Source organism: Lacticaseibacillus camelliae DSM 22697 = JCM 13995 (assembly GCF_001436615.1).
Classification (GTDB): Bacteria; Bacillota; Bacilli; order Lactobacillales; family Lactobacillaceae; genus Lacticaseibacillus; species Lacticaseibacillus camelliae.
This window is the reverse complement of record NZ_AYZJ01000002.1, coordinates 1-100,059: the sequence shown is the minus strand read 5'-3', so window position 1 is coordinate 100,059 and position 100,059 is coordinate 1. Positions and strand designations below refer to the sequence as shown.

98 protein-coding genes, 1 tRNA gene and 1 riboswitch are annotated in these 100,059 nt (G+C 57.0%); of the genes, 27 read left to right on the top strand and 72 right to left on the bottom strand.

Annotated features, from left to right (window positions below; genetic code table 11):
- Positions 1 to 344: 344 nt before the first annotated feature.
- The 12 genes from lysS to pth form a co-directional block, all read right to left on the bottom strand.
- Positions 345 to 1,829, bottom strand: coding sequence for a lysine--tRNA ligase (gene lysS / locus FC75_RS00515; RefSeq protein WP_056988733.1), 1,485 nt, complete (start codon positions 1,827 to 1,829; stop codon positions 345 to 347).
- Positions 1,830 to 1,888: 59 nt separating this feature from the next.
- Positions 1,889 to 2,905 carry a tRNA dihydrouridine synthase DusB gene (dusB, locus tag FC75_RS00510; RefSeq protein ID WP_082397672.1) on the bottom strand — a complete coding sequence of 339 codons (1,017 nt, stop codon included), beginning with the start codon at positions 2,903 to 2,905 and terminating at the stop codon, positions 1,889 to 1,891.
- Positions 2,895 to 3,794, bottom strand: coding sequence for an Hsp33 family molecular chaperone HslO (gene hslO, locus FC75_RS00505; RefSeq protein ID WP_054661998.1), 900 nt, complete (start codon positions 3,792 to 3,794; stop codon positions 2,895 to 2,897). The genes dusB and hslO overlap by 11 nt, the downstream gene beginning before the upstream one ends.
- Positions 3,795 to 3,941: 147 nt before the next feature.
- The gene (gene ftsH, locus FC75_RS00500) at positions 3,942 to 6,176 is read right to left on the bottom strand and encodes an ATP-dependent zinc metalloprotease FtsH (protein ID WP_056988731.1); all 2,235 of its coding nucleotides are present in this window, start codon (positions 6,174 to 6,176) and stop codon (positions 3,942 to 3,944) included.
- A 69-nt stretch (positions 6,177 to 6,245) separates the two neighbouring features.
- The gene (gene hpt, locus FC75_RS00495) at positions 6,246 to 6,785 is read right to left on the bottom strand and encodes a hypoxanthine phosphoribosyltransferase (RefSeq protein WP_054661995.1); all 540 of its coding nucleotides are present in this window, start codon (positions 6,783 to 6,785) and stop codon (positions 6,246 to 6,248) included.
- Complete coding sequence (gene tilS / locus FC75_RS00490) at positions 6,778 to 8,103, bottom strand: tRNA lysidine(34) synthetase TilS (RefSeq protein WP_056988729.1); 1,326 nt, start codon at positions 8,101 to 8,103, stop codon at positions 6,778 to 6,780. Before tilS ends, hpt begins: the two co-directional genes overlap by 8 nt.
- Before the next feature lie 131 nt (positions 8,104 to 8,234).
- The gene (locus FC75_RS00485; RefSeq protein ID WP_054661986.1) at positions 8,235 to 8,735 is read right to left on the bottom strand and encodes a S1 domain-containing RNA-binding protein; all 501 of its coding nucleotides are present in this window, start codon (positions 8,733 to 8,735) and stop codon (positions 8,235 to 8,237) included.
- A gap of 79 nt (positions 8,736 to 8,814) precedes the next feature.
- Positions 8,815 to 9,189 carry an FtsB family cell division protein gene (locus tag FC75_RS00480; RefSeq protein ID WP_054661983.1) on the bottom strand — a complete coding sequence of 125 codons (375 nt, stop codon included), beginning with the start codon at positions 9,187 to 9,189 and terminating at the stop codon, positions 8,815 to 8,817.
- A 68-nt stretch (positions 9,190 to 9,257) separates the two neighbouring features.
- Positions 9,258 to 9,521 (bottom strand): RNA-binding S4 domain-containing protein, encoded by a 264-nt coding sequence (locus FC75_RS00475; protein WP_056988727.1) that lies wholly within the window; start codon positions 9,519 to 9,521, stop codon positions 9,258 to 9,260.
- Positions 9,522 to 9,523: 2 nt separating this feature from the next.
- Entirely contained in the window at positions 9,524 to 11,098 is a 1,575-nt protein-coding gene (locus FC75_RS00470; protein WP_056988725.1) for a putative polysaccharide biosynthesis protein, read from the bottom strand.
- Positions 11,088 to 14,603, bottom strand: a complete 3,516-nt coding sequence (gene mfd / locus FC75_RS00465) for a transcription-repair coupling factor (protein WP_056988723.1) — start codon at positions 14,601 to 14,603, stop codon at positions 11,088 to 11,090. The genes FC75_RS00470 and mfd overlap by 11 nt, the downstream gene beginning before the upstream one ends.
- A gap of 81 nt (positions 14,604 to 14,684) precedes the next feature.
- A complete protein-coding gene (gene pth / locus FC75_RS00460) occupies positions 14,685 to 15,242 on the bottom strand; it encodes an aminoacyl-tRNA hydrolase (protein WP_054661980.1) in 558 nt (185 codons plus the stop codon).
- A 358-nt stretch (positions 15,243 to 15,600) separates the two neighbouring features.
- Here pth and FC75_RS00455 point away from each other — a divergent pair, with 358 nt between their 5' ends.
- Both FC75_RS00455 and cbpA read left to right on the top strand, forming a co-directional pair.
- Positions 15,601 to 16,584, top strand: a complete 984-nt coding sequence (locus tag FC75_RS00455) for an L-lactate dehydrogenase (RefSeq protein WP_054661977.1) — start codon at positions 15,601 to 15,603, stop codon at positions 16,582 to 16,584.
- Between the two features lie 135 nt (positions 16,585 to 16,719).
- A complete protein-coding gene (cbpA, locus tag FC75_RS00450) occupies positions 16,720 to 17,385 on the top strand; it encodes a cyclic di-AMP binding protein CbpA (protein WP_056988721.1) in 666 nt (221 codons plus the stop codon).
- A gap of 80 nt (positions 17,386 to 17,465) precedes the next feature.
- Here cbpA and FC75_RS00445 read toward each other — a convergent pair whose 3' ends face one another.
- A complete protein-coding gene (locus FC75_RS00445; RefSeq protein ID WP_056988720.1) occupies positions 17,466 to 17,987 on the bottom strand; it encodes a QueT transporter family protein in 522 nt (173 codons plus the stop codon).
- Between the two features lie 7 nt (positions 17,988 to 17,994).
- Positions 17,995 to 18,040: riboswitch (PreQ1 riboswitch) on the bottom strand.
- A gap of 141 nt (positions 18,041 to 18,181) precedes the next feature.
- On the opposite strand from FC75_RS00445, the gene FC75_RS00440 reads away from it, so the two are divergent.
- A complete protein-coding gene (locus tag FC75_RS00440; protein ID WP_056988718.1) occupies positions 18,182 to 20,080 on the top strand; it encodes a helix-turn-helix domain-containing protein in 1,899 nt (632 codons plus the stop codon).
- A 60-nt stretch (positions 20,081 to 20,140) separates the two neighbouring features.
- On the opposite strand, the gene FC75_RS00435 is transcribed toward FC75_RS00440, so the two are convergent.
- The 7 genes from FC75_RS00435 to FC75_RS00405 all read right to left on the bottom strand — a co-directional run bounded on the left by FC75_RS00435 (position 20,141) and on the right by FC75_RS00405 (position 27,964).
- Positions 20,141 to 20,956, bottom strand: a complete 816-nt coding sequence (locus tag FC75_RS00435; RefSeq protein WP_056988716.1) for a MetQ/NlpA family ABC transporter substrate-binding protein — start codon at positions 20,954 to 20,956, stop codon at positions 20,141 to 20,143.
- 345 nt (positions 20,957 to 21,301) lie between these two features.
- The gene (gene alr, locus FC75_RS00430; protein ID WP_056988737.1) at positions 21,302 to 22,447 is read right to left on the bottom strand and encodes an alanine racemase; all 1,146 of its coding nucleotides are present in this window, start codon (positions 22,445 to 22,447) and stop codon (positions 21,302 to 21,304) included.
- Positions 22,448 to 22,449: 2 nt separating this feature from the next.
- Entirely contained in the window at positions 22,450 to 22,809 is a 360-nt protein-coding gene (gene acpS, locus FC75_RS00425; protein WP_054661965.1) for a holo-ACP synthase, read from the bottom strand.
- 138 nt (positions 22,810 to 22,947) lie between these two features.
- A complete protein-coding gene (gene cshA, locus FC75_RS00420; protein ID WP_054661963.1) occupies positions 22,948 to 24,459 on the bottom strand; it encodes a degradosome RNA helicase CshA in 1,512 nt (503 codons plus the stop codon).
- A 312-nt stretch (positions 24,460 to 24,771) separates the two neighbouring features.
- Positions 24,772 to 25,614, bottom strand: a complete 843-nt coding sequence (locus tag FC75_RS00415; RefSeq protein WP_056988714.1) for a helix-turn-helix domain-containing protein — start codon at positions 25,612 to 25,614, stop codon at positions 24,772 to 24,774.
- Positions 25,615 to 25,769: 155 nt separating this feature from the next.
- On the bottom strand, positions 25,770 to 27,155 hold the full coding sequence (locus FC75_RS00410) for a UDP-N-acetylmuramoyl-tripeptide--D-alanyl-D-alanine ligase (RefSeq protein ID WP_054661954.1): 1,386 nt from the start codon (positions 27,153 to 27,155) through the stop codon (positions 25,770 to 25,772).
- 53 nt (positions 27,156 to 27,208) lie between these two features.
- Positions 27,209 to 27,964, bottom strand: a complete 756-nt coding sequence (locus tag FC75_RS00405; RefSeq protein ID WP_056988712.1) for a hypothetical protein — start codon at positions 27,962 to 27,964, stop codon at positions 27,209 to 27,211.
- A gap of 84 nt (positions 27,965 to 28,048) precedes the next feature.
- Here FC75_RS00405 and FC75_RS00400 point away from each other — a divergent pair, with 84 nt between their 5' ends.
- The gene (locus FC75_RS00400; protein WP_156314283.1) at positions 28,049 to 28,678 is read left to right on the top strand and encodes an SMI1/KNR4 family protein; all 630 of its coding nucleotides are present in this window, start codon (positions 28,049 to 28,051) and stop codon (positions 28,676 to 28,678) included.
- Here FC75_RS00400 and FC75_RS00395 read toward each other — a convergent pair.
- The 6 genes from FC75_RS00395 to FC75_RS00370 form a co-directional block, all read right to left on the bottom strand.
- Positions 28,675 to 29,331, bottom strand: coding sequence for a DUF2238 domain-containing protein (locus tag FC75_RS00395; RefSeq protein ID WP_054661948.1), 657 nt, complete (start codon positions 29,329 to 29,331; stop codon positions 28,675 to 28,677). The two genes, FC75_RS00400 and FC75_RS00395, sit on opposite strands and share 4 nt — an antisense overlap.
- A 444-nt stretch (positions 29,332 to 29,775) precedes the next feature.
- Positions 29,776 to 30,030 (bottom strand): type B 50S ribosomal protein L31, encoded by a 255-nt coding sequence (locus tag FC75_RS00390; protein WP_054661945.1) that lies wholly within the window; start codon positions 30,028 to 30,030, stop codon positions 29,776 to 29,778.
- 95 nt (positions 30,031 to 30,125) lie between these two features.
- On the bottom strand, positions 30,126 to 31,424 hold the full coding sequence (locus FC75_RS00385; protein WP_056988710.1) for a UDP-N-acetylglucosamine 1-carboxyvinyltransferase: 1,299 nt from the start codon (positions 31,422 to 31,424) through the stop codon (positions 30,126 to 30,128).
- A gap of 265 nt (positions 31,425 to 31,689) precedes the next feature.
- Complete coding sequence (locus FC75_RS00380) at positions 31,690 to 33,288, bottom strand: CTP synthase (protein ID WP_056988708.1); 1,599 nt, start codon at positions 33,286 to 33,288, stop codon at positions 31,690 to 31,692.
- Positions 33,289 to 33,516: 228 nt separating this feature from the next.
- Positions 33,517 to 34,140 carry a DNA-directed RNA polymerase subunit delta gene (gene rpoE / locus FC75_RS00375; protein WP_305068811.1) on the bottom strand — a complete coding sequence of 208 codons (624 nt, stop codon included), beginning with the start codon at positions 34,138 to 34,140 and terminating at the stop codon, positions 33,517 to 33,519.
- 50 nt (positions 34,141 to 34,190) lie between these two features.
- Entirely contained in the window at positions 34,191 to 34,637 is a 447-nt protein-coding gene (locus tag FC75_RS00370; RefSeq protein ID WP_054661937.1) for a YwiB family protein, read from the bottom strand.
- A gap of 163 nt (positions 34,638 to 34,800) precedes the next feature.
- Here FC75_RS00370 and FC75_RS00365 point away from each other — a divergent pair, with 163 nt between their 5' ends.
- Positions 34,801 to 36,144 (top strand): HD domain-containing protein, encoded by a 1,344-nt coding sequence (locus FC75_RS00365; protein WP_056988707.1) that lies wholly within the window; start codon positions 34,801 to 34,803, stop codon positions 36,142 to 36,144.
- On the opposite strand, the gene FC75_RS00360 is transcribed toward FC75_RS00365, so the two are convergent.
- Positions 36,141 to 36,584: an NUDIX hydrolase gene (locus FC75_RS00360; protein ID WP_054661934.1), complete on the bottom strand. Its 444-nt coding sequence runs from the start codon at positions 36,582 to 36,584 to the stop codon at positions 36,141 to 36,143. The two genes, FC75_RS00365 and FC75_RS00360, sit on opposite strands and share 4 nt — an antisense overlap.
- Before the next feature lie 78 nt (positions 36,585 to 36,662).
- Between FC75_RS00360 and FC75_RS00355 the strand changes: the two genes are divergently transcribed.
- Entirely contained in the window at positions 36,663 to 37,715 is a 1,053-nt protein-coding gene (locus FC75_RS00355; RefSeq protein WP_056988704.1) for a YdcF family protein, read from the top strand.
- Between the two features lie 115 nt (positions 37,716 to 37,830).
- A complete protein-coding gene (mscL, locus tag FC75_RS00350) occupies positions 37,831 to 38,202 on the top strand; it encodes a large-conductance mechanosensitive channel protein MscL (RefSeq protein WP_054661931.1) in 372 nt (123 codons plus the stop codon).
- A gap of 98 nt (positions 38,203 to 38,300) precedes the next feature.
- Here mscL and FC75_RS00345 read toward each other — a convergent pair whose 3' ends face one another.
- The 5 genes from FC75_RS00345 to purR form a co-directional block, all read right to left on the bottom strand.
- Positions 38,301 to 39,269, bottom strand: a complete 969-nt coding sequence (locus FC75_RS00345; RefSeq protein ID WP_156314282.1) for a ribose-phosphate diphosphokinase — start codon at positions 39,267 to 39,269, stop codon at positions 38,301 to 38,303.
- Between the two features lie 175 nt (positions 39,270 to 39,444).
- Positions 39,445 to 40,854, bottom strand: coding sequence for a bifunctional UDP-N-acetylglucosamine diphosphorylase/glucosamine-1-phosphate N-acetyltransferase GlmU (glmU, locus tag FC75_RS00340; protein ID WP_054661925.1), 1,410 nt, complete (start codon positions 40,852 to 40,854; stop codon positions 39,445 to 39,447).
- 109 nt (positions 40,855 to 40,963) lie between these two features.
- Positions 40,964 to 42,466, bottom strand: a complete 1,503-nt coding sequence (locus tag FC75_RS00335; RefSeq protein ID WP_054661922.1) for a glycosyltransferase — start codon at positions 42,464 to 42,466, stop codon at positions 40,964 to 40,966.
- Between the two features lie 62 nt (positions 42,467 to 42,528).
- The gene (locus FC75_RS00330; RefSeq protein ID WP_056988702.1) at positions 42,529 to 43,689 is read right to left on the bottom strand and encodes a VanZ family protein; all 1,161 of its coding nucleotides are present in this window, start codon (positions 43,687 to 43,689) and stop codon (positions 42,529 to 42,531) included.
- Positions 43,686 to 44,537, bottom strand: a complete 852-nt coding sequence (purR, locus tag FC75_RS00325; protein ID WP_056988700.1) for a pur operon repressor — start codon at positions 44,535 to 44,537, stop codon at positions 43,686 to 43,688. Before purR ends, FC75_RS00330 begins: the two co-directional genes overlap by 4 nt.
- 216 nt (positions 44,538 to 44,753) lie before the next feature.
- On the opposite strand from purR, the gene FC75_RS00320 reads away from it, so the two are divergent.
- The 3 genes from FC75_RS00320 to FC75_RS00310 are packed head-to-tail and all read left to right on the top strand — an operon-like array spanning position 44,754 to position 46,728.
- Positions 44,754 to 45,401: an ABC transporter ATP-binding protein gene (locus FC75_RS00320; RefSeq protein WP_054661916.1), complete on the top strand. Its 648-nt coding sequence runs from the start codon at positions 44,754 to 44,756 to the stop codon at positions 45,399 to 45,401.
- Positions 45,394 to 46,152 carry an ABC transporter permease gene (locus tag FC75_RS00315; protein ID WP_054661913.1) on the top strand — a complete coding sequence of 253 codons (759 nt, stop codon included), beginning with the start codon at positions 45,394 to 45,396 and terminating at the stop codon, positions 46,150 to 46,152. The genes FC75_RS00320 and FC75_RS00315 overlap by 8 nt, the downstream gene beginning before the upstream one ends.
- Before the next feature lie 42 nt (positions 46,153 to 46,194).
- Positions 46,195 to 46,728, top strand: a complete 534-nt coding sequence (locus FC75_RS00310; protein WP_235808679.1) for a GNAT family N-acetyltransferase — start codon at positions 46,195 to 46,197, stop codon at positions 46,726 to 46,728.
- Positions 46,729 to 46,789: 61 nt separating this feature from the next.
- Here FC75_RS00310 and FC75_RS00305 read toward each other — a convergent pair whose 3' ends face one another.
- The 8 genes from FC75_RS00305 to FC75_RS00270 form a co-directional block, all read right to left on the bottom strand.
- Complete coding sequence (locus tag FC75_RS00305) at positions 46,790 to 47,464, bottom strand: Crp/Fnr family transcriptional regulator (RefSeq protein WP_082397669.1); 675 nt, start codon at positions 47,462 to 47,464, stop codon at positions 46,790 to 46,792.
- A 168-nt stretch (positions 47,465 to 47,632) separates the two neighbouring features.
- On the bottom strand, positions 47,633 to 48,511 hold the full coding sequence (locus FC75_RS00300) for a cation diffusion facilitator family transporter (protein ID WP_054661907.1): 879 nt from the start codon (positions 48,509 to 48,511) through the stop codon (positions 47,633 to 47,635).
- Positions 48,512 to 48,655: 144 nt separating this feature from the next.
- Positions 48,656 to 49,504 carry a 4-(cytidine 5'-diphospho)-2-C-methyl-D-erythritol kinase gene (gene ispE, locus FC75_RS00295; protein WP_056988698.1) on the bottom strand — a complete coding sequence of 283 codons (849 nt, stop codon included), beginning with the start codon at positions 49,502 to 49,504 and terminating at the stop codon, positions 48,656 to 48,658.
- Positions 49,505 to 49,567: 63 nt separating this feature from the next.
- Positions 49,568 to 50,068 (bottom strand): GNAT family N-acetyltransferase, encoded by a 501-nt coding sequence (locus tag FC75_RS00290; protein ID WP_054661904.1) that lies wholly within the window; start codon positions 50,066 to 50,068, stop codon positions 49,568 to 49,570.
- 76 nt (positions 50,069 to 50,144) lie between these two features.
- Positions 50,145 to 50,396, bottom strand: coding sequence for a Veg family protein (locus tag FC75_RS00285; RefSeq protein WP_054661901.1), 252 nt, complete (start codon positions 50,394 to 50,396; stop codon positions 50,145 to 50,147).
- Positions 50,397 to 50,520: 124 nt separating this feature from the next.
- Positions 50,521 to 51,405 (bottom strand): 16S rRNA (adenine(1518)-N(6)/adenine(1519)-N(6))-dimethyltransferase RsmA, encoded by an 885-nt coding sequence (rsmA, locus tag FC75_RS00280; protein WP_056988696.1) that lies wholly within the window; start codon positions 51,403 to 51,405, stop codon positions 50,521 to 50,523.
- On the bottom strand, positions 51,398 to 51,964 hold the full coding sequence (rnmV, locus tag FC75_RS00275; RefSeq protein ID WP_054661898.1) for a ribonuclease M5: 567 nt from the start codon (positions 51,962 to 51,964) through the stop codon (positions 51,398 to 51,400). The genes rsmA and rnmV overlap by 8 nt, the downstream gene beginning before the upstream one ends.
- The gene (locus tag FC75_RS00270) at positions 51,961 to 52,740 is read right to left on the bottom strand and encodes a TatD family hydrolase (RefSeq protein WP_056988694.1); all 780 of its coding nucleotides are present in this window, start codon (positions 52,738 to 52,740) and stop codon (positions 51,961 to 51,963) included. Before FC75_RS00270 ends, rnmV begins: the two co-directional genes overlap by 4 nt.
- A gap of 133 nt (positions 52,741 to 52,873) precedes the next feature.
- Between FC75_RS00270 and FC75_RS00265 the strand changes: the two genes are divergently transcribed.
- Positions 52,874 to 53,593 carry a beta/alpha barrel domain-containing protein gene (locus FC75_RS00265; protein ID WP_056988693.1) on the top strand — a complete coding sequence of 240 codons (720 nt, stop codon included), beginning with the start codon at positions 52,874 to 52,876 and terminating at the stop codon, positions 53,591 to 53,593.
- Positions 53,594 to 53,684: 91 nt separating this feature from the next.
- On the opposite strand, the gene metG is transcribed toward FC75_RS00265, so the two are convergent.
- From metG to FC75_RS00235, 6 genes are all read right to left on the bottom strand, one after another.
- A complete protein-coding gene (gene metG / locus FC75_RS00260) occupies positions 53,685 to 55,664 on the bottom strand; it encodes a methionine--tRNA ligase (protein WP_056988691.1) in 1,980 nt (659 codons plus the stop codon).
- Between the two features lie 86 nt (positions 55,665 to 55,750).
- The gene (locus FC75_RS00255; protein WP_054661892.1) at positions 55,751 to 56,578 is read right to left on the bottom strand and encodes a DUF72 domain-containing protein; all 828 of its coding nucleotides are present in this window, start codon (positions 56,576 to 56,578) and stop codon (positions 55,751 to 55,753) included.
- Positions 56,571 to 57,044 carry an NUDIX domain-containing protein gene (locus tag FC75_RS00250; RefSeq protein WP_054661889.1) on the bottom strand — a complete coding sequence of 158 codons (474 nt, stop codon included), beginning with the start codon at positions 57,042 to 57,044 and terminating at the stop codon, positions 56,571 to 56,573. The genes FC75_RS00255 and FC75_RS00250 overlap by 8 nt, the downstream gene beginning before the upstream one ends.
- Before the next feature lie 10 nt (positions 57,045 to 57,054).
- On the bottom strand, positions 57,055 to 57,741 hold the full coding sequence (locus FC75_RS00245) for an NAD-dependent protein deacylase (RefSeq protein ID WP_054661886.1): 687 nt from the start codon (positions 57,739 to 57,741) through the stop codon (positions 57,055 to 57,057).
- A 12-nt stretch (positions 57,742 to 57,753) separates the two neighbouring features.
- Positions 57,754 to 58,686, bottom strand: coding sequence for a hypothetical protein (locus FC75_RS00240; protein WP_054661883.1), 933 nt, complete (start codon positions 58,684 to 58,686; stop codon positions 57,754 to 57,756).
- Positions 58,687 to 58,697: 11 nt separating this feature from the next.
- On the bottom strand, positions 58,698 to 59,474 hold the full coding sequence (locus tag FC75_RS00235) for a PHP domain-containing protein (protein ID WP_054661880.1): 777 nt from the start codon (positions 59,472 to 59,474) through the stop codon (positions 58,698 to 58,700).
- 62 nt (positions 59,475 to 59,536) lie between these two features.
- On the opposite strand from FC75_RS00235, the gene FC75_RS00230 reads away from it, so the two are divergent.
- The 3 genes from FC75_RS00230 to FC75_RS00220 all read left to right on the top strand — a co-directional run bounded on the left by FC75_RS00230 (position 59,537) and on the right by FC75_RS00220 (position 61,249).
- Positions 59,537 to 60,046 carry a YbhB/YbcL family Raf kinase inhibitor-like protein gene (locus tag FC75_RS00230; protein WP_056988689.1) on the top strand — a complete coding sequence of 170 codons (510 nt, stop codon included), beginning with the start codon at positions 59,537 to 59,539 and terminating at the stop codon, positions 60,044 to 60,046.
- Between the two features lie 72 nt (positions 60,047 to 60,118).
- Positions 60,119 to 60,658 carry a dihydrofolate reductase family protein gene (locus tag FC75_RS00225; protein ID WP_056988687.1) on the top strand — a complete coding sequence of 180 codons (540 nt, stop codon included), beginning with the start codon at positions 60,119 to 60,121 and terminating at the stop codon, positions 60,656 to 60,658.
- Between the two features lie 87 nt (positions 60,659 to 60,745).
- A complete protein-coding gene (locus FC75_RS00220) occupies positions 60,746 to 61,249 on the top strand; it encodes an NUDIX hydrolase (protein WP_056988685.1) in 504 nt (167 codons plus the stop codon).
- A 56-nt stretch (positions 61,250 to 61,305) separates the two neighbouring features.
- Here the strand turns inward: FC75_RS00220 and FC75_RS00215 are convergent, their stop codons facing one another.
- The 4 genes from FC75_RS00215 to FC75_RS00200 form a co-directional block, all read right to left on the bottom strand.
- A complete protein-coding gene (locus tag FC75_RS00215) occupies positions 61,306 to 62,289 on the bottom strand; it encodes a DUF1002 domain-containing protein (protein WP_056988683.1) in 984 nt (327 codons plus the stop codon).
- Positions 62,290 to 62,398: 109 nt separating this feature from the next.
- Entirely contained in the window at positions 62,399 to 63,337 is a 939-nt protein-coding gene (locus tag FC75_RS00210) for a Ppx/GppA family phosphatase (protein ID WP_054664624.1), read from the bottom strand.
- On the bottom strand, positions 63,334 to 65,532 hold the full coding sequence (locus tag FC75_RS00205) for an RNA degradosome polyphosphate kinase (protein ID WP_056988681.1): 2,199 nt from the start codon (positions 65,530 to 65,532) through the stop codon (positions 63,334 to 63,336). The genes FC75_RS00210 and FC75_RS00205 overlap by 4 nt, the downstream gene beginning before the upstream one ends.
- Complete coding sequence (locus FC75_RS00200) at positions 65,529 to 67,058, bottom strand: Ppx/GppA phosphatase family protein (protein ID WP_054664621.1); 1,530 nt, start codon at positions 67,056 to 67,058, stop codon at positions 65,529 to 65,531. The genes FC75_RS00205 and FC75_RS00200 overlap by 4 nt, the downstream gene beginning before the upstream one ends.
- A gap of 165 nt (positions 67,059 to 67,223) precedes the next feature.
- Here FC75_RS00200 and FC75_RS00195 point away from each other — a divergent pair, with 165 nt between their 5' ends.
- Positions 67,224 to 68,141, top strand: coding sequence for an aldo/keto reductase (locus FC75_RS00195; protein WP_056988679.1), 918 nt, complete (start codon positions 67,224 to 67,226; stop codon positions 68,139 to 68,141).
- A 93-nt stretch (positions 68,142 to 68,234) separates the two neighbouring features.
- Here the strand turns inward: FC75_RS00195 and FC75_RS00190 are convergent, their stop codons facing one another.
- Positions 68,235 to 68,780, bottom strand: coding sequence for a PTS transporter subunit EIIC (locus FC75_RS00190; protein ID WP_235808678.1), 546 nt, complete (start codon positions 68,778 to 68,780; stop codon positions 68,235 to 68,237).
- 24 nt (positions 68,781 to 68,804) lie between these two features.
- Here FC75_RS00190 and FC75_RS00185 point away from each other — a divergent pair, with 24 nt between their 5' ends.
- From FC75_RS00185 to FC75_RS00155, 7 genes are all read left to right on the top strand, one after another.
- Positions 68,805 to 69,422 (top strand): family 1 glycosylhydrolase, encoded by a 618-nt coding sequence (locus FC75_RS00185; protein ID WP_235808677.1) that lies wholly within the window; start codon positions 68,805 to 68,807, stop codon positions 69,420 to 69,422.
- 542 nt (positions 69,423 to 69,964) lie between these two features.
- Positions 69,965 to 70,186, top strand: a complete 222-nt coding sequence (locus FC75_RS12935; RefSeq protein ID WP_054664612.1) for a hypothetical protein — start codon at positions 69,965 to 69,967, stop codon at positions 70,184 to 70,186.
- A gap of 403 nt (positions 70,187 to 70,589) precedes the next feature.
- Positions 70,590 to 70,865 carry a hypothetical protein gene (locus tag FC75_RS00175; protein ID WP_056988672.1) on the top strand — a complete coding sequence of 92 codons (276 nt, stop codon included), beginning with the start codon at positions 70,590 to 70,592 and terminating at the stop codon, positions 70,863 to 70,865.
- A gap of 336 nt (positions 70,866 to 71,201) precedes the next feature.
- Positions 71,202 to 71,747, top strand: coding sequence for a hypothetical protein (locus FC75_RS00170; protein ID WP_056988670.1), 546 nt, complete (start codon positions 71,202 to 71,204; stop codon positions 71,745 to 71,747).
- 27 nt (positions 71,748 to 71,774) lie between these two features.
- Positions 71,775 to 72,116, top strand: coding sequence for a hypothetical protein (locus tag FC75_RS00165; protein ID WP_056988668.1), 342 nt, complete (start codon positions 71,775 to 71,777; stop codon positions 72,114 to 72,116).
- A gap of 103 nt (positions 72,117 to 72,219) precedes the next feature.
- Positions 72,220 to 72,807: a PASTA domain-containing protein gene (locus FC75_RS00160; protein WP_054664598.1), complete on the top strand. Its 588-nt coding sequence runs from the start codon at positions 72,220 to 72,222 to the stop codon at positions 72,805 to 72,807.
- Between the two features lie 290 nt (positions 72,808 to 73,097).
- Positions 73,098 to 73,592 (top strand): hypothetical protein, encoded by a 495-nt coding sequence (locus tag FC75_RS00155; RefSeq protein WP_056988666.1) that lies wholly within the window; start codon positions 73,098 to 73,100, stop codon positions 73,590 to 73,592.
- Positions 73,593 to 73,871: 279 nt separating this feature from the next.
- Here the strand turns inward: FC75_RS00155 and FC75_RS00150 are convergent, their stop codons facing one another.
- Complete coding sequence (locus FC75_RS00150) at positions 73,872 to 74,984, bottom strand: GntR family transcriptional regulator (RefSeq protein ID WP_056988665.1); 1,113 nt, start codon at positions 74,982 to 74,984, stop codon at positions 73,872 to 73,874.
- 136 nt (positions 74,985 to 75,120) lie between these two features.
- On the opposite strand from FC75_RS00150, the gene FC75_RS00145 reads away from it, so the two are divergent.
- Complete coding sequence (locus FC75_RS00145; RefSeq protein ID WP_054664585.1) at positions 75,121 to 76,425, top strand: glycoside hydrolase family 125 protein; 1,305 nt, start codon at positions 75,121 to 75,123, stop codon at positions 76,423 to 76,425.
- A 138-nt stretch (positions 76,426 to 76,563) separates the two neighbouring features.
- Here the strand turns inward: FC75_RS00145 and FC75_RS00140 are convergent, their stop codons facing one another.
- The 12 genes from FC75_RS00140 to FC75_RS00085 all read right to left on the bottom strand — a co-directional run bounded on the left by FC75_RS00140 (position 76,564) and on the right by FC75_RS00085 (position 88,597).
- Positions 76,564 to 77,550, bottom strand: a complete 987-nt coding sequence (locus tag FC75_RS00140; protein WP_054664582.1) for a GDSL-type esterase/lipase family protein — start codon at positions 77,548 to 77,550, stop codon at positions 76,564 to 76,566.
- Between the two features lie 56 nt (positions 77,551 to 77,606).
- Positions 77,607 to 78,266: a DUF1648 domain-containing protein gene (locus FC75_RS00135; RefSeq protein ID WP_056988661.1), complete on the bottom strand. Its 660-nt coding sequence runs from the start codon at positions 78,264 to 78,266 to the stop codon at positions 77,607 to 77,609.
- Positions 78,253 to 78,537 carry an autorepressor SdpR family transcription factor gene (locus tag FC75_RS00130; RefSeq protein ID WP_054664576.1) on the bottom strand — a complete coding sequence of 95 codons (285 nt, stop codon included), beginning with the start codon at positions 78,535 to 78,537 and terminating at the stop codon, positions 78,253 to 78,255. The genes FC75_RS00135 and FC75_RS00130 overlap by 14 nt, the downstream gene beginning before the upstream one ends.
- A gap of 155 nt (positions 78,538 to 78,692) precedes the next feature.
- Positions 78,693 to 79,505 carry an alpha/beta hydrolase gene (locus FC75_RS00125; RefSeq protein WP_054664573.1) on the bottom strand — a complete coding sequence of 271 codons (813 nt, stop codon included), beginning with the start codon at positions 79,503 to 79,505 and terminating at the stop codon, positions 78,693 to 78,695.
- Positions 79,506 to 79,518: 13 nt separating this feature from the next.
- Entirely contained in the window at positions 79,519 to 80,139 is a 621-nt protein-coding gene (gene lepB / locus FC75_RS00120; RefSeq protein WP_056988659.1) for a signal peptidase I, read from the bottom strand.
- On the bottom strand, positions 80,111 to 81,505 hold the full coding sequence (locus tag FC75_RS00115) for an MATE family efflux transporter (RefSeq protein WP_056988657.1): 1,395 nt from the start codon (positions 81,503 to 81,505) through the stop codon (positions 80,111 to 80,113). The genes lepB and FC75_RS00115 overlap by 29 nt, the downstream gene beginning before the upstream one ends.
- 157 nt (positions 81,506 to 81,662) lie before the next feature.
- Positions 81,663 to 82,532 carry a TPM domain-containing protein gene (locus FC75_RS00110; RefSeq protein ID WP_056988656.1) on the bottom strand — a complete coding sequence of 290 codons (870 nt, stop codon included), beginning with the start codon at positions 82,530 to 82,532 and terminating at the stop codon, positions 81,663 to 81,665.
- Between the two features lie 10 nt (positions 82,533 to 82,542).
- Complete coding sequence (locus tag FC75_RS00105) at positions 82,543 to 83,130, bottom strand: LemA family protein (protein ID WP_054665349.1); 588 nt, start codon at positions 83,128 to 83,130, stop codon at positions 82,543 to 82,545.
- A 95-nt stretch (positions 83,131 to 83,225) separates the two neighbouring features.
- Positions 83,226 to 84,242, bottom strand: a complete 1,017-nt coding sequence (gene trpS / locus FC75_RS00100; protein WP_054665353.1) for a tryptophan--tRNA ligase — start codon at positions 84,240 to 84,242, stop codon at positions 83,226 to 83,228.
- A 545-nt stretch (positions 84,243 to 84,787) separates the two neighbouring features.
- Positions 84,788 to 86,110, bottom strand: coding sequence for a dihydrolipoyl dehydrogenase family protein (locus tag FC75_RS00095; protein WP_056988654.1), 1,323 nt, complete (start codon positions 86,108 to 86,110; stop codon positions 84,788 to 84,790).
- Between the two features lie 13 nt (positions 86,111 to 86,123).
- Complete coding sequence (locus FC75_RS00090; protein WP_054665356.1) at positions 86,124 to 87,065, bottom strand: ABC transporter ATP-binding protein; 942 nt, start codon at positions 87,063 to 87,065, stop codon at positions 86,124 to 86,126.
- Entirely contained in the window at positions 87,065 to 88,597 is a 1,533-nt protein-coding gene (locus FC75_RS00085) for an ABC transporter permease/substrate-binding protein (RefSeq protein ID WP_054665359.1), read from the bottom strand. The genes FC75_RS00090 and FC75_RS00085 overlap by 1 nt, the downstream gene beginning before the upstream one ends.
- A gap of 142 nt (positions 88,598 to 88,739) precedes the next feature.
- Here FC75_RS00085 and helD point away from each other — a divergent pair, with 142 nt between their 5' ends.
- Complete coding sequence (gene helD, locus FC75_RS00080; RefSeq protein WP_056988652.1) at positions 88,740 to 91,043, top strand: RNA polymerase recycling motor HelD; 2,304 nt, start codon at positions 88,740 to 88,742, stop codon at positions 91,041 to 91,043.
- 112 nt (positions 91,044 to 91,155) lie between these two features.
- Here the strand turns inward: helD and FC75_RS00075 are convergent, their stop codons facing one another.
- From FC75_RS00075 to FC75_RS00060, 4 genes are all read right to left on the bottom strand, one after another.
- Positions 91,156 to 91,827: a CPBP family intramembrane glutamic endopeptidase gene (locus FC75_RS00075; protein WP_054665362.1), complete on the bottom strand. Its 672-nt coding sequence runs from the start codon at positions 91,825 to 91,827 to the stop codon at positions 91,156 to 91,158.
- A 19-nt stretch (positions 91,828 to 91,846) separates the two neighbouring features.
- A complete protein-coding gene (locus FC75_RS00070) occupies positions 91,847 to 92,443 on the bottom strand; it encodes a pentapeptide repeat-containing protein (protein WP_056988650.1) in 597 nt (198 codons plus the stop codon).
- A gap of 91 nt (positions 92,444 to 92,534) precedes the next feature.
- Positions 92,535 to 92,607, bottom strand: a tRNA-Thr gene (locus FC75_RS00065).
- A gap of 86 nt (positions 92,608 to 92,693) precedes the next feature.
- The gene (locus FC75_RS00060) at positions 92,694 to 93,338 is read right to left on the bottom strand and encodes an HD domain-containing protein (protein WP_056988648.1); all 645 of its coding nucleotides are present in this window, start codon (positions 93,336 to 93,338) and stop codon (positions 92,694 to 92,696) included.
- Positions 93,339 to 93,427: 89 nt separating this feature from the next.
- On the opposite strand from FC75_RS00060, the gene FC75_RS00055 reads away from it, so the two are divergent.
- A complete protein-coding gene (locus tag FC75_RS00055; RefSeq protein WP_054665368.1) occupies positions 93,428 to 93,850 on the top strand; it encodes a MarR family winged helix-turn-helix transcriptional regulator in 423 nt (140 codons plus the stop codon).
- Here FC75_RS00055 and FC75_RS00050 read toward each other — a convergent pair whose 3' ends face one another.
- On the bottom strand, positions 93,851 to 94,582 hold the full coding sequence (locus tag FC75_RS00050) for a nitroreductase family protein (protein WP_056988646.1): 732 nt from the start codon (positions 94,580 to 94,582) through the stop codon (positions 93,851 to 93,853).
- 31 nt (positions 94,583 to 94,613) lie between these two features.
- On the opposite strand from FC75_RS00050, the gene FC75_RS00045 reads away from it, so the two are divergent.
- Positions 94,614 to 97,151 carry an excinuclease ABC subunit UvrA gene (locus FC75_RS00045; protein WP_056988644.1) on the top strand — a complete coding sequence of 846 codons (2,538 nt, stop codon included), beginning with the start codon at positions 94,614 to 94,616 and terminating at the stop codon, positions 97,149 to 97,151.
- An 80-nt stretch (positions 97,152 to 97,231) separates the two neighbouring features.
- Here FC75_RS00045 and FC75_RS00040 read toward each other — a convergent pair whose 3' ends face one another.
- The 3 genes from FC75_RS00040 to FC75_RS00030 all read right to left on the bottom strand — a co-directional run bounded on the left by FC75_RS00040 (position 97,232) and on the right by FC75_RS00030 (position 99,543).
- On the bottom strand, positions 97,232 to 98,221 hold the full coding sequence (locus tag FC75_RS00040; protein WP_054666202.1) for an aldo/keto reductase: 990 nt from the start codon (positions 98,219 to 98,221) through the stop codon (positions 97,232 to 97,234).
- Positions 98,222 to 98,302: 81 nt separating this feature from the next.
- Positions 98,303 to 99,115, bottom strand: coding sequence for a Cof-type HAD-IIB family hydrolase (locus FC75_RS00035; RefSeq protein WP_056988643.1), 813 nt, complete (start codon positions 99,113 to 99,115; stop codon positions 98,303 to 98,305).
- 83 nt (positions 99,116 to 99,198) lie between these two features.
- Positions 99,199 to 99,543 (bottom strand): hypothetical protein, encoded by a 345-nt coding sequence (locus tag FC75_RS00030; protein WP_054666199.1) that lies wholly within the window; start codon positions 99,541 to 99,543, stop codon positions 99,199 to 99,201.
- Between the two features lie 171 nt (positions 99,544 to 99,714).
- Here FC75_RS00030 and FC75_RS00025 point away from each other — a divergent pair, with 171 nt between their 5' ends.
- A complete protein-coding gene (locus FC75_RS00025) occupies positions 99,715 to 99,993 on the top strand; it encodes a DUF2187 domain-containing protein (RefSeq protein ID WP_225350905.1) in 279 nt (92 codons plus the stop codon).
- Positions 99,994 to 100,059: the final 66 nt, after the last annotated feature.

Below are 100,059 nucleotides of genomic sequence, written 5' to 3'. Positions count from 1 at the left end.
CCCTATCACATTTACGAAACTTTGTTCAGTTTTCAAAGGACTACCTTGTCCAAAAGGCAACTCTGAAATCATATCAGATTGCTCAATAGCTGTCAACTAAATCATTCAATTGTCAGCGCATGGCAACCACGATGATTGCCTCAACGACGCTATTTATCATATCAGCCAGGCCGCAGACCGTCAACAAATTTCGAATCTTTTTCACAATCCCGAACATCATCGGACTGGAGATTATTCATTGTTAGAGTTTTAGCACTATTTCACTCTGTGAACGCCACTTTTATCCGGAGTTAATCATTCCCGCTCCAAAAGAAAAAAGCCGCTGCAAGCAGTGGCTTTTACCCTTATGGACGCATTGTTGGGAACAAAAGAACATCGCGGATCGATGCCGCATCGGTCAACAGCATCACTAATCGATCAATGCCGATCCCCAGTCCACCAGTTGGCGGCATCCCGTACTCAAGCGCCTCGATGTAGTCCTCATCGATCGGCTGCGCCTCATCGTTACCAGACGCCTTCTCAGCCGCCTGAGCTTCAAACCGCGCCCGCTGATCGATCGGGTCGTTGAGTTCGGTAAAGGCATTGCCGTACTCATTGCCGTGAATGAACAACTCGAAACGATCCACAAAGCGAGGGTCTTTCTGGCTCTTCTTGGCCAGCGGCGAGATTTCGATCGGGTGACCGTAAATAAACGTTGGCTGCTGCAGCGTCGGCTCCACGAACTGTTCGAAGAACGCATTGATGATGTGTCCGGTCTTCCAGAAAGGCTCGTAGTGAACGCCCTTCTCGTCAGCCAACTTTCGTGCCTCTTCCGTACTCATCGGTTGCCAGAAATCGACGCCAGTAACATCTTTGATGGCGTCAACCATGTGCTTGCGGGCAAACGGCGCGTCCAAGTCAACGTCCTGGCCCTGGTAAACGAATTTGCCGGAACCCAGCACCTTATTGGCAACGAACCGGAACAGGCCCTCGGTTTCCTCCATGACATCGGAGAGATCCCAATACGCGGCATACGTCTCCAACTCGGTGAACTCCGGGTTGTGCTTGGTATCCAGCCCTTCGTTGCGGAAGACTCGTCCAATTTCATAAACGCGCTCCATCCCCCCGACGATCAGGCGCTTCAAGTGCAGCTCCAACGCGATGCGCAGATACAAATCAATGTCCAAGGCGTTGTGGTGCGTGATGAACGGCCGCGCCGAAGCACCACCCGCAGAAGTGTGCAAAACCGGCGTTTCGACTTCCAGAAAATCGTTATGATCGAGGTACTCGCGCACGGCGCTGACAATGTGCGACCGCTTAACGAAGCGGTCGTAACTGTCAGGATTGGCAATCAGGTCCAGGTAACGCTGGCGATAGATCTGTTCCACATTGGTCAACCCGTGGTACTTGTCAGGCAGTGGCCGCAGCGCTTTGCTGAGAAAGGTCACATGCGTCGCCCGCACGGTCAGCTCACCGGCGTCAGTTTTCATCATGTCCCCTGCGATGCCGAGAAAGTCGCCTAAGTCAGACTTCTTGAAAATCTGATAATTGTCATCGCCGACGACGTCCTTACGCACATAAATCTGAATCCGGCCCGAGCGGTCGCGCAGATCCGCAAACCCGACCTTGCCCTTGCCGCGCTTGGCCATCATCCGGCCCGCGATTGTCACCTCAACGGGCTTAGCGGCCAGATCATCCTTGTCAGTGGCATCGTACTGATCGTGAAGCTGCTTGGCCAAATGGCTCCGGTCGAACCGATGACCGAACGGGTCGATCCCGTTTTCGCGCAACGCGTCCATCTTTTGCCGCCGTGCTAACATCTGATCGTTCATTTCTGTATCTTTAGCCATGTTTTCCTCCTGTCGTGTCCTTAGCCATTTTGCCAATGTCACAGTAAAAAAGCAACCGGCTAGCCGGCTGCTTGCGCTTTTTCGCGGGCTTCAGTCTCTTCGACAAAGCGGTCAAAAATATCGTCCACTTCCTGCTCAGTCTCCACGCTCATTGCCGCGGCCTTGGTCCGGGCTGCACGCGGAATGCCCTTCAGGTAGTATGCGGCCTGACTGCGGAACTCTCGCACAGCCAGGTGCTCGCCTTTGAGCTCCACCAGGCGGTGAAGCTGCAACTTGGCGGTCTCGATCTTTTCGCGCGGCGTCGGTTCAGGAATCAACTCACCAGTGCGAAGATAAGTCTCCACGCCGCGCAGCATCCAAGGGTTACCAAGCGCGGCCCGGCCGATCATGACCGCATCCGCCCCCACTTCGTCTAGCATTCGCTTGGCGTCCTGCGGCGAGCGCACGTCACCATTGCCCATGAACGGAATGTGCAGCTGGTGCTTCACTTCCTTGAGGATGTTCCAGTCCGCATGGCCGCGGTATAGCTGTTCACGCGTGCGCCCATGCATGGCCAGTGCCGATGCGCCGGCACGTTCAGCGGCCAAAGCATTTTCCACCGCGTAAATATGATCATCATCCCAACCGGTGCGCATCTTGACCGTCACCGGCTTGTGCACCGCGTCAACGACGGCCGCGACCATTTCGTAAATTTTGTTCGGATCCAGCAGCCAGTGGGCCCCAGAATCTGTTTTGGTGACCTTGGGCACCGGGCAGCCCATGTTGATGTCGATAATGTCGGCCTCAGTATTTTGGTCGATAAACTTAGCCGCGTTCACCAAATTTTCTTTATTGCCACCAAAAATCTGAATCGAGATTGGATGCTCACGCGGATCAACAAATAGCATACTCAACGTTTTTTTGTTGTGGTACATGATCCCCCGGTCCGAAATCATCTCGCACACGACCAGCCCGGCGCCAAACTCTTTGGCCGTCACGCGAAATGCCGCGTTCGTGATGCCCGCCATGGGGGCCACCACAACGCGATTAGGAATCGTGACGTCGCCAATCTTCCAGCTCAGTGAATCAGTTGCCATTATCTTCATCCTTTTCTTGTAAAAATGCCGTTAACTCGGTTTCAGAATACTCGTACTTGCGCCCGCAAAACTTGCATACGGCCTCGGCGCCATGGTCTTCCTGGATCATTGCCGTCAACTCATCGCGGCGAAGGGACTTCATGATGTCACCAAAATGCGCCTTGCTGCAGTTACATTTGAAGCTGACCGGTTTGGTCGCGACCACGTCAATGGCCACATCGCCCATCGCCCGCGTCGCAATTTCTGCCGGCGTCATGCCCTGGCGCAGCATTTCAGACGTTAGCGGCAGCGTCTTCACCGCCGTTTCAACCGCCGTGATCTCCTCTTGGCTCGCGTCGGGCAGGGCTTGAATCATAAACCCGCCTGCAACCTGAATCGTGTTATCGGCGTTCACAAACACCGACAGCCCAACCGCCGACGGAATCTGCTCGGATTGCGTGAGATAGTATGCGAAGTCCTCGCCTAACTCGCCGGAAACTAACGGTACCTGACCGGTAAACGGCTGACCAAAGCCTAAGTCCTTGGTGACCGCCAGCAGACCTCGACTGCCGACTGCGCGCGCCACATCGATTTTACCCACCAGATTCAGCGGAAGCGTCACGTGCGGCTGCTCAATGTACCCGCGCACGGTCCCGTGGCTGGTGCCGTCGACGACGATGAAGCTGACCGGCCCATCCCCCTTCAGGCGAACGGTCAGCAGATCGTCTGCCCCCTTCAGTCCGGCCGCTGAAAGCAGCAGCGTCGCGACCATGGTGCGCCCCAAAGCGGCACTCGCCGCACTCCAGGTGTCATGGCGCCGCTGGGCTTCAGCAATCGTGTGTGTGGCGTCCACCGCAAATACACGGAAGGCCCCATCTTTGGATACGGCAGTGATCAATTGATCAGACATTTTGGCATCTCCTTGGCTAACTAAACGAAAGTATCATACCAGAAAACCCGCAGCCCTGCCACTTTTTCAGAAAGCGGTCCTTCAGTCCAACGCGCTGGCAGGCAGCAAAAAACGGCCGCTAATCGAAGCGACCGCTCTAAGCTTTGCTTAATCTTCTGGATGGTCATCGGGTGAAGCCGACGCATCACTTTGCGCACTTTCAGAGTCAGAGGCTTGGCTGGTGCTTTCTGAGGCAGGTGCAGACGAGGCTGTTGACTCGCTGGCATCGTTATTTTCAGCGGCACTGGCACTACCGGCGACGCTGTCAGCAGTTTCAGAGGCACTGGCGGCCGATTCAGCCGTGCTGGCAGCCGAGCCGTCTGTATCAGCGGCGGAACTGCCTGCCTGCTGCTTTGCCTTGTCCTTTTGTTCCAAAGCTTTCTTGGCTTCCTCAAAGGTTGCCGCCTCCGCTTTTTCACTCGGGAATTCGCTTTGGTCTTCAGGCATCTTGCCGTCCTTAAACAGGGACAGGATCTGCTTTTCGTCCAAAGTTTCGTACTTCAGCAAGGCATCGGCGATGAGCTTATGCTGCTCGCGGTGGCTCTCGATAATGTCGTGAGCCCGCTGGTGGTCTTCCTCAAGGATCCGCCGAACTTCATCATCAATGGCGGTCGCGGTCTGCTGCGAGTAAGGTGCAGACTGACCGTACTGAGCGCCGACGAACGGCTGGCCACCTTCACGTTCAAGGGTCACAGGCCCCAGACGATCGGACATCCCATAGGTTGTGACCATGCTCCTTGCAAGCTGAGTGGCCTGCTCAAAGTCATTGGAGGCGCCAGTGGCTTTAATGCCAAAGATGATCTCTTCAGCAGCCCGGCCACCCATCAATCCGATGATCTGCTCGTTCAGGTCCTTCTTAGTCAGCATGTACTGATCTTCCTTCGGCAGGGTGATGGCGTAACCGCCAGCCCGGCCGCGAGGAATGATGGTAACCTTACGCACGACCCGCGAATCAGAAAGAACTAACCCGATCAAAGCGTGACCCGCTTCGTGGTAAGCCGTGATTTCCCGGTCCTTTGGCGCAATGACCTTGTTTTTCTTGGCCGGCCCGGCGATGACGCGGTCTTCCGCTTCATCAATATCGCTGGCATCGATCTTGTCTTTGCTCCGGCGAGCGGCAACCAAGGCCGCTTCGTTCAGCACGTTTTCAAGATCGGCCCCAACAAACCCAGGGGTTTGCCGTGCCAACTCAGCCAGGTCAACATCGTCGGCCAAAGGCTTATTCTTCGCGTGAACTTTGAGGATCGCTTCACGGCCCTTAACGTCAGGCTGCCCAACCAGAATTTTCCGGTCAAACCGGCCTGGCCGCAGCAGCGCTGGATCAAGCACATCGGAACGGTTAGTCGCCGCGATGACAATGACACCTTCGTTGCCTGTAAACCCGTCCATTTCAACCAGCAACTGGTTCAAGGTCTGTTCACGTTCATCGTGGCCGCCGCCCATGCCGGCACCACGCTGACGACCGACCGCATCAATTTCATCGATAAAGATGATCGACGGTGCGCTCTTCTTGGCCTGATCGAACAGGTCACGCACACGAGAAGCCCCGACCCCGACAAACATTTCAACGAAGTCAGACCCGGAAATTGAGAAGAACGGCACGCCGGCTTCACCGGCAACCGCCTTGGCCAGCAAGGTTTTACCAGTACCCGGAGGGCCCTCCAACAGCACCCCGGCTGGGATGCGGGCACCTAACTTAGAGAACTTGTGGGGATCCTTCAGGAACTCAACGACCTCGACCAGTTCCTGCTTTTCTTCTTCCTCACCGGCAACATCGGAGAAGCGGACCTTATTGGCCTTCTTATCCGCCGGCTTGGCTTTGGACTTGCCGAAGTTCATCACTCGACCGTTGCCGCCGCCTTGACCAGACTGGTTCATCATCATGTAGAAGAACACCATGAAAATAACCAGCGGCAGTACTGTGATCAGCAGTGTCACCCAAACGCTGGAGGAGCTTTCCTCCTGCGTGCTAATGGCAACGTCATTTTTATCGGCTGCCTTGGTGATCGTCTGCATATAGGTGTTGTTCGTCGGAACATAAGATGAGAAGTGAGAGGTCGTGCTTGAGGTTGCCCCCATCAGCCCGAGACCAGTCTGGTCGTTTGTGACCTTCTTCGCGTTCTTGTATTCCCCTGTGACTTTGTAGACGCCGCCACTTGGCTGGATCGAGAAGGACTTGATTTTGTCCTTCTGCAGCTCAGAGATGAACTGACTAGAGCTCAGCTCCTGGGTCGTGCTGCCACTATTGCCGCGCAGGTACCATGCAAACACGGTGACCAGCACGACAAAAAGAACCACATAGGTCAGCGTGCTGCCAAATAGCCCATTTTGTTTTTTCTTCATGCATAACCTCCAGCAACGTAGTGGATAATATATTTATAGTAACATGATACACCCAAGCTATGCTGACACTCAGTTCTCATAGATTGCCGGTTTCAGCACACCGATGTACGGCAGGTTACGATAACGCTCAGCGTAATCCAGGCCGTAACCGACGACGAATTCGTTAGGCACCTTCGTCCCCACGTAATCCGCCTTGACCGTCTTAATGCGGCGGTCGGGTTTGTCCATCAGGGTGCAAACCTTAATGGACTTGGCATCGCGAGTCTTAAAGATTTTGATCAGGTAAGACAAGGTCCTGCCAGTATCAACAATGTCTTCGACGATCAGTACGTCGCGGCCGGCCACGCTGGTATCCAAATCCTTGATGACCTTGACCTCGCCAGAGCTCTCAGTCGCGTTCCCATAACTGGAAACGTCCATGAAATCCAGCTCAACGTATTCATCTAGCTCACGGACCAGGTCGGTCATAAACATAATCGCCCCTTTTAAGATGCAGACGACCAGCGGATTCTTGCCCGCGTAATCCCGAGAGATCTCGCCAGCAAGCCGTTTGATGATCGCATCGATATCCTGTTTTGAGTAAAGCACCTTCAGTATGTCGTCATTCATGCGCTGCCTCATCCTTTGTGTCTGATTTCATTGCCAATACTGTTTGCAGTATATCAGTTTGAGAACCAGCAAACAATTGACGTGGCGCAATTCCTTCGACCCAGAAGACCTGATTACCGGCCGCGGCGACCAGTCTGAGACTGCGCGCCGGTTGCGGAATTTTTTGATTGATAAAAAATCGCCGCAGCAGCTGATGCTGACCATTTGCCAATTGGACCTCATCGTGTGGCCGCCGGGTGCGCAGGAGGACCGGTGCGACAGGCACTGCCGCGAGCTTTCGGGCGCCGGCCGGCAAGTGGGTAAACACCCCGAACTGACACCGCCCAACTGAATACCACCGGTTTAAGTCTTTCAGCGTGACGGCACCAGGGTGCGCGTCTGCCCCCCTCACGCTGAGCTGACCGTATGCAGCGACCACCTTCCGCCCACCGGCCACATCAAACTGCTTGGTGCCGCGACCAGCGGCCAGTGCTCCCAGCAAGGCCGCCTGCACCGGCGGTTTGACTTGCACGTGCCAGCGCGTCAAAGCACTGGTCAACAATAACTGTTGAATCGCCTCAGGTTCGTCAGCGTAGCGATGCCAGTCAAGCGGCGCGGCCGCATTGGGCGGGAGCATCTCGTTGACCTGCCGCTGAGCGAGCAGCATTGTGGCTTCGAGGTCGCGGCTAAAGCGCCCTGCATGCTGCAAGACCCCTGCGTTGACCGCCTTCATCGCAGGCACTGCATCTCGCCGCAACCGGTTGCGCGCGTAGTGCACGTCAAGATTGCTGTCGTCCTGGCAGTACGCCAACTTAGCTTCGGCCGCGTAGGCAACCAGGGCCGCTTTAGGGACCGTGAGCAGCGGCCGAACCACCAGCAAATCACCCCAGCGGCGCATCGGCGCAATGCCGGTCATGCCGGTCACTGAACCGCTTCTGGCCAGTCGGAAAAGGAGCGTTTCCAGCTGATCGTCGGCGTGGTGCGCCGTCATCAGAACGCTTGCCCCGACCGCCTTGGCAACTTGGCGCAAGAACGCGTATCGCGCCTTGCGGGCCGCTGCCTCCAGCCCGTGCGCGGGGTGATCTGCCACCGCCCACGCCCCGGTTTTGACCGGCAGCTTCAGTGCTTCAGCGGCCTGGACGACCTGAGCCTGCTCTGCCGCGCTGGTCGGGCGCAGCCGGTGATCAAACGTGGCCACCGTCAGCTGCAACCGGTGCGGATGCAGAACGCTCAGCAGGTTCATCAACACAGTTGAATCGACCCCACCGGACACCGCCAGCACGACTCGCTGACCCACGGGCAAATGAAATGGTGCAATCAACTGCTCAGCTGAGCGCATGGCTAGCTCCTTTCCGCATGTTGACCAGCCTAGCACACGGAGCTTGCGGCTTCGTCATACTAAAGGCTGATTTCTGACAGTGTGTCACATCACCGGTAAAAAAAGTGCCGAGGACAGCCCTCGGCATCGGCTTAACTCCGCCGGCCGCCACGGCCGCCGCGCTTACCCTCGGTGTTGTGCCGCAGGTCGCTCAGCCGTGACTCACTTTCTTTGAGAAATCCGGACATCATCGAATCAAAGTCATCTTTGGGCGCATCCTTGCCAGCGTGACCAAAGCCGCGACCGCCGCCGTTGCTGTGCGGTCGCGGCCCGTTGAAATTGCGCTCCCCGTGACTTTCGGCGTGCGGCGCATGATTGAAGTGACCACCGTGGCTGCTTTGAGCGTGTTCCCCTGCCGGCTTATCGACCGCTTTTCTAATCGAAAGGCCGATCTTACCGTCCTTGATGGTCATGACCTTAACGGTGACTTCATCCCCAACGCTCAGCACATCGTGAATATCTTTGACGTAAGCGTCAGAGATCTCGCTGATGTGCACCAGGCCGGTCGTCCCGGAACCCAGGTCGACAAACGCCCCGAAATTCGTGATCCCTGTGACCTTACCTGTTAACTTCTCGCCAACTTCAATCGCCATATAAAAAGATGTCCTCCTGAATGATTTGTGACTCTAAGTATACCACGCAAAAACCGCCACGCAACAGACGAGCTCGCGGTTAATTCGAGTTCTGCGTGTCGGTTTGGACGGATGGCAGGGAGAAAACAACTTCCCCCGGTTTAGACATGAGATAACGTTCGCGGACCAATTTGCCCAGATACTGTTCATTGTTCAACTGGTCGATTTTGACCTTCAATGATTGCTTCTGCGCCTTGGCCTGCGCTAAATCGGCTTTGGCCGACGCCACTGCCGTCGACTGCGTCTTGATGGCATTGTTGGTCGACACCAGCTGGTAGCCGCCCACCCCACAGATCATCACTAAAGCCGCGGCAAACGTCACCAGTCGGCGTTTATGAACACGCAGAGACCGGCTCGTGTGCACCGGCTGTTTAACTGTTTGCGTTGGCCGCAACTGTCGAATATTAGAAGCCATCAAGAACCCACCTTAATCATGCTGATAGATCTAGTATAACAAAGCCCCGTCACGCAGTGCGTTACAGTTTAATAACTTTCTTTGTAGCTTTCATCCACGACCGTGTACATTTCCCCGGCCTGCTCTTTCTTGGTGAGCTCGTTTAAGGCCGCAACCTTGACCGTCAGGGTCTTGTTGCCAAAAACGATTACCAGCGTGTCACCGATGGCCACGTCGCTGCTCGATTTGGCCACGCGGCCGTTGATCGAGATCCGCCCTTTGTCGGCGATTTCTTTAGCCACCGTGCGGCGTTTGATGATGCGCGAAACCTTCAAAAATTTATCTAATCGCATAACTATTCCTTCCGGAAGCGATGCTGCCACCACTTCATGAACTTGCGCCCGTACGGAATCGCGAGGACTTCCCGCACGGTGTAAAGGCGAAAAATCGCCCCTAGGACCACAAACAATAAGACGCCTAGTGGCACTGCCACCACAAACACCCAAAGCGTTTCCACCCGATTTTGAGGCTGCATGTGAACGGCCACCAGGTGAACAACCACACTCATTGGGCCCACCACTAGCATGAGCCGCGCGTTAAACCCGCGCGGATCGGCCCCTTGCAAACTCCGTGGTAGTTGAATGTAGAGCAGCACCACGATCACCGCCAAGGCAAGCACCGTGGCCGCCGCAGCACCAACCGCGCCATACCGCACCGTCAGCAGCGGATTGGCGATCATCTTGACGACCAGTCCCGCCAGCAGCCCATAGCTGGTATAACGAAAGCGATTCAGACTTTGCAGCACAGCGTTATAAGCGTTGATCAGCGCCACCAGCACGATGCATAAGGTGTAAACGCGCAGCGTGCCGGTCAGCACCGTATCGCCAAACAACAACCGGTTGACGCTTGGCATCAGGGCGATCAGGCCTGCCGCAGCGGCCAAAGAAAGCCCCAGGTTAAAGCGGATCAGCTGCCGCGCGGTTTGCTTAAACGCCGTCCAGTGCCCACGCGCCACCGAGCGACTCAGACTGGGGAGTAAGGTCGTCGAAAGTGAAGTGGCGACGACCAACCCCAGCTGCACCAGCGGCTGGCCGCGGTCGTACACCCCCTTCAGAGCCCGCGCCGCAGCCGGGGCCATGCCCCGCGCGATCAGCCCGCGCGTGACCGTGAAGGAATCCACGAGTTGAAGCAAGATCAGCAGCGCGGAAAAAAGCGCGATTGAGCCGCCTTCCTTCACGAACCGGTCAAACAAATGACCATACTCGCTCAGCGGCGTGGCTGCGTGTGGGAAACCGCGGCTGGCCTTGAGGTAAGCCGGTAAAATGACCAGTGTCGCGCCCAGACCACCAATAAAGGCTCCGGTCATCGCCCAGGCCGCCATTTTGTATGGCCCCCAGGCGTGCTGCACGGCCACCCCCGCGGCCAGCAAGATCACGCCTACGCGCAGCAACTGTTCGACGACTTGGCTGATCGCCGTTTTGGTCATGTCAAACGTGCCCTGAAAGTACCCCCGGGCTGCCGACAGCACCGGCATGGTCAGAAACATCAAGCCGACCGAACGCACGATGGGCGCCAAACCGGCATCCGCCATCGCGCGCGCAATCAGGTCCGCCCCCAGTTCCAAAACCGCAAACATCGCAAACCCGATCCAGGCCATCAGCACCAACGCCCGGTGTGCCACCGCCGCTTGCGCCAATGGGTCACGTGCTTGCGCCACCTGCTTTGAGATGTACACCGGAAAGCCAGACAACGCAAAGGTCATCCCAATGCCGTACAGCGGATAAATCTGCTGATAGGCGTAAAAGCCAGTATCGCCGACCATGTTTTGAAATGGCACGCGGTAAACCGCGCTGAGGATCTTGGCAATCAGCCCGCCAAGACTGAGGATCCAAGCCCCACGCATCACCTTGGACATGCGTTTACTTGCCATCGGCCACCTCCTGTTGCTGCTTGGCCAGTGCCTGGACAAAGGCAGTCAGCTCGGTGAGCCAGTCGGCGGTCGCCATCCCCTTGGGCAGCAGTAAGGTCACAATCAGCGGCCCGTCTGCAGTCACGCGGGCTTTGAGCTTGGTCTTGGCCAGCGCGGCAAATAGCTTCTCGCCTTGGACCGCACTGGCGGCCTTGGCACTGAGTTGCACCATGATTTGCCGCTCGTCGCGGGTGATTTTTTCGACCTGAGCGGCATCCGCAAACCGCTTCAAATGCGCCACTGCCAGCAAGTTGGCGACCGGCTCGGGGTAATCGCCAAACCGGTCGATCAAATCGGCTTGCAGTTCCTGTTCCTGCGCGGCGCTTTCAGATTCGCGCACGCGCTTGTACAGTTCGATCTTCTGGGCGGGATCGGCAACGTAACTGTCTGGCAGGTAAGCCTCAATGTCCAAACTGACCTCCGCGTCAAGTTTGACCTGGTGCTGCTTGCCTTGCTTGACGGCGACGGCGTCTTGAAGCATCTGCGTGTACAGATCGTAGCCGACTGCATCGATGAAGCCGTGCTGCTGGCTGCCCAGCAAGTTGCCCGCCCCGCGGATTGACAAGTCGCGCATGGCGATCTTAAACCCAGAGCCCAGCGCGGTGAAGTCCTTAATGGCGCTCAGCCGCTTTTCGGCCTCCTCGGATAACACCCGATTCTGCCGGTACATGAAGTACGCGTACGCCACGCGGCTGGAGCGGCCGATCCGGCCGCGCAGCTGGTAAAGCTGCGCCAGGCCGTAATGGTCGGCATCCTCAATGATCAGCGTGTTGACATTCGGCATGTCCACCCCAGTTTCAATGATGGTGGTCGTGACGAGTACGTCATAATCCCCGTGGACAAAATCGTAAATCACATTTTCCAGTTGGGTCTCGGTCATCTGGCCATGCGCATAGGTCACGGTCGCGTCAGGGACCAGCGCCTCGACCTCAGCCACCGTGCGTTCAATGTCTGCCACCTTGTTGTGCAGGTAAAAGACTTGGCCCCCGCGCTCCAGCTCGCGCTCGATCGCCGACTTGATAACGCCCCCGTTTTGCTCCATCACAAACGTCTGGATCGGGTAACGGTTGGTCGGCGGCGTTTCGATCACCGACAGATCACGCACCCCCAGCATCGACATGTTCAGTGTCCGCGGGATCGGCGTGGCCGTCAGGGTCAGCACGTCCACATTGGCCTTCATCGCCTTGAGCTTTTCCTTGTGCTTCACACCGAAGCGCTGCTCCTCATCGATAATCAGCAGCCCCAAGTCGTGGTAGTGCACATCCTTGGACAGCAGCCGGTGAGTCCCGACCACAATATCCAGTTTCCCGGACGCCAAATCGGCCAGTGTCTGTTTGGCCTGCGCTGGCGTGCGAAAGCGTGAGAGCATCCCCACCTCGACCGGAAAATCAGCGAAGCGGTCGATCATCGTGTCGTAGTGCTGCTGAGCCAATATGGTCGTGGGCACCAAAAAGGCGACCTGCTTGCCGGCCTCAACCGCTTTAAACGCCGCCCGCAGCGCCACTTCAGTCTTGCCAAAACCAACATCACCGACCAACAGCCGATCCATCGGCCGTGACTTCTCCATGTCCTGCTTAATTTCCTTGGCCGATCTCAGCTGATCGTCAGTCTCGGGATACGGGAACTCAGCCTCAAATTCGCGCTGCAGATCGTCATCAGGTGGAAAGGCATACCCTGGCTCGGCTTCGCGCGCGGCGTAGAGTTTGATCAGGTCGTCGGCAATGTCCTCGATCTTAGCCGCGACTTTTCGCTTCGTCTTCTGCCACTCGCTGCCGCCAAGTTTGTTGATGCGGGGCCGCTTGCCATCCGCCGCCACATACTTTTGCACCAAGTGCAGCTGGCTGACCGGAATGAACAGCTTGTCCCCTTTTTGGTACAGGATGGTGATGTAGTCCTGATGGACCCCGTCCACTTCGAGCGTTTGCATGCCCACGTACTCACCGATCCCGTGGTTCACATGGACCACGTAATCGCCGGGGTGCAGATCCGTGTATGACCGCAGCCGTTCCGCATTCGCCAAGGTTTGATGCCGAGCACGCCGCTTGACTTTGGCGTTAAACAGCTCGTGTTCGGTGACTACCACCAAGTGCGCAGTCGGCAGTTCGAACCCATTGGCCAGCGTCCCCGCGACCACCTGCTGCACCCCTGGCAGCAGCGCGCTGGGTTCGGAAATCACCGCGTCGATGTCAAAATCACGCAGCGTTTCGCTCAGCTTATCCCGCCGGGCCTTCTCGCCCACTAAGTACACCACGGTTTGCTTTTGTTTCCGCCAGCGGTCCGCCTCAGTTTTCAGCAGCGGCATCTGCGAGAAAAACTGCTGGACGTTGCGCGTCGCGATGTTGGTCAACGACTTGAGCCGAATATTACCCATGCCTTTTTGAAACAGGCTCAGGTAAAGGTGCGGCCGCCGCTCGGTGCGGTCCAGTTCCTGCAAGGTGAGGCTCGGTTGTGCTTCCGCCAGCTTACCGCCTTCCTGCAGGCTGGCGTACCAGTCAGTGGTTTCCTGCAGCAGCGAGACATCGGCGTCTGCCAGTTTTGTGTAATCGTCATACACGACCACCGCCTGTTTCGTCAGGTAACTGCTGATCTGGGCCGACTCAGGATATAGTGCCGGCATGTAAAGCGCCAGCGAATCAGGCCGCTCTCCGCGGCTCATCTGATCGGCCACGCTGAGCAGTTCATCCGTTAACGCCTGCTTCGCCTCTTTCGTCTTGGCCTTGGCCTTGGCTTTGGTGCCAGCGGCCGTGAGTCTGGCACCGGCAGCTTTCAACGTTTCGGTCGAGGCGACCAGATCCGTCGCCGGTGCGATCGTCACTGCCTCCAGGTTCTCAATGCTGCGCTGCGTGGCCATGTCAAAGCGCCGCAGGGAATCCACCGCGGTATCAAACAACTCGATCCGCACCGGGTCATCCTGATTCAACGGATAAATGTCGATGATCCCGCCACGGATGGCAAATTCACCAGGCGCTGCGACCAAGTCGTCGCGCCGATAACCCATCGCGACGAGTTGACCAGCCAGTGTGCCCGGATCAATTTCAGAATCCATGCTGAGTGTCAGACTGGCCTGCTGCCAGGTCGTCTGGGGCACGAGCTGCCGCTTCAGGCCGGCCAGGCTGGTGACCACAATGCCAAGCTGGCCGGTCTGAAGCCAGTTCAGCGTATTGATCCGGTCGTTGACGGTGTCCTTCGAACTGACGGCAACTTCCGCCGCCAGCACGTCTTCCACCGGAAAAGGCCACACCAAATCAGCTCCCAGCAGCCCAGTCAGGTCTGCCGTGAGCTCATCTGCGTGGTACCGATCATTTTCGACCACCAGCAGCTGCCGCTGAGTTTTCTTTAGCGCAGCCGCCAGAAATAACGTCTTGGCTGATCCGTCCAGACCTGTGACCAGGTGTCTTCCGGCATCCAGGCCCGGCCACAGCGCGGCCAGCTCTGGTGTCTGCATCATCATCCCGATGAGATCCATGTTATCTCCTATCTAAAACACTTTGCTGTGAGTATCGCACGGCTCGGCGGCTAACCTGCGCCTTGGTGCCCAGTTTAATGCTTAATTATATTTATTCATCAGCGCAGAAAACGCCAGCCCGTGGATCCAGTCATCGGCCGCGAGCTGAAGCTTGTCCAAACCGTTCAAGATTTCGACCTGGTCAGTCGGCGAAAATGGCGTCAGCACCCAGTCCACCACTTTTTGTTTTTGCGGGTGCTGAATGCCGATTTTCGCCCGGTAAAAGTCCTGCGTACCGAGCACGTTGATGATCGACTTAATGCCATTGTGCCCTCCGGCCGAGCCCTTCTGCCGCAGGCGCAGCCGGCCCATGGCCATGTCCATGTCATCCTGGATGATCAGAATCTCGTCTTGCTGGAACTGATAAAACGCCTTGAGCTGGCCGACCGCACGCCCGGAATCGTTCATGAAAGTCTGCGGTTTGACGAGCAACACCTTTTCCCCAGCGACCCAGGCCGTGCCTGTCAACGCGTTAAATTCCTGCTTAGCGATGGCGGCGTCATAGCGCTTGGCTAACGCGTCCACGGCCATAAACCCGATGTTATGCTTGGTTTTTGCATACTGACTGCCTGGATTACCCAGGCCCACGATCATTTTCAAAAAATTGCCTCCTCAGCCCAGCTGTGATACGCAAAAAAGCGGGAGCTCCGCTTGCCAGGCCCGCTGTCTGTACTCATTATACCAGAGCCGGCAAGTCGGCTCCGGTGCACCAGGCTAGAGATGAAAGTCCGGTTCGTGATGAAAACGCTTCATTTCAAATCCCGAATTTTCTGCATTCCCGGCTAAAAGCCCAACCTGCCGCCTGGTGAATTGTTTCACGAGAACGCGGTATACAGCCATTATCCCAGTTTTTAAGCGTTCCATTAAGGGACGATTAATTTTCTGGAAATCCGTGCATCAATGAGCGAGTGTGGTATACTTCAAAGTGAATTGCACACTGCACACATGAAAGGATGATATCACCGTGGCAAACGCAAAAAAAGATCACCAAAAAGTAATTCTTGTTGGTGACGGTGCCGTTGGTTCTAGTTACGCCTATGCAATGGTATTGCAGGGCATTGCCCAAGAAATTGGGATCGTTGATGTTGTTAAGAACAAGACAAAGGGTGACGCGATCGACTTGAGCAACGCGCTGCCATACACTCAGCCGAAGAACATTTACTCTGCTGAGTACAGCGACGCAAAAGACGCTGACCTTGTTGTTATCACCGCCGGCGCACCACAAAAGCCAGGCGAAACTCGCCTTGACCTGGTTAACAAGAACCTGAAGATTTTGAAGTCCATCGTTGACCCAATCGTCGACAGTGGCTTCAACGGGATCTTCCTGGTTGCTGCTAACCCTGTTGACATCCTGACCTACGCGACCTGGAAGCTTTCCGGCTTCCCGAAGAACCGCGTTATCGGTTCAGGGACTTCCTTGGATACCGCACGCTTCCGTCAGTCCATCGCTGAGATGGTCGGCGTTGACGCCCGTTCGGTCCACGCTTACATCATGGGTGAACACGGTGACACCGAATTCCCTGTATGGAGCCACGCCAACATCGGTGGCATCAAGATTTCTGAATGGGTCAAGGCTCACCCTGAAATCGATGAGAGCAAACTGGTTGACATGTTCACCGATGTCCGCGACGCCGCTTACAAGATCATCGAGCTGAAAGGCGCGACCTTCTATGGTATCGCCACTGCCCTGGCCCGCATCTCTCAGGCCATCCTGGACGATGAAAACGCCGTTCTGCCACTGTCCGTTTACATGGACGGCCAGTACGGTCAGCACGACATCTTCATCGGTTCGCCTGCCGTGATCAACGCTAATGGGATCTCAAGCATTCTTGAAATTCCTTTGACCGACCACGAACAAGAATCCATGAACAAGAGTGCTGCCCAGCTGAAGAAGATCATCGACGACGCGTTCGCTAAGAACGACATCGAGACTCGTCAGTAATTCCGACCAGCATTCAAAGGAAAGCGCCGCCTGCGGGTGGCGCTTTTTTGCTGCCGTTTCAGCTGTATCTGGTCACCTGTGGTATGATAAAGCAATGAGAATGCGATCCAAAACGGGGAACTTGGAGGAATAAGTATGTTGATCAAGTCACTGGTTCAAAAAAAAGCGGATCTGACGACAGTTAAGGAAACAGATACTTTGGAAGAAGCCCTGGCCACGCTAGAGGACTCGGGTTTTCGCTGCGTCCCGATTCTCGATGAAAGCGGGCAGATTTTCCGCGGCAACATCTATAAAATGCACATCTACCGCCATAAGTCCCAAGGCGGTGACATGTCCCTGCCGGTGACCTACCTGCTGAAAAACGCGACCAAGACCATTCCCGTGGACGCGCCGTTCTTCAAGGTCTTCTTCAACATTAAGGACCTGCCTTACATCGCGGTGCTCGACGAAAACGCCAACTTTTACGGGATTCTCACCCACTCCCGCCTGCTGGCAATGCTGTCCGAATCCTGGAACATTGACGTTGGTTCTTACGTACTGACCGTGATGTCTTCTGGGCAGCGCGGCGACCTGGCGGCAATGAGCAAGATTCTTGCCAAGTATGTCTCAATTTCCGGTTGCCTGACGCTGGACGCCAAGCAGGAAGAAATCGTGCGCCGCACCCTGTTCACCCTGCCCGCGGGCATTGATGAGGCCACGCTGAACACCTGCGTGGCCAAGCTCGAGCGCAAGGGCTTTCGGGTCGCGGAAATCGACGACCTGCAAAGCGGCCAACCCCTTCGGGTCGATGAGGAGCTATGATTTAAAAAGGACGCAAACACGCCGCCAATCTCAGTCATGCTGGGGTTGGCGGCGTGTCTTTTGGTTTTTGGATGATTGCGCTATTGAACGCGGTTGGAGAAGTGCACGGCCTTGTTGATCAGGTACATGACCGGCCACGAAATGACCATAATGACCAACTCGGATAACACCAGCTCGCCTAGGGTCAGCATCGACGCGCCGCCGAACCAGGCCATGTGCCCGGTCCAGACAATTTCGATCCAGATCAGGAACATCGTCAGGCTCATTGAACAAACCGCTAGAAGCTGACGTTGCCAAACCTTGGGCAGCTTTTGGCCCAGCGTGGCGACCAGGCCCAATCCAATCAAGCTCTGGCCCCCACCAAACAGCACGTCCAGCCAGCCCATCGGCGAAAACAGTGCGTTGTAGATCACGACCCCAACGACGACGCCGAACAGATACTTGCGATTGAAGGCGACCAAGTGGTTCAACGCTTCCGAAATGCGGAACTGGATCGCCCCGCTGGCAAGGTTGAACACGCCAGGCACGACCGACAGCACGACGTAGAGTGCGGCCACCAACGCGTTGATGACCAGCGTCCGCGTCCCTGTATGATTTTGCATAAAATGAGACCTCCTAGTTTTTTTACGTGGGATGGATTGCGAACCACGACTCCCCAGTTTCCCATGAATGCGGCGTGCTGTCCACCGAATTCACCTTTTTTCTGAAAAGTGATTGGTCATTAACCATATTATGCCGTACACTGAAAGAGAGTGGTGGAAACCACCACAAACATCTCAAAGAAAGCAGGCATACGATGACAGAAGCAACAGCTTACCGGCTGAAACAAATCATGACTCAAGAACATCTGAGTCTGACCCAGGCGGCAAAGCAGATCGGGATCTCAGCTTCCAGCATGCGCAAAGTGCTGAAAGATACCCCGATGAGCCGGCCGATCACGTTTAAGATTAACCGCTTCATCGAAGAGCACCCGGTCCAACAAGCTAAGAACAGCTTCACCATCTTTGACTCTGCCGAGGAAGAAGCCAAATCAGCGGCCCCGAAGAAAACAGTTTCGGCAGCCAAGCAGGCACCTCAGACAGAGCAAAAAGCAGAAGCCAAACCGCAAAATCGAAACGAACCAAAGCAGAACCCGAACCAGGGCGCGAAACCAAAACAGGAACCAAAAGCCGAAACTCAGGCGTCTTCTCAGCCCCGGCGCCGCGGTCGCCGGCAGCAGGCGGAAAAAGAACCAGTGCAAGCTGTTAAGGCGAACCAGCCTAAGCGCGGGCAAGAACAGCCAAAGGCCAAGGCTCAGCAGCATCAGGCTAAGCCCGCAGCGGGCAAGCAGGCGCAAAACAACGCCCAAAAGAATCAGCAGCCCGATGAAAAGAAGAACCGGCCTAGTCGCCGTTCTCGTAAAGCCGAGCAGGCCGAAGGTGAGGCGCACCGGACCAGTGCTCAAACCGCGCAAGGCCGGGCCACCCAACGCCAAAAAACACGGGTTGAACAGCCGCGCCAGCAGTCCACTGTCGCCGCGCAAAAGCAGGAAACGGCAGCTACCGCCTCGCATGTGGCGCCAACCACTGCACCAAGTACCAGCACTGCCAACAGCGCGCCGGCAACCAAGCCGACCACCGCGCCTACTAAATCAGCTGACACCCAGGCAACAGAGCACACTGACAATCGGCCTGCTCGCCAAGACAACACCATTTTGATTTACATAGATGAGTCCTTCGGCGGCGGTTCGGACTATCAGCGCAACATGTCGATTGGGGCCACCGTTGTGGATCCGGACGATGAGCAAGCCCTGCAGCCATTTATGCAGACCCTTTACCCGTTCGGCTGGCAGCCAGGCGATGAGGTCAAGGCCCGGGGCAAAGCCCGCGAGCAGCTGGAATCCATGCTGCGGCACGCCAACACCGACCGCGCCGCCACTTACGCGGTGTACTCACCGCTTTCTGACACAGGCAACTTCTCGCTCAGCTTTGGCATCCTGTACCCGTATGTCGCGGCCTTGATTCGCATTTTGGCCGCACTGCCGACCAAACCGACCAAGGTCCGCGTCGCCATGGATCAGCGCAGTGAGATCACTGATGACCAACTGGCCATGGCTGCCCGCATGCTTCACGCGTACGTTAAGGCCCAAACCGGCCGGGACGTGATCTTCATGTTCCGCACCACGGATTCGAAGCAAACCATCGGGGTTCAGTACTCAGACTTTGTGTCACACGCGGCCATGATTTTTGGCCCTGACCAAATCAAAAGCACCGGCATCCATAAGTTGCCAGCAATCGGTACCCAACTCGGCGACCAGCTGCAGCTCTTCGCCATGGTGGGCCTGCAAAAGTACCTGCTTGACGATGGCGCAACCCAGGACGAGGCGCCGCAACCGTTCAAGAATCCGCTGCTCAACGCCGCAGACCGCATGACGCATCTCGCGGAAAAGGCCGCAGACATTCCTGATGTGCCTGAGGACACGTTCGCGCAGGCCAAGCTAGTGGTCAACCAGCTGCTTCAGATCGCGCCTAGCTCAGTGGCAGGCGCCATCAACAAGATGCCGTTCCAGAACTGGTACGACATTCTTGCCCGCACCGCTGCCCTGTTGCACTACACAGACGAATCACTGCCGCCATTCCGCATTGATCCGGACGCCATGCAGATCGCCACGGATGCCCTCAATAACATCCAGGCGCTGCTCGCCGGCGCACGCTAACTGAAACGCAAACACGCCAGCCGCATTGTTCACATCAATGCGACTGGCGTGTTTTGTTGCCTAAAGCTTCAGGTTCCAGGCGGGCAGGACCGTGTCATGATTGACCTTCTTGATCAACTTGCCGATTTGCGGCTGCTGGTAGGCTTTGACCACCTTCTGGTAAGTCTTGTTGTGAATATCGCCTTTGCGGGCCGCCACCACGTTGATCCACGGCTTGCTGGCTTGGGTGATCTTTGCTCGATACAGCGCCTGGTCTGGATTAAGCCGTGCGTCAGCGGCGATTCCGGAGTTGATGATTGCAATGTCAACGTCCGGCAGCGACGTCGGGATCAGATTCGGATCCAGTTCCTTGATCTTCAGCCCCAGCTTGTTGCTTTTAATGTCGTGAAGGGTCGGCAGCGCCTTATTGTCCAATGTGATCAGCTTGGCGTCCGCCAGCAGTTCCAAAGACCGGGTCTCGTCGGTCGAGTCGTTCGGGATCGCCACGCTGGCGCCTTTCTTCAGCTGCTTTAAACTGGTCAGCTTCTTTGAGTACACCGCCAGCGGCGCGATCACGGTGTCGCCGATCGGTGTCAGGGTACTCTTATGATCCTTATCCCAAGTGGCTAGAAACGACCGCTGTTGGGTGGCGTTCAGGTCCAAGTCACCATCGCGCAGCGCAATGTTGGGCTGATTATAATCGGAAAACTGGACAATTTTCAAGTCGATGCCCTGTTTTTTGAGATTCCCGGCCACCGTCTTCCAGACCCCGCCTTTATCCGAGCCGACAATGCCCAGCTTGACCGTTGTTTCCTTTTGCGCACTGTTGCCGCAGGCCGAAAGCGTCAACACCGCCGCTGCCGCCAGGAATACCCCGAACCATTTACTGATTTTCATCCTTTTCCTCCTTGTGAAACGCAAAAAATCCGCCCTCTTCCTGTTAGAAGTGAGCGGACCCACGGTACCATTCTAATTCGATCGCATACACGATCCTCGCCAGTCAATCAACTGGAAGCACGAAAATGGGTGCCGACCAGCCGCCTTCGTGAACATCCAGCGGCCCAAAGCTCGTGCCATATTCTCGAAGTCGGCCTGCCCCGCTTCCATCACACCGGGTTTTCTGTTCAGGCCAAACGCCGTTACTCACACGATTGCGTTTCAACTATTAATTTATGTGTCTTAGAATAACACACCATTTTCTAATGTCAATCTCACTCATCCATCATTATTGAACGCAGGTTTTTACGCCTGGGCGGGAAAGGGCGCCACCGACACGCGCGGAAGCCGCTCGGTTAGGCCGCAGGCAATTTCGTAGTGAATCGTGTGCGCGTAATCCGCCACGTCCTGTAGCGTGATTTCTTGATCCCCGCTGCGCCCGATCAAGACGACCGGGGTGCCCGTCTTCACCTTGCCGGGCAACCGAATCATAAACTGGTCCATGCAGACGCGGCCCACGATCTCACATTCAGTCCCGTTCACCAGCACGTGGAAGCCCTGCAGGCGCCGCTGCCAGCCATCGGCGTAACCCAGCGGCACTGTGCCGATCCATTCCGGCTTGGCAGCGTGGTAAGTTGCGCCGTAAGACACCGCCTCGCCCGCTTCGATTTGCTTGACGAAACTCAGCGTCGAAGTCAAAGTCAGGGCCGGCTCCAGCGGATATGGGGTCGCGTCGATCGCGCGCCCCGAGGGGTTCAGCCCGTACATGGCCACGCCGAAGCGCACCAAATTTCCATCGCACGCCGCGTGCCACAGGCTGGTCGCCGAATTGGCCACGTGAACGTAGCGCGGCCGCTCAGGCAGGGCATCCAGAAATTCGTGGAAACGGGTCACCTGCATCTTGAAGTACGCAGGATCCGGATCATCCGCCGTTGAAAAATGAGTAAACAGTCCGGTGACTTTGACCTGCGCCGCGTGCGCCCGAATGACCGCTATCGCCTCATTCAGCGCCGTCACCTGGCGAAACCCGATGCGACCCATGCCGGTGTCCAGCGCGAGGTGAACATGCAGGGGCGGCAGCTCGCGGCCACTCGTCAAGCCTGGCAGCGCCTGGGTCAGCCACTCACTGCTGCCCACCGGCACGACGATGTGATTGGCCGCGGCGATTGGCGCGTACTCCGGCTCGATGATGCCGAGCACCAGGATCGGCAGCGTAAAGCCGGCACGGCGCAGCGCGAGGGCTTCGTCGAGGATGGCAACGCAAAAGCCCGTCGCACCAGCCGCCTGCGCGATGCGAGCCACCCGCAGCAAGCCGTGCCCGTAAGCGTCGGCCTTGACCACCGCGAACAGTTCAGTGCCCTGTGGCAAGCCGGCAATGGCGTGTTGGACATTGTGGGCGATCGCCGTTTCATTGATCAGCACCTGGCTGGGGCGCAGTTTTGCCGTAACCATACTCATTGTGCGGCCTCCTCAAGAATTACTTCAGTCATCACTAAACTCGCGGTGTGGGAAATGGACACCAGCGCTCTTCCTGGATACGGGTGCTTCGTCAACACCGGCTTGCCGGCCGGATCATCCAGCGTTTCTACGGCGTGCAAGGCGACGGCTCCGATGCCAGTCCCGTATGCTTTGGCGTAAGCCTCCTTCACTGAAAAGCGCCCGGCCAAGTACTCGATTGCCCGCCGACCGCTGTACTGCTGGTATACCGCCAGCTCCGCATCGGTCAGCACCTTGTTGGCAAAGTCTGAATTACGCGCTTGAGCCTGCTTGATCCGTGCGAGCTCAGTCAGATCGATGCCGATCCCATGTATCATTCCGCCACACCCTTTCTGGTTTGATTATAAGCTAGCAATCAGTGCTTGTCCCCCACCGCCGGCTGAAACTTGGTCACGTTGAGATGAAACTGCGCACGCAAAAAGCCCAGGCACTAGGCCCGGGCTCGTTGAAAAGACTTATTTACTGCGGAAGGTGCGCTTGGCGCCTTGACGCTCAGAACGCTTTTCGGCATAGCGGTGCGACTTATCAAAATCACGCTTGCCCCGCGAGCTGTTGCGCCCGCCGTTGTGGTTGTTGTTACCGCGGTAGCCGGAATGGCCACCCTTGCCCCGATAACCACCACTGTGGCTGGCATGCCCGTGATGTGGCAGCGGCCGTTCAGGGGTGATCTTGACCGGCACGGCACTGGCATCGTCAGGGCTGACGGCCTTGATGTATGCGGACACCAGGTCAAGCGGCGTGTACTCCTCGAGCAACCCTTCGGCCATCGGCTGGTACTTTTCCAGATCGTCGGTGTCGGCAAGCTGGGCCTTGATGGTTTCAAGCCCGGTCGACACTTGGCCGATGAAGGCTTCTTTTTCAGTCGGCGGCTTGAGCGGTGTCATCCGCTTCTTGGTCAGCGCTTCGATGGTGCGCAGGTATTCGACCTCGTTGGGGGTAACCAAGGTGACCGACACGCCTTTACGCCCGGCCCGCCCGGTCCGGCCGATGCGGTGCACGTATGAATCCGGATCCTGCGGAATATCGTAGTTGTAGACATGCGTGACGCCGGAAATGTCCAGGCCACGCGCCGCAACGTCGGTGGCGACCAGAAAGTCCAGCTCGCCGGCCTTAAACTGCCGAAGCACACTCATCCGCTTTTGCTGACTGAGGTCGCCGTGAATGCCTTCCGCCTTGTAGCCGCGAGCCTTGAGCCCGCGTGTCAGCTCGTCAACGCGGCGCTTCGTCCGGCCGAAGATCAACGTCATTTCAGGGGATTGAACATCGAACAGGCGCGTCATGACGTCAAACTTTTCAAAGTCCTTCGCGCGCACGTAGTACTGATCAACCGTGTCCGCAGTCAGTTCCTTGGACTTGATCTTGACGGTGATCGGGTCGTTCATGAACTTGCTGGTCAGGCGCATGATCTGCGCCGGCATCGTCGCGGAAAACAGCAACGTCTGCCGGCCGGCCGGTGCCTGCTCAACGATTTTTTCAATGTCGTCGATGAAGCCCATGTCCAGCATTTCGTCGGCTTCGTCAAGCACCAAATGCTTGAGGTTGGCCAACTTCAGCGTGTGGCGGTTGATGTGGTCCAGCAGGCGGCCGGGAGTCCCGACAACGACCTGCGGGTGATCCGCCAGGCCGCGGATCTGCCGGCGCATATCGGCCCCACCGTACACGGCCTGCACTTTGATGTGCTTGTCAGTGCCCAGCCGGTAAATTTCCTCTTGGGTCTGAACGGCCAGCTCACGCGTTGGGGAAATCACCAGCGTCTGCACAGAACGGTCATCCTTGTCGATCATTTGGATCAGTGGCAGGCCAAACGCGGCCGTTTTACCGGTCCCGGTTTGAGCCTGGCCAATCACGTCCTTGCCCTGCAGCACCAGCGGAATGGTCTGAGCCTGAATCGGCGTTGCCTCTTCAAACCCTGAGCGTTCGACGGCCTTGAGCATGTCGTGATCTAAACCTAATTCGTTAAATTTCAAGCAGTTCCTCCTTGAAGCGATTGCTTCGCTCGTTTACAAATCAGAGCGAAGTGTGAGGGCCCTGCATTTGTAAAATTCATTGTATTTGAAATGCCTTTTCAGAAAAGCATCTGGACTAGCTTACCACGAATCAGTGGCTGGCACAAGCGCAAGGGCGCCGCAGTCCGCCGGCACTGAGCACTCCGGCCACCGCTTACCCATGAAAATTCAGCCTCACCCATACCGGACTTGCAAAAAGCAGCAGTGAAACTTGCACAAAAATCGAAAAAGACGCCAGCGCACGCGCATGCGCCGACGTCCAGGTGAGTTCGCTTAATTAGCGAGTAGGTTCACCAAGGTGGCTTCCGATAGAAACGGCATGAACTTGCGGGCGCCTTTACCGTCACCTTGCCGGCTCAGCTGCTGAACATGCGCCGCCAGCACCCCCTCAGAAACAAACGGGGCCAGTGCAGTCAGGTCATCGGCGGCGAGGTCAGCCTGGGCGCGCGTCTTGAACAGGTCGTCTGTGGCCGCTTGGGACAAAAACGGTAACAGCTTTTTGACCCTGCTCAGCGAGCCGCGGGCTTTTAGCATCTGGCGCGCCAGCTGGTCATTGGCAGCCGCCTTGCGAAACGGGGCCAGCTTGACCAGCTCTTCCAGATGCTCATCGTCTTCAGGGACACCGGCAGCAATCACCGCGTCCAAGTCAGCCGCCGCCATGAACGGCGCGATGTCCACGAGCATTGCCGCAAATCCGGGCTGATTGAGCTGGTCCATGACCTTGTTCTTTAGCGTCGCGCTGCTTAAAAAAGGCGCGATTTCCTTCAGTGTGGTCAGGTTCGGCGACAGCCGCGCCGCCTCTTCTTCCACCTGCTGGGGCTTCATGACCGGTGCCGCCTCGGCCAGGGTGCGGGCATCCACGGTCGCCTCATCATCGCCAACAATGGTGACCGTGCGGGCCCCTTCCGCGCCAATCAGGTCATCCAGCTTCAAACCCAGCACCTCAGCCAGCTGCGCGTACTTATCGATATCCGGCAGCGACTGGCTACGCTCCCAGTTGGAAACGGCCTGATAGGACACGCCAAGCTGGTCAGCCAAAGCACTCTGAGTCATATTCTTCGCCTTACGGCCGGCAGCAATCTGCTGGCCAATGTGGTGCGCATCAAAAATTTGCATTGATTTTTCTCCTTGCGGTCATGCCGCGGTTTGCGTTGATTTAACGCTGCTTTTAGCCTAATCGCCAAGGCCCAGTTTGCCTATCAACCAGTGCTTGAGTGGCGGTTTGCGCGCCAGAAAACACAAAAAGCGGCTGGTGAGCCGCTTTTGTCAGCTTATTCGGCACCTTCGATCAGTGCCTGCAGGACCTTTTCCAGGTGCAAGCCGTGACTGGCCTTCAGCATCACCAAATCGTCATGAACGATGTGATCCTCCAGTGCGACAATCAGATGGCGCTGCTCCCCTTTGGGAAAATAGTGTAGATGCGTCGGGGCGTACTTTTTCGCCAGTTCGTCGCGCAACGCGACAATTTCATCGCCGTACAAGTAGACCTCCTGAATCTTCTGCGGGTCTAGCGCGGCAGCCACGCTGGCGTGTAAGGCGGCGGAGGCGTCCCCTAGTTCGAGCATGTCGCCAAGCACGGCGATGCGCCGGCCGCGGCACGGAAACTCGGCAAAATCATTCAGCACCGCCTTCATCGCGGTGGGATTGGCGTTATAAACATCCGACAAAATCGGCTCGCCCGCGTCCCCCGTCACCCACTGGGTCCGGTTTTTGGTCACCGGAAAATCCTTGAGAGCGGCTTGGATCGCCTCGGGCTTGATGTGAAAGCGCCGGCCGACCAGAATGGCCGCCAAGGCATTGGCAACGTTCCACTCCCCCATCATCGGGATCGAAAAGCGCAGGTCTGGCCACCGAGACAGGGAAAAATCAGTCTTCGTCTCGCCGGCGACAATGTCCCGGGCGTACAAAATGTTGTCGGGGTTCAGCCCAAACGTCTTCTGGTCCTGGTCGACCTGCTTCGCCCGCTCACGCAGCAGCGGCTCGTCGCCGTTGTAGATGAACAGCCCGTCTTCCTTCAGACCATGGGTGATCTCCATTTTGGCGTCGGCGATCTTATCACGCGTCTTGAAGAACTCAATATGCGCCTCACCGATCATCGTGATCACCGCCACGTCCGGTTCGACCAGCTTGGATAAGGCATCCAGCTGACCAGGCCGGTCCATGCCCATCTCAACGACCAAGACCTCGGTGTTCGTGTCCATTGAAAGGATCGTCATCGGCACGCCGATCTCATTGTTGTAATTGTCTTGGGTCTTGATCACGTGGTACTGAGTGGCCAAAATGGCCGCCGTCATGTCCTTGGTCGTGGTCTTGCCATTGCTGCCGGTGATGGCCACCACCTTGGGGTTCACCTTCATCAACAGGTAATAACGCGCCAAGTCGTTTAAAGCCTTCAACGGGTCAGGAACGACCAGCTGCGGCAACGCGGTGCTGACCGGCGCGTGACCGGCCTGCACGAATGTCGCCACCGCCCCGGCGCGCTCAGCGGCACCGATAAAGTCGTGGCCGTCGCGCTCGCCCGTGATGGGCACAAACAAATCGCCGGGATGCAGCTTGCGCGTATCAAACGCCACCCCGGTCACTGTGGGCGCAACCGGATCTGGCACCGCATAATGCGCACCGACGACCCGTGCAATCTCACTTAATTTCATTTTCATTGTAAAGTCCCCCACCTGTTTTTAAACACAGCGCTAACATTGTAGCGCAACGGCTAGTGATCCGCCACTGTTTTCAGGCGGAGGCGCCACTGGTTGCTGGCCCGGGTCAGGGAAACGGCCCCGATGTCTTCAAGGCCATCCTGATCCAGCGGCTGCTCCAATACAAAGCGCCGGCGCACGCGGTACAACGGCACCTTGACCTGCGTGCGGGAAAAAATGGTCCGCGAAAAGTCCATCAGCACCCCATCCTCAAACAGCGGGTACAAGTCTGCCAGCACGCTCGTGGGCACAGGCGGGAAGTGCTGCGCACGCAGCCGCAGCCAAAACGGCTGATCGTTGGCCGCCAGGCGGAGGTGCCGCACGATGCCGGCCGCGAGCGTCGCGCTGAACCGGTCAAGGGTCCGGAAGTACATGGTCACTTGACCATCTTGCAGCGGCAAGAACACCAGCTCATTTTGCAGCTTGTAGTAAAATGGCGGGGTGATATGCGTTTTCGCAAACCCCAAGTAAAGGAGCTCCGCGATTTCGGTTGGCAGGAGGTCCCGCAGGTAACTGGCGTGCTTGTAATCCAGCCAGCTGCGCGTCCGAGCGGCCTTGCTGCGCAGAAAATCGGTGACGGCCGCTTCACCGGACACCTCGTTCAACCCGGTGTGCGGGTCAATGAATTCATCTTCATCCACCGGCGGCAGCAGCAGCAGGTGCCGAAAAGGCGTCGGCGTGGCGTTGAGCACGTCGCTCGCTGACAGTCCCGCCGTTTTGAACATGTTCGCTAGCGGCTCGTAATGAACATAGACAATATTATTCCGCATCGTAGTCTCCACTCTCCTGCCCAATTATACAGCTTTATTGACTGACCCGCCCGGGCATCTGGACGCTTTGAAAGGTTGATTTTCATGATTTCATGGCCTGTTTCACTGAAACCGCTCTCGGCCTTGCCGACACTGCCGCACGATCCGCGAGTGCCTGAGGCTTACTTTGCCTTGCTGCAAACCGGGCAGTGGCCCACCCGCTTTTTCTGCCCGACTGAAGAGCCGACCAGCGAGGGCCTGACCGGCGCCTCCATTCACGCCTTCGCGACAGTCGGCCCGCGCCTGGCCACACCCCTGCCCGCACACCTACTGCCATTTGCGGCTGATGGCGTGCGCTACTGGTGCTTTGATTTGGCAACGCCAGGTCCGGCCATTCGCTACATTGACTGGGAGGTCGATCAGTGGCTGACAGTGGCAACCGACTTCGACCAATTTTTGGCCCGGCTGCAGAGGGTTTCTCCGAGGCTGTCACCCAAGCCGTCTGAACAGGAATTTGCGCACGCCGCGCTCATCGCTGATGAAGCCGCGCTGCCGCAGCTGGCAGAGTACGCCCGCAGCGAGCTTCCCAGTGAGCGCTACGGCGAGTGGCTGGCCTTCTGGCTGAAGCAACCGCTGCTGCGGCACGCCGCCGAAAGCGAGCTGGCCTTTGCGCACCAGTACCGCTGGCAGGCCTTTTCACCGGCACTGCAAAGCCGGCTTACCGCGGCGCTTTAATCCCGCTGGAACTGAAACGCCGCCAGCCACTTCACGTCCTTTTTAACCTGAAAATAGGCAAACACGGCCAGCGCCAGCGCGCCAAACACGTCGGCAAACAAGTCGCCCATCGTGTCCATCAGCGCCGCGCGTCCTGCCAGCAGCACGCCGTGGGCCATGTAGCGCTGCATGTTCAGCCCCAGCAAACCGTCAAAGGTGAACTCATAGAACTCCCAAAACACACCGATGGTCGCGCCAAACGTGAAGGCAAACAGCGCAATCAGCAGCGGTGAGGTCGCCGGCAGCCGGTCCTGCGGCGTCAGTGCGCAGAAAATCGCCATGCCCAGGCCCGCCAGCATCGCCGCCGAGAACAGATGCAGGAATTTATCCCAGTAGGGAATGTTGTAAAACTGCATGCCTGTGCCGAGCAGCACGGAACCCAGAATGAATAGTTCAAAAATCAGCTTCAAAATTGGCGGAAACCGGAAATGAAACACCCACTCGATGCCGGCGGGCAAAAGCGCCAGCACGATGCCAGCCGTCACCTGGGCCAGCAGTCCTGCCTGGCCCGGATAAATCGGCTGACCCATCAGCAATTTCGGCAAACACACCGCGATGTACAAAAGCGCACCGACCACGTTTACCGCGTACAACCACTTCACTATTTTTGTCATAAGCACTCCTTTGCCCCCAGTCTACTGAAGGCAGTCGCCGCTTGGCAAGGGGCGGCTGACTCATTGTCAGCTTCACGAACGACTTTGTTCACGCGGTGGCCCGCGGCGCACCGACTGCTAAGGCAGCCAGTGGGCAAAAAAAAACCACCATCGCTGGTGGAAAAGTTTGGGGGAACTTTTTTGGGAGTGTAAGTTAATGTGTAAGCTTAAGGCAAAATCACAACCGCCTTAATATGATTTCATTATATAACGTCAACTTAGGATATCTGTTCAACTTTCATAAATAAAATTTGTAATCCTGAACCAGACGGCCGAATGCCTTTAACAACACCATTATTCGCCAATCGCGCCCGGCAAAAATTTTGTGTTCATTGACCTTAACCGCACGTGCCACCTCGGCAACAAAAAAAGCTCATCCGCAGATAAGCTTTTGATTGATCAACGTTACTTTTCAGTTGTGAAACCGTACTTCTTGTTGAAGCGATCAACTCGGCCGTCAGCCTTGCTGAACTTCTGCTTGCCCGTGTAGAACGGGTGAGAATCAGAAGAAATTTCAACGCGAACCAGTGGGTACGTGTTGCCGTCTTCCCATTCGATGGTTTCTGAAGACTTCTTCGTTGAGCCGGACAGGAACTTGTAGCCGGTCGAGGAGTCCAGGAATACGACTGGATGATAATCTGGATGGATGCCTTGCTTCATAATATCTTCTCCTTTGCCCTAAGCCATTGCCTGACCTAGAGATTACTTGTGATACACAACTCTAGCATTTTATCATGCAGCGGGCAAACTTGCAATCAGTTTTCGGCCCGCAGCGGCTCCTCCTCAGGAGCGGCCGCGTCCACCAACTGCACGTCTGCGCCGAGCCCGCGCAGCTTCATGATGACCCGATCGTAGCCGCGCAGAATGTTTTCCGCCTTTGTGATCGTGGTTTCACCATCTGCCATGAGCCCGGCGATCATCAGACAGGCCCCGGCGCGAATTTCCTCGGCCGCCACTTCGCAGCCCTCAAGGTGATCGGCGTGGTGCACGATGATCACATCATTTTCGATCGTGATGTCCGCGCCCATGCGCACGAGTTCCGGAATGTGCCGCACCCGCTTCGGATACAGCGTGTCGATGATGATGCCCTCACCGTGGGCCTTGAGCATCAGCGGCGTGATGGGCTGCTGCAGATCAGTCGCAAAGCCGGGGTAAGGCAGGGTCTTGACCTGCACCATTTTCAGATCGCCTGACGGGTAAACAAAAATGCTGTCCTCGCCGACGTCCATCACGACACCCATTTCCTCCAGCTTCGCCAGAAAAGCGTCCAAGTGTTCCGAAATGATGTTCTTCACGTTGACGCCGTCGCCGACCGCCGCGGCCATCGCGAGGTAAGTCCCCGCCTCGATGCGGTCAGGAATGATGGTGTGTGCATTATGCGCGGCCAGTTGATCGACGCCTTCGATTCGGATTGTGTCGGTCCCGGCACCACGGATCACCGCGCCCATGTTGTTGAGGTAAGTCGCCAGGTCAATGATCTCCGGCTCCTTGGCCGCATTTTCGATCACGGTGTGACCGTGGGCGGTCACCGCCGCCAAGATCACGTTAATGGTCGCACCAACGGATGAAATGTCGAAGAAAATCCGTGCGCCGTGCAGCCCTTCCTTGGGCGCGGTGATGGAAATGGCGCCGTGGTCGTTGGTCACCGTCGCCCCTAACGCCTCAAAGCCCTTGATGTGCTGATCGATGGGTCGCGGTCCAATGTCATCGCCGCCAGGCAGGCCGACAACGGCACGGCCGAAGCGGCCAAGCAGCGCACCCATAAAATAATACGACGCCCGCAGGCTTTTGATCTTACCGCTGGGCAGCGGCACGTTTTGAATGCGCGACGGGTCGATCCGCAGCACACAATCCTTGAAGGTGGACTTCACGTTCATTTCGTCGAGAATCGCCATTAAATTATAAACATCTTGGATCACCGGCACGGATTCCAAGGTGACCGGGGTGCGGGACAAGATCGCAGCGGGAATAAGCGCCACGGTACTATTCTTTGCCCCGCCGATCACAACGGTACCGGAGAGCTTCTTGCCTCCGTGGATCAGCATATTTTTCATTTAGATTTTTCCTCACTAATACGAGCACTGCGCCCTTAGGCGGTCAGGTAGGCTGAAGCTGGCCTCGAATAATTGCTTCAATACGTCACGAACTCTGGTAGGATGATGCGAAATAAGAATCGCATTCACCGTTATATTCTAATGAACTGACGCCTAAAACACAACCCGAAATCATTAGTCTGACGCGGCTTTCACGAAAATTAACCTGGCACTCAAAGCAAAAAAGTGCCAGCCCTGCTCAGGGCTGGCACTTGCGGCTTGCGGCTTAGTAATTACCGGCAGCCTTGATGAACGCCTTGAACAGACCTTCCGGCTTGTTCGGACGGGATTGGAATTCCGGATGGTACTGCGGGGCCACGAAGAATTTGTTCTTCGGGTACTCGATGATCTCCATCAGGCGGTCGTCCGGGCTGGTTCCGGAGAACACCAGACCCTTGGCTTCGAGCGCCGGGCGGTACTTGGTGTTGAACTCATAGCGGTGACGGTGCCGCTTCTGGATTTCCGGCACGTTGTCATAGGCCGCGGCCGCCACGGAACCCGGCTTCAGGACGCACGGGTACAGACCCAGCCGCAGGGTGCCGCCGAGGTTCTTGAGGTTCTTCTTGTCGGCCATGATGTCGATCACGGGATCCTTGACGTCCTTGTCGACCTCGGTCGTGAAGGCGTCCTTGATTCCCGCCATGTCACGGGCAAACTCGATCGACGCCATTTGCATACCCAGGCAGATGCCGAAGAACGGCACGTCGTTTTCACGGGCATACTTGATGCTGGTGATCATGCCTTCCAGCCCGCGGTCGCCGAAGCCGCCCGGGACCAGGATCCCGTCAAAGCCTTCCAGCTTCTCCTTGACGTTGTCCTCGGTGATGTCGTCGGCCTGGAACTTGACCAGATCGATCTTCGCGTTCCAGAAGTAGCCGGCCGATTTGAGGGCCTCGCTGACGGAAATGTAGGCGTCCTTGAGCTCGACGTACTTGCCGACCAGCGCGATGCGCACCGTGTCCTGCAGGTTCTCGACGCGGTTGACCAGACCCTGCCATTCGGTCATATCGGCCTGCGGCGTGTCGAAGCCAAAGTGGTCCACGACACGCTGGTCCATGCCCTGGGCCTGCATCGCCAGCGGCACCTGATACAGGATCTTGGCGTCGCGTGATTCAATGATGGATTCAACCGGCACGTCGGTGAACAGCGCGATCTTCTTCTTCATCGAATCTGTGACCGGCTTTTCGGTGCGCAGGACCAGCATGTCGGGCTGAATGCCGACGTTGCGCAGTTCCCGCACACTGTGCTGGGTCGGCTTGGTCTTCATTTCACCGGCCGCGCGCAGGTACGGCACCAGGGTTGCGTGAATGTAGTAGACGTTCTCCGGGCCGACGTCCTTCTTCATCTGGCGAATGGCTTCCAGAAACGGCTGGGACTCGATGTCGCCGACCGTGCCGCCGATTTCCGTGATGATCACGTCGGAGTCGGTGTGGGTCGCCGCCCGCATGATCTTCTCCTTGATCATGTTGGTAATGTGCGGGATCACCTGCACCGTCGCCCCGAGGTACTCGCCGTGGCGCTCGCGGTTGAGCACTTCCGAGTAGATCTTGCCGGTGGTGACGTTGCTGTACTTGTTCAGGTTGATGTCGATGAAGCGTTCGTAGTGGCCAAGGTCAAGGTCGGTTTCCGTGCCGTCATCGGTGACGAACACTTCCCCGTGCTGGTATGGGTTCATGGTTCCCGGATCGACGTTGATGTACGGATCGAACTTCTGAATCGTCACCTTGAGGCCGCGATTCTTGAGCAGCCGGCCCAAACTGGCGGCCACGATCCCTTTACCCAGCGACGAAACGACCCCACCGGTAACAAAAATATACTTGGTCATGAGAAGACTCCTTTATGATTTTTTGAGGCAGGCTGCACCGCGGCAGCCGAGTGCGACATCGGGAAATAACAAAAACAAGCTCCCTATTCAAGATGAACAGGGAGCTTGCAAGCGTCTGGCCCTGACATTTCTGCAGGGCGCCCAAGCAATATAGTACCGGGAAGTGGGGTCCGTGTCAAGGACTTGCCAGAGACAAAAAAACGCCGCTGCCGGCGTTAGTCACTTGCGTTAATTATCCTCGTCCGAATCGTCAGCATCCGCGTCGTCACCGGAAAAGTCTGGTGTGTCAGCGTCCTCTTCATCGTCCGTATCCGTGTCATCATCAGAGAATTCGGCCAGCTGGCCCTCGATCCCATCGGGCAAGGAATCGTCCTCGTCGTCGGTGTCATCAGCGTCAGTATCGTCGAAGTCGTCTGTGGTGTCTTCGGTCTCGTTGTCATCGGCATCAAAGTCATCGTCTTCGGGATCGTCATCGTTGTAGTCAATCACGTCGTCATCATCCCCGGCATCGGCGAGGAAGGCGTTGACCTTCTTACGCTTCTTGCGGCGTGGTGCGTCCTCTTCGTCTTCTGGATGGTTGACCTCTTCGTCAACAGATTCGTACGGATACCAAGCACGCAGGCCCCACACGTTGTCCCCAAGCGAGATGAAGCTGCCATCTTCGTTCAGATCCGTGTAGAACTGCGACAAGCGCCCGCGAATTTCAGAATCACTCTTGCCAAGATAGGTCTGAATCTCGTTGACAATGTCAGCAAAACCCATCGTGTCGCCTTTTTCTTCGAGAATGGCGCGCGCCACCTCGATCATGGACAATTCCGACTTGTTCGCATCGGCAAATACATCAAGTTTCAACCGGTACACGCCCTTTCTGGTTAATACAGTCTATTCTGAATCATACGCGCTCAAGCGCTAAAAAGCAATCGCAACCGGTAATTTCCCAGGTGCTGGCCGTTTGCGTTCAACTGGTATTCGATGTAGATTTCACCGGTCAACGGTTCAGTCGTCAGCCGCACGTCCAGCCGCGGTGTGATGGTCTCCACCGGAATGTCGCCATACGGGGTCCGATACCGGGTCAAGATGCGCCGGTTGTTGGCAAAATGCAGGCGCAGGTGGGTGTCATCATCGCTGGAACCGCGTGACAACTGCACCGAGCCATCACCGCGCAATTTCAGCGTGACCGGGTAATTGGTGTGTTCTTTTTCATTGATCTCGCGGTAACGCACATAAAGCGTATCCCCCATTTGCACGACCGTTCCTGGTTCGTCAAACACGTGACGCTCGGTTTCGCCTTCCTGGGTCACAAACGTCTCGAGATGCACTTTTACGTCAACGCCGTGTGCTAAATCCATGGGCATCCATCATCCTTTCTTGCCTATTATAACTTACAAGACCACTGGCGGGCACAATTGGGACTAAAGATGCAGCCGGCTTTCAACTTGCATATAATAGGAATTGAGCAAGATTAGGCTAACGTTAATCTTGGCCTTGCCACCATTCATGAAGGAGAAAACGATGAACATCAAACTGCTTCCCCGCGAAAAAGTCTTCCGCGATCCGGTTCACAATTACATCCACGTGCAGCACCAGGTCATTTTGGACCTGATCAACACACCGGAGTTCCAGCGCCTGCGCCGCATCAAGCAGCTGGGCGTGGCGGACTACGTGTTTCAAGGCGCCGAACACACCCGCTTCACCCACAGCCTGGGCGTGTACGAGATCACCCGGCAGATCTGCGACAACTTTGCCGTCAACTATCCAACTCAAACGCCAGGCGACGGCCTGTGGGATGACAACGAGCGGCTCGTTGCGCTGTGCGCGGCGCTGCTGCACGACATCGGCCACGGCCCGTACTCACACACGTTTGAGCACATTTTTGGCACCGATCACGAGGCCATCACGCGACGTATTCTCACGGACCCCAGCACCAAGGTCAACGCCGTGCTGCGGGGCGTCGCGCCTGATTTTCCGGAAAAAGTGGCCAGCGTCATCGCCCATACCTACCCCAACCCGCAGGTGGTGCAGATGATTTCCAGCCAGATCGACGCGGACCGCATGGATTACCTCCTGCGAGACGCCTACTTCACCGGCACCAAGTACGGTGAATTCGACCTGGCGCGCATCCTGCGGGTCATACGGCCGTACCGCGGCGGCATCGGCTTTGACGCCAACGGAATGCACGCCGTCGAGGACTACATTGTCGGCCGCTTCCAGATGTACCAGCAGGTCTACTTCCACCCAGTGTCGCGCAGCATGGAAATGATCCTGACGCACCTGCTTGAACGTGCCAAGACGCTGTACGAGGCCGGCAAGTTCGACACCCGGTTCAACCCCCGGCTGCTCATTCCCTTTTTTGAGCACCAGTTCAACCTGCAGGACTACCTGCGACTGGACGATGGCGTCTTGAACACGTACTTCACCTACTGGCTCGACTACCCCGATCTGGTGCTGCAGGACCTCGCCAGCCGCTTTTTGAGCCGGCGCCCGCTGAAGTCCGTCGCGTTTACGAACCAAACGGCGCGCCTGCTGCCGAAGCTCAAAGCCCTCGTGGCCGAGGCTGGTTTTGATCCTGAGTACTACACCGCCGAAAACGACAGCTTCGACTTGCCGTACGATCAGTATGACCCTAGCGTTGCCGACCCGAAGACCCAGATCGAGATCATCCAGCGTGACGGGACTTTGGAGGAGCTGTCCACCCTATCGCCGCTGGTCGCCGCCATTTCCGGCAAGGCCATCGGTGACAAGCGCTTCTACTTTCCCAAAGTCATGCTGAGCAAAAATGCCGACGATTTGTTCGCCGGCACCTACACTAAATTTCAACAGTACATCCTCAACGATTCCCTGATTGAGCCGCGCTAACGCGTCCTGAGCCACTGTGCCACCCCGTAACGATGCGTGGGCCGCTTCAAAGAGGCGGCCGCCAGTGCAATCGGCATCAGCATAAGTGTGTTGAAATCCTCCAGCGGGCTTTGGACCTGCTCAATGTCCGTACAGGCGTAAAACGTCGCGGGGTGATAGTACGCGGTCTGGCGATGGTGGGAGTAAAAATACTCCGCAGCGGTCCCAAGCTTTTCGCCGATGGTGACCCTCACGCCAAACTCTTCCAGCAGTTCCCGATTCAGGGTCTCCTCATCGGTTTCACCGGGCTCCACCTCACCACCTGGCAAAAACAGCGCGTGGTTGGGGGCCTGCAGGATCAACAGGCGCTTCCCGTCCTTGTCGGGGATCACCCTGTACACCCCAACGCGCTTGTGATAATCCAGTTTAGGATCCTTCTGGCCAAATACTGGCTCTGACATAATCGCTGCCGTCCTCTTTCTCATTTTTTCCTCATTATACTCGAATCCCTGTCTCACTGCCACTAAGGATGTGATCAAATGTCCCCGTTGCCCCTTTGGCTTTACCTACCGGCCATTATCATGGGCGCCATCTTTCTTTTCAGCTTCATCCACGAACCGCGTCACCTGTACAACGGGATGTTGTTCAACCTGTTCGCGCTAGCAGCACTCTTGACCATTGCGCTGGCCATTTTAGGCTCGAAAAATCGGCTGCTGATTGCCGTATCCTTGACCTTATTTGTCATCTTCGTGCTGGTGATTGCCTTGATTGTCGCGTTCCACTTGGTGTGGCTGCTGTGGAATGCCTGGCTGGTCTGGCACCGCGAAGGCCACAGCCTGGCCAATATGCTGACCTTGGGCATCGCCATGGGCCTAGTACTTCTAGAACTGGCCGCTGTTTTCGGCCGCAACTGGGTCCCGACGTGGCTGTATGCCGGCCTGAGCACCTTCTTCATCCTGGCGATCGGCTACGAACTTGTTGCCTTGTACAATTTTCTCACCATCCTGGTGCTGTATAACCTTTACCGCCCGCGGCACGATCGCGACTACCTGATCGTGCTGGGCGCGGGACTGTTGCAAGGACACCGCGTCAGCCCACTGCTGGCGTCACGCATTCAGGTGGCCATTGACTTCTACCAAAAGCAAAAACAAAAAGGGCGCCCGGCTCCGAAGATCATTTTTTCTGGGGGCCAGGGCAGCGATGAAACCCTGCCCGAAGGCCGCGCCATGCAGCAATGGGCCGTGGCCCACGGCGTGCCGCAGGCGGACACGCTGGTCGAGGATCAGTCCAAGACCACCTATCAGAACATGAAGTTTTCCAAGGCGCTGATCGACCGGCGCGAAGGAAACAAAGCCGTCAAGGTCGCCTTCTTCACGAACAATTACCACCTGTTCCGTGCCGGGGTCTTCGCCCGCGCCGCCGGGCTGAAGGCCAACGGGGTCGGTGCCGCCACCTCGTTTTACTACCTGCCCAACGCGGTCATTCGCGAGTACTTGGCGTTTGTGGTGCTCCACAAACGGCGCCACATCATCGCCGGCGTTTTGATCACACTGTTGGCGGCCGCGGTGGCCAGCGCAGGCCTCATTCACTAAACCGATGATCAGGTCCTCCCCGTGTCTGGCGCTTTTCCAGGGAGATTTTTTCTGCCTTCCAAAGCGGCCTTTTGCTACAATGAGGGTAACCACAAACCATTAAGGGGGAATCTTTGTGCTCAAAGAATTCAAGGCCTTCATCATGCGCGGCAACGTACTGGATATGGCCGTCGGGGTCATTATTGGCGGTGCCTTCACCGCAGTCATCACCAGCTTGACGAAGAACCTGATCAACCCACTGATCGGCCTGTTTTTGAAGAGCTCCAGCCTGGCCAAACTCAGTGTGACCGTCGCCGGTGCCACCTTCAGCTACGGCCAGTTTATCAACGACGTCCTCAACTTTCTGATCATCGCCTTTATTGTGTTCCTGCTAGTCCGCGGGGCCAACAAGTTGCTGCCAAAAAAGGCGCCAGCGCCAGCCGGGCCAAGTCAGGAGGAGCTGTTAACGCAGATCCGCGACCTGCTGGCCAAGCAGAAGCAAGACTAAGCGCGCAAACCCACTGATTGCCCGAGTACACCAAAAAGGACCTCACTTCAAAATGAAGTGGGGTCCTTTTTGGCGTTAACTTGCAGGCACCAATCAGTTTACTTGGTGAACCGGTTCTCAAACAGTGGTGACACCGGCTTGTTTTCTTGAATCCGCGTGATGGCGCGGCCGATGAGCGGGCCGACCGAAACGATGGTCAACTTGTCAATTTTCTTGGCTTCCGGCAGGTTGATCGAGTCGGTCACAACGACGCGCTCGATGGCGCTGTTTTGCAGGCGCTCAATGGCCGGGCCAGAGAAGACCGCGTGCGTGGCGGCAACCTGGACCTCGATGGCCCCGGCATCTTTCAGCGCCTGGGCGGCCAGCGTGATGGTGCCGGCCGTGTCAATCATGTCGTCAATGATGATGCAGCGCTTGCCCTTCACGTGGCCGACGATGTTCATGACCTCAGCGACGTTAGGCCGCGGCCGACGCTTATCGATGATGGCGATCGGCGCCTTGAGAAATTCTGCCAGCTTGCGCGCCCGGGTCACGCCGCCGTGATCCGGCGAAACAACGACAGTGTCGGCGTTGGTGTAGCCGTTGCGAATGAAGTAATCCGCCAGCAGCGGTGCGCCCATCAGGTGATCAACGGGAATATCGAAGAAACCTTGAATCTGGGCGGCGTGCAGGTCAAGGGCTAAGACGCTGTTGGCGCCGGCGCGCTCGAGCATGTTGGCCACGAGCTTGGCGGTGATAGGCTCACGAGAACGCGCCTTCCGGTCCTGGCGTGCGTAACCGTAATACGGAATGACGACGTTGATTGTGTGCGCCGAGGCCCGGCGCAGCGCATCGATCATGATAAGCAGCTCCATCAGGTTGTCGTTGACCGGTGCCGAGGTGGATTGGATCAGGTAGATATCGTCCCCCCGGATACTTTCTTCGATGTTGATCTGGATTTCCCCGTCGGAAAAGCGGGTCACCGAGGACTTCCCAAGTTCGACGCCCACCTCAGCGGCAATTTTCTCCGCAAGGGGTTTGTTCGAGTTCAGGGCAAAAATCTTCAATTTTGGATCAGAGTAAGACATGTTTTCCTCCATCAGACTAAAATGACGACAGCGCAGTCAGCTGAATACGTTCTTTACAAGCCGATTATACCAGAACATCCCCGTTAAGGGCGTGCACGACTCACATGTCATCAGATTTTAACCAAACAAAACCAGCCGACTTTCAGAATCAGTCCGCTGGTTTTCACCGCTATTTTCACTTTTCGTGGGCATCGTCGGCGTTCCACTCGCCGTCTTTGGCGAGCGCCGAGCGGTCCCAGAAGTCCGCCTTATTGGTCTGCCGCGCCCGCGCGATGCCCATCGCGTGGTAAGGCACATCATCCGTGATGGTCGAGCCGGCCGCGATGAAGCTGTGATCTGCAACATCGACCGGTGCCACAATGTTGGAGTTGGAACCGATAAAGGCGTGACTCCCAACGTTGGTGTGCCACTTCTTGACCCCGTCGTAGTTGACGAAGACCACGCCGCAACCGACGTTGATGTCTGACCCCAGCGTCGCGTCACCGACATACGTCAGGTGACCGACCTTGGTCCGCGGCCCAATCGTCGCTTTTTTGACCTCGACAAAGTTGCCGAGGTGGACGCCTTCGCCGATGTCCGATTGCGGCCGCAGGTGCGAGTTCGGGCCGATGTTCGACCCTTTGCGCATGATCGAGTCCTCGATTGTTGAGCTGGTGACGGTCACGTCGTCTTCCAGCGTTGCGTCGATCAGCTCGGAGTGCGTGCCGATCTTGCAGCCAGCACCGATTTTGGTGTGCCCTTTCAAATAGACGCCAGGCTCGACAATGGTGTCGGGGCCGATCTCGACGTCGCGGTCGATGTACGTCGTGGCCGGGTCGATCAGCGTGACGCCGTTTTGCATGTGCCGCTTGTTGATCCGGGCCTGCATGACCTTGGTCGCAGCGGCCAGCGCCACGCGGTCGTTGACCCCCATCGATTCGGAAAAATCAGGCATGCGGTAAGCCGCAATGACGTCCCCTTTTGCCTTCATGATCTGAATGACGTCCGGCAGGTAGTACTCGCCCTGCGCGTTGTCGTTTTTGACCTGGTGCAGCGCCGCAAAGAGCTCACGGTTGTCGAAGACGTAAACGCCGGTGTTGATTTCGTCAACCCGGGCCTCTTCCGGGGTGGCGTCCTTTTGTTCGACAATTTTCTGCACCGTGCCGATGTCGCTGCGGATGATTCGGCCGTAGCCGAACGGATCAGGCGCCTGCGCCGTCAAAATGGTGGCGGTGGCACCCTTGTCCTGGTGGTACTCAAAAAGCTTGGTGAACGTGTCTGCCGTGAAGAGCGGCGTGTCACCGGACACAATCAAGGTCATCCCGGCTTCATCGCCGATCAGCGGCTCAGCCTGCAACACCGCGTGTCCGGTACCGAGCTGCTGCTCCTGGACCACGTACTCAGTGCGCGACCCCAGGGCCTTTTCAACCGCCTCAGCGCCGTGGCCGACAATGGTCACGACCTTGTCCGGGTGCGTCTTTTCCACTTCGGTCAGCACATGGTCGACCATTGGTTTGCCGCAGACTTCGTGCAACACTTTATAGAGCTTCGACTTCATTCTGGTGCCCTTTCCGGCCGCCAGAATGAGCGTGAATTTCTTCGTCATGTTGATGCTCCTATCTCATTTTAAGATAACTCAAGCATAGCCCAGCGGCCAACCCATCGCAAATCATATCAATGGCATAGACCGCTTAAGGCCGGCGTTTGCGGCGCGTTCACCCCAGCGCCGTCCACACTTGGGCCCATGCTGCGATCGCCGCGGACTCAAGGTACGGGGCCACACTGGCGCGCGCGCCAGTGCTGAGCTCCTGGCGCAACGCATCATTGTCCAGCAGCTCACTGATGGCGGCGGCCAGCGCGGCGACGTCGCCATTGGGTACTAGTCGGCCATTAATGCCATCGTGCACGAGTTCTTTGGGCCCGTACTCGATCGCGTAGCTGACTGCCGGCACGCCATACGCCAGTCCGTCCTGCAAGCCAATGTTGAACCCCTCATACTTGCTGGAGACGATCAGCATTTGCGCGCTGCGATACACCGGGCCAAGGTCCCTGACGAAACCGCGAAAGTGCACGGTGTCCTCAAGCTTCAGCGCCGCCACCTGGTGCCGCAACTTGTGGTCCTCCTCATACCCTGCCATGGAGGCCCCGTAAATATCCAGCTGAACCGCCGGATGGGTCTTCTTCACTTGGTCGATTGCGTCAATCGTGTCGCCCAACCGTTTCTCTGCAGACAAGCGGGAAATGGCAATCAGATGATTTGCCGGCCGCTCTGCCAGCTTAGTGGTTGCCGGCAGGCTGGCCAGCGGCCGAATCGGAACGGCAAAAATCGGCAAGAGGATCCGCTTGGCCAGCAGGTCCCGCTGACGCTTGGTCGCCGTGAGCACCGCATCAAAGCCATGATCGACTGCCATTTGAACATAGTAGGCGATCTGGCTGTATTCCGGATCATCAGCGTCGACCGTGTGCGAGCTGTGCATCTGCAGCACCCGCCGCGCTGGCACGGTCATGTGGCTGAGCGGCCACACAGCCATTTCGTGGCGGTCGGCAATGAACAGCGCGGCGTGGTCACGGGCCGCAATTTGGTCTAGGAAATAGGCAAACAGGACGTCAAGACTGGTGAAAAAGCGCGTGTTGCCAGTTTTAGAGACCAGCTTCATCCCGCGATTTGCCCAAGTGCCGGCAGCATCCGGGCCATACGCCTCCGTCAGCACCACGGTGCCTTGCCGGGTCAAAAATTCCTGCGTCGTGATGTGACCGGCCGCGTCAAAGAACTGTCGCAAAGACAGCCAGTTGCCATGGTCGTAAAGGTCGCGCTGGTAAAGCGCCCCAAGACTGTTGAAATGCGACACTGCGTCCACCTGGGTCAACGCGTCGTCCAAGTAAGTGATCGTGGCGATGGCCGTGCTGCTTTCCTCGACAAACACGTTTTCCTGTCGGGCATTATCGGCCCGCACCAGCGTGGCCGTGGGAAACTGCAGCCGCGGATTGCTTTGCGGGGCGGCGTCATCGGCAACGTGCTGAAAGAAATCGTACATGTTGAGGTACTGGCGGTCAGTCAGCCCCCGTCCTTTCAAGACGCGGCTCACATGCCGTTCGTAATCCCGCGTGACGATCCGCGCCTTGCGGTCCGCCTGCGCAAACAGCTTGACGCGATTGATCATGACCAGCTCAATGGCGGAAAGCGGCTCCCGCAGCCGGTCGGTGATGAAATAATCCATGATGGGTCTCCTTCTTTATTCAGGCATCGTCAACACTATGGTGCGCCGCTGGCTTGCAGCCGTCAATCGGTGGCCTTAGTCTGCGCCTTGCGCGAAGCAGTGCTGACTTGCTTGGTCCTCGCCCACACGTCGTAGAAATAATGATTGTCGCGGGTGATGACCTCCCAGATAAAATTGGCCAGCAAGAAAAGAAAGGCCGCAAGGAGCAGCGCAAACAGCGCCCAGTTCAGGTCAGTGCGATGAAACTTGGAAAACAGCTCAGCAAACACGGCGTTCAGCCCGACCACGACATACTTGGCGAACCCGTAGAGTAGAAACTCGCGGTACAGGAGCCGCCAAAAGCCCACGGGGCGACCATCTTCGCACACCACGCGGATGCGGACCAAGCGCTTGCCCAGCGTTGCGCCACCCGCCAGCAGCGGGCTCAGGACAAACACCACAAGTGGGGCGAACACCGCGTTGATCAACCACGTTAGCAGCGGACTGGTCAGGTCAAACAGCCTCGCCAGCAGGGTCATGACCAAAACAGTCAGGCCGACCCCCACCACATTATCGATGACAAAGGCCACAAACCGCCGTAACCACGTGACTCTTGCGCCCTGCGCATAACTTTTGCGGTCCATTTCTTCGCGGGTCGGAAAAGCGCGCATCAACGCTGGGGCGAGCAAACCACCAAGCACCCCGCCGGTCGTGTTAATGATCAGATCGTCCACGTCAAACAACCGGTACGGTCGCGGGTAAATCCCGTAAAGCCCTGACAGCTGTGTCAGCTCAAAGAACAAGCTAAGGCCAAACGTCATCACCATCACCTGCGGCAGACTGCGCTTGAAATAATACCGCAGGTAAACCCCAAACGGCAGCGTCAACACGAGATTGAACGCCGGTTGAATGAAGCCGGGCTGCCTGAGCGCGACCAGCCACGTCCCTGGGTGAAACGGTGAAAATACCGTCGTGGCCAAGAATGTTCGCAGCGCGCTGAAAGGGACCAAGTTATACCGCGGCGTGGTCAGTGCCGCGACACTGGCCCGGCTCGGCAGGGGCAGCATGATCATGAAGTACGCCGCCAGCAGGTAGAACACGAAACTGTACAGCACCACTGCCCGCCAGAACAGGAAACTGCCGTACTTGCGATATTGTCCGACCATAAATGGCAACGACACAAAAAGTGCGATGAACGGAAACGCGATCACCTCACTTTTAATGGGAATCAGATAAGCACTCATTTTTTCAGTGCGTGCAGGCGGTCTTGATTTTGTGCGAGGTAGTTGCCCGCGATGGCGTGCAGCGTGTTGGCCTTGGTGTCGACCTCGTCGACCCGGATCAAGCTGGTGTAATCCGTCACCATCCGGTCGCCGGAGAAGTTGCCTTCAGCAAAGACAGAGATGCCGACCAGCTCCGCATCGAACTCCTTGATCAGGCTCCGCATGCCGTTGACGGTGCCGCCGCCCTTCATGAAGTCGTCGACGATCAAAACGTGCGAGCCGGCAGGCAGGCTGCGCTTGGACAGCTCCATCTTCTCGATCCGCGCCGAGCTGGCCGACACATAGTTGACCGACACGGTCGAGCCTTCGGTGATCTTGCTGTCGCGCCGCACAATCACGAACGGCACGTCGAGGTACTGACTGACGCTTTGCGCGATTGGAATGCCCTTGGTGGCCACTGTCATCACGGCGTCAACCTTCGCGTCCAGGTACTGGGTCGCGATCAGCCGGCCAATCTGCCGCAGGACGTCCGGCGTTCCCAGCAGGTCGGAAAGGTAAACGTAGCCGCCTGGCAGCAGCCGGTCTGTTTCGGACAGCCGGTGGGACATTTCAGTGATGAACGCCTCTGCCTCTTCCTCGCCAATGGTGGGAATGAACCGGACGCCGCCAGCCGCTCCGGGGACAGTTTCAAGAATCCCCGTTTGCCGGTTGGCAAACACGCGCCGCACGATTGCCAGATCCTCAGAAATCGAGGACTTAGCGGAATCGTACCGCTTGGAAAAATAGGTGAGCGGCACTAAAGTATGCGGCCGCTCTAACAGATACCGGGTCATGTCGATCAACCGGTCACTACGCCGAACTTTTGTCATGAGTAATCTCCTTGAACTCCGAATATTTGGATTATCGCACCGAATTTGGTACCAATCCTCAACATTATATGGGATTTTGGCCTAAATTCCTAGCTTTATTAGAAAATAGTTCCGAACGTTCGCCTAATTCCAATAATTAGGCGTTGAAACGGGAATTTGATGCAATTCTCTCCGGGTTAGATTAGAATGATCATTAGATAGAAAGGACGTGAGCATTTGCTATTCTCACTAGATCATGTCGGGTTCAAGACTGAAAACCGCGCCATCCTGAAGGACATCAGTTTCACCGTCAACGAAGGCGAATACGTGACCTTCTCCGGTCCCTCAGGCTCCGGCAAAAGCACGCTGCTGCGCCTGCTGGCCACTCTGCTGACCCCGACCAGTGGGACCATTTTGTACCGCGACCAGCCGCAGAGCAGCACCCCCAAGGTCGAGTACCGCCGCAAGGTCTCGTACTGCTTCCAGCAGCCAAGCCTGTTTGGCGACTCGGTCCGCGACAATCTGGCCTTCCCGTTTACGCTGCGCGACCTGCCGTTTGACGCGGCAAGGGCCACCGCCGCCCTCAAGCAGGTCGACCTGCCGGCCAGCATGCTGGATAAGCCCATCAAGGAACTCTCCGGCGGCGAAAAGCAGCGCGTTGCCCTGATCCGCAACCTGCTGTTCACCCCAGAGGTGATCCTGCTTGACGAGGTGACGACAGGCCTGGACACCGCCACCAAGGACATCGTCCACCAGCTGATTGAAGACAAGAACCTGCATCAAGGGCTCAGCGTGCTCGCGGTGACCCATGACGAAAGCGAAATTGCCGTTGCCCACCGGCTGATCACAATCACCGCCGGCAGAATGGAGGCCGAACATGAATAATCTCATTGTCAGTCCGACAGCACTGGCCTTTGCGGTCGTGCTTGTCATCATCGCCTTGCTCGTTAATTTCAAGGAGCACATCGGCCTCGAAAAGGATATGATTGTCGGGGTGATCCGGGCCGTGATCCAGCTTACCGTGGTCGGCTACGTGTTGACGTACATCATCAAGGTCGACCGGCCGGCGTTGACGCTGCTCATGGTGGCCATCATCATCCTGAACGCGGCGTGGAACGCGCGCGGGCGGGCCAACGGCATCCCCTACGCATTTTGGATCTCCCTTTTGGCGATCAGCGTGGCGACCATTACGACAATCGCACTGCTGGTCGTGGCCCATGCCGTCAAGTTCACGCCGAGCCAGATCGTGCCGATTTCCGGCATGATCGCCTCTAACGCGATGGTGGCCATTGGGCTGTGCTACCGCAACCTGAACGCGTCGTTTCACGACCAGCGCCAGGCCGTGCTGGAGCGCCTGGCGCTAGGCGCCGACGCCAAACTGGCCACGCTCGACATCGTGCGCAACGCCATCAAAACAGGCATGGCGCCGACCATTGACTCGGCGAAAACGGTGGGGCTGGTCAGCCTGCCAGGCATGATGTCCGGCCTGATTTTCGCCGGCATCGATCCCAGCAAGGCCATCATGTACCAGATCATGGTCACCTTCATGCTGCTGGCGGCGACCAGTCTGGCCAGTGTCATCGCCTGCTACTGCGCCTATCCGCAGTTCTTCAATGAGGACCTGCAGCTGCGGTAACCAGGCTTTCTGCAATCAGTCACGACTTGAGAAGGAGAACAATTGGCAATCGAAATTAAGCGCATCACTGAGGACAATGAGGCGGCCCTGCGCCTTCCGAACCAGCCGTTCAAGCGTTTTGGCAGGCTGCTGGTCACTTATACGGAAGCCGGCTGGCAGCACCAGGAGCAGCTCAGCGCCGAAGTGGCCGAGCAGACCTTTCCCGAGGAAAATTATCAGCTGCAAGACATCGACGCGGTGGGGTTCGCCCTGGGCGCGTTCACGGATGGGCAGTGCGTGGCACTGGCGACGTTTGAGTACGACTTTCACTTTAACCGGTACCTGTACCTAGCCGACCTCAAAGTGAATCAGGCCTTTCGGCGCCAAGGCATTGCCGTGCAGCTGCTGCAAGCCGCTGAGCCCATTGCGAAAGCCCACGGCAAGCGTGGCCTTTGCACCATCGCGCAAGGGTCCAACCTAGGCGCGAACCGGTTTTACCTGGCCGCTGGCTTTTGCATCGGCGGGCTCAACACCAACGACTACCGGTTCACGTCGCAAGAAGGGGACACGGACATCTACTACTATCGGGAATTCTAGCCCACGCCAAAAGCCGGCAGCTGCACGCAATTGTGCAACTGCCGGCTTACTTTGGCCCAAATTAATCCTGCAGCGCTAGGCCGTCCGCGTCCAGCACCTCAATGTGCTGGCGCCCGCTTTGCCGAATCAGGCCGGCGTCCTCAAAGCTCGCCAGCTTGCGACTGATGGTTTCAGGCGTGGTGCCTAAGTACTGCGCGAGGTCCTTTTTCTTGAGCGGCAGGTCAAAGCTTGGCTTGCCGATGGCCCCAGCCGTTTCGACCAGATAGTTCGCCAACCGCTCGGAAACGCTGGCCACCGCCTGGGCCGTGGTTTTGGCCTCCAGCGCGACCACCCGGCGGCCCAGCGCGTTCAGCACGTTCAACGCCAGGGCCGGGGTGCTTTTAAGCAGCGCCTGAAAATCGCGCTGGCTGATGGTGCAAACGGACAGTGGTGTCAGGGCCGTTGCAGTGGTGGTGTGCTCGCCCTTGGTGAACAGGACGCCTTCCCCGTCAAAATCTCCTGCGCCCAGTACCCGCAGCAGCTGCTCGCGGCCCGCCGCGGTACTTTGCGTGACCTTCGCCTGCCCGTGCGCCAGGATGTACAGCCGGTCAGCCGCTGTCCCTTCCGTGAACAAAAAGTCGCCGGCCTTCAGCGTCTGATCACGGACCAGCTTGGCGATGGACGTAATGTCACCCTCGGCCAGTGTTTGAAAAATCGGAACGAGCCGCACACAGTCCTCTGCTTCGTGCTGATGCATGATTGATTTCCCCCTTCGCTCAGTTTCCTGACGCCATCCCCGACAGACCTACTGGTGTAGATCAGCCTCATGAGTACCTTTTTGGTGCTCTGAGGTAAGCCTACCAGCTCAGCCAGTCATTTAACTTGATTTGCGTCAAGTTGACCCCAGTCGATTGCCACTAGCCATTCAGTACGGGTTATCCCCAGCCTGGAGCGGCAGATAATCCCCGTATTCGACCTGAATCGTCACGTGGGCAATATCAAACGTGTGGCGCAGCTTGTGGCCGAGTTCTTCCAAGAATTGGTCGTTGTTGACATCGGTCTTCCGCGTGATGTGCACCGTCAGCGCCACGTCAGTCGTGCTCAGCGCCCAAATGTGCAGGTCGTGACAGCTGGCCACTGTGGGATACGCGTTGATCAAGGCGCGCACTTTTTCAGTGTCGATGGCCTTGGGCACAGCGGCCATCGCCAAGTTGACGGCGTCTTTCAGCAGCCCCCATGTCCCAACCAGGACCACCAGCGCCACGAGGATCGAGACGACCGGATCCAGCCACTCCCAGCCGGTCAAGAGGTACATGCCGCCGGCGATCACGACGCCTAAAGAAACTCCGGCGTCTGCTGCCATGTGCATGAACGCCCCGCGAATGTTGAGATCGCGCTGCTGGCCGGCATGAAACAACATCGCCGTGGCGCCGTTGACCAGGATTCCCACGCCGGCAATCAGCATGACGATGCCACCTTTGGTCGGCTCAGGGGTGGCCAGGCGCTGCAGGGCTTCAACAATGATGGCGCCCATTGCGATCAAAAGAAACACCGCGTTGAGCAGGGCCGCCATGATCGACGAGCTTTTGTAGCCGTATGTCCGCTGCGAAGTCGGCTTCAGCAGCGTCAACCAGCTGGCAAACCAGGCGATGCACAGCCCCAGCACATCGCTTAAGTTATGCAGCGCATCGGCGACCAGCGCAATCGACCCAATAGCCAGCCCAAAGCCGACTTCGGCAATAATGTAAAGCGAATTGAAGAAAATTCCCCAGCGAAACGCGTGATTTGGTTTCGGTTGTGTCATCCTAATTCCTCCCGTGCGCGCGGCCCAAGTAGTGCAACCGGTTAGCTCCATTGTCGGCTTCCGGATTTTCAAAGTCAACCAAAGTCCCGTCGTACCGGCGTTTATCGGGAATCGTTACGGATAAAAAAAGACGTCTCAAGACGTCTACTGCAGCGGCCGCACCAGGTACACCTCCCGGCAAAAGCCCTTCATGCTGTTGTAAATGCGGTGGGCCCGACTCCGCTTGCGGCACAAGCCAAACACCGTCGGCCCACTGCCGGACATCTGAGCCACCGCCGCGCCGTAGCGCAGCAGGCGCTGCTGAAGCGCCAAGATTTCCGGGTGCCGGGCCGCAGTGACCGCCTCCAAGGAATTGGCCATGCCGGCGGTCATCAGCTCAAAATCACCACTTTTGACCCCTTCAACCACCTTGGCGGTATCCGGCCTTGGCATCGGCCGGGTGTAATCGATGGCGCGCAAAATGCTGGCGGTCGACACGGAAATACTGGGCTTGGCCAAAATGACCCAGCAGTCAGGGCGCTGATTCAGCGGAGTGACCTGATCCCCGCGCCCCTGCACCAAGGCGGTTTGCGAGTAAACGCAGTAGGGCACGTCCGAGTCCACCGCAAGCCCCACCTGCGCCAAGCGCGCCAGCGGCCAGTGAAGGTCCCACAGCTCATTCAACCCGCGCAGCACCGCGGCGGCATCAGATGAGCCGCCGCCCAGCCCCGCGGCCACCGGAATATGTTTTTCCAGCTGAATGGCCGCGCCTTGGCGCATGCCGGCCGCGGTCTGCAGCGCCAGGGCGGCCTGGTACGCCAAATTACGCGGATCTTCAGGAAGAAACCCGCTGTCGGTTGCCACTGTGATGGTGCGGCTTGGCTTGATGCGCACGTAATCAGCAAGATCAACCGACGTCATTACCATTTCCCACTCGTGGGCCCCATCACGGTGCTGAAAAAGGGCGTCTAAACTGAGATTGATCTTGGCTGGGGCCTTCTGGATCAGTTCCATGGTCAACCACCAGTCTCTACATGTTTTGCCTAATTATACCGGTTTACCGCGTGAATTCATACGCTAGTCCGCCAAGTCGCGGTCCAAAATCACGACCGGCTGAGACTGATCGGCACTGAGCTGCGCGCGCCCTTCACCCACCGGCTTAAACCCGACTTGCTGCCAGAACTGCAGCGCCGCCGGGTTGGCGGTGTGTACTGCGACCCGCATGCGGCCGTATCCCTGCCGCTGAAACTGTTTGGCAAACCCGTCAACCGCTCGCCGGCCCAGCCCTTGGCGCTGGTGTGCGGCATCGATCATCAAAAGGCCAATGTACACTGTTTGCGGCTCGGGGTAGCCGTTCAGCCGGTCCATCACCCCAACTGGCGTGCTATTGATCAGCAGCAACCCGTAGTGTTTCTGGGTCTCACTCACGTCGGCCGGATACGCCTCAGCATCTTCCCGGACCATTTGTAGCGTGGGCGCTTTCTGCCCGGTCAGCGTAAAGTAGCTGGGATTACTCTGGTAAATTTTAAGCGCGGTTTGGCGGTCTTGCGGCGTGCGCACAGCGTGAAATTTGAACATGACGGTCCTCCTGATCAGTGATCATTCCTCATCAATCGCGGTAACAAAAAAGCCGCAGGCAGCGGCTGGTTTGCTTTTATGAAGCTTGCTCTTCATCATCAAATGTGATTTGAATCGATTTGGTGAGGAGGTCAGCATAACTGTACGAAACACGTTCAAACGAGTTTTCCTTCTGGTCTAGGGCGACCACGAAAACGACTGGATAAGTTTCCTTCAGCGTGCCTTTGCGGCGGATCACTTTTTTGCGGCCCGCTTGTGCGACAACGGTCAAATTCTCCCCGATTTTTGCGTCGAGTTGCTGCTTGATGCTTGCTAATGTAATTGGCATGCACTTCACCCCTTAGTGAACATCTTAGCAGATTTGCAAGAAATTTGCAATTATACCATTACAAAAGGGTGTAGACAAGCGGCAAATATTGAAAAACGTGCAAATTTTCCCGATTAGGTCATGCTTACAGCCCGTTCGCCTTTAGCGCTTCCGCCAAGGCGGCAAACTGTGGGATGCTGAGCGTCTCGGCGCGTGCACTGGGGGTCACCTGAACGGCGTCAAGTGCAGAAGTCAGCTTGGCCTTTGTGGCGTCATCCTTGCCAAATAAATTGGTGAGATTATTCCACAGCGTTTTGCGGCGCGCCGCAAAGCTGCCTTTGACTAGCCGATCGAACGCCGCCTGGTCGCTAATCTCAACCAAAGGCGTCGTGCGCTTGGTCAGATTGACAATGGCAGAATCGACGTTAGGGGCCGGCACAAAAGCCGTCCGGCTGACCGTGAAGGCGACTTCAACGTTCATGCGCTGCTGAACGCCGATGGTCAGGCTGCCATAGTCCTTACTGCTGGGAGCGGCGGTCAACCGGTCCGCGACCTCTTTTTGCATCATGACGGTAATGTCATCAAACGTCACTGGGGCCTCGATGAGGTGCATCAGGATCGGGGTCGTGATGTAGTACGGGAGGTTTGCAATTACCTTCAATTGGTGCTGACCATCAAAGTGCTCGGCAATCAGCCCTGGCAAGTCCGCCTTCAGCACATCCGCCTCGACCACGCTGACGTTCGGGTACGGCGCCATGGTCTCGGCAAGCACCGGCAACAACCGCGGGTCGATTTCCAGCGCCAGCACTTGGTGCGCGCTTTCAGCCAAGAATTCCGTCAAGGCCCCGATGCCGGGACCGATCTCGATCACGTCATCGGCAGCACTCGTCCCCCCAGCCGCCACGATCCGCTGCAGCACCTTGGGGTTGGTCAGAAAATTCTGGCCAAGGCGCTTCTTAAACCGAAAACCGTGGCGCTGCAGAATCTCTTTTGTCCTGCTGGGCGTTGCAATGTACTCGTGTTCAGGCATGCGGTACCTCCTTGTTCAACTCTTTCAGCGCCGTCGCAAACGCGGACTCGCTGATTTCAAATAGCGCGAGGCGCTTTTGCAGTTGCTTACCGTTGGTGTACCCAATGTGCAACAAATCCCCCAGCCGCTCTCGCCGCGCCCGCGCGTTGGGCCCGCCAAGTAAGCCGGCCGCAAACAGGATCTCCCGCGAGATCACCGGTGTCGCATCGGGCTTTTCAGTGACCAAGTGGGCAAGGGCTTCCTTCAGTGCGGCAGGACTGGCGTGCTCGACCCCGAGTGACCCCTTGTGGTCTGGCACTGCCTCTTTGACCGGCAGAAACGCGTGCGTCACGCCTGGCACTGCAGCACTGATGGTCTTGCGAATTTTTTCGCCCGGAAAATCTGGGTCGGTCAGCACGATCACCCCGCGCGTGGCCTGGGCCTTTTTAATGAGGGCTAACGTGGCCTGATCAATGGCACTGCCGCGCGTTTCAATGGTATCGATTGGACCGAACGTCTCAGTCAGGCGCTTGGTGTCGTCGCGGCCCTCGACCACGATGATTTGTTTAAAAGCGGTCATTCTGTCTCCTTCAAGCCGAAGATTCGGTGGGCGTTGGCCCAGGTCAAAGCGGCAATGTGTTCCGGCGTGTCGTCGCGGTACTTGGCCTCGGCTTCCACCACATAGCGGGTGTACGCCGGCTGGTTCTGACGGCCGCGGTAAGGCGTTGGCGTCAGGTAAGGCGCGTCAGTTTCCGCCAGCAGCCGGTCGTCCGGGACCACCCGGACGCTGGCGTGCTCCAGCGGCGCATTTTTAAAGCTGACAATGCCCGAGTACGAGATGTACATGCCAAGGTCCAGAAACCTCCGGGCCCACTCGGCATCCCCGGTGAAGCTGTGCATGATGCCACCGAAATCGCCAACGTGGGCCTCTTTCAAGATTGGATAACTGTCCTCAAAGGCATCGCGCGAGTGGATCGACACCGGTAGATGCAGCTCACGCGCAATCGCCAGCTGGCGGCGAAAAACGCGGCGCTGGATCTCGCGCGGGCTGTTGTCCCAGTGATAGTCCAGGCCAATTTCACCAAGCGCAATGGTTTTAGGCGCAGCCAGCTGCGCCTCAAGCAGCTTTTCCGCCGCTTGGTCGTAGTCCTTGCTGTCATCAGGGTGCCAGCCGACAATGGCGTAAAGGTGCTCAAACTGCTCAGAAAGTCGCATCGTTCCTGCGTTCAGCGCCGCATTCGAGCCAACAATCGCCATTTTCTCGACGCCAAGCCGTTTGGCCGCCTCGACGTATTCGGCCTCTTTGCCCGCGTAGGGCGTATCGTTCAGATGGGTGTGCGTATCAAAAATTTGCATAGTTTCTCCTTAGATGTCGCAATTCATTATACGCAGGCCGACTGGTTTCCACAAACCGCCCCAGAAAACTTTTTGTAACGGCACGGCGCAGCTGGCGTACACTGAATTTAAACTCAACCCTGGGGGGATCATTATGTCTGTGAAAATTACGCTGGGTCAATTCAACCACCTGAAGGCCTTGTCCAACCAGCAGCTCGTGCTGACGGCTACGACCGAACGGACCGCCACTAGTGGCCGGCTGGTCACCTACGACGGCGACACCGATGCGGACGGCCTGCCGAGTTTGCAAGCAGATCTTAGTGCGCTGCGCATCGCTGAAACTGGTGGCGACGGGGTGCTGCTGCACCTCACCTATTTGGCCAATGACGATGAAGTGATCAACGACCGCAAAAAGACCTTGGTGGAACGCGTGGGTGCTGAGGCCAAGGCGAATCACCTGCCGCTTGTCCTGGCGCTGGCGATTCCCAAAACTGCCGTTCCCGCCCCGGAAGCGGTCATCGCCATGACGCGCGAGTTCAGCGATCCCCGCTACAACGCCTCAGTGCTCACTCTACCGACACCGGTGCCGCTCAGCCACGTTGACGGCTTCACCAAAACACCGGCCACGCCGACCTACGACCGCGCCCAAGCCGCAGCCCTTTTTAAGCAGCAAAGTGCCGCGACTGACCTGCCCTTGGTGGTCGACGCCACCGGGCTGCGGGCGGCTGACGCGGCGGCAGTGCTGAACTTTGCGCATGATAGCGGCGAAGAAGTCAATGGCCTGCTTGCCTCACCAAGCGTGCTGACCGCGCTCGCCAAGCCGCTTTCAAAAGTTGCCACGCCCTGGACCGCCAAGGTTGAAGTTGAAGATTAGCAAAACTATCACCGGGACGCCTTCGCGTGCCGGTTTTTTGCTGCCAGGTAAAAAAACGCCACCCATTCGGCGACGTTTCAAAATGACCAACTCAACTGATCAAGCTCCCGTTTTCAATGGCTGCGTCAACTTGAAGCAGCGTCACCTTGCCGTTGTTGTCTTCCGACGACAGCAGCATGCCCTCGCTCATTTCGCCCTTCAGCTTGCGCGGCTTGAGGTTGACGACGGCCAGCACCTTCTTACCCACCAACTGCTTAAAGTCTGGGTAGTATTCGGCGATCCCAGACAGGATCTGCTGCGTGCCTTCATCCCCGGCATCCAGCGTGAACTTGAGGAGCTTATCGGCGTTCTTGACCTTTTCGACGTTCAAAATCTCGGCAACGCGGATCTCAGACTTATCGAACTGCTTCCATTCGATTTCGCCCTTGCGCGTCTTTTCGTCGACCGTGGCCGCCTTCTTCGGCGGCTGCATCTGAGACTTGATGTAGGCGACTTCTTTTTCTGCGTCAAGCCGCGGGAAAATCGGCGTGCCTTGTTCAACGACCTTGTTGCCAGCCGGCAGGTGGCCCCACTCAAGGGTCTCCTGCTCATCGATTGCCGGGTCCAGCCCCAGCTGCTCAAACATTTGCTTTGGTGCGTGTGTCATAACGGGCTGAATCAGCAGCGCAATGATCCGCAGGCTTTCGGCCAAGTGACCCATGACGGAATCAAGCTGCTTCTTGGTCGCCGGCGTCTTCGCCAAGTTCCAGGGTTCGGTTTCGTCGATGTACTTGTTGGCGCGGGCCACCAGCTTCCAGGCCGCATCCAGCGCGTCTGAGAACTGCAGATTGTCCATCAAGTCTCCATACTTGGCAATGGCATCCTTGGCCACTTTTTCCAAATCGGCGTCGAACTTGGTCGGCTCGGTTTGCGTCAGGTCCGGCAAAACCCCGTCTTCATACTTGTTGATCATGGCGACTGTCCGGTTGAGCAAGTTGCCCAAGTCGTTGGCCAAATCAAAGTTGATCCGGTCGATAAAGTCCTCCGGGGTAAAGATCCCGTCGTTACCGAACGGAATGGCGCGCATCAGATAGTAGCGCAAGGCGTCCAGGCCGTAGCGCTTGACGATCATCTCCGGGTAAATGGCATTCCCCTTCGACTTGCTCATCTTGCCGTCCTTCATGACCAGCCAGCCGTGGCCGTATATCTTCTTCGGCAGCGGCAGGTCAAGCGCAAACAGGATGATTGGCCAATAGATGGTATGGAAGCGAACAATTTCCTTACCGATCAGCTGGACATCGGCCGGCCAGTACTTGTCAAACAGGTCGTGGTTCGCCGAGCCGTAGCCCAAGGCGGTAATGTAGTTGAGCAGCGCATCGACCCACACGTATACCACGTGCTTCGGGTCGCTGGGGATCGGGACGCCCCAGTTGAAGCTGGTGCGGCTCATCGCCAGGTCTTCCAGACCCGGCTTGATGAAGTTGTTGATCATTTCGGTCTTACGACTGGCCGGCTGGATAAAGTCAGGGTGCTCGTCGTAGTACTTGAGCAGGCGATCCGTGTACTTGCTCATCTTGAAGAAGTAGCTGGGCTCGTGGACCAGCTTGACTTCGTGACCGGATGGCGCCTTGCCGCCGATGACCTTGCCGTCTTTGTCGCGGTAGACTTCGGCCAGCTGCGACTCGGTGAAGTACTCCTCGTCTTCCACGGAATACCAGCCGGTATACTCACCCAGGTAAACGTCACCCTGCTTGATCAAGCGCTCAACGATTTTCTGGACCGCCGCCACGTGTTCCTTGTCGGTGGTGCGAATGAATTTGTCGTTGGTGATCTCAAGCATTTTCCACAGCTGCTTGATTTGGGCCGCCATGCCGTCGACGTAAGCCTGCGGGGTAATGCCCAACGCATCAGCCTTTTGTTCGATTTTCAGACCGTGTTCATCGGTGCCGGTCAGGAAGAAAACGTCGTAGCCGGTCAGACGCTTGTAACGCGCCAGCACATCGGCCGCGATCGTCGTGTACGCGTTGCCGATGTGAAGCTTACCAGATGGATAGTAAATCGGCGTGGTCACATAAAAAGTGGGTTTTGACATTGAAAGAGCCTCCTGAAAAAGTCACCCGGCGAAATGGCGCCGAATGCTCGTATGCCATCCAGTATAGCATTTAGGCGAAAATCCCGTTAGAACAAATCCAGCTGGCGCGGCCCCAGGCCCTGGTAGTGCAGCCCTAAAAGTTGGATGAATTGCTGCGCGTTGGCCGAAGCGTCGTGGTGGCCATTATTATTGAAAATCACGATCACCTGCTTAGAGCGGTCGGCCAGCTGCTGCGCGACCGCGCCCAATGCCTGCAGTTCTTCCTGGGAATAGCGGTAGTTGGTACGCTCGCTGCGCCACTGCGCCCCGCCGCGCTGCCAACCGGCGACGTTCCGCCCGTGCAGGCGCATAATTGTAAGTACCGGGTTCGTTGGCTCGGCCACCAGTGGCACGCTGCCGGCAGGCGTCTGGGGCTCATCCACCACAACGTGTACAAAGTTTAATTCCCGCAGTAAAAGCAGCGTTTCAGCCTGATACTCCGGCAGATACCAGCCGGCATTGCGAAATTCAACGGCAACAGGCAGGTCAGGGTAAAGCTGGCGAATGCGGTGCAGGACCCGGATATTGGTCGGACTGACACCAAAATACGGCGGCAATTGAAACAGCACCGCCGCCAGCTGGCCCGAAGCCTGCATTGGGGCCAGCGCCCGCTTCAGCGCCATGAACTCGGCTCCGGCATCGCGCGGCGCATCGACCTTATGCCCGGACATCGCTGCGGTGGCCTTCACCACGAACCGAAAAGTGGCCGGCACCTGGCTGAGCCAGCGGTGCACGACTTGTTCGCTGGGCACATGGTAATAGGTCGTATCAAGCTCGACCACCGGAAACGCTGTCGAAAGGTCGGCCAGACTGCTGACGCGGCCACTAGCCAGATCCGGGTGATCTGCCACCGCCGTCAGCCCGACGCTAATCATCGCTGACTGCCTTCAGCCCGAGGAACCGCTCGCCTTCAAAATCCGACCGCAGCGTCACGTTTTCGCCGCCCTCAAAGTACGGCAGCATCGCGCCCAAGTCTGGGACCAAGCCCAGGTTGTCCGGTGCTTTAAGCCACGCCGGATCCATCGCGGCCACGATTCCCTCGCGCGTTTGCATCGGCAGCGTCAACTCCTGGCCGGTTTGCGCCTTAAACAGAAACAGGTCGCCTAACAGCTTTCCATCGACATACCAGTGCACCAGACCACACGCCTGAAACAGGTCCGCCGGCAGGACCAGCCCACACTCTTCGTGAAACTCTCGAGCCATCCCCTCACGCGGCGTTTCGCCGGGTTCCACCTTGCCGCCCAGCCCGTTCCACAGGCCACGGTACGGCGGCTTGGCGCGGTTGATCAGGACCACGCCGGTTTTGGTGGTCACTAGGCCCACGGTTAACTGCTTTGTCATGCGATCACTCCTATAATTTGCTGAACACCGCCACCGCGTCGCCGACGACCATGTGGGCGCCAGCCGGCAGCGCAATGGGCTCGCGGTTGACCGCCGCCAGCACTGCCCCGGGTTTGGCATAGCCGATCAGGCCGGCGAACGGATAGACCTGAAAACTGGTGCCGACTACCACCAAGAGATCGGCCCGACTGATCGCCGCGATTGCCCGTTCGACCACATCCGGATTGATTGGCTCGCCGTAAAGCACGATCCCAGGCCGCAGGATCCCCCCGTCTTGCGCGTGGACATCCGCTTTCAAATAAGTCTGATAATCAAAATGCTGACCGCACTTTTGACAGAAAATGTTGTACAGATTGCCGTGAAACTCGATGACGTGCTTGGCCCCACCTTTTTGGTGCAAGCCATCGACGTTTTGCGTCACGATGGCGCCTTTCCGGTTAGTGATCGCGGCCATTTTCTCGTGGATCACATTGGGTTTGGCGTCTGGATAATACATTTTCTTGACGACCCAGTCGTGAAAGGCTTCATGGTGATCTCGCAGGTTCTCATCCGAGAGCGCCTCTTCCGGGCTCGCCAGATCCGAGTAGAGCCCGCCCTTGCTGCGATAATCCGGAATGCCGGACGCGGTCGAAACGCCCGCCCCAGTCATGAACGTCACAAACTGGGCGTCATCAATTGCTTGTTTCAAATCAAACATGCTGACTCTCCTTTAGTCGCGGATCGCGTAGTCCACCTGATACTGCAGCAGCACCGTTTTCAGCGGGGTCTGGTACAGCTGCTGGAAGCCTTCTGAGGACAGGTCAGCCAGCGGCAGGACAAACGCATTCTGCTGATCGCCCTTGCCCATGGCCACGTACGCCCGCTTCTTGGTGGCGCGGTCCGTCATCTCGCTGTGCAAGATCTCGTATGTTTGGCTCAAGGTCAGCCGCAGCTGACGCTCCGACAGGATAGGCGGCAGGGTGGCAAACTCACCGTTGGCTGTTTCCTGAAAGCCATGCTTTTGCAGGATCTGGTCGAATTGGCGCCAGATTCGTACAACCATCCGGCGAAAATCAAACGGGGTGGCAACACTTTTGGACATCAGCGTGGCGTACAGGTCCTGCGCCAGCGGCAGCGCATCCGGATAGTTGACCTTCCAGTAGTTCAGTTGGCCCTTGCTGCCGCCTTCAAACATCACCAGTGCATCGAGCAGCGTCATCACGCAGTACACCAACTGATCCGGCCGCGGGTCCTCCGGCAGCGAAGCCGTGACCCCGGCCCCCAGCTGCTTCATCATTTCCGCGGTGAGAATGCCCATTTTGGCCTGCTCGGCGCGGATTTGCACGTGCATCACGGAGTCGTAAAGCGAGGTGCCGACCGCAAAGAACTGCTGGTCGACGTCCGGATCACCGGTCGCCAGGCGGTACTGCAGCGGCGGAAACCCGGTCGTGACCAGCTTCATGTGCAGCAGTTCATGGCTCAGCGTGTAATCCACATTAGTGGTGTCGCTCACTTTCAGCTCCAGGTGCCCATTTGCCAGCAGCTTCTGGGCGGACTGGGTGTGCGTCAGCACCCCGGACGTCGGCCCGTCGATTACCACGTCCACCGGCATGGTGTAATGCTTTTTGACGTCGTCTAGCAATAGCTGTGTCTGTTCGTTCATGTCGTTTCCACCTAAAAAGTGGTCAGATGCGGCTGGTGGCCCTGGTACATGGCTAACTGCGAAAACCCAGCCGAGCGAATAAGGGCTTTGGCCTCAGCGAACCCAGTGAGAAATTTATCCGCCGTGTGGGCGTCAGAGCCCAGCGTGACCAGCGCGCCGCCGGCCTCGCGATACCAGGGCAGGACCAGCTCGTACAGCTCGGCGTTGCCCCACTGGTACATGGACTTCGTGTTCACCTCAAAGGCCAGCTGCCGCTTCACGATCAAGGCCAAAATGGCCTGCAGCTGCGGCTTGGCCCAGGCTTCCAGTTGCGCCGGCGTCACGTCCAAGATCCGCAGGCCGTAGTCAAAATGTGCCAGCACATCGCCAAACGGTGCGGCCTTCAGCCCGGCGAGCATGCGGTCGTAGTAAGTCTGCACATGCCGTTTCAGGTCGACCTGCTTAAAGTGCGGATCCTGATAGTCATACTGGCCGTCGTGATGAAAGCTCAGCAGCACCAGGTCAAAGTCCTGCGCCTGCAGATAGCGCTGCAGGTCTGCCTGGCGCGGCGCAAAGTACCCGCACTCGATCCCCCGCAACAACCGGTTTGGGTAGCGGCGTTTTAATTCCTGCAGCTTGGCCGTGTAGGCGGCTTGGTCTGGTGCATCATCGCCGCCGTTATCATCTGGATTGCTCAGTTCCAAGTGCTCGGTCGTGATGAACGGCTGCGAGGTTTTTCGCAGGTAATCTTCAAACTGCGCCTGTGAGTCAAACGAAAAGTAGGTGTGAACATGCTGGTCATATTCCATTGTAAGCCTGTCCTCCCGGTTCGTGTTACTCTTAAGTTAACGCTAACAGGAGGCGAAAAACAATGAAAGTCACAGTCCCAACAATAAAGGGTTACCTCGCCGATCAGTACGGGAAGTATGCCGAACCAGCAGACATGCACAAGGGCACGCCGACGCGCAGTTTCCCCATCGAAATCAGCGATGCCCCTGCCGGCACTCAAACTTTTGCCCTGCAATTGATCGACTTCGATGCCGTGCCGGTTTCCGGTTTTCCCTGGATCCACTGGACCGCAGCGAACATCCCCAAAGGCACCACCCTGATTCCAGACAACGCCAGCCACCAAGGCACGCTCAAAATGGTTCAGGGCCACAACTCAACGTCCGGCCACCTGATCGGCAGCACCGACCCCGTCACCGCCACCGGCTACGTGGGCCCACAGCCGCCCAACGCCGACCACGCCTACACACTGACGGTCTTCGCCTTGGACACCGTGCTCGACCTGAAGGACGGCTACTGGCTGTCCGACCTGCGGCACGCGATGCAAGGCCACATCCTGGCGCAAGTCAGCTGCGACCTGTGGTCCCGCCAGTAAGTTCTGGAAATAGTGAGAAACCGCTTTCTTTTGTGCTACAATTAACCTAATCAAACAGAAGAGGGTGGTTGGATGTCTCGCAATGTGATCTTGTACCTTACCGAAAGTTTGGACGGCTTCATCGCCGAACCCAACGGCAGCACCGAATGGCTCCGCAAGCTAAACTCTAACGCGGGCGATGATGCCTACCAAGGCTTCTACCAAAATGTGGACACCGTGCTCATGGGCCGCAAAACCTACCAGCGCGCACTGAAGCTGGCCGGCACGTATCCGTACCAGGACAAGGAGTCCTACGTCTTTTCGACCACGCTGCACGACACAGACGACCCCACCACGGTGGTCGCCGGCAACATCCCTGAATTTGTCCGCCAGCTCAAGGCAAAAAAAGGCGGCGACATTTGGCTGGTCGGTGGCGCGGATATTTTCACCGAGCTGCTCAAAGCCGACTTGATCGATAAGTTGACCATCACCATCGCGCCAGTACTGCTGGGCGATGGTATCAGCCTCGTGTCGACCAACCTCAAGGACGTGCCACTGAAGTTGGAGACAACCATTCAGCACGACCAGGTCGTCACGTTGACCTACCAGGTTTGCAAGAAACCGCTCGAATAAGCATGACCAGCCCCTGCCAGCGCAGGGGCTTTTTGCGCCCACAGGCACTGGAGAGTATACTTGGGGTTCCGTGATGGGAGGCGGCAAATGATAACCGATAAGTTGAACGAACCCTGGGATCTTTATGACCGGCATTTTCACATCGTTGGCGCCCAGCTGCGCAAAGATCCGGTGCCGCATGGCCTGTTTCACCTGACCGTGGCAATCTTAGTCTTTGATGGCACCGGCCAACTGCTAGTGCAGCGGCGGAGCCCACACAAGCTGCACCGACCGGGCCGCTGGGACCTGGCTGCCGGCGGGTCCGCACTGCGCGGGGAAACCGGCGCCCAGGCGGCGGCCCGCGAGCTGCACGAGGAACTCGGTCTCACTGCCGACTTCAGCCACCAATCGCCGGTCGCGACCCTGTGGCACGCGTCTTGGGTCGAGGTCGTGTACCAGGTCACGATTCCGCGGCTGACGGTGCGCCAGCTTACCTTGCAGGCCACAGAAGTAGCCGAAGTGGCGCTTTTGCCGATTTCCGAGGCCACTGCCCGCTTGACCGGCAGCAGTACCAACTGGACCGCAGTGGTGCAGCAGGCCCTGCAAGACTAAAAATCGCCTCACGGTTGCACAGTTTCGTGCAAGACCGTGAGGCGATTTTGATTTACCTAGCTGAACAGGCTTTGAATCCAGTCGCCTAGCGTCTGGAAGAAGTTGACAATGCTGTCCCAAATCTTTTGCAGGAAGTTGCGGTTCTCCGGCGTGTCCAAGTTCTTCAGCTTGCCGAACAGACCCTTGGCACTGCTTTGAATGCTGGACGCCAGCTGATTGGCCTGCGCCTTAAAGTCGTTGCTCTTCAGCGCACCGGAATCTTGGATCTTCACCAACAAGTTGATGATCTGCGTGCGCTGGTTGTTGTTGATGATCTGCGTCAGATTGTTCTGCTTCAGCTGGCTGTCAACAATGTTGCCGATTTGGTTCTGCGACAGCGTTTGGCTGCCATTGTTGCTTTGGCTGGCCATCTGGGACTTCATGCCGGCGACGGCGTTGTTCAGCTGCTTGTCGGAATAGCCGTTTTGGCCTTTGTTGGCCTGCGTGATGCCAGACAGCGTGTTGACCTCATCCTGGGCCGCCGAAATTTGCGCCGAGTTCAGGGTCTGCCCGTTTTGAGCGAAGGCCGCGTACACGCCGGCCAAGGCGCCGGAACCGTCGATTTTCACCGCGCTGGTAATGAAAATGTTGGCGTTGGTGACGCCAGCGGTAATCGCCGCGTTGCGGTACTGGTCAGCCGTGATGGTCGTGATGTTATTGACCCCATTGTAGTCCACGATTTGGACGTTAATGCCGCCACTGCTGGTTTTCTGCACTAAGGCACTAGACCAGACGCCGGAGCTGGCGGTGAACGACGAGCCAGCCGGGTTCAGGTACTTCACCAGCGTGCTGCCGTTGACGGTCAGCTGAGACACATCCGTCACGTTGGCGGCCTTTTCCAAAGTGCTCAGCGTACCAGACTTTTGATCTGGCGTCAGGGAGACGCCCAGCGTCGCCACCGGTGTCCATGTCTCATCGGCGTGCACCGACGTGCCGTGGTTGATGCCGATGCCCAGCGCCAGTGCCGCTGCGGCAGCAAGTGCAAGTAACCATTTTTTCATGATAATTGCTCCATTCGTGATTGATAGCTTATTTATACCAAAAGCCGACCCGATGCACGCGCATTTGGTCGGCTTTTAAGTAAAGCTTTGGCAATCCGTGACAATTTCGTTAGTTCTCCGGCAGCGTCTCGGTCGCGTTCAGGTAGGTGTAAAGGGCCCCTTCGCGCAGCCCATTTTGCGAAAACATCAGCCGGTCGCAGTCAATGTAGCGCAGCATGGTGATCACCGGCGTAAGGCCGCCGATGATGATGTCGGCCCGCTCACGCGATAGGCCTGGCACCGCCTTGCGCTGGTCGAGATTCTTATCCAGAATGTCCGCGTAAATAGCGTTGGCCGCAATGGTCGACATCCGGTAACCGTGAATGTCCTCGTAGCTGCCGCGTGCCTCACGCCGCCGCTGGATCTTGGCAAGCGTGCGGTTGGAACCGCCAAGCGCCACGATGGGCAGGTTCAGGGCCTTGCGCAGCCACCAGACGCCATTCAGCATCGTGGAAAAATCCGTGGTCAGGTTAAACAGCTCCGCCGGCGTCACCAGTTCGCCGCTGATGTACTGTTCGGACAGGTTGACCGAGCCGACCGGCAGCGAAATGCGGTGGACCAGCTTGCGGTTCTGCACCAAAGCCAACTCGGTCGACCCGCCGCCAGTGTCCATGATCAGCGCGTTTTGAATCGGCAGCGTGTTGCCCACCCCAAGGTAATCCAGCTCCGCCTCCCGGTCGCCGGTGATGACCTTTATTTCCAGTCCGGTCTCGCCCTTGACCCGGGTCAAAAAGGCTTTCTGATTGGTGGCGTTACGCGTCGCGGCAGTGGCCAAAATCTCGAGCTTAAGCGGTTTAAACGCCTTGATCGCGCCGGTGAAGTTTTTCAAGGCCGCGATTGTGCGCACCATCGCCGGCTCCTTGAGCGTGCGCTCCGGACCCATGTCTTCGGACAGCCGGACCATGTCCTTGAGCTTGACGACTTCCTTAGGGTTGTCGTTAGCGTCAATTTGCCAAATCGACAGCCGCGCCGAGTTTGAGCCGAGATCGATCACGCCGTAATACGTCATTCGTCATCCTCCTGGTCTTCCGGTGCGGTCAACGGCGTGAAGTGGCGCGCGCTGCTTGGATCCACTGGTGCTTCCTGCTGCTTATGCGCCGCCTGCGCCGCGGTTTTGGCCGCGGCCTGTTCCAAGAAGGTTTCCTGGGCGTTCAGCGGGTTGACTCCGCGCCGGTCGACGCGGGCCCAAGAATTATCGGGCTGAAGCACCCGCGTCTTCACGTTATCGTCCCACAGCGTTTGGTAAATCTGGCAGATTTGATCGTGAATGTCGTCCTGCAGGATTGGGAACAGCAGCTCCACCCGCCGCGACAAGTTGCGCTTCATCAAGTCGGCTGAGGACAGATACAGGTGCTCAGCGCCACCCGCGTAGAAGTAGTAAATGCGGCTGTGTTCCAGGAAGCGGCCGACAATCGAGTGCACCGTGATGTTCTCCGACACGCCAGGAATGCCAACCTTCAAGTTGCAGATCCCGCGGACCAGCAAATGAATCTTGACGCCAGCGGCCGAAGCCTTGTACAGTGCCAAAATCATTTCGGTGTCGGAAAGGGAGTTCATTTTCATACGGATCTCCGCCGGCCGGCCCGCCTTGGCCTCACTGATTTCCGCGTCGATCTGTTCCTTCAGAAAGTCGCGAATGCCCAGCGGAGCGATCACCAACTTGTTGAAGTACGCCGGCTCGGAGAACCCGGACAGCATGTTAAAAATGTTCGAGGCGTCGGTGCCCATTTCGGTGTCGGCGGTGAACAGGCCCATATCGGTGTACACCCGCGCGGTGACATCGTTGTAGTTCCCGGTGGCCATGTGCATGTACCGGCGAATGCCGTCCTCATCGCGGCGCACGACCAAGGCCAACTTACAATGCGTTTTCAGCCCAACGAGACCGTAAATGACATGGCAGCCGGCGCGCTCCAGCTCCTGGGCCCAGTGCACGTTATTCTCTTCGTCAAACCGCGCCTTCAGTTCGACCAGCACGGTCACCTGCTTGCCGTTTTGCGCGGCCAGCTTCAGGTAAGAAATGATAGGCGACTTCGACGACACGCGGTACAGCGTCATTTTCACGGCCAGCACCTGCGGATCCAGCGCCGCCTGGTGAATGAATTCCACCACCGGCGTGAACGAGTCGTACGGGTGCTGCATGAAAATGTCGTGGTCACGAATCTGGTCAAACAAGTTGCCAGAAACCAGGTGCTGGTCCAGGTACGGGGTGAACGGCGGGTACTTGAGCTCGTCGTGGCCGCGGACTTGCTTGACCAGTTTGGACAGCACGTTGAGGTCGATTGGCCCCTTGATGGCGTAAATGTCATTTTCCTTTTCCACGCCGAGGCCCTTGATCAGGCGCTTGCGCAGAAACTTGCTCATGTTCGCATCGATTTCCAGGCGCATGACCTTGCCGCGCTGCCGCTTCTTCAACTGCGACTGGATCTCCTTCATCAGATCGGACGCGTCTTCCTCAGCTACGTCCAAATCCATGTCCCGCGTCACGCGAAACAGTGCCGTTTCCCGGATCTTCGCACCGACAAATAAGGCGCCTAGGTGCTTACTGATCACGTTTTCCAGCAAGATGAAGTCGTTCTCGCCATCTGGCAGGCGCAGCACGCGCGGAAAGACGTCGGGAATCTGAACCATCGCAAAGCTGCGGTTCTTCTCGTCTTTGTCGTCGCCAGCCGCGTTATCCTTATCCTCAGGGCGTTGCAGCCTGATCGCCAAATTCAGCGAATTGTTGGCTAAGAACGGGAATGGCCGCGTCGGGTCGACCCCCATTGGCGTCAGCACCGGGTACAGCTCTTGGACAAAATAGTCGCGGCAGAATTCGACCTGGCGCGGTGAAAGCTGATCTGGCGTCAGCAGATGAATGTTCAGCTCGTCCAGGCGCGGGGCAAGGGAGCGGGTCCAGGTCGAGTACTGCTTGTCAACCATGGCGTGCGCGTCTTTAGCGATGCCGGCCAGCTGCTGCAACGGCGTCAGACCCGCCGCATCTGGAGTGACGTAATCCACGGCCACCATTTTGCGCAGGCTGGCGACGCGCACGTTGAAGAATTCGTCCAGGTTGCTCTGCGTGATGGCGAGAAACCCCACCCGTTCAAGCAGCGGATTGCTCTTATCGCGCGCCTCTTCCAGCACGCGGTCGTTGAACGCCAGCCAGCTCAGCTCGCGGTTCGTGAAGTTCTTGGAATTAGCAAAGTCGACACCTTTTTTGCTCATAGCCGAGTCTTTCCTTTCAATTCAATTGGCAGCCCGTAGACAGCTGCGAAAAATGCCCCTTTGGTCCGCAGTGACCAGCGTTCCAGCTCGACGTCATCGCTCGCGGTGACGGTCAAAAGCACCCGGTCTTTTTGCAGGGACACCCGAATCTTTTCAATTTTCTGCTGGCGCGAGGCGTCCAGCGCATCTGCCACCCGGAGCAGCGCGGTCAGCTTGGCAATCACCAGCCGGCGGTTTGCGTTCAGTTCCGTCAGATCGGACAGATCCGTCTGCGGCGTGTCGCTGGAGTGATAGCGGGCGATTGTCGCCACCATGCGCTGCTCGGCCGCGGTCAGCCCAATCAGCTCCGAGGCCCGAATAATGTAATCCGAGTGTTCGTAGTGCTTGTGCGTGTCCACGTACGCCCCGATGTCAGTCACCGTGGCGGCGATCTCTAGCAGCAGCCGCTCGCGCTTGCCCAGCCCGTGTAGTTTCTTCAGCCGGTCAAACAGCTGAAGCGCGTACTTGACCGTGAAGTCGCGGTGCTTGGGATCGACCATGTAGCGCTCCGCCAGGTTCCGGGCCGAAATCAGGATCTCGTGGTCCGAGTCGATGTTGACGGCCTTGGACCCGGCCTCCGACGCAGCGTTGACCTCCAGCCCGTCCAAGAGCTTGAGGTCTGAGATCCAGATCTCATCAGAGTTCAGCGACTTGATCAGGCGGTAAACCAACAGCACCGTCGGCAGCACCTGCGCCGTTTCGGTCGGGGTCAAATCGTACTGCTCGCTGAGATACTGGTCAGACGCATGTGTGATCTCCTGATACAACAGCTTGAACCCGTCGCGGTCGATCTCGACGGTATCAGACCCCGTGGGGATCAGAGCGCTGAACACTGACAGCGCCGACCCCATCAGTATCACGTGCGGATAATGCTGATTTTTCGGCAGCAGACGCATGAAATCCGCCAGCCGCGAGTCGATAAAGTCACGCATGACCTCGACCGGATTAGGCACCGTCCGCTGCAGGTCGGACATCACCTCAAACACACGCAGCGGCCCCAGCGACAGGTTCCGCGAAAAGCCAAAGTCGCCATCGGCAAACGCGGTCAGTTCGGCCGAGCCGCTGGAAATGTCAATCAGGACTGTCCCATCCTTGGTCACTTGATTGAAGTTGGGAAACTTGCCCAGCACCGCCTGGGTGCGATAAAACGATTCCTGCGACAGGGTCAGCGGTGAAACCACCAGTCCGGTGCGGCTTTGCAGCTGATCACGAATGAACTGGGCGTTTTCCGCCTCGAAAAAGCTGTGGCTGCCGACGACCTGCACGTCGCGCACGCCGTAATCCTTCATCAACCGGTCAATGGTCTGAAGCGCCACGACCAGTTGATCGACAGTTTCTGGCTCGATCTCATGCGTGGCGTAAATGTCCTCGCCTATTGCGACCGGGTAAGAGCCGCGCTCGATTTCCTTGAGCGTGCGCAGATCCGTAATGCTGAAAAAGACAAATTGGGCGCCGATCACCACAAACCCGCGTTCAGAAACTGCCATGTTGCTCCCCCTCTTTCTTGTCCCAATCATAGCATTTTAACCCCGTTCTGCGAATGGTTTGAAACCACATGTAACAGCTTTCAAAAGCCGGACCGGTGTGCTAATGTGAAGAGGAATTGGTACCGTCGATCACGGCAGTGCTGTAATGAAGGAGGAATTTATTCGATGAAACATTTGAATCTTGGAGGCGTCGGCGTGTCCGTCTCCGCCGTTGCGCTGGGTGTGATGCGCATCACCAAGCTGAACGTGGACGAAGCCACGAACCTGCTGGAAAGTGCCCATAATGCTGGTATCAACTTTTTCGACAACGCGGACATCTACGACGGCGGTAAGGCCGAGACCCTATTCGGCCAGGCACTGAAAAAAGCCAGCTTCTCACGTGATGATGTCATCGTCCAAAGTAAGGTCGGCATCGTGCCCGGCAAACGCTACGACTTTTCCAAGCAGCACATCACCGAGGCCGTTGACGGCTCGCTCAAGCGCCTCGGCCTCGACTACCTAGACGTCCTGCTGCTGCACCGGCCGGATGCCTTGATGGAACCGGACGAGGTCGCCGCGGCGTTCGACGAGCTGCAGGCGGCAGGTAAGGTGCGCCACTTCGGCGTTTCCAACTGCAACCCAATGCAGATCGAACTGTTGAAAAAGGCCGTCAAGCAGCCGCTGGTTGCGAATCAACTGCAGTTTGCGGTCACCCACACCGGCATGATCGACGGCGGCATCCACGTCAACATGACGGATGACCGCTCCGTTGATCACGATGGGTCGATTCTTGAGTACTCGCAGCTGCATGACATGACGATTCAGGCCTGGAGCCCATTCCAGTACGGCTTCTTCGAAGGGGTCTTCATTGACAACCCGAAGTTCCCGAAGCTCAACGCCAAACTTCAGGAGTTGGCTGACAAGTACCACACCAATTCCAGTGCCATTGCGGCCGCTTGGCTGATCCGCGTGCCCGGCACCCAAGTCATTGCCGGCACCACAAACGCCAAGCGCATTGCCAACATTGCTGAAGGCGGCGACATCACACTGTCCCGGCAGGAATGGTACGACGTATATTTCGCGGCAGGCAACGATTTGCCTTAACGCATTAATTCTCAGCGGACACAAAAACGTGATCAACTGGCAAAACCAGTGCGACCACGTTTTTTTGTGCCTATGACTTTAATAATCCGCCCACTAATCCATTACAGTACTAGCCTCATCTTTTGAATCAGCCTTCTTCGCCGCGATTGCAGCTTCCTTCTTGACAGCCTGCCGATCAAACGCCCTGAAGAATGGATAGTAACCTGCAGTTGCCAAGGCGACTTCGATCAGCTGCCACAGTCCGGCGCGCCAATCACCGCCGGTCATTAAGAAGCCCAAGAACGGTACTGGTGTGCACCACGGCACTTGCGCAACGATGTGGCCGATGATGCCAAACTTCATCAGATACCAGGTGATTGCTTCAAGAATCATTGGGATCAGCAGCATTGGCACCGACAGGAACGTGTTCAGAACCACTGGAAAACCAAACATGATTGGTTCACTGATATTGAACAGTGATGGCACAAACCCGACGTTGCGAACCGCTTTGTACTGCTCACTCTTAGCAGTGAACATGCACAGGACTAGACCCAGGATGGCACCAGTACCACCGATTGTCATCCCAAAGTTCAGGAAGCCATCGGCCGCAATGTGAGTTGGCGCCTGACCGTTAGCGACCTGCTTCATGTTTTCCGTCAAAAAGACAAAGAAGATGCGGATGATGTGTTGCTCAAGTCCGGCAAACCGGATTACCTTGGGGTCAACTACTACCATGAAGGCACGATTCAGCAGAACCAGCTGGAGAAACCAGTCAAAGACGACCGGCAAAAGTCGTTTAACGCCACTGATCCGTACCTGATGCAGCCTAAGGACGCCCAAGCACAAGATCCCGAGATTCCGATGTACAATCAGGTCGATAATCCCTTCCTCAAGCAAACCGAGTGGAGCTGGGACATTGATCCGGCCGGCTTCCGGGTCACGCTGCGCGAACTGACTGAAAAGTACGGGCTGCCGATGCTTATCACGGAAAATGGCCTTGGGGCGAGCGACGAACTCAAGGACGGCAAGGTCGACGACGGTTACCGCATCGATTACCTGAAAAAGCACGTCCAGGCGATGCAGGAGGCCATCACCGACGGCTGCGATGTCATCGGCTACTGCGCCTGGTCATTCACCGACCTACTCAGCTGGCTCAACAGTTACAAGAAGCGTTACAGCTTCGTGTACGTCGACCGCGATGACGATAGCCAGCGGACGCTGGATCGCATCCCCAAGAAGAGTTACTACTGGTACCAGCACGTGATTGCCACTGACGGCGCAGATTTAACCATGCAGTCTTAATCACCTAGCAAAACACCCGTCTGATGCAAGAGACCTTGCGTCAGGCGGGTGTTTTAGTGCGACGGATTTGATTAACACTGGTGTGCCAAACGAAAACCTGTATTACAGAATACAATAATACAAAATCTTACGGGCTTAAACATCGCTAAATCAGCATTTCCTGAATTGATACAGAAGCTCACCGATATTCTCTTACCATGTAATACATGTATTTCTGAATACACAAGCAAACCAAATAAATAGAGTTATAACTCGGCTCGCCAAGCAGCCATAATCTACATCCCAAACCTGTTTTCTGAATGACTACGCTTTAAAAGTTCAATCCTCGAATATTTAAACCGCCTAATTCGGCCATCACGTATTATGAGGTATTATTGTTTCCCGGCAAACCGCCATCACAGAACGCCCTCATGGTATACTCTCCGTAGATGTAGTACAAAATAGGGTTCCTGAAATGCCATGAATACTAGCAACCGTATTGAGTTTTGCTAACTTTAAGGGTGACGAGTACCACCGCGCTCCTCGTCTGTAGCCTTACCAAGATGGGGTTCAAGGTCTGCATGATTGGCTTCGATCCTCAGGCGAACATGACTGTGCTGATAATCAAAACTTACGCAAATTTGCACGATGACAAGCTGGCGACCATTAAAAGCTCGCTGATGACCGGCATCACGGATAACCCGAAGAACATGTGGGACAAGAAGGTTCACAAGGCCTACGCCGATGTCGCCAATGAGATGATCAACCGTCTGGAGGCGAACTAGTATGGGAATGCTAGAAAAGAAACCTGCCAACACACAACGCAAATCACTCCTGAAGCACACACCGGGTGGGGTGCAGTCGACCGCGAAACCATCATCCAAGACGTCAAGAAAGAGGCAGCGCCAAAGAAAAAGGTCGCCGAAAAGACGACCTCGATCCGCATTTCAGTTGCCACCCGCAATGCGCTTAATTCGCTTGTGACACTGGGCGAGGCCAACACAGTAAACGACCTGGTCGAACAACTGTTGACTCAGAAGATCGAGTCTCTGCGGCCCACATCATCAACGATGTCGCCAGCAAGCGCGATACCAAATAAAGCATCTCATTTACGGCAATCAACAATGCAACTCAAAATCTTCAAGTCTGCCATCAATCAACGATTACCAGCAGAAGGGACAGATAAATATGGCCCAAGATGAAGAGAATCTGCGCAGCAAACTGATCTGTTACGATTGTAAGTCATTCGCCGCTTACGAGGACGGACAATACTTGCTAAAATTCTTTGCACTGATAGACGTTAACGTAGATGGCACATGGGAGATTGAGCAGCATATGGTGGCAGATCTATCCCAGCCCATCCCTAAAACTGAACAGGAACGTGAAATCTGCAACCAGCAGAAAATGGCTGCAATACAGTTCTACAGAGTTAAGAACGAGCGTGAGGAGCAAAAAAGGCTATGAACCAACATGCAGACAACCTGGCTCTGATGCAGATGCAGGCTGTCATGCGCAAAGATCTAAATCGGCAACTGCAAAAAGCGCTCAGTATTGAAGTGCCTGTGCCGTTGTATTCTGTAATACAATAATACATGTATTACAGAATACAAGTTCGGAGGTGTCCTCTAGTTGCTGACTGATCCGCCTAGAAGGACTCAAATGTCTCAAAAACCGCATCCTGCATATGAGGTTCAATCTCCCTTCGTCGGCGTCCTACTCATCAGCAATTCTGTGGTCACATACTACCGTCTTCACCGTGGAATCAGCAGTGGCGTACAGGCATAGAAAGGAAAATCACCGTTGAGCAAATCTGATAACAAGTCTCAACAGAATAACAGTCAGAACCAGCCTCCGATCCAAGCGGATAATCAGACTTCCCATGAGCAGACGAACGGCCTTGCTGACGAAATCACTCAACAACTCACCGATGTGTTAAAAAATGCTATCGCAAAGGATGGTATCACGGCTGGCGCCAACGAAGTCCTTGAGGCCTTGCAACAAAACATGATCAACACCGATCCAGACGAGACCGATGACCACGACTTTGATCCGCTAGATGACTACGATGCCGAGGAGAAAGCAGCTGAGGCCGATGAGGATCGGCTGGCCGCAGCTGAAGACAAGGAGGAAACAGCCGAAGAACCAGACGACAGCTCCCCAGACTACAACAAGTGGAGCCAGGATCAGCAAACTGAGGACGAGGCCATCGCCAATGGTCTGCCACCAGATTCTCCGGACGGCTGGGCCGGTGCCGACCTCAATCCTAACTGGGAGACCGGCCGCAATCAGACTGATGACCACAGCAATGATAATGATGATTCAGATCATGGTGATGACGAAGGGTAACACCAACGCGCAGAAGGAAAACTCAGCATGTTTGAAAAATTTAAAGCCAACCGGATTCGCCACAAGGGGATTCGCCGGGCAGAGAAGGATCTTCAGAACTCAGGAAAAACCGGCCTAGCACTCTATGACTTCGTTCAGGAATACACCGGGGATCCCAATCCTTGGATCAAGAACCCGTATGGTTTTTTCAACGATTATCAGTTACAGTACGTTGCATTGGCCAACCAAAGAACAGGATCAGTCGCGGTTCTGTATAGCGAAAATCCTCCAAAGCCAAGGAAGAAGCCGCAAATAACAAGCACAAAGTCTAAGATGAAAAGCCATGACGAAATCACCAACGATGTCGCCAGCAAGCGCTACACAAAGTAGGAGAGACAGCTTTCGTTCACGCACTGTCAATTTGCATTGAGTCTAACAGCTACAAGCCGATAACTTTTGCTTTTAAGGAAACAACGATAAGGGGGAAGAAAACATGGGTAAAGGAAAGATTGTAGGTAAAATCGCGGCAAAAGCAGTTCAAAGCTTGGCACCTGATTTAGCGGTAACAGCAGCTGCAGGAGCAGCTAATATATTCAAAAATACATACGATAAACACCAGGCGTACGTCAAGGTGCCCGATGTCTCAGGCTTATCGATCGAAGACATACCGCCTATCTTACAAAAGGCAAAATTCAATTTTGCCAGTGTTCTGGCAGAGCCCGATAAACGATATGCAGAAAAGCGGCCGAACACAGTACTTAGGACAGCGCCGCATGCTAATGCTTCAGTGCCGCCGGAGACGTTTATCAAGGTGTTCTATGCAGACGAGGATGTAATCAACGCCAGCAAAGCTCTTGCAGCTGAAGCATCTGAAAAAAAGGCTGCGCGCAACGAGGCTGCCAAGCAGCTTGCACATAAGGTTGAAGATACGGCAAAAACAACCACCGTTGGGCTCGCTCATAAACTGAACCCCAAGAAGCTGTTAAAGAAAAAGCAGGCGCAACTGATCAGACTGTTGACCAGGAAGACAAAAATACGGAACACAACTCTGACTGGGAACCCACCCACGAGCAAGATTTAATTAACAACAACAGTGATGAAGTTTAGACCCTGACTTAAAAAATTCCACGTTCTAAAAAGTTGCAGATTATCCGGTTTTGCCACAAGAAACTAAATTCGTCAGGGCAAAAAGATCCTGTCAGCTCAGGCAAAGCCAACGTGGCCTTGTGTGATTTTGTTCAAGGCTATCCCTGGAAATCCCGATTCTTGAATCAACAATCCGTATGGCTTTTGACCAGTCATGAATTCAGCGACGTCCAACATCCAACTTCGAACAACACTTCTACAGAAAACTGCAAACGGAGGTTAACTATGAGCATAATCGGTATCGGTACCCCTGAACAGGCTGCTGATAAAATCACTCAACTACTCTCTAAAGATCCGAACTTGGTTCAACAGGCCGGCGCCAATCTGGCACACGTCTTCTACGAGGCGCCGTTAGACAAGAAGCATTACGACGATTGCCGCAGACGACTGAAGCAGCTCTATCCCAAAGCGGAACGAGTTGGCTATATCTGGGCTGAAATCAACAAATCGGACAATATCATTGTTGTTGGTTCAACCTATACGCACGATCTCTTTGAGACCTATGAACTGCTCAAAGGTAACACGCTGAAGAAGCTTGCTAAGGCCGTCCTTTCTGACAAGGAGAACGCTGCGCTTGCCGACTATCAAAGTAGAATCAATAGCGCAATCGCCGGCGCCGTCATCATTCCCATCTCACCAGAAAAAAACCTGCGCGAGGCAGAACAGATTCTTGGTCGTCGAATCATCGACACTTATGGCGCACTCAATCCCAACCTTTAAAACAGCGGGCCACTCGTAGAATTATGCTGCATATAAATCATTTACGGAATTGACCGCCAGTACTCTCTCCAAGAGTCCTCGTGTCTATATCTACCGATGCAAACAGAGAAAACACACGTGCAGCAAGAACTTGTACTACCAGAAGTCAGCATAACTCATGCCAAATCTCTAGCCTGAGAAATCAGTACTCTGATGGATCATCCAGCGTTGAACTTGGACGACAAACATCTGTCTTTCAAGTGCCCCTGATTGGCATCGGTAGCGCTTTTTGCGTGACACTTAGTTCAGCGGTTGAATCGAGTGATTATCAATGTACAGGGCATCGACCAACACCTCGTGCGCCGGCAGCGGCGGATTGTTCATCTGGTCATCTAGGAGGTCCAGCGCCTTGGTCATAATGTGCGTTTCGTCTTGCTGAATCCGGTTAAAATTCAACCGGCTAGTTTGGTATGGCAGTCCATCAAAGGCAATCCCGCCAAGACGGCTAACAGGCTGGTCGGCAGCGGAAAGCGCAATGGAAAAAAGGTTTGCACTTGAAAAGTCCAACGCCATGACACACGTAAATGGCCGAGAAGAGTTCAATCGGCGGTTAATTTTTTGACTCTCCCTAGACAGCATCTCAGTGTTCTGGTCGTGGCTGTCAAAATTCGTCTCTACGCTCAGCCAAGCCTCTGCCGAGACCCGGCGATCAATTTCTCGATAGGCAGTCTGAATCCCCCGAATTCGGTCCTGAATCGCGGTGTTGCGAGCCCCGCGGTGGACCAGAAACAGGATGTTTCGATGACCCATATCTAGCAACATTCGGGTGATTGTGCGCGAAATCTTGAAATTATCAGTACCGACGAACGGCAGCGGGTAGTCCCCGATCCGCCGGTCGATGATTACCACGGGTGTTTCGATGAAGTCGGCAGCCAGTAAACCCTTATTTTCACTCTCGCCTTCAACCGGCATGATGACCAGGCCGCTGACGCCCTCTGCAATGAGCGACTTCACGATGACCGCCTCGTCGTGCTGCGACTCGTTAGAGAGCCGAATAATCGGGATGAACCCACGGGCTGCGACTTGCGCCTGAAAAGTGCGGATCAACTGTGCACCGTAACTATCAGCAAAGCCCGACAGCACAAAGGCAATCTGCTTACCGCCGGCCAGCGTGCGTGCCCCCGTGCCAGCCTCTGAAGTAGCAGGGCGCGCTAGAATTCGGGTCCGCATCCCGGAACCAGACTCGATTAAATGCTCTTCACGCAGTAACGCCAGCGCCTTGCGAATCGTCACCCGACTAACCGAATAAACCTCGGTCAATTCCTTTTCACTGGGCAGGGTTTGGGTGGTTCCAGTAGCGATATTCGCCTTCAAGCGGCGATAGATTTGAATGTATTTGGGTTGATAGCTCATGGTCGATTCCTCCCTAGCGATACTAGATTCTAATACATCTCAGGCTGTTTTGATACCATGGCTCCTGCGGCGGTCTAATGTTCTATCATGAACTAGAGAATGAGCGCATTCAAACGCGTGATAAGGAGTAGCACAATTGACAAACACACTCACCAAAAGTGAATTTAACCAAATTGCCGCACACATCGAGAAGGCAGCCAACAAGTCAGCGGCCGATCTGGATCCAGCAATCAAGCACCTTTTCACTAGTGGTATTCACCGCTTTTTAACCGAAAACATCCACTTCAGCGACGGTCGCCTCTACGTGATCACTGGTGATATTCCGGCAATGTGGCACCGTGACTCCACCTTCCAGATGCTGCCTCTGCTACATTTGGTCAAGGAAGTGCCTGAAGTGACTAAATTAGCCGCCGCCTTACTGGAAACCCAGATGTACTGCATCCAATTAGACCCTTATGCCAACTCGTTCAGCGAAAAACCGAACCAGTCGATCTGGGGGACTGACCACTCGAATATTACGGTTAATGCTTCAGTGTGGGAACGCAAGTATGAGCTCAACTCCCTCACGACCCCGATTCATCTGGCCTATGCGCTGGCGCAGCTGCCGGGTCAAACTGCCCAGAAGCTGCCAAAATCGTTCTGGCAGACCGTCCCATCCATTCTGACCGTCATGAAGACGGAACAACGCCACGAAAGTTCCCCGTATCGATTTGAACGCCCAAACGGGCCAGCATCCGACACGTTGCCCAATGCTGGTAAGGGGACCCCAGTTGGTTACACCGGCATGATATGGAGTGGGTTCAGGCCCAGCGACGACGCCTGCCAGTATGGCTACCTGATTCCGGATAATCTCTACGCCGCGCATGTTCTGGACGAACTTGGCGAACTTATCAAAGCGGCAAATCAGCCGCAGACGCTGGCAGACGAAGCAGCCAAATTGGCCGCCGACATCCGTGGTGGCGTCGAAAGATTTGGCCACGCTACCCACAATGGTGAAACCATTCTGGCCTACGAGGTGGACGGATTGGGCCACCAGCTGCTAATGGACGACGCTAATTTGCCGAGCTTACTTTCTCTGCCATACTTGGACACCTTACCAGCGACCGATCCGCTTTATCAGGCCACTCGCCGTTTTGCCTTGAGCACAGCCAATCCGTACTACTACACCGGCAGCGCGCTTGCCGGTGTGGGCAGCCCGCACACCCCTGAAGGGTACGTCTGGCCGCTGTCCGTGATTGTTGAGGCCGCCACCAGTACCGATCCGGCGGCGATTCAAAAGGCCCTCGACACCCTCGTCGCCACTGATGCCGGCACCGGCCACATTCACGAAAGCATCGATGCCAACGATCCGAAAAACTTTACCCGCGAATCCTTCTCTTGGGCGGATATGACATTTTGCAATCTGGTTCTGCTTGGCCTGGAAAAAGCCAAAACCAACTAAGCAACTTAATAATCTGAATAAACAGAGATGGCTCGATGCTTAAGCATTGAACCATCTCTGTTTATTTCGGTGTAAGTTTGTTTAACACGACATAATCAGCGCATATGTCCAGATTATCGTTCAGGTCATCAGTTCTGTTTATGCTGGCACTTGGCTGGCAAGAAAATCACCCAAGTGCGCGGCGATTTGCGCCATTCCCTGCGCAGTCGGATGCAGCAGGTCTGAACTCAATGCGGTCATGTCGGCCAGCAGATCGAGGCCGCTGATGTATGGGAGCTTGCCGGTGGTTTCCTCGCGCACAATGCGGCGAAAAGCGGCCACTTTGGCGGGGTCCTCCGGATAATCCGTCACGACCATATCTGTGGCCACGACCGGGCGCGAGTCTTGGGCAAACGGCGCGATGAAACGCCGCACGCGCTGGCGAAACGCCTCAGGGGAAAAGGCCCCAAGCATGTTGATGCCCATTTCAATTGAGGCGAACTGCCAGTCATCACGGCCGACCAGGTAATCGGCCACGCTAGGCTCCAGCCACGCGGACCCCGGAAACCCGAAGTTGAGCAGATCAGCATTAAACCGGTCGGCGATTAACTGCGGATACGTTGCGAACGGATTCAGGGCCAGTGACCCATGCGTGATCGAAGACCCGTATGCCAGGTAGGTGCGCTGCGGCATTTGTGTCGGCGCTGGCACCGCAACGTCCCCACTGACACCGTAGAAGTAGTTGCGGCAATAAGGCAGGCAGACGCGCACCACCGCCGGATCAAACGCTAGGTGTTGCTGCCTGGCCAGTGCCTGCAGCCTGAAGAGGTTCACCGGCCGCGGGATTGTGATGGTCGCCTTCTGCGGGGTCAAAATGCGCGACGAGGCTGACCAGGTGCCTGGAAACGTTCCGTAGCGAATGTAGGCGACCTGCGCCTCGGCGGCCTTTTCCACCGCCAGCATAAGCGTGACGGTCGGCGCGTTCATCACAAACCGGAGCTCCACCCCACTGGCGTCGGACGAGGTGTGCGTGGCCGGCTCGTCCAGCTGCGCAAACACCGTTTCGGGCACTCGGTCTAGTAGCGGCCCGGCCGAGGTCTCGCGGATCCGTTCAACGTTGTGAAACAAAATCCCTGATTTTTCCACTTCCAAAATTTCTCCTTATCAAATCAAACCTGGCCATAATCAGCATTCGGCAAGTCTTATCTATCAATGCGCGTCGTCCACCGGTAGCTCAGTGGCATCACCACGATCATGGCGGCAATCACCAGCACCAACGCAGCCACTGAGACCACCGGCGGGAAAAACAGGCTGGCAAGCATCAAGACGCCGCCGGCCACCATCACGTAGCCCAACACGCGCATGCTCTTCAGCGCGCCGGCGGGGTTTTTCACCTGCCACGGCACGTGATAGCCGATCCCAATCCAGCCCTTGTGCGCTGCAGGGGCAGGCACAGTCGGCAGGTAGTTGCCCATCGCAATGAACACGGCGCCAACCACGGCAATCGCCCACAGCCGAATGTTGACCGCCTGACCTAGGCCGTAACGGATCGTTGCCACATAGATGACCACCGTCACGACTGGAATGATCCACACTGTGATGCGCTCAAAGCGCGGCGCACTTTTGCCGTGGCTGCTGGCCCAGTAAGTGGTGCCAACGGCCAACCAGTGAGCGCCCAGCATCAAAAGCGGCAGCCCGTACACGACTAACGCTTTGGGCATCCACCCGTTCGGCTGATTGTCGACGCCCCAGTGGGTCACCATTGTCGCCGGCAGCGCACTGTATTGGCTTGCGCCGTACAGCATTGTCGCCAGGATCACGGCAGAGGTCAGCGCCAGCACCCACCATTTATTTTTTGTCATTAGACTCGCCTCCAATTCCCAAACTGTAGATCCAGCTGAGCACTTCCTCGAACACACTGGCGTTTAGGTCGTAGTAGATAAAATTCTTCTCGCGCCGCTCGGTGATCAAATTCGCCTGTTTGAGCAGTTTCAAGTGGTACGACACGGTCGCTGGTGTGAGGGCGAACTGGGCCGCAATTTCACCGGCCGGCTTCGGCTCGTCCTTCAGCAGGTTCAAAATCTTACGCCGCACCGGATCGGAAATGGCCTTCAGGGTGTCACTCATTGCCATGGTCCTGCCTCCGCTTTTCTATTTTGATAATTATCTAAGTAGATAGTAAGACCCTAGTTACCTGCCGTCAACGTCTATTTAGATTATTTTCAAATTAGCGACTAAAAAAAGCTCACCCAGACTTGGGTGAGTCGAGAAAAATGGCAACAGGACGTTTACATAAACTGCTGCAACCAAGTGCCAAACAGCGGCAGCCACTGCGCGACCACCGGCTCTTTGCCGTAATCGTGCTGCTGGCTCCAGCTTTCGCGCGTCGCCAAGCTCAAACCATGCCGACCAGCCGGAAAGATGTGCAGCTCGCAGGCCACGTCGTGCTCGTGCAGCGCCTCGGCAAAGCGGATGCTATTTTCCACCGGCACGGTTTCATCGGTCATGGTCGTCCACAGAAAAGTCGGCGGCGTCTGCGCGCTGACCTGCCGCTCCAGAGACACTTGCAGCCGCAGCGCCGGCGAGGCATCGGGACCGATCAGCTGGTCAAAAGAGCCTGGCTCCTTGAATTCACCGCTGGTGATCACCGGATAGCCGAGCATCATTCCGTTTAGCCGGATCTCGTCAGCCTGATAGCCGGCGAGCACCTTTTGCGCAATCAACGTGCCCAAACTGGCAACCAGATGGCCGCCGGCAGAAAAGCCGACACCGATGATGGCCTGCGGGTTCACGTGCCACTCGGCCGCGTGCCGGCGAATGAGGCGAACAGCTTCGGCTAGCTCCAGCAGAGCGGTCGGGAAGCGGTGCTCAGGACCCACGCTGTAATGCAGAACGAACGCCTGACAGCCCTTGGCCAAAAGCGCCAGGGCGACCGGTTCCCCTTCGCGCGGCGAAACAAACGCGTACCCACCGCCCGGAGCAATCACGGCAGCCGGCCGCAGCCTTTCGGGTTCAAGGTCCTCATACTGATCCATCAGATAGGCATCAAAGTAGGCGTCCTTAGACAATGCCGTCCTCAGCGGCTCGCGAATCACTTGCACGACGAATTCCTCCCTAGAATTTTTGCCACTTATTCAGCGGCCAGTAGCGCCATTTCACAACGCCAAAAACAGCCGCCTGCTTCACAAAGCCAAACTTACGGCTATCATACGACACCGGCCGGTTGTCCCCAAGCACCAAATATTCGCCTTGGGGCACCGTGCGCGCGTGTGTCGCTTTTAGCGATTGCAGCGTAAAGTCGGGCGTAAACGCCGGGCTGTTGCCAGTTTCACCATTTTGTTCGGCCTCAAACGCCAGCGTCTTGCGCTTGAACTGGTCACTCAAAAACGGTTCCGGCGTCCGTTGGCCGTTAACGTACAACACGTCGCCGCGAAAAGCGATGGTGTCGCCTGGCATGCCGATGACGCGTTTAATGTATTCGCGGCCTGGTTCGATTGGACTTTCAAACGTGATCACATCGAACCGTGCGACCGGCGCATTGCGGCTGACGACCACGCGGTCTCCCGGGGTCAAATTAGGCGCCATCGACTCCCCGGCAATCCGGTCATTCGCAAAAAAGAGTCCCAAGATCAGCTGCACCAGGAACATGGCGGCAGCGACGCCAACCACGACCAAGCCCCACTTGAAAAACCCTTTTACCGCCGGCTCAATCGCCTTGCGCTGCTTTTTCGGCATCAGACAAGCTCCTTTGCTGAGCGGCCACTTGAGCATCCTCCTTCTGGCGGATCCGCCGCATTGTCCGGACGTACATGTTGACAAGGACAAACACCGAGCCCACCCACGCCAACGGATTGGCCATGGACGCCCCGGTGAAACCAAGGTGCGCGACTAGGACAATGCCGGCAAACGCGCGCATCATCAGTTCAAACAGCCCGGCTACGGTCGGCACCAGCGTGTGGCTCAGCCCCTGCAGCAGATTGCGCATGGTAAACAGGATCGCCAGCAGCCAGTACATGCTGGCGTTGTAGTGGAAGTAGGTCTGCGCCAGCGCGGTGACCGCCGGCTGGTTCGGGCCCAGAAACATGTTGACCAGGGGCTTGGAGAAGATAATGATGAGCGCGCCAAACACCGCCGAAATACCAACGTTCATCAGCAAGGTCTGGTGCACTCCGCGGCGAATCCGGCCGTACTCACGCGCCCCGAGGTTCTGCGCGGCATAAGTCGCCATCGTCACCCCAAAAGACGAGGCGGGCAGCGTGGCCAGCTGATCGATCCGCCCGGCCGCCGTGTACGCCGCGACGGCATCGGTGCCCAGGGAGTTAAGCATGACCTGCAGAATGATTGACCCAATGGCGATGATCGACATGGAGAAGCCCATCGGCATCCCGACAATGATGTGATGCTTGATCTCCGGCCAGTCGAATTTCAGGTCGGCCTTTTGAATGTTCAGCAGCGGAATCCGCAGCTTAATGTAGATCCAGCACAGTACCGCCGAAATGGCCTGCGCGGTGACGGTCGCCCAGGCTGCCCCCGGCACACCCCAGTGGAACACCAGGATGAACGTGAACTCAAGGATGATGTTGATCACCGTGGCGATGATCAGAAAAATCAGCGGCGTTCGCGAGTCGCCCAGCGCGCGCATCATGTTGCTCAACAGGTTAAATGCCATGGAGGCAAAAATCCCGTAGAAGATGACCCGCAAAAAGGCCACCGAATTCTCCAGAATGGCCGGCGGGGTCTGCATCAGGACCAGGATTGGCCGTGTCATCGCGGCGGCCCCTACCGTCAGCACCAGTGCCAGCGCGACGCAGATCCAAATCGACACCCCGAAGCTGCGGCGCACCCCCCGTTCGTCGCGCGCCCCGTACGCCTGCGCAGTCAGCACGGACAAACCGGCGGTCAGGCCCTGCGCAAAGCCGATGATCAGAAAGTTCACGGATCCGGTCGCCCCAACCGCCGCCAGCGCGTCCTTGCCAATGGTCCGCCCCACGATCAGCGCGTCCATGAAACTGTACAGTTGCTGAAAAATATTCCCAATCAACAGCGGGATCGTAAAAAAGAATATAAGCTTGATGGGATTACCCTTTGTCAGCGTGTGCATGTTGTCTCCTCCACTCCAAACCAAATGCCTTGAATCACTGTATCACAATTGGTCAGCGGCAGAGCGCGGAAAAGTCAGTTGATATAATTCCGTCATATATCAACTTAAAAGCAAAAAAATCGGCAGACCGCAGCCCGCCGATTTCTCATTCTTAGTCTTAAATTCCGGCACCGCCGCCCCCGGAAGAGCCGCCGCCGAAACCACCGCCGGAGCCGCCACCAAATCCGCCTCCGCCGCCGAAGCCACTACCACCGCCCCAGCGATCGTTACGACCGGAGCTAGATAGCAAATCACTCAACAGCCACCACAGCCAGAACCCGGAGCCGCCGCCCCGGCCGCCGCGGTGATTGTTGCCGCCGCTGAAGAACAGCGCAATGATGGCCACGACGATAAACACTGTGATGACCGTGGCCAGGATACCACCACCACTGTTCTCGTCCCTGTCTTGCCGCTGCTGATACTGCGCCATTTGACTGTCCGAGACCGTGTTGCCATCGGTTTTGAACTTATACTTCTTGTCGATCACCGTCGCGACCGCGTTGAAGACGTTGCGCAGGCCCTTGTTGACCTGCGCGTCGTTCTTGGACTTAATCAGCGCCTTATTGTCCTGCAGGATGCGGCCGGCCATCGCGTCGGGCAGATCACCCTCCAGGCCGTAGCCCACTTCAATAAACAGGTTCTGCGCGCCGTGGTTATCGGCGTACACCAGCAGGACCCCGTTGTCGCTGTTTTTCTGGCCCACGCCCCACTTACTAAACAGATCGGGCGCATACTCGCCGAGGTCCTCGCCGCCGGAGGACTTGATCACAGCGACGGCGACTGCCGGTTTTTGCTTGGTCTGCTCCCACGAGCGGTTCTTGTCGTTGATCAGCGTTTGCGTCTGCGGCTCCAGCAGATCCAGCTCGTCGGCGTAATAGGAATCACCTGTGGGCTTGGCCGGATAACTAACGGCCTGGACCGGCGTGGCCCGCAGAAACAAAAACGCCAGCGGCAGCAGCAATAAAACGCTAAGCCAGCGCTTCTTCATGAGTGCCCTCCTAATCGCCGAGGTTGACCTTTGGCACTTGATCAGCCCCAGGGTTGGCCTTGAAAGTCGGCTTTTGCCCGAGCCCCATCATTGACGCAAACAGGTTCTTCGGGAACGTCACCACGCTTTGGTTGTAATCGCGCACATCTTCGATGTACCGCTTGCGCTCGACTGAGATGCGGTTTTCCGAGCCTTCCAGCTGCGTCATCAGGGTCTGCACGTTTTCATTCGAGGCCAGGGTCGGGTACTGTTCCTGAATGACCGAAACCAGGGTACCAACGCTGCTGTTCAACTGGTCGTCGGCCTTGGCCTTGGCCGTAGTCGTGTCTGCCTTGTTGTAATTCTCACGCGCTTTGGCAATGGTGCCGAAAATCTTATCCTCGTGCTTCATCGAGCCCTTGACGGCACTGACCAGGTTGGGCACGAGGTCTGCACGCCGCTGCATGACGTTTTCGACCTGACTCCACTGCGCCTCGACTGCCTGATTCTGCTTCTGCAGGGAATTGTAGGTGCTGATACTGTAAATGCCAACGATGACTGCGACCGCCGCGATCACGATCCACGTGATGGCCAGCGGACTGAGCTTCTTTTTTTGCATTGCGGTCTCCTTCGCTTTACCTAATAAAAAACGGGTTGATACGCCTAGTTTAACATGTTTCGACTAGGCAGCATCAGCCCTAAGAATGAGACAATTTATTTGAAGTAATTAAAACCAATGGCGTCGCGGACCTCATCCAGCGTCTGGTTAGCGACTTCGTTTGCGTGCTTAGTGCCGTCGATCAGCATCTGCTGGACTTGACCCATGTCTTCAGCGTACTGGGCGCGGCGCGTACGGATCGGCTCCAGGATCTGTTCCATCACGTCGTTGAGATAACGCTTGAGCTTCACGTCGCCCAAGCCGCCGTGTTGGTACTGCTCCTTGAGGGCCGCGACCTGCTTCTTATCCGGATCAAAAATATCCAGGTAGGTGAACACCACGTTGCCCTCGACCTTGCCCGGGTCCTGCACGTGAATGTGGTCGGGATCGGTGTACATGGACATGATTTTCTTTTGCACGGTATCGGCATCGTCGGCAAGGTAAATCCCGTTGTTTAGGGACTTGCTCATTTTAGCGTTGCCGTCAATCCCTGGCAGGCGGCCAAGGCCCTTGGCTGGGAAGTACCCTTCCGGTTCGACCAGCACGTCCTTGTTGTACGTCCGGTTGAACGTGCGGACAATTTCGCGGGCCTGTTCCAGCATCGGCTCCTGATCGTCGCCCACTGGGACCGTGTCGGCCTTGAACGCCGTAATGTCGGCAGCCTGGCTGACCGGGTAGATGAAGAAGCCAGCGGGAACGGACGCGCCGAATTCCTTCTGCTTGATTTCGGTCTTCACCGTAGGGTTGCGGTCCAAGCGCGACACAGTGACGAGGTCCAGGTAGTACATCGTAAGCTCGGTCAACGCCGGGACTCCGCTTTGAATCAAAATAGTCGACTTGGCCGGGTCGATGCCGACGGCCAGGTAATCCAGCGCAACCTCCATCAGTGAATGACGAATTTTCTCCGGGTCGCGGGCATTATCCGTCAACGCCTGCGTGTCAGCGATCATGATAAACGTGTCGTAGTCGCCGGAATTTTGCAGCTCCACCCGGTTCTTCAGTGAGCCGATGTAGTGCCCAATGTGCAACCGACCGGTGGGGCGATCGCCAGTTAAAATTACTTTTTTTGCCATAGTTAATATCCTCCTATAATTGGGTAATCAGGCTGCGAGCTGAGAACGCAGGAGTGGGTAGCGACGCTCGGCGCCTCGAAGCCAAAGTACGGCTTCAATACACTGAGCTAGGCTATCCATCCTGCTAAGACCGCCGGCTCTCCGCACCTTATCACTATAATCGGGCTACAGGCTCGCAACGGGGGAGCAGCTAGCTACGCCAGAGGCCTCGCCGCCAAAGACCAGCGGCAATGCCTCTGGCTAGGCTATCTGTCCCCCTAGGTGCGCGAGCCTTCCGCACCTTTAAAAAAAAAGCCATCCCATGCTTTCACATAGGACGGCTTTGCGCGGTACCACCTAACTTCACCAGTTTGTTTGAACCGGTACTCTCAAATGGCTTAAGGCGCACCACACCGAACGCCTTGGGTGAGCCAATTCACTGAAGAATGCGGTCGGTTTTCCAGTATTGCCGACTTCCTGCACGCGTTGCCTTCAGCTACTCATCACCCGCACTGACGCGAATATACATTAATCATAGCACGGGCGAGGCCAAAATCAAACTGCCACTACACCAGGTAGTCCAGGTCGCTGGCCTCGCTTGGGTAGGCAAAAATCATCTTCAGTACCTGATCCGCCGGCGTTTTGGTGTTGATGGCCAGCGTCAGCAGATTCACCAGGGACTCAGCGCTGCTAGACACCACAATCGCCCCGACGATCAGCTTAGTCGCCCTTTCCTCGACCACGGTGACTGACGCAAAAGATTCCTGAGTGCGGTTGTAGGTGTACCAGTGGGTCGTATTTTCAGTCTTGACGATGTATCGCGCATCCCCAGCGACCTCAGCGGGAGAAAGTCCCACCTTTGAAATCTCCAAGGTGCCATAAACGGTTGTCGGGATCGCCGGATAGCGAATGGAGGCCTTGGCGCCCAGTAAGTGCTCGGCCACATACCGGCCTTCAAACCCCGCCACCGGCGTCAGCTTTGGTGCCTTTTTGTCCACCACGTCGCCGATCGCGTAGACGTGCGGTGCGCTGGTTTGGAGGAATTCGTTCACCACGATGCCGTGCGCGTTGGTTTTGATGTGTGCTCGGTTAAGGTGCAGCTGATCATCAGGCCGCCGCCCCATCGCCGCAAAGACTTGTTGGACATCCAAGGTGAAACCCTTGGCGGCAAGGCGCAGCCCGTGGGTCACCTGCTCCACGCTGGTCAGTTCAATGTTTTCGTGAAAGTGAATGTGCGCGTTCTTCATCGCCTTTTGCAGGGCCGTCACGGCGTCTTCGGGAAACGCCCGCAGCGCCCGGTCGCCGTGCATGATGACATGTACCTCTGCGCCAGCTTCGGCCGCGATGTTGGCCAGCTCCATGCTGACGTACCCGGCCCCGATGAAGGCCACGCGCTGCGGCAGCTGGTCCATGTCGAGAAAATCCCGGCTGGTTTTGATCAGCTCTTGGCCCCGAATGTTGGGCAGGACCGGCTGAACGCCAGTGGCGATAATGATATCCTGGCCCTCGTACTGATCTTGGCCAACCGCGATCGTCCGCTCGTCAATGAAGCGTGCCTCGCCGTCAACGGCAATCATGCCGGCCCCGGTCACCCCGCTGCGCGTCCCGTTTGGTACGGTGCGCGTGTACGCGCGCTTAAACGCCATCAGCTTGGGCCAATTAATGTCGGGAATTCCGTTCAGCCCAGCAGAGGTCATGCGCGCGGCATAGCTTTTGGCCTGGACCGCACTGTACAACATTTTCTTGGGATCACAGCCATAGTTCGGACAGGTCCCGCCCCACAAATCGCGCTCGACGACCAGCACCTTCTTGCCGGCCTGCGCCAGCGGATACGCCGCCGCCAGGCCCCCCGGTCCGCCGCCGATTACGATCACATCATACTGCTGCATGCGCTCTCCCCCTTTAATTCTTGGCGATGTCCGCCAAAAAGGCCATCACCTGCGTTGCATTCACTTTAAAGTTACCTTTCTGGCACGCCACTGTCACGGATTTACCCTTGCCCAAGGGGGTTAAAATTGTTCGCAAAGCATCGCCTTCCTGCGCCTCCCCGGCCGCCGTCGTAGCCTCAGCAAACCGCCGCAGCTCGATCAGCGGAGTGTCCAAGACCTCCGGCGCAGCGCTGGCGAAGAAGTCTGAAACAAAATCGCTGGCGGGATTAGACGCGATTTCTTCCGGCGTCGCCACCTGCTGCAGCACACCGTCGCGCATGACCGCGATGCGATCGCCAAGTTTCATCGCCTCGTTCATATCATGAGTCACAAACACAAAGGTGGCTTTCATTCGTTTGTGCAACCGCAGCACCATGTCCTGAAGACTGGTGCGTGAAATTGGGTCCAGCGCAGAAAACGGCTCGTCCATCAGGACCATCGGCGGTTTGGTGGCCAGCGCGCGGCAAATCCCCACCCGCTGCTGCTCACCACCAGATAGTTCCGCTGGCATTCGGTCGCGATACTGCTTGGGGTCTAGGTCCACCGCCGCCAGCATCTCGTCAACCGTTTGCCGGATCCGGTCCTTTTGCCAGTGCTTCATCTGCGGGATCAGCGCAATGTTCTGGGCCACGGTCATGTTGGGGAACAGCGCGATCTGCTGAAGGACGTAGCCGATGTTCCACCTCAAGTCGCGAAGATTCGTGTCGATGAGCCGCTTGTCATTGAAGTAAATGTTGCCGTCGGTCGGCTCGATCAACCGATTGATCATTTTCAGCGTGGTGGTCTTGCCGGAACCAGAAGCACCAACCAGCACAAACAGCTCACCATCGCCAATCGTCAGGTTCAGGTCTTTGACCGCCGTAGTCCCTTCAAACTGCTTGACCACGTGTTCAAAGCGTAAGACGTCTTTGCTCATCAGCGCGCCTCCTTCAGCAAACCGTGCTTAATCAGGTAGGCCTTGGCGACTGCGCTTGCCGACTTGCCCTGCACGTTGACTTCGTAATTCATTTCCTGCATGTCCGCCTCTGAGATCTTACCGCCCAGCTTGTTCAAAGCGGCGGTGAGCTTGGGGTGCGTCTTCGCAAACTGGGTCCGCATCAGCGGAGCCCCTTGATAAACCGGGAACAGCTGGCGGTCATCCTGCAGCGCAAGCAAGTGATACTGGCGGATCTGCGAGTCGGTTGAGTACCCATCGGTCACCTGCACCTGACCGCGGTTGAGTGCCTGGTAACGCATCGATGAATCCAGGGTGTTCACGGTGAAGTTGACCCCGTATTTACTCTGGATGCCCTTGTAGCCGTCATCGCGCGCGTTGAACTCGACGTCAAACCCGGCCTTCAGCGGTTTGCTCAACTTGGTCAGATCAGAAATTTTAGTGATCCCGTTTTGCTGGGCCCAAGCCTTTTTGACGACGACCGCATAAGTATTGTTGTAGGCCATTGGTTTGCCAAGCCGCAGCCCCTGCTTACTCAACAGCGATTCGGCGATCGGGTAAGGGTCCCTCCCTGCCGCAATCTGCGCGCTTTGCTTGGCAGATGGCTTCAACAGGCTGCTGACCACCGTTCCCGTGAATTCGGGATAAATGTCGATCTTGTCGCTTTTCAATGCGCTATAAAGAAAGCTGGTTTGGCCAAAGTTCGGCTTCAGTTCAACCTTGACGTTCGCGTCAGCCTGCTCGATCAGGTCCTTGTACATGTTGATCAAAATCTCTGGCTCCGAGCCCAGCTTGCCGGCCACCGTGATGGTCTCCGGCTTTGGCGCCACCGCCTGATAGGTCGCGTACCCGCCGAAGCCCAAAACCAAGGCGCCGATGACAGTCACGGAAACCTGCCAGCGCCACTTCGAAATCATCGAAATGAACCAGGAAAACAGGATTGCCAGCAGTGCTGACGCGAGCGCGCCAAGCAGCGTCAGGGTCGGATCATTCAGGTTGATCCCGCGCATGATGATGTCGCCGAGCCCGCCGCCGCCCACTAAAGCAGCCAGCGTCGCCGTGCCGATGATCAAGACGGCCGCCGTACGGACCCCGCCAAGGATCACCGGCATCGCCAGCGGCAGCTCGACCTTGACCAGGCGCTGCGGCTTGCTCATGCCAAAGGCTTCTTCGGCTTCTTTGTACGCCGGATCAATTTCGTGCAGCCCGGTGTAAGTGTTTTGAAAAATGGGCAGCAGCGCATAAACCACCAGCGCGATGATCGATGGCGTAGTGCCGATCCCCACAATCGGAATCAAAAGCCCCAACAGGGCCAGGCTGGGGATCGTCTGCAAAATACCCGTCACCTGCAGCAAAAAGCCGGCAAACCGGTCATGATTTTGAGCCCAAATACCAAGCGGAATCGCGATCAGCAGCGCCAAAAGCAGTGCGACCAGTGACAACTGGAGGTGTTCCACCAGTTTGGTCAGTAACGTCTCACGTTGGTTCAAGAAAGTCTCCCACAGTGCCTGCATAACGTCCTCCGTATCTGGTTAACTGATAGGACAAATATAACACTTTGACCTTTTTCCCAGCAAACGTCTGTACGGTTTGCTTTACAACGGCTGTTAAAAGGCCTACACTGATTGCACTATTTTTAAGTGAGGAGGGCCGGCCATGTTGAATCAAACCAAGGAAGAAGAACAGGCACGCGTCGATTTCGTGCGGGCCAAGCTCAAAGAACGTCTGACCATTGTCCACCAGCAGTTGGACCGGGCCCACCGCGAAACCAACCGCATCGAGCGCGCTTATGGGGATGCCACCCGCGTCAACATCACCGAAATTGACGACCGCATGGAAACCAACGCCGCCGTTCAGCAGCAGAAGACCATGGTCGCCCGGGCCGTCGAAAACGAGCAGATTCTGGAAAAAGAGGCGCGGCGCCTGGGCCTGCTTCAGGACAACCCCTATTTTGGCCGCATCGACATCATCCAGGACGGCGAGCCCGACACGCTGTACATCGGCCTAGGCACCTTTATCGACCAGGACGATGAATTTCTCGTTTACGACTGGCGCGCACCGATCGCCTCGATCTACTACAACGGCACGCTCGGCAAGGTCACTTACACCACCCCGTTCGGCCCGGAAACCGTGGAACTGGTCAACAAGCGCCAGTTCACCATTGAAAACGGTCAAATCACCAACATGTTCGACACTGACGAAACCGTCGGCGACGAGATCCTGCAATCTGTGCTGGGCGCACAAAGCGACGTGTATATGAAGAACATCGTCGCCACCATCCAGCAGGAGCAAAACGACATCATCCGCGACACCAAGCATGACCTGCTGGTCGTGCAAGGTGTGGCGGGCTCCGGGAAAACCTCCGCGGTGCTGCAGCGCGTGGCCTACCTGCTGTACCACAGTCAAAAGGACCTGGACGCCGACCAAATGGTGATGTTCTCGCCCAACCAGTTGTTTGCCAACTACATCTCTGAAGTGCTCCCGTCGCTGGGGGAAAAGAACATGCGCCAGGCCACACTCGCCGAATTTTTGGCCAAGCGTTTCTCCGGTTTGCATGTGGAGACCTTGTTTGAACGCTACGAGCGCGACCACGCCAGCCTGCCGGAAGCCGCCAAGGCGATTCGCCGCTACAAGGAGCGCGCCGGCTACCTGGACGAACTAAAAGCCTACGCCAACACGCCGGGTCGCATCCCCTATTTCATCGACATTACGCTGAACGGCGAGGTCTTCTTTTCGGCCAAAACCATCACGAAGATTTTTGCCAGCCAGCCGAGGCAGGCCACCGCGGCCAACAAGTTTCTGGACACCAAAAACGCCCTGATCCGCCGGCTGAAGACGCGCATCAAGCTGGCCATTTATGACGACTGGGTCCAGGAGCGCCTAGGCAGCCTCTCGTCGGACGAAGCCCGCGACATTTTAGGTGATGCGCGCTTCGAAAACGGCGAGGATGAGCAGCGCTACATCGCCACCCAGCTGGTCAAGGACGCCTTCTCGCCGGTTTACGATGCGATTTACAACGATTACTTCCTCGACCCATACCAGGATTACGCTCAGTTTCTCGCCCAGTGCCAGCCGCCGGTCGCGCCTAAGGTCTGGGCGGAGATGAGTCACGCCTACCAGAGCGACCTGGAGGCACACATTCTGCGCCTCGCCGATGCCGCACCGGTGCTGTACCTACGCGACCTGGTCGCGGGCTCCGGCCAAAATCACGCGATTCAGTACGTCTTCGTCGATGAGATGCAAGATTACTCGATGGCCCAACTGCGCTACCTGCACTTCGCCTTTCCCAAGGCCAAGCTCACGCTGCTCGGCGACGCCCGCCAGGATGTCTTCACCAGCGACTACCAGCCCAGCGATTTCATCCACGAGATCTCGGCCGTGTTTGCCACCAGCTCGGTGCGCCTGATCAACCTGAACCGCAGCTACCGCTCGACCCTGCCGATCACCAACTTTGCCAAGGCGCTGCTGCCGGTCAATGAACACATTCAGGCCTTCACCCGCGACGGCGCCAAGCCCCAGCTGGTGATTGTACCCAGGAATACGTACCGGACCGGCCTGATCCGCACCCTCAACCAGCTGCTGGAGACCAATAAAACCGTGGCAGTGCTGATGCGCGACGCAGCCCAGGCCGCCCAGCTCTTCACCACGCTGCAGCTTGACGTGGCGGTCTCGCTGCTGACCGAACACGATCACCAGCTGCACGCCGGTTGCGTGATCCTGCCGGTTTACCTGGCCAAGGGCCTGGAGTTCGACGCGGTGGTCGGCTTTGACATCTCCGCCGGCACTTACGACCAACCAAGCGACGCCGACGTGCTTTACACGCTGGCCTCCCGCGCCTTGCACACCCTGATCCTCATCGCGCTGGACCGGCCGAGCCCGCTGATTGAGGCACTCCCGCAGAACTTGTACAACACCATCACAACAGCAAATCAGTCGACTGCTTCACACGCAGCACACTAACCCAAAACAAGGCGATGACCTTTTCAGTCATCGCCTTGTTTTGCTCTGTCGCTGAGCTTTGTCGTCACCGGCTCAGCGCTTTACCTTAATTCAATCACCTGAGTGGCACTTATCACAGTATTAGTGCGGCCAAGTTATTTACAAAATGGAGAAACATTGAGTACCGGATATCACCAGTGGTGGCATAGGTCAGTCCAAACACCGCGCCCAGGGCACTGTAAATGGCCCAGTTGAGCGGATCCGTGAAAGAAGTGTGCGCGAGACCAAAAATCATCGAGGAGAGGATAACCGCCACCACGCGCCAACCGATTTTTTCCTGGTGCGGGAAGCTGTGCATCAGCAGGCCGCGGAACAAGAGCTCCTCAACCGCTGGCCCGCCCACGCAGGCAATCAGCGTCATGGCCAGCGGCGCCTGCTGCATGATCGCCATCAAGCTGCTTTGATTGGCCGGTTCGCCGGTCGCGCCGCGCATCTGCAATAACCCGCCGGCCAGCTGGACCGCGTACATCAGGATCACCATCAACGCGGTGAAGCCGGCCGTTTTCAGGGTCAACGGCTGCCGGTGCCAGTGGTCTGCCTTTTCCTTACTCAAAAACCACTGGTAGGTCCCCCACAGCAGGAGGAGCAAGATCCCGAAGACCACGGTGAACAAACCGGCCACTTCAAGCGTCCCTGCCCGGCCGTGCGAGCGCAGCGTGGGGACTAGGACCATGTACTCGGCATAGCTGTAGCCGATAAACAAAAGCAGCACAATGCCCAGCCGTTTCAGTGTGGTTTTGATCATGAAGTGCCTCCTTGTCCGGTCACGCGTCAACAATGTCGACGCCGAGGCTGCCGGCAATCACTGCCGCCTGCCACTGGTTGATCTTCAAGCCCGACAGCAGCGCCGGGGTGAAAATCAGCCGGTCAAAGCGGGCCTTGGCCAAGTTGACCTGCGCCAACTTAGTGTCACTGAAGTCCGCCCCTGTCATCTCCCCGCCGGCAACCACCAGCCCGGGCTTAACGATGCTGGCAGCCTGAAAACTACTTTCGGTCAGTTTTGTGTCCTCGAACCGAGCGTTTTTCAGCTTGGCCTCGGCGAGAATCAGGTACGTGGCCTGACAACCTGCCACCGTCACGTCCTGCCAAGTGCTGCGGGTGAAATCGGCGCCCATCAGCTGGCAGCCTTCAAAGCGGCAGCGGTACATCACGCTGCCGGTGAAGTCGGCGGTGAGGAACCGACTGCCCCGAATCGTACAGTCAAGCCATTCCCCGCCCCGAAAATCGGTCTGCGCGAAGGTGCAGTTCAGAAACGTCACGCCGGACACCTGGATGTCCTGATTGGACACCGTGATCGTGCAGCCGCTGTACGTCTGGTCTTCTTGCACCTCGTCTAGGCTCAGGATCTGCCGCTCAATCATCACTGCCACCGCCTCGTCAATTATGGTTTCAATCCTAGCATACTTTTCAAAAAGGCGAAAAAAAGGCCCGACATCTCTGTCGGGCCACCGCAGCCGTTTACCGGATTTGAACCGGTGACCTCGTCCTTACCATGGACGCGCTCTACCTGCTGAGCTAAAACGGCATGGGGTTGTTTACCTAAAAACAACTGCCTAAACAATATACTATACAACCCGGTCTCCTTGCAACCCTCCACGCCTAAAAAAAGGTTCATTTTTCACCACGCCACTCTGCCGCAAATTCTTCCAGAAAGTCTTGCATCACCTGCTGGCGGTGTGCGGCCAGTTTCCGCGCAGCCGGCGTGTTCATTTGGGCCGCCAAGTGCAGCAGCTTTTCGTGGAAATGATTGATGATGGTGCTTTCGCCTTGGCGATAACTTGATGCGTCCAGCTGATGGCGTGGGGCCAGGGCCGGATCGTAAAGCCGACTGCCATGCGCGCCGCCGTACATCATGGCTCGCGCGATGCCGATGGCGCCAATGGCATCCAAGCGGTCCGCGTCTTGGACCAACTGGCCCTCCAGGCTCAGCGGCTGCTTGCCGGCCAGGCTCGCCTTAAAACTCATGTGGTCAATGATGGCGATCACGGCGCTTTGCTGGGCAGCCGTCAAGCCGGCGTGTGTCATTGCGGCAACCGTCTGCGCCTTGGCCGCGGCCACATCAGTCACCAGCTTATCGTCGTAAGTATCGTGCAAAGTCGCCGCGGCCACTGCAATCGTCGCGTCGGCAACCGGCGTGCGCGCCAACAGCGTCTTGGTCGTTGCGACTACCCGGCGGATGTGATCCATGTTGTGACCACTGGCGTCTTGACCCAACACTTTTTCCGCGTACGCCATCAGTTGTTCTTCCTGGGTCATTTGCCGCTCCTTTTCCTTTGCGTTTCACGCCTTCATCTCGGTATGCTTAAGTTAGTGACCGGAAGCCCGCCGCGAAAGGACGTGGTACTGTGAAATTGCGCCACTTACAAATCAATCAGACCCTGAATCAGTTTAGCCGCCTGACGCCCAGTGACGGCGCCGAGGGCCGCCCTGTTGCCCAGCAAAACCTGCTTTTTTGGGTTGCCGCGGAACCGGTGCCGCCGACGCCGACTGAACTCGCCGAGGCGATGGGCTTGTCCAAGGCGGCGATCACGAAAATGATGGGACCCCTGATTGACGACCAGCTACTCGCCAAAACCATCGATCCCGACGACAACCGCAGCTTCACCTTAAGCCTCACCGAGGCGGGCAAGCAGGCGGTCCTCGAGATGAGCGACGATTACTTCAAGCCGATGAACGCGCTGCGCGATGGCCTCGGCAAGAAGAAATTCAACAAGCTGATCGATTTGCTCGACCAGGCCAATGAGGTCCTGGTCGGCGCCGACGACTGATCACTGCGGCAGGTGAAAGCCCTGCTCGCGCAAGATCTGACCGATCTCCAGGCGATGATGGAGGTCGGTTTTTGTGTACCCCAAAAGGCTATCGGTAAACGTCTCCTCGCGCGCGTTCCACTGGCGCGTCCGGTAATAATTGTTCAGGGTGGTATCATAATCCTGAAGGTCCTGCGCCGCCGGGTAGGTATTTTCGCCCACCACTGCCGCATGCGGCAGGCGCGGCTTGTGCTGCGGCGCTTCCGCCGGCACGCCCACCATCAGGCCCAGCACCGGAAACGTGAAGCGCGGCAGGTTCAGCAAGGCGATCATCTGCCGCGGGTCGTTCAGGACGCTGCCCCGAAAGCACCCACCCAGCCCGCTGCGCTCGGCCGCGCCCAGCAGGTTCTGCGCGGCCAGTTCCGCGTCGGCGACACCACCGAAGAAGCCGGCCCAACCGGTAAAATGGCTCGCCGTGGCTTCGGTCAAATGAGCCGTTTCAATGTTGCGGTGCTGGTCCAGCACAAAGACGTAAAGCAGGCCCTCACCGGCCACAAACGGGCAGTTTGTGAGGTCCGCAATACGCTGACGCTTTTGCGGATCAAACACCTTGATCAAAGTGACCTGCTGCAGGAAGTTGCTGGACGAAGTCGCCTGCGCCACGTCCTCAAGCACGCGTTGGTCGGCGGCACTCGGCGCCGCGCTGAATGTGCGGATCGAGCGATGGGTCAAGGCACTGTTATCGATTGTCATTGCATTCACTCTTTTCAAAGAAGGTTTTCTAATGTCCAAGTCTACCACGATTCCAGAATCAATTGAGGTGCGCGGTGCCGCCGTCCACAACCTCAAGCACCTCGACGTCGACATTCCACTGCACAAGTTGGTCGCCATCACTGGTCGCTCCGGGTCCGGCAAGTCCTCGCTGGCGATGGGGGTCCTGTATTCGGAAGGCATGCGCCGCTATGTGTCAGCACTGTCGACCTACACGCGGCGCCGCCTGGGCCAGGTTGGCCACGCCCAGGTCGACTCGATCGCGCACATCCCCAGCGCCATTGCACTGCGGCAGCGGCCCATTGTCCCGGGTATTCGTTCAACGGTTGGCACCACCACTGAGGCCCTGAACGTGCTGCGCCTGGCGTTCTCGCGCCTCGGGTCCGTGCGCTGTCCCAACGGTCACCAACTGCCACCAACGTTGACCATCGCGCGCCTGATGGACCTGCCGAACCAGCCTGACGGCGGTATGGGGGCGCTCACTTGTCCGGTTTGCGGCGCGCAGTTTAAAGCTTTTGGCGCCGAGGACTTCGCCTTCAATTCTGTCGGGGCCTGCCCCACCTGCAACGGCACCGGGGTCGCGCGGACCATCGCCCCGGAGCGCCTGATTCCTGATCAATCACTGACCATCCGCCAAGGGGCGGTCGCCTCTTGGCGGCTTCCTGGCCGCAATTTTATGATGAATGTGGCCCAGCAGATCGGCATTGACATCGACACCCCGTTCAAGGACCTGCCCAAAGACCAACAAAAAATGGTCTGGCACGGCAAGAAGCAGACCTATGCCATCAACATCCCGTCCAAAACCGGCAAAATTTTTCACATGGACCACGCCATGTACGAAAATGCCTTTAACGCGGTCGAAGATTCGCTGGCCACCACGACCAACGAACGCGCCATTACGCGCCTGAATCGATTCTACCGCTTCGACGTCTGCCCGACCTGCCACGGCTCCCGCTTTCGGCCGGAACTGCTGCACCAAAAGATCAACGGGAAAAACATCGCCGAGGTCTCCGACATGACCCTCAGCGAACTGGAAGCTTTCATCCCCTCCATTTACACCTGGCTGCCAGAGGACATGCAGTCGTTGGCGCATGACGTGCTGCGCGAGCTGACAACGGTCCTGAAACCGCTGCTCGACCTCGGCCTGTCCTACCTGCAACTCAGCCGCGCTGGCGCGACGCTGTCCACCGGCGAGCTCCAGCGCATTCAGCTGGCGCGCACCCTGCGCACCCAGACCACCGGCGTGTTGTACGTCCTTGACGAGCCGTCGATCGGGCTGCACCCCGCCAACGTGGCCGGGCTGATCGACGTGATGCGCAGCTTGGTGGCTCAAGGAAATTCGGTAGTCGTGGTCGATCACGACACGGCCATTATCGACGCCGCCGACGAGGTCCTAGAAATCGGGCCGGGTGCCGGCGAGGCTGGCGGCCACCTGCTGAACCAAGGGACCCCGGCCGCAGTGGCCAAGCAACCCAATTCGCTGATTGGTCCCTACCTGACCGGCAAAGCAAACATGATTGTGCGGCCAACCGCCCAGGCGAAGGCGACCACCGCCAAGAAGTGGTACGGCCTCACCGTCACCGACCGCTTCAACCTGCACAATTTGACCGTGCAGTTCCCGGTGAACCAGCTCAGCGTGGTGTCCGGCTTTTCCGGCGCCGGCAAATCGACCCTGGTGTTCGACGCCTTGGTCCCGGCCCTGACCGCGACCAAGGCCGATCCGGCGCCGAGCTTCGTCAAGGACTTGCAGCGCGGCGGGTTGCGGCGGGTCGTCGCCATCGATGCCAGCCCGGTGGGCAAAAATGTGCGCTCCACCGTCGCCACTTACACCAATATCCTCGACCGGCTGCGCGAGCTGTTCGCCGGCCTGCCTGAAAGTCAGAACCGCGGCTACACCGCCAGCAATTTTTCCTACAACGTGACGGCCGGGGCCTGCCCGACTTGTGGCGGGACCGGCCAGATCAGCCTGGACATTCAGTACCTCCCGGACATGCAGCAGGTCTGCCCGACTTGCGGCGGCCGCCGCTATAATCCGGATGTGCTGGAAGTGAAGTGGCACGATTACAGCATTGCCGACTTACTCGACCTGTCTGTCGATGCAGCGCTGCCCGTCTTCAAGGACGAGGCGGCCATCGAGGCGACCCTGCAAACCCTGCACGACATGGGACTGGGCTACCTGCACCTCGGTGAAAGTACACCGTCACTGTCCGGCGGCGAGGCCCAGCGGTTGAAGCTGACCGCACACATGGGCCGGACGCAGCGCGGGACCCTGTTTGTCTTCGATGAGCCCTCGGTCGGGCTGCATCCCCTGGATGTGGCGACGCTGCTCCGCGTGTTTCAGCGCCTGATCAATGCCGGGGGGACCGTCTTGACCATCGAGCACGACCTGGACGTGCTGGCCAACGCGGACTACCTTCTTGACCTGGGTCCGGAAGGCGGCCGCTTCGGCGGTCAGATTGTCGCCAGCGGGACGCCGCAGCAGGTGGCGGAATGCACCGCCGGCCACACCGGCGCCTTTCTCAAGGCCCACTTGGCCAAGTTCAACGCTTAAATGCGCGAACCACCCGTAAGAAAATGCTGACCACCTAAGATTAGCCAGGTCGCCAGCATTTTTTACTTAATCAGCCACTCTCACTTGATGATGGCGTCGATTTGCGCCAGCTCATCCGCGGTAAAGTCTAGGTGCGCGCACGCCTTCAGGTTGTCTTCCAGGTGCGCGACACTGGTGGTTCCAATGATCACGCTGGTGACCACGGGATCGCGCAGCAGCCAGGCCAGCGCCATTTGCGCCAGCGTCTGGCCCCGGCCCTGGGCCAGGTCGTTCAACGCGTTGAGCTTGGTGACCACTGCGGCCCGACCGGCGGCAAAGGTGCCCTGATTCGTCGGGTGGATCTTGAAGGTCTCCGGGATGCCGCCGAGATAGCGGTCGGAGAGCAGCCCCTCAGACAGCGGTCCGTAGGCGACCAGTCCCGCGCCGGCGTCCCGGAGCACATCCAGCAGTCCCGAGGTTTCCACGCTGCGGTTGAACATGTTGTAACTCATCTGGTCGACCACAAACGGCGTGCCTAGGTCCTGGAACATCCGGATCGCACGCTTGGCCTGCGGCGTGTCGTAGTTGGACACCCCGATGTAAAGCGCCTTGCCCTGACGCACCACGTCGTCCAGGGCCCGCACGGTTTCCGCGACATCAACGGTATCGTCGAAACGGTGCGCGTAAAACAAGTCGACGTAATCCAGCTGCAGGCGCTGCAGCGAGTCATCGATCCCCTGCAGGACCGCCTTGCGCGACGTACCGGTGCCGTATGGGCCGGGATGGATCTCGTAGCCAACCTTGGTCGAAATCACCAGCTCATCGCGGTAAAGTTTGAGGTCGCGGCTGAGAATCTGCCCGAGCAGGCTTTCGCTGGACCCGAAGTCCCCGTCGCCGTAATGATTCGCCACGTCAAAATGGAACACGCCGCGGTCAAAGGCAGCCAGAATCACTTCCCGGCGTGCTGCCAATGCATCGGTCGAGCCGAAGTGCCGCCACAGCCCCAGTGAGATCGCCGGTAGCATCAGGCCACTTTTCCCGGCGTGGCGCACCGGCACCGCACTGTAACGATTTTCGTCTGCGTGATACATGAAATCACTCTCCTTTGGTTTGCCTTTACGGTAACACGAAGCGCTCCAAAAGCATAAGAAAAGCGCCGCAGCCGGCGCCACTCAAAGCTTGAAATACCGCGTCAAAAATTGCGCCAGCCCGTCTTCGGTGTTGGGCCCAGTCTCGTACTTGGCGGCCGCCTTGACCGCCGGCACGGCATTACCCATTGCCACCGAGATCCCAGCGCTTTGCAGCATGCCGATATCGTTGTTACCGTCACCAAACGCGATGGTGCGCGCCGGGGGAATGCCCAGCTTGGCCTGCAATTCGGTAATGGCATTGGCCTTGTCAACATGCTTGGGGATCAGCTCAATGTTGTTCGTGAAGCTGGCCGACAGGTGCAGCAGGTCCTTAGCGGCCAGTTCTTCTCGAACCGCCGCCAGCTCGCCGTGATCGTGCAGGGAAAACACGTTGCCGTTGATGATCTCGCCGGCGTGCTGCACCAGCGCCGAAACACTCGGCAGTTGGGTGACCGCCATGGCCAGATCCTTGGGCGCAAACGAGTACATGTACTGCTTCAGCACCGGATCAGGATCGCTGACGTAATAGACCGCGTCATCGGTGTAATACACCCCGGTCAGCCCGTGTGCGGTCGTGGCCGTCTCAATTGCCGCCAGTGCCCTGGCTCCCAACAGGTGATGGACCCGGCCACCAGGGGTGTCATACGAGGCGCCGTTGGAGGCGATGATCTCGGCGCGCGGACCAATCTGTTTCGCCATGTTTTCTGCTAACGCGTGCATTCGGCCGGTCGCCAGGTAGAATTGATGGCCGCGGTCCAGCAACTGGTTGATCACCGCGCTGGTGTGTGCGGTGATGGTGGTGTTGTCGATGGCCAGTGTGCCGTCGACGTCTGATACGATCAAATACGGGGTCATGCCCTCGCCTCCCAGAAGTATCAATTTATTATATAAGACCGGCGCGCATTAAAAAAGCAGTGATTACTCACTGCTGAACCGGTTTAACGGCCTTGCGGGGTCTTTTCAATCGTCTTGCTGTACCATTCGGTCCATGGTTCCACTGGTTTGCCATTGGCGTTGAACTTTGCTTTGACGGTGGTCAGAAGCGCGGCAAAGTTGTCGTAACGGTCACGCACCAGGCCATCGTGCAGCTCCCCTGGCAGAAATGAACTGTTGACCAGCAGCCACTGGTTAATGTCGGCAATGTGGCCGGTCAGGTCGATCTGCGCCAAAGCGTCCAGCCCCTCGTGCTGGTACTGATCAATGTAGAACGTGGCAAAATCTGAGATCGCCGTGTGCTTGGCGGCGTCGCTCAGATCCTTGAACAAAAGTGTGGTCTCTGCCAAAAATCGTCATCCCTTCTCATTATCTTTCCTCTATACGATAAGCCTTCAGCAGCCTTTTTGGCAAATCATTCTGGCTTTGCAAAAGTTGATCCTTTTCTATTGCTTTACGCTTAGTGATGCGTTACTATCCTTCCTATCCGTTAAGGAATAGAGCGAAAGGAACTGAACGTCATGAAGAGAGAAGAAATCCAACTCGGTGACACCGTGAGGGCAAAGGTCAAGGAAGATATGGCCCATGTCTTCACCGGCACCGTGCAGAAAAAGTACGAAAACTCGGCGCTGCTCGCAATCACCGACTATGATCCCAGCGACAAGCAAAACGCCGCCGAGCTCAACTTCAAAATCGTCATCAACTTCAAAGCCGTCACGAAAAACCTCGGCGGCGGCCATCCCGATCCTGAACCGGAACCGGAGCCGGACCACCAAACTAACCGCACCGTTAAAAAGTAAACCCGAGCGCCTGAAGTGCCATAGAAAAGTTAGACAAATTTTCTACCACAACAATATCTGGTTCCT

Excerpts from the sequence above, each read along its gene's own strand:
- FC75_RS00050 (WP_056988646.1), bottom strand. The coding sequence starts at position 94,582 with ATGACAATCGATAACAGTGCCTTGACCCATCGCTCGATCCGCACATTC.
- FC75_RS00165 (WP_056988668.1), top strand. The coding sequence starts at position 71,775 with ATGTTTGAAAAATTTAAAGCCAACCGGATTCGCCACAAGGGGATTCGC.
- rnmV (WP_054661898.1), bottom strand. The coding sequence starts at position 51,964 with ATGACCGCTTTTAAACAAATCATCGTGGTCGAGGGCCGCGACGACACC.
- FC75_RS00410 (WP_054661954.1), bottom strand. The coding sequence starts at position 27,155 with ATGAAAATGAAATTAAGTGAGATTGCACGGGTCGTCGGTGCGCATTAT.
- FC75_RS00360 (WP_054661934.1), bottom strand. The coding sequence starts at position 36,584 with ATGTCAGAGCCAGTATTTGGCCAGAAGGATCCTAAACTGGATTATCAC.
- FC75_RS00315 (WP_054661913.1), top strand. The coding sequence starts at position 45,394 with ATGAATAATCTCATTGTCAGTCCGACAGCACTGGCCTTTGCGGTCGTG.
- FC75_RS00150 (WP_056988665.1), bottom strand. The coding sequence starts at position 74,984 with ATGAGCTATCAACCCAAATACATTCAAATCTATCGCCGCTTGAAGGCG.
- FC75_RS00285 (WP_054661901.1), bottom strand. The coding sequence starts at position 50,396 with ATGCCAATTACATTAGCAAGCATCAAGCAGCAACTCGACGCAAAAATC.
- lepB (WP_056988659.1), bottom strand. The coding sequence starts at position 80,139 with ATGCCGAAAAAGCAGCGCAAGGCGATTGAGCCGGCGGTAAAAGGGTTT.
- lysS (WP_056988733.1), bottom strand. The coding sequence starts at position 1,829 with ATGGCTAAAGATACAGAAATGAACGATCAGATGTTAGCACGGCGGCAA.
- FC75_RS00060 (WP_056988648.1), bottom strand. The coding sequence starts at position 93,338 with ATGACCCAGGAAGAACAACTGATGGCGTACGCGGAAAAAGTGTTGGGT.
- FC75_RS00035 (WP_056988643.1), bottom strand. The coding sequence starts at position 99,115 with ATGACCCCGTATTTGATCGTATCAGACGTCGACGGCACACTGGCCATC.
- hslO (WP_054661998.1), bottom strand. The coding sequence starts at position 3,794 with ATGTCTGATCAATTGATCACTGCCGTATCCAAAGATGGGGCCTTCCGT.
- FC75_RS00415 (WP_056988714.1), bottom strand. The coding sequence starts at position 25,614 with ATGCAAATTTTTGATGCGCACCACATTGGCCAGCAGATTGCTGCCGGC.
- FC75_RS00090 (WP_054665356.1), bottom strand. The coding sequence starts at position 87,065 with ATGAGCAAAGACGTCTTACGCTTTGAACACGTGGTCAAGCAGTTTGAA.
- tilS (WP_056988729.1), bottom strand. The coding sequence starts at position 8,103 with ATGCGCTCAGCTGAGCAGTTGATTGCACCATTTCATTTGCCCGTGGGT.
- FC75_RS00240 (WP_054661883.1), bottom strand. The coding sequence starts at position 58,686 with ATGAACGAACAGACACAGCTATTGCTAGACGACGTCAAAAAGCATTAC.
- hpt (WP_054661995.1), bottom strand. The coding sequence starts at position 6,785 with ATGAATGACGACATACTGAAGGTGCTTTACTCAAAACAGGATATCGAT.
- FC75_RS00235 (WP_054661880.1), bottom strand. The coding sequence starts at position 59,474 with ATGGAATATGACCAGCATGTTCACACCTACTTTTCGTTTGACTCACAG.
- dusB (WP_082397672.1), bottom strand. The coding sequence starts at position 2,905 with ATGGCAACTGATTCACTGAGCTGGAAGATTGGCGACGTCACGATTCCT.
- FC75_RS00330 (WP_056988702.1), bottom strand. The coding sequence starts at position 43,689 with ATGAGTGCTTATCTGATTCCCATTAAAAGTGAGGTGATCGCGTTTCCG.
- FC75_RS00195 (WP_056988679.1), top strand. The coding sequence starts at position 67,224 with ATGAAACATTTGAATCTTGGAGGCGTCGGCGTGTCCGTCTCCGCCGTT.
- FC75_RS00205 (WP_056988681.1), bottom strand. The coding sequence starts at position 65,532 with ATGAGCAAAAAAGGTGTCGACTTTGCTAATTCCAAGAACTTCACGAAC.
- FC75_RS00480 (WP_054661983.1), bottom strand. The coding sequence starts at position 9,189 with ATGGCTTCTAATATTCGACAGTTGCGGCCAACGCAAACAGTTAAACAG.
- FC75_RS00405 (WP_056988712.1), bottom strand. The coding sequence starts at position 27,964 with ATGCGGAATAATATTGTCTATGTTCATTACGAGCCGCTAGCGAACATG.
- FC75_RS00385 (WP_056988710.1), bottom strand. The coding sequence starts at position 31,424 with ATGAAAAATATGCTGATCCACGGAGGCAAGAAGCTCTCCGGTACCGTT.
- FC75_RS00290 (WP_054661904.1), bottom strand. The coding sequence starts at position 50,068 with ATGTTCAAATTTCACGCTGTGCGCACGCCGCAAGACCGCCAAACCGCG.
- FC75_RS00355 (WP_056988704.1), top strand. The coding sequence starts at position 36,663 with ATGTCCCCGTTGCCCCTTTGGCTTTACCTACCGGCCATTATCATGGGC.
- FC75_RS00245 (WP_054661886.1), bottom strand. The coding sequence starts at position 57,741 with ATGTTTGATTTGAAACAAGCAATTGATGACGCCCAGTTTGTGACGTTC.
- FC75_RS00270 (WP_056988694.1), bottom strand. The coding sequence starts at position 52,740 with ATGCAAATTTTTGATACGCACACCCATCTGAACGATACGCCCTACGCG.
- FC75_RS00135 (WP_056988661.1), bottom strand. The coding sequence starts at position 78,266 with ATGACAAAAAATAAATGGTGGGTGCTGGCGCTGACCTCTGCCGTGATC.
- FC75_RS00130 (WP_054664576.1), bottom strand. The coding sequence starts at position 78,537 with ATGGCAATGAGTGACACCCTGAAGGCCATTTCCGATCCGGTGCGGCGT.
- rsmA (WP_056988696.1), bottom strand. The coding sequence starts at position 51,405 with ATGCCTGAACACGAGTACATTGCAACGCCCAGCAGGACAAAAGAGATT.
- FC75_RS00230 (WP_056988689.1), top strand. The coding sequence starts at position 59,537 with ATGAAAGTCACAGTCCCAACAATAAAGGGTTACCTCGCCGATCAGTAC.
- FC75_RS00200 (WP_054664621.1), bottom strand. The coding sequence starts at position 67,058 with ATGGCAGTTTCTGAACGCGGGTTTGTGGTGATCGGCGCCCAATTTGTC.
- FC75_RS00095 (WP_056988654.1), bottom strand. The coding sequence starts at position 86,110 with ATGCAGCAGTATGATGTGATCGTAATCGGCGGCGGACCGGGGGGCCTG.
- acpS (WP_054661965.1), bottom strand. The coding sequence starts at position 22,809 with ATGATACATGGGATCGGCATCGATCTGACTGAGCTCGCACGGATCAAG.
- ftsH (WP_056988731.1), bottom strand. The coding sequence starts at position 6,176 with ATGAAGAAAAAACAAAATGGGCTATTTGGCAGCACGCTGACCTATGTG.
- mfd (WP_056988723.1), bottom strand. The coding sequence starts at position 14,603 with ATGGATCTCATCGGGATGATGATGCAGACACCAGAGCTGGCCGCGCTG.
- FC75_RS00175 (WP_056988672.1), top strand. The coding sequence starts at position 70,590 with ATGGCCCAAGATGAAGAGAATCTGCGCAGCAAACTGATCTGTTACGAT.
- FC75_RS00160 (WP_054664598.1), top strand. The coding sequence starts at position 72,220 with ATGGGTAAAGGAAAGATTGTAGGTAAAATCGCGGCAAAAGCAGTTCAA.
- FC75_RS00440 (WP_056988718.1), top strand. The coding sequence starts at position 18,182 with ATGACAGAAGCAACAGCTTACCGGCTGAAACAAATCATGACTCAAGAA.
- FC75_RS00250 (WP_054661889.1), bottom strand. The coding sequence starts at position 57,044 with ATGACAAAGCAGTTAACCGTGGGCCTAGTGACCACCAAAACCGGCGTG.
- FC75_RS00045 (WP_056988644.1), top strand. The coding sequence starts at position 94,614 with ATGTCCAAGTCTACCACGATTCCAGAATCAATTGAGGTGCGCGGTGCC.
- glmU (WP_054661925.1), bottom strand. The coding sequence starts at position 40,854 with ATGACGAAGAAATTCACGCTCATTCTGGCGGCCGGAAAGGGCACCAGA.
- trpS (WP_054665353.1), bottom strand. The coding sequence starts at position 84,242 with ATGGCAAAAAAAGTAATTTTAACTGGCGATCGCCCCACCGGTCGGTTG.
- FC75_RS00220 (WP_056988685.1), top strand. The coding sequence starts at position 60,746 with ATGATAACCGATAAGTTGAACGAACCCTGGGATCTTTATGACCGGCAT.
- FC75_RS00380 (WP_056988708.1), bottom strand. The coding sequence starts at position 33,288 with ATGACCAAGTATATTTTTGTTACCGGTGGGGTCGTTTCGTCGCTGGGT.
- FC75_RS00085 (WP_054665359.1), bottom strand. The coding sequence starts at position 88,597 with ATGCAGGCACTGTGGGAGACTTTCTTGAACCAACGTGAGACGTTACTG.
- FC75_RS00110 (WP_056988656.1), bottom strand. The coding sequence starts at position 82,532 with ATGAAGAAGCGCTGGCTTAGCGTTTTATTGCTGCTGCCGCTGGCGTTT.
- FC75_RS00470 (WP_056988725.1), bottom strand. The coding sequence starts at position 11,098 with ATGGCAAGTAAACGCATGTCCAAGGTGATGCGTGGGGCTTGGATCCTC.
- ispE (WP_056988698.1), bottom strand. The coding sequence starts at position 49,504 with ATGGAACTGATCCAGAAGGCCCCAGCCAAGATCAATCTCAGTTTAGAC.
- FC75_RS00115 (WP_056988657.1), bottom strand. The coding sequence starts at position 81,505 with ATGCACACGCTGACAAAGGGTAATCCCATCAAGCTTATATTCTTTTTT.
- helD (WP_056988652.1), top strand. The coding sequence starts at position 88,740 with ATGTTGAATCAAACCAAGGAAGAAGAACAGGCACGCGTCGATTTCGTG.
- FC75_RS00210 (WP_054664624.1), bottom strand. The coding sequence starts at position 63,337 with ATGACGTATTACGGCGTGATCGATCTCGGCTCAAACTCGGCGCGGCTG.
- FC75_RS00370 (WP_054661937.1), bottom strand. The coding sequence starts at position 34,637 with ATGGATTTAGCACACGGCGTTGACGTAAAAGTGCATCTCGAGACGTTT.
- FC75_RS00345 (WP_156314282.1), bottom strand. The coding sequence starts at position 39,269 with ATGTCTTACTCTGATCCAAAATTGAAGATTTTTGCCCTGAACTCGAAC.
- FC75_RS00390 (WP_054661945.1), bottom strand. The coding sequence starts at position 30,030 with ATGAAGCAAGGCATCCATCCAGATTATCATCCAGTCGTATTCCTGGAC.
- FC75_RS00075 (WP_054665362.1), bottom strand. The coding sequence starts at position 91,827 with ATGATCAAAACCACACTGAAACGGCTGGGCATTGTGCTGCTTTTGTTT.
- FC75_RS00105 (WP_054665349.1), bottom strand. The coding sequence starts at position 83,130 with ATGCAAAAAAAGAAGCTCAGTCCGCTGGCCATCACGTGGATCGTGATC.
- cbpA (WP_056988721.1), top strand. The coding sequence starts at position 16,720 with ATGTTGATCAAGTCACTGGTTCAAAAAAAAGCGGATCTGACGACAGTT.
- purR (WP_056988700.1), bottom strand. The coding sequence starts at position 44,537 with ATGACAAAAGTTCGGCGTAGTGACCGGTTGATCGACATGACCCGGTAT.
- FC75_RS12935 (WP_054664612.1), top strand. The coding sequence starts at position 69,965 with ATGGGGTTCAAGGTCTGCATGATTGGCTTCGATCCTCAGGCGAACATG.
- FC75_RS00395 (WP_054661948.1), bottom strand. The coding sequence starts at position 29,331 with ATGACAAAAATAGTGAAGTGGTTGTACGCGGTAAACGTGGTCGGTGCG.
- alr (WP_056988737.1), bottom strand. The coding sequence starts at position 22,447 with ATGGTTACGGCAAAACTGCGCCCCAGCCAGGTGCTGATCAATGAAACG.
- FC75_RS00255 (WP_054661892.1), bottom strand. The coding sequence starts at position 56,578 with ATGATTAGCGTCGGGCTGACGGCGGTGGCAGATCACCCGGATCTGGCT.
- FC75_RS00435 (WP_056988716.1), bottom strand. The coding sequence starts at position 20,956 with ATGAAAATCAGTAAATGGTTCGGGGTATTCCTGGCGGCAGCGGCGGTG.
- FC75_RS00445 (WP_056988720.1), bottom strand. The coding sequence starts at position 17,987 with ATGCAAAATCATACAGGGACGCGGACGCTGGTCATCAACGCGTTGGTG.
- FC75_RS00475 (WP_056988727.1), bottom strand. The coding sequence starts at position 9,521 with ATGCGATTAGATAAATTTTTGAAGGTTTCGCGCATCATCAAACGCCGC.
- metG (WP_056988691.1), bottom strand. The coding sequence starts at position 55,664 with ATGTCAAAACCCACTTTTTATGTGACCACGCCGATTTACTATCCATCT.
- FC75_RS00300 (WP_054661907.1), bottom strand. The coding sequence starts at position 48,511 with ATGACACAACCGAAACCAAATCACGCGTTTCGCTGGGGAATTTTCTTC.
- FC75_RS00485 (WP_054661986.1), bottom strand. The coding sequence starts at position 8,735 with ATGGCGATTGAAGTTGGCGAGAAGTTAACAGGTAAGGTCACAGGGATC.
- FC75_RS00265 (WP_056988693.1), top strand. The coding sequence starts at position 52,874 with ATGTCTGTGAAAATTACGCTGGGTCAATTCAACCACCTGAAGGCCTTG.
- FC75_RS00305 (WP_082397669.1), bottom strand. The coding sequence starts at position 47,464 with ATGCATCAGCACGAAGCAGAGGACTGTGTGCGGCTCGTTCCGATTTTT.
- FC75_RS00400 (WP_156314283.1), top strand. The coding sequence starts at position 28,049 with ATGATTTCATGGCCTGTTTCACTGAAACCGCTCTCGGCCTTGCCGACA.
- FC75_RS00155 (WP_056988666.1), top strand. The coding sequence starts at position 73,098 with ATGAGCATAATCGGTATCGGTACCCCTGAACAGGCTGCTGATAAAATC.
- FC75_RS00025 (WP_225350905.1), top strand. The coding sequence starts at position 99,715 with ATGAAGAGAGAAGAAATCCAACTCGGTGACACCGTGAGGGCAAAGGTC.
- FC75_RS00070 (WP_056988650.1), bottom strand. The coding sequence starts at position 92,443 with ATGATTGAGCGGCAGATCCTGAGCCTAGACGAGGTGCAAGAAGACCAG.
- FC75_RS00040 (WP_054666202.1), bottom strand. The coding sequence starts at position 98,221 with ATGTATCACGCAGACGAAAATCGTTACAGTGCGGTGCCGGTGCGCCAC.
- FC75_RS00335 (WP_054661922.1), bottom strand. The coding sequence starts at position 42,466 with ATGGATTATTTCATCACCGACCGGCTGCGGGAGCCGCTTTCCGCCATT.
- FC75_RS00215 (WP_056988683.1), bottom strand. The coding sequence starts at position 62,289 with ATGAAAAAATGGTTACTTGCACTTGCTGCCGCAGCGGCACTGGCGCTG.
- FC75_RS00365 (WP_056988707.1), top strand. The coding sequence starts at position 34,801 with ATGAACATCAAACTGCTTCCCCGCGAAAAAGTCTTCCGCGATCCGGTT.
- FC75_RS00225 (WP_056988687.1), top strand. The coding sequence starts at position 60,119 with ATGTCTCGCAATGTGATCTTGTACCTTACCGAAAGTTTGGACGGCTTC.